The 111933-nt window shown below is 73.0% G+C and carries 110 protein-coding genes and 1 pseudogene (1 of these 111 only partly in view); 55 read left to right on the forward strand and 56 right to left on the reverse strand.

The features are described 5' to 3' along the window. Positions 1–89 precede the first annotated feature (89 nt). From STBA_RS20335 to STBA_RS20355, 5 genes are all read left to right on the forward strand, one after another. A complete protein-coding gene (locus STBA_RS20335; RefSeq protein WP_077063453.1) occupies positions 90–1259 on the forward strand; it encodes an acetoin utilization protein AcuC in 1170 nt (389 codons plus the stop codon). A 681-nt stretch (positions 1260–1940) separates the two neighbouring features. Next, positions 1941–2150 (forward strand): helix-turn-helix domain-containing protein, encoded by a 210-nt coding sequence (locus STBA_RS20340; RefSeq protein ID WP_019431885.1) that lies wholly within the window; start codon positions 1941–1943, stop codon positions 2148–2150. A 129-nt stretch (positions 2151–2279) separates the two neighbouring features. Then, entirely contained in the window at positions 2280–2378 is a 99-nt protein-coding gene (locus STBA_RS20345) for an AURKAIP1/COX24 domain-containing protein (protein WP_003948845.1), read from the forward strand. 70 nt (positions 2379–2448) lie between these two features. Then, positions 2449–3486 (forward strand): NAD-dependent epimerase/dehydratase family protein, encoded by a 1038-nt coding sequence (locus tag STBA_RS20350; RefSeq protein WP_077060623.1) that lies wholly within the window; start codon positions 2449–2451, stop codon positions 3484–3486. Next, complete coding sequence (locus STBA_RS20355) at positions 3479–4465, forward strand: lysophospholipid acyltransferase family protein (protein ID WP_077060624.1); 987 nt, start codon at positions 3479–3481, stop codon at positions 4463–4465. The genes STBA_RS20350 and STBA_RS20355 overlap by 8 nt, the downstream gene beginning before the upstream one ends. Before the next feature lie 51 nt (positions 4466–4516). On the opposite strand, the gene STBA_RS20360 is transcribed toward STBA_RS20355, so the two are convergent. From STBA_RS20360 to STBA_RS20370, 3 genes are all read right to left on the reverse strand, one after another. Continuing rightward, positions 4517–5860, reverse strand: a complete 1344-nt coding sequence (locus STBA_RS20360) for a DUF5667 domain-containing protein (protein ID WP_077060625.1) — start codon at positions 5858–5860, stop codon at positions 4517–4519. A 209-nt stretch (positions 5861–6069) separates the two neighbouring features. After that, positions 6070–6852, reverse strand: coding sequence for an ECF subfamily RNA polymerase sigma factor, BldN family (locus STBA_RS20365; RefSeq protein ID WP_077060626.1), 783 nt, complete (start codon positions 6850–6852; stop codon positions 6070–6072). A gap of 259 nt (positions 6853–7111) precedes the next feature. After that, a complete protein-coding gene (locus STBA_RS20370; protein ID WP_077060627.1) occupies positions 7112–8050 on the reverse strand; it encodes an HAD-IB family hydrolase in 939 nt (312 codons plus the stop codon). Positions 8051–8124: 74 nt separating this feature from the next. Between STBA_RS20370 and STBA_RS20375 the strand changes: the two genes are divergently transcribed. The 8 genes from STBA_RS20375 (at position 8125) to STBA_RS20410 (ending at position 16527) form a co-directional block, all read left to right on the forward strand. Then, complete coding sequence (locus tag STBA_RS20375) at positions 8125–8433, forward strand: glutaredoxin family protein (protein WP_077063454.1); 309 nt, start codon at positions 8125–8127, stop codon at positions 8431–8433. A 262-nt stretch (positions 8434–8695) separates the two neighbouring features. Then, positions 8696–9466: a redox-sensing transcriptional repressor Rex gene (locus STBA_RS20380; RefSeq protein ID WP_077060628.1), complete on the forward strand. Its 771-nt coding sequence runs from the start codon at positions 8696–8698 to the stop codon at positions 9464–9466. Further along, positions 9463–10827 (forward strand): glutamyl-tRNA reductase, encoded by a 1365-nt coding sequence (locus STBA_RS20385; RefSeq protein ID WP_077060629.1) that lies wholly within the window; start codon positions 9463–9465, stop codon positions 10825–10827. The genes STBA_RS20380 and STBA_RS20385 overlap by 4 nt, the downstream gene beginning before the upstream one ends. Then, entirely contained in the window at positions 10824–11786 is a 963-nt protein-coding gene (gene hemC / locus STBA_RS20390) for a hydroxymethylbilane synthase (RefSeq protein ID WP_077060630.1), read from the forward strand. Before STBA_RS20385 ends, hemC begins: the two co-directional genes overlap by 4 nt. Next, on the forward strand, positions 11783–13483 hold the full coding sequence (locus STBA_RS20395; RefSeq protein WP_077060631.1) for a uroporphyrinogen-III synthase: 1701 nt from the start codon (positions 11783–11785) through the stop codon (positions 13481–13483). The genes hemC and STBA_RS20395 overlap by 4 nt, the downstream gene beginning before the upstream one ends. Continuing rightward, on the forward strand, positions 13480–14472 hold the full coding sequence (gene hemB / locus STBA_RS20400) for a porphobilinogen synthase (protein ID WP_077060632.1): 993 nt from the start codon (positions 13480–13482) through the stop codon (positions 14470–14472). The genes STBA_RS20395 and hemB overlap by 4 nt, the downstream gene beginning before the upstream one ends. A gap of 142 nt (positions 14473–14614) precedes the next feature. Beyond that, on the forward strand, positions 14615–15370 hold the full coding sequence (locus STBA_RS20405; protein WP_077060633.1) for an SDR family NAD(P)-dependent oxidoreductase: 756 nt from the start codon (positions 14615–14617) through the stop codon (positions 15368–15370). Further along, positions 15367–16527 carry a serine hydrolase domain-containing protein gene (locus tag STBA_RS20410; protein WP_077060634.1) on the forward strand — a complete coding sequence of 387 codons (1161 nt, stop codon included), beginning with the start codon at positions 15367–15369 and terminating at the stop codon, positions 16525–16527. Before STBA_RS20405 ends, STBA_RS20410 begins: the two co-directional genes overlap by 4 nt. A 71-nt stretch (positions 16528–16598) precedes the next feature. Here the strand turns inward: STBA_RS20410 and STBA_RS20415 are convergent. Then, positions 16599–17801, reverse strand: a pseudogene (locus STBA_RS20415) (S8 family peptidase); the annotation flags it as partial. Between the two features lie 738 nt (positions 17802–18539). Here STBA_RS20415 and lysS point away from each other — a divergent pair. Next, complete coding sequence (gene lysS, locus STBA_RS20420) at positions 18540–20282, forward strand: lysine--tRNA ligase (RefSeq protein ID WP_077060636.1); 1743 nt, start codon at positions 18540–18542, stop codon at positions 20280–20282. On the opposite strand, the gene STBA_RS20425 is transcribed toward lysS, so the two are convergent. The 4 genes from STBA_RS20425 to STBA_RS20440 form a co-directional block, all read right to left on the reverse strand. Beyond that, positions 20279–21694, reverse strand: a complete 1416-nt coding sequence (locus STBA_RS20425; protein ID WP_253194864.1) for a DUF2637 domain-containing protein — start codon at positions 21692–21694, stop codon at positions 20279–20281. The genes lysS and STBA_RS20425 overlap by 4 nt on opposite strands. 144 nt (positions 21695–21838) lie before the next feature. Continuing rightward, the gene (locus STBA_RS20430) at positions 21839–22645 is read right to left on the reverse strand and encodes a hypothetical protein (RefSeq protein WP_077060637.1); all 807 of its coding nucleotides are present in this window, start codon (positions 22643–22645) and stop codon (positions 21839–21841) included. Positions 22646–22725: 80 nt separating this feature from the next. Next, the gene (locus STBA_RS20435; RefSeq protein ID WP_143659542.1) at positions 22726–23409 is read right to left on the reverse strand and encodes a hypothetical protein; all 684 of its coding nucleotides are present in this window, start codon (positions 23407–23409) and stop codon (positions 22726–22728) included. Positions 23410–23533: 124 nt separating this feature from the next. Beyond that, positions 23534–24106 carry a hypothetical protein gene (locus STBA_RS20440; RefSeq protein WP_077060639.1) on the reverse strand — a complete coding sequence of 191 codons (573 nt, stop codon included), beginning with the start codon at positions 24104–24106 and terminating at the stop codon, positions 23534–23536. Between the two features lie 118 nt (positions 24107–24224). Here STBA_RS20440 and hemL point away from each other — a divergent pair, with 118 nt between their 5' ends. From hemL to ccsB, 6 genes are all read left to right on the forward strand, one after another. Beyond that, positions 24225–25544, forward strand: coding sequence for a glutamate-1-semialdehyde 2,1-aminomutase (gene hemL / locus STBA_RS20445; RefSeq protein WP_077060640.1), 1320 nt, complete (start codon positions 24225–24227; stop codon positions 25542–25544). A gap of 38 nt (positions 25545–25582) precedes the next feature. After that, entirely contained in the window at positions 25583–26266 is a 684-nt protein-coding gene (locus STBA_RS20450) for a histidine phosphatase family protein (protein WP_107485086.1), read from the forward strand. A gap of 66 nt (positions 26267–26332) precedes the next feature. Beyond that, positions 26333–26923 (forward strand): TlpA disulfide reductase family protein, encoded by a 591-nt coding sequence (locus STBA_RS20455; protein WP_077060642.1) that lies wholly within the window; start codon positions 26333–26335, stop codon positions 26921–26923. Between the two features lie 7 nt (positions 26924–26930). Next, complete coding sequence (locus STBA_RS20460) at positions 26931–27674, forward strand: cytochrome c biogenesis protein CcdA (protein WP_077060643.1); 744 nt, start codon at positions 26931–26933, stop codon at positions 27672–27674. 5 nt (positions 27675–27679) lie between these two features. Next, positions 27680–29599, forward strand: coding sequence for a cytochrome c biogenesis protein ResB (locus STBA_RS20465; protein ID WP_079252053.1), 1920 nt, complete (start codon positions 27680–27682; stop codon positions 29597–29599). Further along, positions 29596–30693 carry a c-type cytochrome biogenesis protein CcsB gene (ccsB, locus tag STBA_RS20470; RefSeq protein ID WP_077060644.1) on the forward strand — a complete coding sequence of 366 codons (1098 nt, stop codon included), beginning with the start codon at positions 29596–29598 and terminating at the stop codon, positions 30691–30693. Before STBA_RS20465 ends, ccsB begins: the two co-directional genes overlap by 4 nt. A 125-nt stretch (positions 30694–30818) precedes the next feature. Here ccsB and STBA_RS20475 read toward each other — a convergent pair whose 3' ends face one another. Then, the gene (locus STBA_RS20475) at positions 30819–31226 is read right to left on the reverse strand and encodes a PLD nuclease N-terminal domain-containing protein (RefSeq protein WP_077060645.1); all 408 of its coding nucleotides are present in this window, start codon (positions 31224–31226) and stop codon (positions 30819–30821) included. Positions 31227–31313: 87 nt separating this feature from the next. Between STBA_RS20475 and STBA_RS20480 the strand changes: the two genes are divergently transcribed. Both STBA_RS20480 and mqnP read left to right on the forward strand, forming a co-directional pair. Beyond that, positions 31314–32765, forward strand: coding sequence for a menaquinone biosynthesis decarboxylase (locus STBA_RS20480; protein ID WP_077060646.1), 1452 nt, complete (start codon positions 31314–31316; stop codon positions 32763–32765). After that, positions 32762–33697 carry a menaquinone biosynthesis prenyltransferase MqnP gene (gene mqnP / locus STBA_RS20485; RefSeq protein ID WP_077060647.1) on the forward strand — a complete coding sequence of 312 codons (936 nt, stop codon included), beginning with the start codon at positions 32762–32764 and terminating at the stop codon, positions 33695–33697. The genes STBA_RS20480 and mqnP overlap by 4 nt, the downstream gene beginning before the upstream one ends. Positions 33698–33711: 14 nt before the next feature. Here the strand turns inward: mqnP and STBA_RS20490 are convergent, their stop codons facing one another. The 6 genes from STBA_RS20490 to STBA_RS20515 all read right to left on the reverse strand — a co-directional run bounded on the left by STBA_RS20490 (position 33712) and on the right by STBA_RS20515 (position 39664). Then, positions 33712–33930, reverse strand: coding sequence for a DUF397 domain-containing protein (locus STBA_RS20490; protein ID WP_077060648.1), 219 nt, complete (start codon positions 33928–33930; stop codon positions 33712–33714). Between the two features lie 60 nt (positions 33931–33990). After that, the gene (locus STBA_RS20495) at positions 33991–36222 is read right to left on the reverse strand and encodes a sulfatase-like hydrolase/transferase (protein WP_077060649.1); all 2232 of its coding nucleotides are present in this window, start codon (positions 36220–36222) and stop codon (positions 33991–33993) included. A 268-nt stretch (positions 36223–36490) separates the two neighbouring features. Next, positions 36491–37558 (reverse strand): PQQ-dependent sugar dehydrogenase, encoded by a 1068-nt coding sequence (locus tag STBA_RS20500; protein ID WP_077060650.1) that lies wholly within the window; start codon positions 37556–37558, stop codon positions 36491–36493. Between the two features lie 25 nt (positions 37559–37583). After that, positions 37584–37892 carry a hypothetical protein gene (locus STBA_RS20505; protein ID WP_077060651.1) on the reverse strand — a complete coding sequence of 103 codons (309 nt, stop codon included), beginning with the start codon at positions 37890–37892 and terminating at the stop codon, positions 37584–37586. 117 nt (positions 37893–38009) lie between these two features. Continuing rightward, a complete protein-coding gene (locus STBA_RS20510) occupies positions 38010–39254 on the reverse strand; it encodes a DUF6596 domain-containing protein (protein ID WP_077060652.1) in 1245 nt (414 codons plus the stop codon). Then, positions 39251–39664 (reverse strand): YciI family protein, encoded by a 414-nt coding sequence (locus STBA_RS20515; RefSeq protein ID WP_077060653.1) that lies wholly within the window; start codon positions 39662–39664, stop codon positions 39251–39253. Before STBA_RS20515 ends, STBA_RS20510 begins: the two co-directional genes overlap by 4 nt. Before the next feature lie 860 nt (positions 39665–40524). Between STBA_RS20515 and STBA_RS20520 the strand changes: the two genes are divergently transcribed. Together STBA_RS20520 and STBA_RS20525 are read left to right on the forward strand one after the other, a co-directional pair. Beyond that, positions 40525–41505, forward strand: coding sequence for a bifunctional lytic transglycosylase/C40 family peptidase (locus STBA_RS20520; protein ID WP_077060654.1), 981 nt, complete (start codon positions 40525–40527; stop codon positions 41503–41505). Between the two features lie 209 nt (positions 41506–41714). Further along, a complete protein-coding gene (locus STBA_RS20525; protein WP_077060655.1) occupies positions 41715–42482 on the forward strand; it encodes a phosphatase PAP2 family protein in 768 nt (255 codons plus the stop codon). Positions 42483–42495: 13 nt separating this feature from the next. Here STBA_RS20525 and STBA_RS37885 read toward each other — a convergent pair whose 3' ends face one another. Beyond that, entirely contained in the window at positions 42496–42669 is a 174-nt protein-coding gene (locus tag STBA_RS37885; protein ID WP_171987748.1) for a hypothetical protein, read from the reverse strand. A gap of 39 nt (positions 42670–42708) precedes the next feature. On the opposite strand from STBA_RS37885, the gene STBA_RS20530 reads away from it, so the two are divergent. Beyond that, positions 42709–43554: a hypothetical protein gene (locus STBA_RS20530; RefSeq protein WP_253194866.1), complete on the forward strand. Its 846-nt coding sequence runs from the start codon at positions 42709–42711 to the stop codon at positions 43552–43554. Between the two features lie 29 nt (positions 43555–43583). Here STBA_RS20530 and STBA_RS20535 read toward each other — a convergent pair whose 3' ends face one another. Continuing rightward, positions 43584–43916: a metal-sensitive transcriptional regulator gene (locus STBA_RS20535; RefSeq protein WP_077060656.1), complete on the reverse strand. Its 333-nt coding sequence runs from the start codon at positions 43914–43916 to the stop codon at positions 43584–43586. A 195-nt stretch (positions 43917–44111) separates the two neighbouring features. Here STBA_RS20535 and pstS point away from each other — a divergent pair, with 195 nt between their 5' ends. From pstS to pstB, 4 genes are read left to right on the forward strand one after another with little or no spacing between them, the layout of a single operon-like run. After that, positions 44112–45212 (forward strand): phosphate ABC transporter substrate-binding protein PstS, encoded by a 1101-nt coding sequence (pstS, locus tag STBA_RS20540; RefSeq protein ID WP_079252056.1) that lies wholly within the window; start codon positions 44112–44114, stop codon positions 45210–45212. A gap of 28 nt (positions 45213–45240) precedes the next feature. Beyond that, a complete protein-coding gene (pstC, locus tag STBA_RS20545) occupies positions 45241–46185 on the forward strand; it encodes a phosphate ABC transporter permease subunit PstC (protein WP_077060658.1) in 945 nt (314 codons plus the stop codon). Continuing rightward, positions 46182–47258 (forward strand): phosphate ABC transporter permease PstA, encoded by a 1077-nt coding sequence (gene pstA / locus STBA_RS20550; RefSeq protein WP_077060659.1) that lies wholly within the window; start codon positions 46182–46184, stop codon positions 47256–47258. The genes pstC and pstA overlap by 4 nt, the downstream gene beginning before the upstream one ends. 39 nt (positions 47259–47297) lie before the next feature. Further along, complete coding sequence (gene pstB, locus STBA_RS20555) at positions 47298–48077, forward strand: phosphate ABC transporter ATP-binding protein PstB (RefSeq protein WP_077060660.1); 780 nt, start codon at positions 47298–47300, stop codon at positions 48075–48077. Between the two features lie 63 nt (positions 48078–48140). Here the strand turns inward: pstB and STBA_RS20560 are convergent, their stop codons facing one another. The 6 genes from STBA_RS20560 to STBA_RS20585 form a co-directional block, all read right to left on the reverse strand. Continuing rightward, positions 48141–51401: a S8 family serine peptidase gene (locus STBA_RS20560; RefSeq protein ID WP_253194868.1), complete on the reverse strand. Its 3261-nt coding sequence runs from the start codon at positions 51399–51401 to the stop codon at positions 48141–48143. A gap of 197 nt (positions 51402–51598) precedes the next feature. Then, positions 51599–52597, reverse strand: a complete 999-nt coding sequence (locus STBA_RS20565) for an inorganic phosphate transporter (protein ID WP_077060661.1) — start codon at positions 52595–52597, stop codon at positions 51599–51601. A gap of 7 nt (positions 52598–52604) precedes the next feature. Beyond that, a complete protein-coding gene (locus STBA_RS20570) occupies positions 52605–53225 on the reverse strand; it encodes a DUF47 family protein (RefSeq protein WP_077060662.1) in 621 nt (206 codons plus the stop codon). 108 nt (positions 53226–53333) lie between these two features. Beyond that, positions 53334–53669, reverse strand: coding sequence for a DUF2516 family protein (locus STBA_RS20575; protein ID WP_077063459.1), 336 nt, complete (start codon positions 53667–53669; stop codon positions 53334–53336). A gap of 107 nt (positions 53670–53776) precedes the next feature. Further along, positions 53777–54259: a hypothetical protein gene (locus STBA_RS20580; RefSeq protein WP_077060663.1), complete on the reverse strand. Its 483-nt coding sequence runs from the start codon at positions 54257–54259 to the stop codon at positions 53777–53779. Position 54260: 1 nt separating this feature from the next. Next, positions 54261–54620 (reverse strand): helix-turn-helix transcriptional regulator, encoded by a 360-nt coding sequence (locus STBA_RS20585; protein WP_077060664.1) that lies wholly within the window; start codon positions 54618–54620, stop codon positions 54261–54263. 158 nt (positions 54621–54778) lie between these two features. On the opposite strand from STBA_RS20585, the gene STBA_RS20590 reads away from it, so the two are divergent. Then, on the forward strand, positions 54779–55678 hold the full coding sequence (locus STBA_RS20590) for an aminoglycoside phosphotransferase family protein (RefSeq protein ID WP_077060665.1): 900 nt from the start codon (positions 54779–54781) through the stop codon (positions 55676–55678). A gap of 103 nt (positions 55679–55781) precedes the next feature. Here the strand turns inward: STBA_RS20590 and STBA_RS20595 are convergent, their stop codons facing one another. Next, positions 55782–56756 (reverse strand): WYL domain-containing protein, encoded by a 975-nt coding sequence (locus tag STBA_RS20595; protein ID WP_077060666.1) that lies wholly within the window; start codon positions 56754–56756, stop codon positions 55782–55784. 97 nt (positions 56757–56853) lie between these two features. On the opposite strand from STBA_RS20595, the gene STBA_RS20600 reads away from it, so the two are divergent. The 3 genes from STBA_RS20600 (at position 56854) to gap (ending at position 59517) form a co-directional block, all read left to right on the forward strand. Next, entirely contained in the window at positions 56854–57255 is a 402-nt protein-coding gene (locus STBA_RS20600; RefSeq protein ID WP_077063460.1) for a RidA family protein, read from the forward strand. A 182-nt stretch (positions 57256–57437) separates the two neighbouring features. Then, entirely contained in the window at positions 57438–58394 is a 957-nt protein-coding gene (locus tag STBA_RS20605; protein WP_077060667.1) for a helix-turn-helix domain-containing protein, read from the forward strand. A gap of 124 nt (positions 58395–58518) precedes the next feature. Further along, the gene (gap, locus tag STBA_RS20610) at positions 58519–59517 is read left to right on the forward strand and encodes a type I glyceraldehyde-3-phosphate dehydrogenase (protein ID WP_077060668.1); all 999 of its coding nucleotides are present in this window, start codon (positions 58519–58521) and stop codon (positions 59515–59517) included. Positions 59518–59644: 127 nt separating this feature from the next. Here the strand turns inward: gap and STBA_RS20615 are convergent, their stop codons facing one another. Beyond that, entirely contained in the window at positions 59645–59995 is a 351-nt protein-coding gene (locus STBA_RS20615; protein WP_077063461.1) for a helix-turn-helix domain-containing protein, read from the reverse strand. Between the two features lie 51 nt (positions 59996–60046). Here STBA_RS20615 and STBA_RS20620 point away from each other — a divergent pair, with 51 nt between their 5' ends. From STBA_RS20620 to STBA_RS20645, 6 genes are all read left to right on the forward strand, one after another. Then, a complete protein-coding gene (locus STBA_RS20620) occupies positions 60047–60934 on the forward strand; it encodes an NAD(P)-binding domain-containing protein (RefSeq protein ID WP_077060669.1) in 888 nt (295 codons plus the stop codon). Between the two features lie 237 nt (positions 60935–61171). Then, complete coding sequence (locus STBA_RS20625) at positions 61172–62008, forward strand: helix-turn-helix domain-containing protein (protein ID WP_077060670.1); 837 nt, start codon at positions 61172–61174, stop codon at positions 62006–62008. Between the two features lie 83 nt (positions 62009–62091). Beyond that, the gene (locus STBA_RS20630) at positions 62092–62559 is read left to right on the forward strand and encodes a cupin domain-containing protein (RefSeq protein ID WP_077063462.1); all 468 of its coding nucleotides are present in this window, start codon (positions 62092–62094) and stop codon (positions 62557–62559) included. Next, the gene (locus STBA_RS20635) at positions 62556–63275 is read left to right on the forward strand and encodes a GDSL-type esterase/lipase family protein (RefSeq protein ID WP_077060671.1); all 720 of its coding nucleotides are present in this window, start codon (positions 62556–62558) and stop codon (positions 63273–63275) included. The genes STBA_RS20630 and STBA_RS20635 overlap by 4 nt, the downstream gene beginning before the upstream one ends. A gap of 434 nt (positions 63276–63709) precedes the next feature. Beyond that, positions 63710–64279 carry a TetR/AcrR family transcriptional regulator gene (locus STBA_RS20640; protein ID WP_077060672.1) on the forward strand — a complete coding sequence of 190 codons (570 nt, stop codon included), beginning with the start codon at positions 63710–63712 and terminating at the stop codon, positions 64277–64279. A gap of 43 nt (positions 64280–64322) precedes the next feature. Continuing rightward, positions 64323–65519, forward strand: a complete 1197-nt coding sequence (locus tag STBA_RS20645) for an SGNH/GDSL hydrolase family protein (protein WP_077060673.1) — start codon at positions 64323–64325, stop codon at positions 65517–65519. On the opposite strand, the gene STBA_RS20650 is transcribed toward STBA_RS20645, so the two are convergent. The 3 genes from STBA_RS20650 to STBA_RS20660 are packed head-to-tail and all read right to left on the reverse strand — an operon-like array spanning position 65512 to position 69358. Then, entirely contained in the window at positions 65512–68007 is a 2496-nt protein-coding gene (locus STBA_RS20650) for an ABC transporter permease (protein WP_171987890.1), read from the reverse strand. The genes STBA_RS20645 and STBA_RS20650 overlap by 8 nt on opposite strands. After that, positions 68007–68747: an ABC transporter ATP-binding protein gene (locus tag STBA_RS20655; protein ID WP_253194870.1), complete on the reverse strand. Its 741-nt coding sequence runs from the start codon at positions 68745–68747 to the stop codon at positions 68007–68009. The genes STBA_RS20650 and STBA_RS20655 overlap by 1 nt, the downstream gene beginning before the upstream one ends. Before the next feature lie 50 nt (positions 68748–68797). Further along, positions 68798–69358 (reverse strand): helix-turn-helix domain-containing protein, encoded by a 561-nt coding sequence (locus tag STBA_RS20660; RefSeq protein WP_077060676.1) that lies wholly within the window; start codon positions 69356–69358, stop codon positions 68798–68800. A 222-nt stretch (positions 69359–69580) separates the two neighbouring features. Between STBA_RS20660 and STBA_RS20665 the strand changes: the two genes are divergently transcribed. Together STBA_RS20665 and STBA_RS20670 are read left to right on the forward strand one after the other, a co-directional pair. Beyond that, positions 69581–70150: a PadR family transcriptional regulator gene (locus tag STBA_RS20665; protein WP_077060677.1), complete on the forward strand. Its 570-nt coding sequence runs from the start codon at positions 69581–69583 to the stop codon at positions 70148–70150. Then, positions 70137–70928 (forward strand): SGNH/GDSL hydrolase family protein, encoded by a 792-nt coding sequence (locus STBA_RS20670; RefSeq protein WP_077060678.1) that lies wholly within the window; start codon positions 70137–70139, stop codon positions 70926–70928. The genes STBA_RS20665 and STBA_RS20670 overlap by 14 nt, the downstream gene beginning before the upstream one ends. A gap of 3 nt (positions 70929–70931) precedes the next feature. Here the strand turns inward: STBA_RS20670 and STBA_RS20675 are convergent, their stop codons facing one another. Next, on the reverse strand, positions 70932–71567 hold the full coding sequence (locus STBA_RS20675; protein ID WP_077060679.1) for a TetR/AcrR family transcriptional regulator: 636 nt from the start codon (positions 71565–71567) through the stop codon (positions 70932–70934). A 10-nt stretch (positions 71568–71577) separates the two neighbouring features. Then, complete coding sequence (locus STBA_RS20680) at positions 71578–73371, reverse strand: FAD-dependent monooxygenase (protein ID WP_077060680.1); 1794 nt, start codon at positions 73369–73371, stop codon at positions 71578–71580. A gap of 225 nt (positions 73372–73596) precedes the next feature. Between STBA_RS20680 and STBA_RS20685 the strand changes: the two genes are divergently transcribed. From STBA_RS20685 to STBA_RS20695, 3 genes are all read left to right on the forward strand, one after another. Continuing rightward, positions 73597–74922, forward strand: coding sequence for a glutamine synthetase family protein (locus tag STBA_RS20685; RefSeq protein ID WP_077060681.1), 1326 nt, complete (start codon positions 73597–73599; stop codon positions 74920–74922). 8 nt (positions 74923–74930) lie between these two features. Further along, positions 74931–76037, forward strand: a complete 1107-nt coding sequence (locus STBA_RS20690; protein WP_077060682.1) for an amidohydrolase family protein — start codon at positions 74931–74933, stop codon at positions 76035–76037. Positions 76038–76224: 187 nt separating this feature from the next. Beyond that, entirely contained in the window at positions 76225–77115 is an 891-nt protein-coding gene (locus STBA_RS20695; protein WP_077060683.1) for an aminoglycoside phosphotransferase family protein, read from the forward strand. Between the two features lie 10 nt (positions 77116–77125). On the opposite strand, the gene STBA_RS20700 is transcribed toward STBA_RS20695, so the two are convergent. Next, positions 77126–77545 carry an ankyrin repeat domain-containing protein gene (locus STBA_RS20700; protein WP_077060684.1) on the reverse strand — a complete coding sequence of 140 codons (420 nt, stop codon included), beginning with the start codon at positions 77543–77545 and terminating at the stop codon, positions 77126–77128. Positions 77546–77600: 55 nt separating this feature from the next. Here STBA_RS20700 and STBA_RS20705 point away from each other — a divergent pair, with 55 nt between their 5' ends. Next, complete coding sequence (locus tag STBA_RS20705) at positions 77601–78836, forward strand: sensor histidine kinase (protein ID WP_077060685.1); 1236 nt, start codon at positions 77601–77603, stop codon at positions 78834–78836. A gap of 6 nt (positions 78837–78842) precedes the next feature. Here the strand turns inward: STBA_RS20705 and STBA_RS20710 are convergent, their stop codons facing one another. The 7 genes from STBA_RS20710 to STBA_RS20740 form a co-directional block, all read right to left on the reverse strand. After that, positions 78843–79718, reverse strand: coding sequence for an SAM-dependent methyltransferase (locus STBA_RS20710; RefSeq protein ID WP_077060686.1), 876 nt, complete (start codon positions 79716–79718; stop codon positions 78843–78845). Positions 79719–79754: 36 nt separating this feature from the next. After that, positions 79755–81251 carry an FGGY-family carbohydrate kinase gene (locus STBA_RS20715; protein WP_077060687.1) on the reverse strand — a complete coding sequence of 499 codons (1497 nt, stop codon included), beginning with the start codon at positions 81249–81251 and terminating at the stop codon, positions 79755–79757. Further along, complete coding sequence (locus tag STBA_RS20720) at positions 81248–82666, reverse strand: L-fucose/L-arabinose isomerase family protein (RefSeq protein WP_077060688.1); 1419 nt, start codon at positions 82664–82666, stop codon at positions 81248–81250. The genes STBA_RS20715 and STBA_RS20720 overlap by 4 nt, the downstream gene beginning before the upstream one ends. Before the next feature lie 58 nt (positions 82667–82724). After that, positions 82725–83558, reverse strand: coding sequence for a carbohydrate ABC transporter permease (locus STBA_RS20725; RefSeq protein WP_077060689.1), 834 nt, complete (start codon positions 83556–83558; stop codon positions 82725–82727). After that, entirely contained in the window at positions 83548–84513 is a 966-nt protein-coding gene (locus STBA_RS20730; RefSeq protein ID WP_079252058.1) for a sugar ABC transporter permease, read from the reverse strand. Before STBA_RS20730 ends, STBA_RS20725 begins: the two co-directional genes overlap by 11 nt. Then, positions 84510–85880 carry a sugar ABC transporter substrate-binding protein gene (locus STBA_RS20735; RefSeq protein ID WP_077060690.1) on the reverse strand — a complete coding sequence of 457 codons (1371 nt, stop codon included), beginning with the start codon at positions 85878–85880 and terminating at the stop codon, positions 84510–84512. The genes STBA_RS20730 and STBA_RS20735 overlap by 4 nt, the downstream gene beginning before the upstream one ends. 66 nt (positions 85881–85946) lie before the next feature. Further along, positions 85947–87050: a glycoside hydrolase family 172 protein gene (locus STBA_RS20740; protein ID WP_077060691.1), complete on the reverse strand. Its 1104-nt coding sequence runs from the start codon at positions 87048–87050 to the stop codon at positions 85947–85949. Positions 87051–87271: 221 nt separating this feature from the next. Between STBA_RS20740 and STBA_RS20745 the strand changes: the two genes are divergently transcribed. Next, positions 87272–88306, forward strand: a complete 1035-nt coding sequence (locus STBA_RS20745; protein WP_077060692.1) for a LacI family DNA-binding transcriptional regulator — start codon at positions 87272–87274, stop codon at positions 88304–88306. A 45-nt stretch (positions 88307–88351) separates the two neighbouring features. Beyond that, positions 88352–88546, forward strand: a complete 195-nt coding sequence (locus STBA_RS20750; RefSeq protein ID WP_077060693.1) for a hypothetical protein — start codon at positions 88352–88354, stop codon at positions 88544–88546. 237 nt (positions 88547–88783) lie between these two features. Here the strand turns inward: STBA_RS20750 and STBA_RS20755 are convergent, their stop codons facing one another. Both STBA_RS20755 and STBA_RS20760 read right to left on the reverse strand, forming a co-directional pair. Next, positions 88784–89284 carry a hypothetical protein gene (locus tag STBA_RS20755; RefSeq protein ID WP_077060694.1) on the reverse strand — a complete coding sequence of 167 codons (501 nt, stop codon included), beginning with the start codon at positions 89282–89284 and terminating at the stop codon, positions 88784–88786. A gap of 134 nt (positions 89285–89418) precedes the next feature. Continuing rightward, positions 89419–89991 (reverse strand): hypothetical protein, encoded by a 573-nt coding sequence (locus STBA_RS20760; RefSeq protein ID WP_253194872.1) that lies wholly within the window; start codon positions 89989–89991, stop codon positions 89419–89421. A gap of 221 nt (positions 89992–90212) precedes the next feature. On the opposite strand from STBA_RS20760, the gene STBA_RS20765 reads away from it, so the two are divergent. Then, positions 90213–90887: a response regulator transcription factor gene (locus STBA_RS20765; RefSeq protein WP_077060695.1), complete on the forward strand. Its 675-nt coding sequence runs from the start codon at positions 90213–90215 to the stop codon at positions 90885–90887. Here STBA_RS20765 and STBA_RS20770 read toward each other — a convergent pair. Next, positions 90865–91698: a helix-turn-helix transcriptional regulator gene (locus STBA_RS20770; protein ID WP_253194873.1), complete on the reverse strand. Its 834-nt coding sequence runs from the start codon at positions 91696–91698 to the stop codon at positions 90865–90867. The genes STBA_RS20765 and STBA_RS20770 overlap by 23 nt on opposite strands. Positions 91699–91860: 162 nt before the next feature. Between STBA_RS20770 and STBA_RS20775 the strand changes: the two genes are divergently transcribed. From STBA_RS20775 to STBA_RS20790, 4 genes are all read left to right on the forward strand, one after another. Then, complete coding sequence (locus STBA_RS20775) at positions 91861–92754, forward strand: hypothetical protein (protein ID WP_253194875.1); 894 nt, start codon at positions 91861–91863, stop codon at positions 92752–92754. A 105-nt stretch (positions 92755–92859) separates the two neighbouring features. After that, on the forward strand, positions 92860–94152 hold the full coding sequence (locus STBA_RS20780) for a cytochrome ubiquinol oxidase subunit I (RefSeq protein ID WP_077060697.1): 1293 nt from the start codon (positions 92860–92862) through the stop codon (positions 94150–94152). Beyond that, entirely contained in the window at positions 94143–94910 is a 768-nt protein-coding gene (locus tag STBA_RS20785) for a cytochrome d ubiquinol oxidase subunit II (protein WP_077060698.1), read from the forward strand. The genes STBA_RS20780 and STBA_RS20785 overlap by 10 nt, the downstream gene beginning before the upstream one ends. Before the next feature lie 111 nt (positions 94911–95021). Further along, entirely contained in the window at positions 95022–97175 is a 2154-nt protein-coding gene (locus STBA_RS20790) for an MMPL family transporter (RefSeq protein ID WP_171987749.1), read from the forward strand. On the opposite strand, the gene STBA_RS20795 is transcribed toward STBA_RS20790, so the two are convergent. The 3 genes from STBA_RS20795 to STBA_RS20805 all read right to left on the reverse strand — a co-directional run bounded on the left by STBA_RS20795 (position 97063) and on the right by STBA_RS20805 (position 99845). After that, on the reverse strand, positions 97063–98196 hold the full coding sequence (locus tag STBA_RS20795; protein WP_077060699.1) for an aminoglycoside phosphotransferase family protein: 1134 nt from the start codon (positions 98194–98196) through the stop codon (positions 97063–97065). The genes STBA_RS20790 and STBA_RS20795 overlap by 113 nt on opposite strands. A gap of 89 nt (positions 98197–98285) precedes the next feature. Continuing rightward, entirely contained in the window at positions 98286–98978 is a 693-nt protein-coding gene (locus STBA_RS20800; protein ID WP_077060700.1) for an HAD-IA family hydrolase, read from the reverse strand. Next, positions 98979–99845, reverse strand: coding sequence for a winged helix-turn-helix domain-containing protein (locus STBA_RS20805; RefSeq protein WP_253194877.1), 867 nt, complete (start codon positions 99843–99845; stop codon positions 98979–98981). It lies immediately after the preceding gene. Positions 99846–100000: 155 nt separating this feature from the next. Between STBA_RS20805 and STBA_RS20810 the strand changes: the two genes are divergently transcribed. Further along, positions 100001–100186: a hypothetical protein gene (locus tag STBA_RS20810; RefSeq protein WP_077060701.1), complete on the forward strand. Its 186-nt coding sequence runs from the start codon at positions 100001–100003 to the stop codon at positions 100184–100186. Between the two features lie 66 nt (positions 100187–100252). Here STBA_RS20810 and STBA_RS20815 read toward each other — a convergent pair whose 3' ends face one another. The 3 genes from STBA_RS20815 to STBA_RS20825 are packed head-to-tail and all read right to left on the reverse strand — an operon-like array spanning position 100253 to position 103022. After that, complete coding sequence (locus STBA_RS20815; RefSeq protein WP_077060702.1) at positions 100253–101500, reverse strand: GNAT family N-acetyltransferase; 1248 nt, start codon at positions 101498–101500, stop codon at positions 100253–100255. Positions 101501–101553: 53 nt separating this feature from the next. Further along, positions 101554–102471, reverse strand: a complete 918-nt coding sequence (locus STBA_RS20820) for an asparaginase (RefSeq protein ID WP_077060703.1) — start codon at positions 102469–102471, stop codon at positions 101554–101556. A gap of 26 nt (positions 102472–102497) precedes the next feature. Beyond that, entirely contained in the window at positions 102498–103022 is a 525-nt protein-coding gene (locus tag STBA_RS20825) for an ABC transporter substrate-binding protein (RefSeq protein ID WP_077060704.1), read from the reverse strand. Between the two features lie 154 nt (positions 103023–103176). Here STBA_RS20825 and dtd point away from each other — a divergent pair, with 154 nt between their 5' ends. Further along, positions 103177–103602, forward strand: coding sequence for a D-aminoacyl-tRNA deacylase (dtd, locus tag STBA_RS20830; RefSeq protein ID WP_077063467.1), 426 nt, complete (start codon positions 103177–103179; stop codon positions 103600–103602). Between the two features lie 22 nt (positions 103603–103624). Here the strand turns inward: dtd and STBA_RS20835 are convergent, their stop codons facing one another. The 6 genes from STBA_RS20835 to STBA_RS38895 form a co-directional block, all read right to left on the reverse strand. Further along, positions 103625–104599 (reverse strand): folate-binding protein YgfZ, encoded by a 975-nt coding sequence (locus STBA_RS20835; RefSeq protein ID WP_077060705.1) that lies wholly within the window; start codon positions 104597–104599, stop codon positions 103625–103627. A gap of 9 nt (positions 104600–104608) precedes the next feature. Further along, a complete protein-coding gene (locus STBA_RS20840) occupies positions 104609–105058 on the reverse strand; it encodes a transcriptional repressor (RefSeq protein ID WP_077060706.1) in 450 nt (149 codons plus the stop codon). Between the two features lie 99 nt (positions 105059–105157). Further along, on the reverse strand, positions 105158–106372 hold the full coding sequence (locus STBA_RS20845; RefSeq protein ID WP_077060707.1) for an ABC transporter permease: 1215 nt from the start codon (positions 106370–106372) through the stop codon (positions 105158–105160). Then, complete coding sequence (locus STBA_RS20850; protein ID WP_077060708.1) at positions 106369–107085, reverse strand: ABC transporter ATP-binding protein; 717 nt, start codon at positions 107083–107085, stop codon at positions 106369–106371. The genes STBA_RS20845 and STBA_RS20850 overlap by 4 nt, the downstream gene beginning before the upstream one ends. Then, positions 107082–108140 carry a peptidoglycan-binding domain-containing protein gene (locus tag STBA_RS20855; protein WP_253194879.1) on the reverse strand — a complete coding sequence of 353 codons (1059 nt, stop codon included), beginning with the start codon at positions 108138–108140 and terminating at the stop codon, positions 107082–107084. Before STBA_RS20855 ends, STBA_RS20850 begins: the two co-directional genes overlap by 4 nt. A 3-nt stretch (positions 108141–108143) precedes the next feature. Then, on the reverse strand, positions 108144–108689 hold the full coding sequence (locus STBA_RS38895) for a hypothetical protein (RefSeq protein ID WP_253194881.1): 546 nt from the start codon (positions 108687–108689) through the stop codon (positions 108144–108146). A gap of 120 nt (positions 108690–108809) precedes the next feature. Between STBA_RS38895 and STBA_RS20860 the strand changes: the two genes are divergently transcribed. After that, complete coding sequence (locus STBA_RS20860; protein WP_077060709.1) at positions 108810–109565, forward strand: SDR family oxidoreductase; 756 nt, start codon at positions 108810–108812, stop codon at positions 109563–109565. On the opposite strand, the gene STBA_RS20865 is transcribed toward STBA_RS20860, so the two are convergent. The 3 genes from STBA_RS20865 to STBA_RS20875 all read right to left on the reverse strand — a co-directional run. Further along, entirely contained in the window at positions 109511–110983 is a 1473-nt protein-coding gene (locus STBA_RS20865) for a HAMP domain-containing sensor histidine kinase (RefSeq protein WP_077060710.1), read from the reverse strand. The two genes, STBA_RS20860 and STBA_RS20865, sit on opposite strands and share 55 nt — an antisense overlap. Then, positions 110980–111681, reverse strand: a complete 702-nt coding sequence (locus tag STBA_RS20870; RefSeq protein WP_077060711.1) for a response regulator transcription factor — start codon at positions 111679–111681, stop codon at positions 110980–110982. Before STBA_RS20870 ends, STBA_RS20865 begins: the two co-directional genes overlap by 4 nt. A 64-nt stretch (positions 111682–111745) precedes the next feature. Further along, positions 111746–111933, reverse strand: partial view of a hypothetical protein gene (locus STBA_RS20875; RefSeq protein WP_077060712.1) — the 3' portion only. It continues 505 nt past the right edge of the window; the window shows 188 of its 693 coding nt (coding positions 506–693); its start codon lies off the right edge, out of view; its stop codon occupies positions 111746–111748.

The following is a 111933-nucleotide window of genomic DNA, read 5'->3' on the forward strand; positions in this document are numbered from 1 at the left end:
CACCGCCGGACAATTATTGGTAAATGGGCCCCGGGGAAAGGATTTTTCCTTCCCCCGGGGCCCACTTCCGTTCCGCTACCGTGTTCTTCATGAGCGTTGAGGCACGACTGATGTGGGACGAGGGCGTCACGCGGTACGACTTCGGGCCCGGGCACCCCATGGACCCGGTGCGACTGACCCTGACGATGCGGCTCGTGGAGGCGCTGGGCCTCGACAAGCACATCGATGTCGTCGCCGCGCCGGCGGCCGGGGACGGCACGCTCGGGCTCGTGCACCGCCCCGACTATCTCGCGTCCGTGCGACACGCCTCGGGCCGGCCCACCGAGGCCGACGAGCGGTTCGGTATCGGCGCCGGCGACACCCCCGCCTTCGCGGGCATGCACGAGGTGTCCGCGTTGATCGCGGGCCAGTCCGTGGCCGGCGCCGACGACGTCTGGCGCGGCGTCACCGGGCACGCCGTGAACTTTTCCGGCGGCCTCCACCACGCCATGCCGGGCCGGGCGTCCGGCTTCTGCGTCTACAACGATGCCGCCCTCGCCATCGCCCGCCTTCTCGAGCGCGGAGCCGAGCGCGTCGTCTACCTCGATACGGACGTGCACCACGGGGACGGCGTGCAGGACACGTTCTGGAACGACCCGCGTGTCCTCACCATTTCCCTCCACGAGCACCCGCGCACCCTCTTCCCCGGCACCGGGTGGCCCGAGGAGACCGGCGGCCGGGGCGCGCCCGGGGGCGCCGTCAACGTTGCGCTGCCGGCCGGTACTTCGGACGGGGCGTGGCTGCGGGCGCTGCATGCCGTCGTTCCCGAGCTGCTGGCCGCGTTCCGGCCCCAGGTGCTGGTGACGCAGCACGGCGCGGACACCCACTTCGAGGACCCCCTGGCGCACCTCACGCTCAGCCTCGACGCCCAGCGCGCCGCCGTGGAGTCCTGTCACTCCTGGGCGCACGAGCACGCGGAGGGGCGCTGGCTGGCCCTCGGTGGCGGCGGGTACGCCGTCGTGGACGTCGTGCCGCGCCTCTGGGCGCACCTCGTCGCCACCGCGGCGCACGCCCCCGTCGAACCGCAGGCGCCCGTGCCGGAGACGTGGCGGCAGACCGTGTACGCGCTGACCCGGCAGCAGGGGCCGCGGCGGATGACGGACGGGCGCGTTCCGCAGTGGCGGAGCTGGCAGGACGGTTACGATCCGGCGGATGCCGTCGACCAGGCCGTCCTCGCGACCCGGCGGGCCGTCTACCCGCTGCACGGGCTGCTGCCCTGAGCGGTCCTGGCGCGGTTCTGGAAGTCGGGCGCCGTTCGCCTGGCCGCGGAGCCACCGTCAACTGCTGGTCTCCTACGCCACATTGCGGGGTGACCGTCGGCGGCGGACCGGGCCTGCCTCCCGCAGGCTGCGGGCCGATCTATCGACATAACGACCCGATTCCGCCTACGCCTCCGACGTTCTCCTCGCGGCTCCGGAGGGCAGGTTGCCCATGATCCGGTCACTGCTTCTTCACCTCGTCCCGCCGGGTCTCCACACGGTGTCAGCAGCCCCGCAGGGGGCGGCCGTTGGCGCGGCGCCCGGTGCCCGTCCGGTGCGATCCGGGCAGGCCGCCGCCGCCGTCGGGACGCTTAGGGGTGCAGGTCAGCTGGGTAGGGAGGCCATCGGGCCGATCGGAGCGGGCGATGCCCCGCGCGCCCGCCGGGCGGGCCGTGCGGTGCGGCCGCGACGGCGGCGTCCGGTCGGGGCGCCGGGCCGGCGGGATGCCCCCGGCCGCTCACGCGCTATGTGCTCAATCGGGCTTCTCTGTCACGGTAAGAGCATGGTCGCTGAAAAAGGCCGGTTGAGGCACCTCTTCCCCACTCGCATCACCCGCCCCTAATCTGGGGAGGAGCGCACATGCGAGAGGGAGTCACCGGAGGGGAAGCCGGTGTCCGACATGTGCGGAAGGTCAGGTGTGACATGGCTGCTGGTGAAAGGCTTCTGAGCGAGGCCAAGTTCCTGACCGTGGCGGAGGTCGCCGCGGTGATGCGAGTCTCCAAGATGACTGTGTACCGCCTGGTGCACGCCGGTCATCTGCCCGCGATCCGGGTGGGAAGGTCCTTCCGGGTACCCGAGCAGGCCGTCCATGAGTACCTCCGAGAGTCGTTCGTGGGCGTCGAAAGCGCGTAACGGCTGGAAGAGCTCCCGGTTCGACCCTCGATTAACCCGTATCACCCGGTGACCGGTAGGCTGACCCGCATGTAGGTCGTGTGGGCTCGGACGCCCCGCACCGAGTAAGCGAAGTGAGCGAGGGTAGTCGTGGGCTCTGTGATCAAAAAGCGGCGCAAGCGGATGGCGAAGAAGAAGCACCGCAAGTTGCTGAAGCGCACCCGCGTCCAGCGCCGCAACAAGAAGTGAGCGAGCGCCGCTGATCGGCCCTCCCGTCGTGTACGTCGACGGGAGGGCCTGCGCGTCGCCAGGGAGGGTCGTGGGCAAAACCGTGCTTGTGACCGGTGCCGCCCGGCAGCTCAGCGGGCGGTTCGTCCGGCACCTGCGGCGCGACCCCCGCGTCGACCGGGTCATCGGCGTCGACAGCCGGCCGCCCGCACATCCGCTGGGCGGCGCCGAGTTCGTCCGGGCGGACATCCGGCAGCCGTCGATCGTCACGGTGCTCGCCGAGCATGCCGTGGACACGGTGGTCCACCTCGACGTGCACGGCACGCCGGGCCCCGCGGGCGGCGGCCGTTCCGCGGTGAAGGAAGTCAACGTGCTCGGCACGCTGCAACTGCTCGGTGCCTGCCAGAAGGTGCCGGGGCTGCGCGGCGTCGTCGTCAAGTCCAGCACCCAGATCTACGGCACCGCGGCCCGCGATCCCGCGGTCTTCCATGAGACGACTCGCGTGGGCGCGCCGACCGGCGGTGGCTTCGTGCGGGACGTCATCGAGATCGAGGGCTATGTGCGGGGCTTCGCCCGCCGCTGCCCCGACGTGCGGGTGACGGTGCTGCGCTGCGCGCATGTGCTGGGCCCGGCCGCGGATTCGCGGCTGGCCGCGTACTTCCGGCTGCCGGTGCTGCCGACGGTGCTGGGCTACGACCCGCGGTTGCAGTTCGTGCACGAGGACGACGTGCTTGAGGTGCTGGCGCGCGCCGCGCGCGAGCCGGGGACGCCGGATGCGCTGGCCCCGGACACGTACAACGTGGCGGGCGAGGGCGTGCTGCTGCTGTCGCAGGCCGCGCGGCGCATCGGGCGGCCCACGGTGCCGGTGGTGCGGGCGCTGGCGCCCTGGCTCGGCTCGGCGCTCGGCACGCTCGGGCTCGGTGGGGCCTCCGCGGAGCAGCTGCGGTCCCTGGTCCACGGCCGCGTGGCTCGCACGACGCGGCTGCGGCAGGCCATGGGCGGGCCGCTGGCGTACACGACGGGCGAGACGTTCGCGGAGTTCGCCGCGCTGCACGGACCCGGTGCGCTGCCGCCCGAGCACGTGGCGCGGGCCGTCGACCGGATCGAGGAAGTGGTGCGCCATGGCTGACGCGAAGGTCATTCCGATCGGCGAGGGCGGCCGGCGGGGCCGGAGCCGTGAGGAGCCGCCCGCGCCGCCGTCGGCCGGGTCGCCGTCGGCCGGGCGTGAGGAGGCCGGGCACGAGGACGAGGTGGCCGGGGTGGCCGGTGGCGGCCTGGACAGGGCGCTGGCGCGCGGGTTCGCGTTCCTGAGGCGACGGCTCAGCGGCGCGTACGAGATAGACGACTTCGGCTACGACCGGGACCTGACCGACGAGGTCCTGATGACTGTGCTGCGGCCGGTGTTCGAGAAGTACTTCCGCGTCGAGGTGCGCGGCATGGAAAACGTGCCGGCCGAGGGCGGGGCGCTGCTGGTGTCCAACCACTCCGGCACGCTGCCGTGGGACGGGCTCATGCTCCAGGTCGCCGTGCGCGACCACCACCCGGCCGACCGGCATCTGCGGCTGCTCGCGGCGGATCTGGTGTTTCAGCTGCCCGTCGTGAACGAGCTGGCCCGCAAGGCGGGGCACACGCTGGCGTGCGCGGAGGACGCCCAGGAGCTCCTGGAGCGCGGTGAGCTGGTCGGGGTGATGCCGGAGGGCTTCAAGGGCATCGGCAAGCCGTTTGCCGACCGGTACAAGCTTCAGCGCTTCGGGCGGGGTGGATTCGTGGCGACGGCCCTGCGGGCGGGGGTGCCGATCGTGCCCTGCTCGATCGTCGGCGCCGAGGAGATCTATCCGATGCTCGGCAACTCCCGGGTCGCCGCCCGCCTGCTGAACCTGCCGTACTTCCCGATCACCCCCACGTTCCCGTGGCTCGGGCCGCTCGGCGCGGTGCCGCTGCCGACGAAGTGGACGATCCAGCTCGGTGAGCCGATCGAGACGAAGGACCACCCGCCGGAGGCGGCGGACGACCCGATGCTGATGTTCCAGTTGACGGACCAGGTGCGGGAGACGATCCAGCACACGCTGTACAAGCTGCTGGTGGCCCGGCGGTCGGTGTTCTTCTGAATACGGGCCGTGTTGGGCCGTGTTGGGCCGCGGAAGAACACCGACCCGGCCTCAGCGCTCCTCGTCCACGTCCAGGCCGAGTCCGGGGAGCAGGTCCTCCACGAGGGGCGGGATGGTGATGTCGGGCTCGGGCAGCGGGGCTTCGGGGGAGGCGGGCGGCAGGGAGTCGCGCTCCTCGGGGGACTGGCCGGGGAGCGCCGGGTCGAGCAGTCCCCGGCCGCCGTCCAGCAGGCCGCGGCGCTCCTCGGGGGTCTCCTCGGGCGGGGAGGCGTCCTCGCCGGGCTCCTCCTGGCCGCCGTCCGTGTCGCGGTCGGAGGCGGCGGGGGCCGGGGCCCGGTCCTCGGGCCCTGGCCGCGGATGGGCGGCGGAGCTGGGCGGGGCCTCGGCGGACGAGGCGCTGCCCCGGTCCTCCGGGAGGAGCGGCTGGAGCGGCGCGATCTCCTCGTCCATCGCGTCGAAGACCCCGGTGACCTCCTCGCTGACGTCGTGCAGCTGAACGGGCAGCCGCTCGCGCACCTCCGCCCAGGTGGCGCGGTGGCTCTCGGAGAAGGCGGAGAGTGACCGCATCGGGTCGATGGAGCCGTCGGCCTGGTAGGCCAGGGAGAGCAGCCGGTGTCCCTCCGCGGCGTCGTCCCGCATGCTGGAGAGCGCCCTGCGGATCGCGTCGAGGTCCTCGTGGTCCAGGTCGCCGGAACGGCCGCGCTCCAGCAGCCGACGTGTCTCGCTCAGCCGGGTGGAGGCGTGGTCGAGGTAGACCCGGCCGCGGTCCGCGTCGCCGCTGGTGAAGTCGAGCCGCAGGTCCTCCATGCCGCGCTTCAGGCCGTACAGGGTGTCGCCGGGCAGGGCGTCGGTGCTGGCCGCCGCGACGCCGCCGAAGGCGCCGGCGGCCACGCCCATGGTCAGGCCGCCCGCGGCGAGGCCCTTGGTCAGCCGGGTCCTCGGGCGCAGCCGGCCGAGGCCGCTGCCCGGGGTGGCGCGGTGCGTGCCCCTGCTGCCGCGGGCGCGGCGCTGCTCCGGCACGCGCTCGGTGTCCCGTGAGCCCGGGCCGGAGGGTGCGCGGGTGCGGCCGGGAGCCGCCCCCTCGCTCCCTCCGCTCCCGGTCGCGCCCTGTGCGCCGGTGTCGTCCGCCGGGGCGGCGGCGCCTGCCGTGCCCGCCGCGGCCATCGCGGCGACGAGCAGCGCCCGCTGGGTCGATCTCGTCTCGGCCGACAGCTCGGGCCGTGGCACGGCCGCGAGCCGGTCCACCACCGACAGCAGGGCGGCGTGCTCGCCCCCGTCCCCGGCCGGGGCCACCGCCGTGTCCCCGTCGGCGGGCCGCGGCCGAGCGGGCCGCGACTCGTCGAGGAGATGGGCGAAGGCGTTGGCCCGGCGGCTTGCCGATGCGGAACCGATCACGGGCGGCACCTCCTCTCGTCACACGAAGGACTCCCCACTACGGATAGAAGTTTCTGGCGCTGCCCAAGTGCACCCGATCGAGTGGCGGGAGACCTGGGCGGAACCTGGCCGTGGGGAGCCTGCGAACCCGACAACGAGCGGACACGCACTCGGGTTACGGCTGGCAGATTATGTGACTGATTGGAAGAAGGCGCTCACTAAGGGTGCACTTACCTGGCGTCGTCCGGCAGCAGCCGGGCGAGGGTGCGGACCGCCCGGTACTGCAACGTCTTGATCGCCCCCTCGTTCTTTCCCATGACACGCGCCGTCTCCGCCACCGAGAGGCCCTGGAGAAATCGGAGCGTGACGCATTCCTGCTGCTGAGGGTTGAGTTTGCGAACGGCGTCGAGGAGGGCTGAGTTGGCCAGGGATTCGAGAACGGACTCCTCGGGGCTGCGCTCCACTTCGTTGGCGTCGAGCATTTCGCCCGTGGTCACTTCGAGCCTGAAGCGGCTGGACTTGAAGTGATCGGCCACCAGGTTCCTGGCGATGGTGACCAGCCATGCCCCGAAGTCGCGGCCCTGCCAGGTGAACGTGCCGATGCGGCGCAGCGCGCGCAGGAAGGTCTCGCTGGTGAGGTCTTCCGCGGTCGCCCGGCCGCCCACGCGGTAGTAGATGTACCGGTAGACGGTGTCGGAGTAGTGGTCGTAGAGGCAGCCGAACGCCTCGGCCTCTCCGGCCTGGGCGCGCTCCACGAGATCCATCATGCGGCGGCTGTCGCTGGGGGCCGTGGGGCGGGCCGCGGAGGCGCCCGCGGCGCCGGAGCGGGCGCGTCTGCCCATGGTGGCGGCGCCGGCGGCGCTGTTGGCCAGGGTGTAGGCGGGGCCTGCGGGGACAGGTGCGGCGAGGGTGGGGACGGCGTACGCGGTGGGGACGAGGGTGCGCAGCCAGTCGATGACCGACGTGCGCAGCGTAGCCAGGCCCGAGGCGTCAACCCCGACGTGTGGGTACACGGGACTCCCAGAGGCAGAGCTTCAACACGTGCAGTGGCGGTTCCGTCACATGCGTCTGAGGAGAATAACCCTTCGTGCTGGGAGTGCTACGCCCAGTTGCGAAAATCGCCGATTCGGTTTGGAGTGTTACCGGTTGTGTCCGTCGCGCCACGCAAACGCCATGGCAAGGTTGATCGCATAATGATGTGATTTGCCAACGTGCTGACCGAGTTTGATCGATCGCACTGTTTCGCGGAGGCGGACGCCCCGGCTGCCGCGGCTACCTGCGGCGGCGCTGGATCGCCAGTGCGGCCACGGCCCCACCGGCAACGGCGCCCGCGCCCGCCGCCGCCGGCACCCCGACGCGCACCGCCTTGCGGCCCGTCCGGTAGTCCCGCAGGCGCCAGCCCATTTCGCGGGCATGGGCACGCAGTGCGCGGTCGGGATTGATCGCGTATGGATATCCGACGAGCGACAGCAGCGGGATGTCGTTGGCCGAGTCGCTGTAGGCTGCGCAGCGTTCCAGGTCGAGGTCCTCCGCCGCGGCGAGGGCCTCGACGGCCGCCGCCTTGGCCGGGCCGTGCAGTGGCTCGCCCACGAGCCGGCCGGTGTACACGCCGCCGACCGACTCGGCGACCGTGCCGAGCGCCCCGGTCAGCCCGAGCCGCCGCGCGATGATGGTGGCCGTCTCCACCGGGGCGGCCGTGACGAGCCACACGCGCTGGCCCGCGTCCAGATGGGCCTGGGCGAGCGCGCGGGTGCCGGGCCAGATGCGGCCGGCCATGTACTCGTCGTAGATCTCCTCGCCGATCTCCATGAGTTCGGCGACGCGGTGCCCCGCGACGATCGACAGCGCACTGTCCCGCGCGTCCGCCATGTGCCCCGCGTTCTCCGCGCCGGCCAGCCGGAAGTACGCCTGCTGCCAGGCGAACTTCGCCAGCTCGCGCTTGCGGAAGAACTTCCGCTTGTACAGACCGCGGCCCAGGTGGAAGATCGCCGCGCCCTGCATCACGGTGTTGTCCAGGTCGAAGAACGCCGCCGCCTTCGGGTCACCAGGAGCCGGGAACTCCGGCTCCGCCACGGCCTCGCGGGCGGCCTGGGCGGACGCCTGGCCGGCCAGCTCGCTGCGTTCCGTGGGCACCTGCTTGCGGGCGGTGAACCAGGCCCGGCGGGCGCCGGCCGGTGCGGAGTCGGGCGCGGAGGGGCGTGGCCTGGCCATGCTCCGAGCATAGCCAGTGCCCGCGGTGCTTCCGGTTGCGCGGGAATGACGCGGGAGTGGCCGCGGGCGGCACAATGGGCGGCATGACACCGTTGCCCCGCATGTCCCGCAAGGCTCAGGCGCCCGGCCGCCGCCGACCGCCGGAGGAGCGTCTGGTCACGCTGATCGGCAAGCCCGGCTGCCACCTGTGCGACGACGCGCGCCGGATCGTCGCCGACGTGTGCGGGCGGACCGGGGCGGCCTGGGAGGAGAAGGACATCACGCGGGACGCGGAGCTCCACCGCAGGTACTGGGAGCAGATCCCCGTCGTCCTGGTGGACGGTGAACAGCACGACTTCTGGCGGGTCGACGCGGAGCGGTTGCGCCGGGCCTTGGGGGCTTGACCCGGTTTGGATTACGATGCGAGGTCGTTTGCCCCGGGCTTCCGCCCGGGTTTCCCCCTGACTTTCCGCCCGAGGGTGCATACGTGAGGAGCGTGGCCCGGTGTCCCTGTTGTTGTATGTGGCACCGGTCACTTTGGGCGGGCAAAACGGACACCATCTTTGTGCACGCGTTCACAAAGACATAGCCTGGGCGCGACGGAGCGGTCCCGGCGTACGCGCCGCGCACAGCCGCCTTCCGCTTGGCCCGACCGGCAGGAGCACCGTGGCAACTGGCCGAAACCACCGACCGGCGACCCGCAGCCGGGGAATTCCCGAGGCGACCGTCGCCCGGCTTCCGCTGTATCTCCGGGCGCTGACGGCGCTTTCCGAGCGCTCGGTGCCCACGGTCTCCTCCGAGGAGCTGGCCACGGCCGCCGGCGTCAACTCGGCGAAGCTCCGCAAGGACTTCTCGTACCTGGGCAGCTACGGCACCAGGGGCGTGGGCTACGACGTGGAGTACCTCGTCTACCAGATCTCCCGCGAGCTGGGTCTCACGCAGGACTGGCCCGTGGTCATCGTCGGCATCGGTAACCTCGGGGCCGCGCTGGCCAACTACGGGGGCTTCGCGTCCCGCGGCTTCCGCGTCGCGGCCCTGATCGACGCCGACTCGTCCATGACCGGCAAGCAGGTCGCCGGCATCGCCGTGCAGCACGTCGACGACCTGGAGACCATCATCGACACCAACGGCGTCTCGATCGGCGTCATCACCACCCCCGGCGGGGCCGCGCAGCAGGTGTGCGACCGGCTCGTCGCCGCGGGCGTGACCTCCATCCTCAACTTCGCGCCGACGGTGCTGACCGTTCCCGAGGGCGTCGACGTCCGCAAGGTGGACCTGTCCATCGAGCTCCAGATCCTCGCGTTCCACGAGCAGCGCAAGGCCGCCGAGGAGCTGGCGCAGGAGCCGCCGTCCGCGGCCGGGCTGCCGGCCGCGTCCGAGGGCCGCCGCGGCGACCAGGGCCCGGACGGGGACATCCCGGCGGTGATGCCCGCATGACACTGCTCGTGGTCGGACTCAGCCACCGCAGCGCGCCCGTCAGCCTCCTGGAGCGCGCCGCGCTCCAGGAGGATACCCGCGGGAAGCTGCTGCGGGACGCGGTGGGCGCGGTGAGCGCCGTCGTGGAGGGCGCGGCCGTCGCCGAGGCCGCGGTGCTCTCCACGTGCAACAGGATCGAGCTGTACGCCGAGGTGGACCGCTTCCACGCCGGGGTCTCGCAGCTGTCCGCGCTGCTCGCCCGGCACAGCGGTGTTCCCCTGGACGAGCTCCAGCCGTACCTGTACGTGCACTTCGAGGACCGGGCCGTCGCCCACCTGTTCACCGTGGCGTGCGGCCTGGACTCGATGGTGGTGGGCGAGGGCCAGATCCTCGGGCAGATCAAGTCGGCGCTGGCGCACGCGCAGGACGAGCACACCGCGGGCCGCCTGCTGAACGAGCTGTTCCAGCAGGCGCTGCGGGTCGGCAAGCGGGCGCACAGCGAGACGGGCATCGACCGGGCCGGGCAGTCGCTGGTCACGTTCGGGCTCCAGCAGCTGGCGGCGGGCCGCGACGTGCCGGAGTGGCTGCGCGGCAAGCGGGCGCTCGTCATCGGCGCGGGCTCGATGTCGTCGCTGGCCGCGGCGACGCTGGCCCGCACCGGTGTGGCCGAACTGGTGATCGCCAACCGGACGCTGGACCGTGCGGAGCGGCTGGCCGCCGCGCTCGGGCAGGAGGGCCTGAAGGCGCGGGCCGTCCCGATCAACGCGATCTCGGTGGCGGCCGAGCTGGCCCTCGCGGACCTCGTCGTCTCCTGTACCGGCGCCGCCGGTCTCGTGCTGACGGCCGACGCCGTCGCGGACGCGTCGGCACACGCGCCCTGGGCGCGGAAGGGCGAGGACCTCGCCGTGCTCGACCTGGCGATGCCGCGGGACGTGGACGCCGGAGTGCACCGGCTGCCGGGGGTCCGGCTGGTCGACATCGAGTCGCTCGCCGCCGCCTCGGCGGACGCGCCGATGGCCGCCGACGTGGACACCGTCCGGCAGCTCGTCGCGGACGAGGCCGCGGCGCTGGCCGCCGCCCGCCGCGCCGCGCACATCACCCCGACCGTTGTCGCGCTGCGGGCCATGGCCTCCGACGTGGTGTCCGCCGAGCTGGCCCGCCTGCACGGGCGGCTGCCCGACCTCGACGAGAAGGAACGCGGCGAGATCACCAGGACCGTGCGGCGTGTCGTAGACAAGCTGCTGCACGCCCCGACCGTGCGCGTGAAGGAGCTGGCCGGGGAGCCAGGCGGCGATCAGTACGCCGCCGCCCTCCGGCAGCTTTTCGACCTCGAACCCCGGACGGTGGCCGCCGTCCGCAACCCGGAACAGGAGCGGTCATGAGTGCCCTGCGGCTCGGAACGCGGCGCAGCCAGCTCGCCATGGCGCAGTCCAGGGGCGTGGCCGAGCAGGTGACGCGGCTGACCGGGCGACCGGTCGAGCTGGTCGAGATCACCACCTACGGGGACGTCTCCCGTGAAGCGCTGGCGCAGATCGGCGGCACCGGGGTCTTCGTCTCGGCGCTGCGGGACGCGCTGCTCGCCGACGAGATCGACTTCGCCGTCCACTCCCTGAAGGACCTGCCGACCGCGCAGCCCGACAGCCTGGCGCTCGCCGCCGTGCCGCGGCGCGCCGATCCCAGGGACGCGCTGGTCGCCCGCGACCGGCTGACGTTCGAAAAGCTGGCCGTGGCCCGCGGCAGGGCCCGCATCGGCACCGGCTCGCCGCGCCGCATGGCGCAGCTGAACGCCTGGGCGCGCGCGCTCGGTTGCGAGATCGAAACGGTTGCGATCCGGGGGAATGTCGACACCCGGATCGGGTACGTGCGCGACGGCGGGCTCGACGCGGTCGTGCTCGCCTCCGCCGGGCTGCACCGTCTCGGGAGGGAGGGGGAGATCACCGACCTCCTCGCGCCCGACCTCGTCCTGCCCGCCCCCGGCCAGGGGGCACTCGCGGTCGAGTGCGTCGCGTCGAACGCGGACCTCACCGCAGCGCTCAGCGCTCTCGACGACCCCCACACCCGGGTCGCCGTGACCGCGGAGCGCACCCTGCTCGCCGCCCTGGAGGCCGGTTGCAGCGCCCCGGTGGGCGCCTTCGCCGACCTCTCGGCCGACGGGCGGGACATCACCGAAATGCGCCTGCGCGGCGCCGTCGGCACCCCCGACGGCGCCACGCTGGTGCAGCTGTCCACCACCGGCCCCGTACCGGGGTCCGCCGACGAGGCGGCGGCCATCGGCCGCGAGCTCGCCGAGGAGATGCTCGCCAAGGGCGCGGCCGGTCTTATGGGGGAGCGAGCACATTGAGCCCCACCACCGCACGTACCACGCACGCCGCACGCGCGCAGCCGTCCGGCACTGTTCACGGGCACGTCACCTTCCTCGGTGCCGGACCCGGCGACCCGGGTCTGCTGACGTTGCGCGCCGTCGACGTGCTGGCGCAGGCCGACGTCCTGGTCGCCGACACCGAGGCCTACGAAGTGGTGCGCGGGCACGTCAGGCCGGGCACCCACACTCCGCTCCAGAGCGCGGACGACGCCGACGCGTCCGGCTCCCCCGCAGGCGGGAAGGGCGCGGAGCCCTGCGGAACCGGCGATGTCGCCGATCTTGTCATGCGGGCCGCGCGGGGCGGCAAGCGGGTGGTCCGTGCGGTCGCGGGCGACCCCGGCATGGACACCGACGCGACCGCCGACATGCTGGCGCTGGCCGCCGAGGGCATCACGTTCGAGGTCGTGCCCGGCATCGCGCAGGCCGTCGGGGTGGCCGCCTACGCCGGGGTGCCGCTGCGCGATCCCGAGGGCGGTGACGTGCGGTTCGTCAACGGGCTGACCGCCGACGACCGCTGCTGGACGGAGGTCGGCGCGAGCGACGCGACGGCCGTGGTCAGCACCACGCTCGAGTCCGTCGCGGCCACCGCGACCCGGCTGATCGCCGCGGGCCGCAAGCCCGACACCCCGGTGTCCGTCACCGTCGCCGGTACCACCACGAGGCAGCGGACGTGGTCCGCGACGCTCGGCACCGTCGAGCGTGCCCTGAAGTCAGCGAAGGTGCTGCCCTCGGCGGACGGGGACCGGCCGGTGATAGCCGTGGTGGGCGAACGCAGCGCGCCGGCGCAGCGGGAGCAGCTGGCGTGGTTCGAGTCCAAGCCGCTGTTCGGCTGGAAGGTGCTGGTGCCGCGTACGAAGGAGCAGGCCGCGTCGCTTTCCGACCAGCTGCGTTCCTACGGTGCGGTGCCGAGCGAGGTGCCGACGATCGCGGTGGAGCCGCCGCGTACTCCGCAGCAGATGGACCGCGCGGTCAAGGGCCTGGTCACCGGGCGGTACGAGTGGATCGCGTTCACCTCGGTCAACGCGGTGCGTGCCATCCGGGAGAAGTTCGAGGAGTACGGCCTCGACGCGCGGGCGTTCGCCGGGATAAAGGTCGCGGCCGTCGGCGAGCAGACCGCGCGCGCCCTGCTGAGGTTCGGGGTGCGTCCGGATCTGGTGCCGAGCGGCGAGCAGTCCGCGGCGGGCCTGCTGGAGGACTGGCCGCCCTACGACCCGGTCTTCGACCCGATCGACCGGGTTTTCCTGCCGCGCGCCGACATCGCCACCGAGACGCTGGTGGCGGGCCTGGTCGAGCTGGGCTGGGAGGTCGACGACGTGACCGCGTACCGAACGGTGCGCGCCTCGCCGCCGCCGGCGGCGACGCGGGAGGCGATCAAGGGCGGCGGGTTCGACGCCGTGCTGTTCACCTCGTCGAGCACCGTGCGGAATCTGGTGGGCATCGCGGGCAAGCCGCACAATGTCACGGTCATCGCGTGTATCGGCCCGGCCACCGCGCGGACCGCGGAGGAGCACGGTCTGCGGGTGGACGTGATGGCGCCCGAGCCGTCGGTGCACAAGCTGGCGGAGGCGCTCGCGGAGTTCGGCGCGGACCGGCGGACGACGGCCCTCGAGGCCGGTGAGGTACTGAAGCGGCCGAGCGAGAAGCGGCCGCAGCGCAGGAGGGCGCGGACGCCATGAGTTTTCCCGAGATGCGGCCGAGGCGGCTGCGCACGACACCGGCGATGCGGCGGATGGTGGCGGAGCACCGGCTGCATCCGGCCGATCTGATCCTGCCGGCGTTCGTGCGGGAGGGCATCGACGAGCCGGTGCCGATCGGCTCGATGCCCGGCGTCGTGCAGCACTCGGTCGCGTCGCTGCGGAAGGCCGCTGCCGAGGCGGCCGAGGCGGGCGTCAGCGGCATCATGCTGTTCGGGGTGCCGGCGGACGGCAAGAAGGACGCGGTCGGCTCGCCGGGCACGGACCCGGACGGCATTCTCCAGGCCGGGCTGCGTGCGGTGCGCGCCGAGGTCGGTGACGCGCTGGTGGTGATGTCCGACCTGTGCCTGGACGAGGTCACCGACCACGGCCACTGCGGGGTGCTGGACGAGCGGGGCCGCGTGGACAACGACGCCACGCTGGAGCGGTATGCGGAGATGGCCGTCGTGCAGGCCGAGGCCGGGGCCCAGGTGCTGGGCCCGAGCGGCATGATGGACGGCCAGGTCGGGCACGTGCGCCGGGCGCTGGACGCGGCGGGCCACCAGGACGTGGCGCTGCTCGCGTACACGGCGAAGTACGCCTCGGCGTTCTACGGCCCGTTCCGCGAGGCGGTCAACTCCTCGCTGAGGGGCGACCGCAAGACGTACCAGCAGGACGCGCCGAACGCCCGCGAGGCGCTGCGCGAGCTGGAGCTCGACCTCGCGGAGGGCGCGGACCTGGTGATGGTGAAGCCGGGCCTGCCGTATCTCGACATCCTGCGCACGGTCGCGGACGCCTCGCCTGTGCCGGTGGCCGCGTACCAGATCTCCGGCGAGTACGCGATGGTCGAGGCCGCCGCCGAGCGCGGCTGGATCGACCGGGAGCGGGCGATCGAGGAGACGCTGACCGCGTTTCTGCGGGCGGGCGCCGATCTGGTGCTCACCTACTGGGCGACCGAGTACGCGCAGCGGCTGGGCGCGGCCGGGGCGTGAGGGCCGTCCGGCCGCCGGTGCCGGGGCGTGAGGGCCGTCCGGCCGCCGGTGCCGGGGCGCTGAGCCGTCCGGCCGTGGCGGCCGTCATCATGGACGTGCCACGCGAGGGCTGACCGCAGCACACCGACGTCAGGAGGCGCACGTGTCCACCCCCACCGCCGTCATCACCGGGGCCGGCAGCGGCATCGGGGCCGCCACCGCGCGGCGGCTGGCCGCCGCCGGGAACCGGGTGGTGCTGGCCGCCCGCAGGACGGACCGGATCGAGGCGCTCGCCGCCGAGCTGCGGGCGGCCGGGCACGCGGCCGAGGCGCGGCCGCTGGACGTGACGGACCGCGCGGCCGTGGACGCGTTCGCCGCGGGCCTCGACCGCTGCGACGTGCTGGTCAACAACGCGGGCGGCGCGTTCGGCATGGACTCGGTGGCCGCGGGCGATCCGGCGGACTGGCGGGCCATGTACGAGGTGAACGTGCTGGGCGTGCTGCACATGACGCAGGCGCTGCTGCCCGCGCTGGAGTCCTCGGGCGCGGGCACCGTGCTGGTGGTGTCCTCCACGGCGGCGCTCGGCGCGTACGAGGGCGGCGGCGGGTACGTGGCCGCCAAGCACGGCGCGCACGCGCTGGCGGAGACACTGCGCCTGGAGATCGTCGGCCGGCCGGTCCGCGTCATCGAGATCGCGCCCGGCATGGTCCGCACCGACGAGTTCTCGCTCGTGCGGTACCGCGGGGACGAGGCGAAGGCGGCGAAGGTGTACGAGGGGGTCGCCGAGCCGCTGACGGCGGAGGATGTCGCGGACACGATCGCGTGGGCGGTGACGAGGCCGCCGCACGTGAACGTCGACCTGCTCGTCCTGCGCCCGCGGGCCCAGGCGTCGAACACGAAGGTGCACCGGGAGGCATGAGCGGGGCGGCGGCCGGTCTGCGGTACGGGGAGGCGGCCGAGGCGGGCCTGGACGCCGGGCGGGTCGCGCGCCTGGTGCCCGCGGCCGAGCCGTTCCTTGCGGGCCCCGAGCCGTCCGCGGCGGGTTTCGTTCTGCTCGCGGCGCGCGGCGGCGTGATCGTCGAGCATGCGGCGCGCGGCTGGGCGGTGGCCTTCGGGGAACGGGACGGGCGGGCGGTGCCGCTGCCCGCGGCGGAGCGGGTCCCGATGGCGCGGGACACGGTGTTCGACGTGGCGTCGCTGTCGAAGGTGTTCACGGGGGTGGTGGTGGTCGCGCTGGCCGAGCGCGGCCTGCTCGACCTGGACGCGCCGGTGTCGCGCTGGCTCGCGGGCTTCCCGGCCGTTCCGCTGCGGGATCTGCTGACGCACACCGGGCGGTTCGAGCCGGAGATGGACCTGGGGCCGTTCGCCGGGCGCGCCGCGCGGCTGGCGGCGATCGCCGCGCGTCCGCCGGGCCCGCCCGGCTACCGGTACTCGGACCTGGGCCTGATCGCGGCGGGGGCCGCGGCCGAGGCGGCGGCGGACCGGCCGCTTGACCGGCTGGTCGCCGAACTGGTCACCGGGCCGCTGGAGATGCACGACACCGGGTACCGGCCGCCGCGCGCGGTGTGGCCGCGCGTCGCCGCCACCGAGTACCAGCCGTGGACGGGGCGTGGCGTGGTGCGCGGCACCGTTCACGACGAGAACGCGTACCACCTGGGCGGCGTCGCCGGGCACGCCGGGGTGTTCTCCACCGCGCGTGATCTGGCGGTGCTGGGGCAGGCGATGCTGAACGGCGGCCGTTACGGCCCGGCGCGGCTGCTGGGCGCGGACCTGGTGCGGCAGATGCTGTCCGACCACAACGCGGGCCTGGGCCCCGGCACGGCGCGCGGTCTGGGCTGGCAGCTGAACCAGCCGGACTGGATGGGGGAGTTGGCCTCCCCGACGGCCTTCGGGCACGCCGGCTTCACGGGTACCAGCCTGGTCGCGGACCCGGCGAACGGGGCGCTTCTGGTGCTGCTGGCGAACCGGGTGCACCCGACGCGGGAGCGCGGCACCGGCAACGCGCTGCGACGCGCACCGGCGCGCGAGCTTGCGCGCGCGCTGCGGGGCGACCGTTCGGATGGCCGTTCCGGCTGAACGCGCCGCGGCGGGTCCACGGCGGCGGGAGCGCCGTGGACCCGCCGGTGGAGCGGGGAGGTGGAACGTCAGCCGACCTGGAGCAGGTTGCTCGTGGTGCTGCTGCCCGGGTTGCTGATGGTGCCCGCCGCGTCCGCGACCAGCGCGTTGCGGACGGCGGCCGGTGAGGCGCCGGGGTTCTCGGCGAGGTGGAGGGCGGCGGCCCCGGCGACGTGCGGGGAGGCCATGGAGGTGCCGGAAATGGTGTTCCTGGCGGTGTCGCCGGTGCTCCAGGCGGACGTGATGCTGGTGCCGGGGGCGTAGATGTCCACGACGGAGCCGATGTTGGAGAAGCTGGACCTGGCGTCGGTGCTGGTGCTCGACGCGACGGTGATGGCTTCCGCCACGCGGGCCGGGGAGTAACTGCTCGCGTTGGCGCCGTAGTTGTTGCCCGCGGCCACGGCGAAGGTCACGCCGGAGGCGATGGAGGCGCGGACCGCGGCGTCGATGGTGGTGTTGGCGCCGCCGCCGAGGCTGAGGTTGGCGACGGAGGGTCCTTCGGCGTTGGCGGTGATCCACTCGACGCCGCCGGCGACGGACGCGGTGGTGCCGGAGCCGGAGTTGTTCAGGACCCTGACGGAGACGAGGTCGGCGTCCTTGGCGACGCCGTAGGAGGCGCCGGCCGCGGTGCCGGCGACGTGGGTGCCGTGGCCGTGGCCGTCGCTGCCGTTGCCGCCGAAGGCGTCGAAGCCGAAGGAGGCCCGGCCCTCGAAGTCGACGTGCGAGTAGCGGATTCCGGTGTCGACGACGTAGACGGTCACGCCGTCGCCGCCGTGGTCCGGGTAGGTGTAGGAGTCGTCCAGGGGCAGGTTGGCCTGGTCGATACGGTCCAGGCCCCAGGACGGCGGGTCGGTCTGGGTGGCGGCGACCCGCACGGTCTCGTTCTGCACGACCTCGGCGACGGCGGGGTCGGCGGCGAGGGCCAGGGCCTCCGCCTCGGTGGCCGTCACGGCGTAGCCGTTGAGGGTCTGTTCGAAGGTGTCGGTGACCTCGGCGCCGTAACGATCCGCCAGTCTCTCGGCGCGGGCCGAGCCGGCGTCGAGTGCCGACTCTTCGAGCAGAACGATGTAGCTGTCGTCGATCGTGCCGGGCGCGTCGGCGTTGGCTATGAGCGCGCGGGCGTCGGTGGCGGTGCCCTCCGCGTCGGCCGCGGCGGGCAGGGCGAGGCCGACACCGAGGGCGAGTGCCGCGGTGGTGGCCAGGGCGGCCGAACGGGTGGTACGCATCACTGTCATCGAGGGGTCCTCCTCATCGGTGGTGCGCGGGAGTTGGAGCAGGACTGCGCTGAGTGGATCTGAACATGACAGCTCAGAGGCCGTCAGCACGAAAGATTCGCCCAGGCAGAGGAATCCGGCAAGGGCGCATCCCCGGATGACATTGGTTTGTCATGCGAATGTCACGCCGGGGAGCGTGCGGGAAACATGCCCGTCACAGGCGTTCGGGCACGGCGATGCCGGGCGGGGGCCGGCCACGGTGCCGGGTGCGCGCCGTCGGCTGTGGAGGGAACGGCCGGTCGGCGGCCGCGTCCCCGCCGTCCGCCCCGGGAACTGCTCGGGGAACGCGGCGAAGTGCGAGGCCAGCGCGCACGGATACCCGGCGAGCCGGTGCCGCCCGCCGGTCCGGGCCGCCGTATCGGCGACCGCCCCGCCGCACGCGTCCGGACGCGCCCCGGGGGCCCGTTCGGCGGGCGCGGGCGGCAGCGCCGGGCGGGGTGGGCCGGGGCCCGGTGCGCGAGGAAACGGATGTGGGCATGGGCGTACGGGAGATGGACGCCGGTGTTGCCGCCGGGGACACCATCCGGTCGACATCGCGCACGTAATCCCGCGTACGCGAGGCCGACGGATCGGCGTACGCGACGGCGCCGTCGCGGGGCCGTCGCGTGGCCGTGCCGGTGACCGTCCCGCGGTGCCGCGAGCCGCTTTCCGGGTGGGACAATGGGCGCGTCAGTCATCACCTGAAGGAAGTGCCGAACAGTGGCTCCAATCAGCCCGGAGGCCGACTGGGTCTCCCGACTCGCGGACGAGGTCATCGCCGAGGCGGAGCGCCGCGCGCCCGGCAAACCCGTCGTGTGCGCCTCGGGAATCAGCCCGTCCGGGCCGATTCACCTGGGCAACCTGCGCGAGCTCATGGTGCCCCACCTCGTCGCCGACGAGATCAAGCGGCGCGGCATTCCCTGCGAGCACCTGCTGTCCTGGGACGACTACGACCGGTTCCGCAAGGTTCCGGCGGACATCGACCCGGCGTGGCAGGAGCACATCGGCAAGCCGCTGACCTCGGTGCCCGCCCCGCCCGGCAGTACCCACCCCAACTGGGCCGAGCACTTCAAGGCGCCGCTGGTCGCCGCCCTCGCCGAACTGGGCATCGAGGTACGGGCGGTCAGCCAGACCGCGCAGTACGGCGCGGGCGCCTACCGGGACCAGATCCTGTTCGCGATGCGGGAACGGCGCCGGATCGACGCCGTGCTCGCGCGGTACCGCACCAAGCAGGCCGGACAGGACACCGACCCGGCGGACGTGGCCGACGAGGCCGAGCGGGCGGCGGTCGAGGGCTCGGGCGCCGCGGTGGAGGACGACGGCAGCGCGGGCAGCGCCGGGTACTACCCGTACAAGCCGTACTGCTCCGTGTGCGAACGCGACACCACGACGGTGACCGCGTACGACGACGGGACGACCGAGCTGAGCTACACCTGCGCCTGCGGGCACGGCGAGACGGTCAAGCTGTCGGAGCACCGGCGCGGCAAGCTGGTGTGGAAGGTCGACTGGCCGATGCGCTGGGCCTACGAGGGCGTGATCTTCGAGCCCTCGGGCGTCGACCACCACTCACCTGGCTCCTCGTGGGTCGTGGGCGGGCAGCTGGTGTCGGAGATCTTCGGCGGCACGCGGCCGATCGGCCCGATGTACGCGTTCGTCGGGATCACCGGCATGTCCAAGATGTCGAGTTCGAAGGGCCGGGTGCCGACCGCGGCGGACGCGCTGAAGATCCTGGAGGCGCCGGTACTGCGCTGGCTCTACGCGCGCCGCAAGCCGAGTCAGTCGTTCAAGATCGCGTTCGACGGCGAGATCCAGCGGACCTACGACGAGTGGGACGCGCTGGGCCGCCGGGTCGCCGGGGGCACGGCGCAGCCGGCCGACGCCGCCGCGCACCGCAGGGCCGTGGGCACGGCGGCGGGCGCGCTGCCCGCGACGCCGCGTCCGCTGCCGTACCGCATGCTCGCCTCCGTGGTGGACATCACCACCGGGGACGAGGAGCAGACGCTGCGCATCCTGAGCGACCTGGACCCCGCGCACCCGATCAGCTCGCTTGACCAGACCCGGCCGCGCCTCGACCGGGCGGCGCACTGGGTGGCGACGCAGCTGCCCGCGGAGCAGCGCACGCAGGTGCGCGGCGAGCCGGACGGCGAACTGCTCGCGTCGCTCGGCGAGCGGCAGCGGGAGTCGCTGCGGCTGCTGCGCGAGGGGCTTGACGACCACTGGTCGCTCGACGGCCTGACGACGCTGGTCTACGGCGTGCCGAAGGCACAGGCGGGGCTCGCGCAGGACGCGAAGCCGACTCCGGAGCTGAAGGCGGCGCAGCGGGAGTTCTTCGCGCTGCTGTACCGGCTGCTGGTGGGGCGGGAGACCGGCCCGCGGCTGCCGACGCTGCTGCTCGCGGTCGGGGCCGGCCGGGTGCGGACGCTGCTGGGCGGGTCCGGGTCCGGGTCCGGTGCGGGGCGCTAACCGCCGGTGCCCATCTCGGCGTTGTAGCGCTCGCGGAAGCCGCGGGTGAACTCGCGCAGGTACGCCTCGCTGAGCAGTGAGCCGTCGGCGTCGGTGGTGCCGTGGCGCTGGTGCAGGAAGCGGGAGAGCTGGCGGGCGTTGGGGTGGGCGCCCTGCTCCAGTATGTATTCGCGGTAGGCGGTGTAGAACGCGTCGCCCGGCGCGGCGCCGGAGCCGTTCGCGGCCGGCTCCTCGGGCCGGGCGCGCGGCGGGGGTTCGGGGGCCGGTTCCGGCGCGGGCTCCGCTTCGAGCCGGAGTTGCGGCTCTTCCGCGGTGCGCTGTCCCACGGGGTAGCCGGGGGTGCTGCCCAGGTTCCGCCGCCGCCCCGGGCTCACGGGCACGGTGACCTGCGCAGCGTCCGGCACGGCGGCCGGTTCCGGTTCCGGTTCCGGTGCGGGCTGGGTGGCCTGGGTGGTCGGCCAGGCGTGGGGGGCGGTGCCGTTCGCAGCGGGCTGGGCGAGGTGCGGCGCGGCGGCCGGTTCCGGTTCCGGTTCCGGTGCGGGCTGGGTGGCCTGGGTGGTCGGCCAGGCGTGGGGGGCGGTGCCGTTCGCAGCCGGCTGGGTCAGGTGCGGCGTGGTGAACCAGGCCGGGACGGCCGTGTCCTGCCGCGGCTCGGCGGGTACGCCGCCCGGCCGCGCGGGCTCCTCGGCCGGCAGCGCCTGCGGCGCCGGGCCGGGCAGGGCGGCCGGGGCGCCCGCGGCGGCGAGCCCCGCCGGGGCGGTCTCGCGCAGCGGAACGCCGTAGCGGGCGAGCTTCAGCGGCATGCGCGCCTCGACGGGCGCCCGGCGGCGCCAGGCCCGCCCGTAGGAGGCGCGCAGCTGTGCCTGGTAGACGAGGCGGTCGCGTTCCATGCTGATGACCTCCTCGTAGGAGCGCAGCTCCCACAGCTTCATCCGCCGCCAGAGCCGGAAGGTGGGGACGGGCGAGAGGAACCAGCGCCAGATCCGCACGCCCTCCATGTGTTTGTCGGCGGTGATGTCGGCGACCCGCCCGATCGCGTGCCGGGCGGCCTCGACGGTGATGACGAACAGCACCGGGATGATCCCGTGCATGCAGACCGCCAGCGGGTCGCCCCAGGCGGAGGCGGCGTTGAACGCGATGGTGGCGGCGGTCAGCAGCCAGGCGCTCTGCCGCAGCAGCGGGAACGGGATGCGCAGCCAGGTCAGCAGCAGGTCGAGGGAGAGGAGGACGACGATGCCCGCGTCGATGCCGATGGGGAAGAAGGGCGCGAACGCGCCGAAGTCCTTGCGCTCCGCGAGGTCGCGCACCGCGGCGTAGGAGCCGGCGAAGCCGATGGCGGCGATCACCACGGCTCCGGCCAGGACGACGCCGACGAGTATGCGGTGTGAGCGTGTCAGCTTGATCGCGGCCACGCGCGGTCCCTCCCGGACTCGACTGGGAATGCTTTCGCGGCCCAAGACTGGCACACCTGTGCGGACATGGCCGCGCCCCGCCCTTATCGTCCGGGAATGGGCGGGGCGTTGACGGGGCGTCGGGGCCGGCCGCCGCGGTGCCCGTCAGAGGTCGTCGTTGCTCGGTGGCTCGTCGCCCTGCCCGCCGTCGGCCTCCTCCTGCTCCTCCTGCCCCTCCTGCTGCTCCTCGCCGCCCTCGTCGTCCGCCGCGCCCTCGGTGGCGTCTACCGCGGCGACCGCCTCGCGGGCCGCGGTCTCGGCGGCCTCGCGCACGCTGTCGGCGCCGGGCATGTCGTCGCCCTCGAAGCCGGCGCCGGAGTAGTCCACGGTGACGACGACGTTGCCGGTGCGGGCGACGACCCGGTGCTGCCGGTAGTCCTGCTCGCCGTCCTCCGCCTCCTTCGTCACCGAGTAGCCCATGGTGACGGCCGCGTCGCCGGTCTCGGCGAGCTCGGCCGACTCCACGTCCCGGTTGGCGTCGTCGCCCGAGACCTCCTCGGCCATCTGCTGGAGGTACTCCCCGGCGCGCTCGTCGCCGCTGCCGATGGAGAGGTCGGAGTCGAAACGGCGCAGCGCCACGGTCAGCGAACGGAACTGGTAGTCGTCCAGGCCGCTCCACAGGCAGGCGCCCGAGGCGGAGGTGTCGCTGGAGCTGAGCGTCTCGCCGGCCGCGGGGTCGGCCTCGGGGACCGTCTGCCCGACCGTCTCCTCGCCGACCGTCGAGCAGGGCTCGGGCAGGGTGGCGAACCGGACCGGGTCGGGGGTCGGCGAGGCGGACGGGGCCGGTTCGTCGTCCGTGGTGTCGTCGCCCGAGTCGGATGAGCAGCCGGCGACGAGCAGTACGGGCAGGGCCGACCACGCGAGTGCGCGCACGGCGAATCGCGAGGTGGGCCGCGAGGCTTTACGGTCCATGTTTTCTTCGCTCCAGTTACCGGTTACGTTGCCAGGCCACGGTACGCCCGGCCGCGGGTGCGGCCGGGGCAGGCGCGCGCTCAGCCGTCGAGGCCCTCCGCGAGGTGTTGTGCCACGGTCTGCGTTCGCTGCTGTAGCTGAGTGCTGTCCAGCGGGAGATCGGTCAGGGGGGTCGACACGGTGTAGGTGACGGTGACGATCACGTTCGCATTGCGGAACGCCAGGGTGATCTCCCGGCGTTCGCCCGGGTCGGTGCCGGTCTGCCGGTCGTCGATGAACGCGGCCTGGCCGATGCCGTCGAGGGTCCTGGGGGCGCCGGTGTCCTCGGCCGGGGGCGTGGCGGCGGGGAGACCGGCGTCGGCGGCGCGTTCCTCGAAGTCGAGTGCGGCCTGGTCGTCGTCGCTGACGTCCGGGTCGTAGGAGATGACGCGCTGGAAATCCACGGCCAGCCGCTGGGTGCCGGAGTCGGCGGTGTTGTTCCACTCGCACCCGACGCGGCGACCGGTGTCGTAGGTCACCATCGGCTCGCCCGCGTACACCTCGGCCTCGGCCCCGGGCAGCAGGTCGCGCAGCGTGTCACCGTTGACCGCGCCGCACGGCTCGGGCAGGCCCGAGTACCTGCCGGGCTGGGCGGAGCCCTGCGAGCCCCCGGGGGTGCCGGAGTCCGCCGTGTCGTCGGCATCGCCGTCGGCGGTACAGGCGGCGAACCCGCATACGGCGGCCAGGGCGAGCCCGGCCCACCTCACGGCCATCGTGCGCTGCACGCGTCGCCTCCCAGGTTTCCTCGGCATCACTCGCGGCACAGGACCATGTCTACCGCAGAGATCAGCCGCCCGTCCGCCCAAGGACAGCGGTACGGGGGGCTATGCCGGGAATCTTCCCGGAGCGTCAGGGCCAGACCAGGCAGTACGGCTGGTGGCCGGCCTCGTGGAGGCGGCGGGAGAAGTCCTGCCACTCGTTGAGCAGCTTGTAGACGCCGAACGCGTCGCTCGGGCCGCTGCGGTCGGGGACCGTCGACCAGATGAACGCGGCGGCGCCGACGGTCTCGTCGCCGATGCCGCGCAGGGGGTCCACCACGGTTGTGGGCAATTTCACCACGGCGTAGTCGGGGTGCAGCACGACCAGCTCCAGCGGGGGCACGCGGTGCAGCGGTATGCCCTCGATACCGGTGAGCACCATCGCCGCCATCGTCTCCGGCTTGATGCGCGTGAACATGCCCTGCCCCAGCTCGTCCCCGCCCAGCTCCTCCGGCCGCATCGACAGCGGCACGCGGGCCGCGGTGGCCCCGTCCGGGGCGCCGAAGTACTTGTAGGTCACGGCCATTCGGCCGCCTCGGCCACGGAACTCGAAATCGCCGTTCTCCGCCTTCCGGCGGTGCCGTCCGCGTCGGGACCGTGCGCGCGGCGTGGGCTCAGGACCGACGCCCCCGGTTCCCTCGCCGACGTCGCCTCCGCGCTGCATGTCACCACCTGACTGTTCGCGACCCCCGCCGCGCAACCCGATCATCGTTTCAGACACCTCCCCCGCCAGACGGCTGCGAAACGCCCTGACACCGAGCTGTAAGGGGCTGAATGTCACCATGGACCGCGTGACTCAATCCTATGAAGCCACAGTCTCCCAGACGCTCTTCGCCCGCGCCGCCCGCGTCACCCCCGGTGGCGTGAACTCTCCGGTCCGCGCCTACGGCGCCGTGGGCGGTACGCCCCGGTTCATGGTCTCCGGTTCCGGTCCGTACCTCACCGATGCGGATGGCCGGGAATATGTGGATCTGGTGTGCTCGTGGGGGCCGATGATCCTGGGCCACGCCCATCCCGCCGTCACCGAGGCGGCGCTCGCCGCCGTCGCGCGCGGCACCTCCTTCGGCACGCCCACGCCGGGCGAGGTCGAGCTGGCCGAGGAGATCGTCGCCCGCGTGACGCCGGTGGACCGGGTGCGCCTGGTCTCCTCCGGCACCGAGGCCACCATGTCCGCGATCCGGCTGGCCCGCGGATTCACGGGCCGCGCCAAGGTGATCAAGTTCGCGGGCTGCTACCACGGGCACGTCGACGCGCTGCTCGCCGCCGCAGGCTCCGGCGTCGCCACGTTCGGCCTGCCCGACACGCCCGGCGTCACCGGCGCCCAGGCCGGCGAGACGGTCGTGCTGCCCTACAACGACCTGCCGGCCGTGCGCGCCGCCTTCGCGGCGCACCCGGGCGAGATCGCCTGCGTGATCACCGAGGCGGTGCCGGGCAACATGGGGGTCGTGCCGCCGCGCGAGGGCTTCAACCAGGGGCTTGCCGACCTGTGCCGCGAGCACGGCGCGCTGCTGATCTCCGACGAGGTGATGACGGGCTTCCGCGTCGGCCGGCAGGGCTGGTACGGCATCGAGGGCGTCGTGCCCGACCTGATCACCTTCGGCAAGGTGATGGGCGGCGGCTTCCCCGCCGCGGCCTTCGGCGGGCGCGCCGAGGTGATGGCGCAGCTGGCCCCGGCCGGGCCCGTCTACCAGGCGGGGACGCTCTCGGGGAACCCGGTGGCCGTCGCGGCCGGCCTCGCGCAGCTGCGGCTGCTCGACGACGCGGCGTACGCGCGGCTGGACGCGGTCTCCGCCGAACTGCGCGCGCTGGTCGGGCAGGCGCTGGCCGGGGCGGGCGTCGCGCACACGGTGTCGGCCGCGGGCAACATGTTCTCCGTGTTCTTCCGGGAGGGCGCCGTCACGGACTTCGCCTCCGCGAAGGCGCAGGAGACGCACCGCTTCACGGCCTTCTTCCACGCGATGCTCGCGGGCGGCGTGCACCTGCCGCCGTCCGCGTTCGAGGCGTGGTTCGTCTCCACCGCGCACGACGCGCGGGCCATGGAACGCATCGCCGCCGCGCTGCCGGCCGCGGCCAGGGCGGCGGCCGAGGCCGGCGCGTCATGAGCGGCGACGCGATAACGGACACGGGCGGGAACGGGAACATGAGCAGCAGCAGCAGCGAACGGACCGTCGTCCACGTGATGCGCCACGGCGAGGTGGCCAACCCGGAGGGGGTCCTCTACGGCCGGCTGCCCGGCTACCACCTCTCCGATCTCGGGCGGCGGATGGCCGACCGGGTCGCCGAGCACCTGGCCGGGCGTGACATCCGCCACGTGGTGGCCTCGCCGCTGGAGCGGGCCCAGGAGACGGCGGAGCCGGTCGCCAAGGCCCACGGCCTTGAGGTGGCGACCGATGCGCGGCTGATCGAGGCCGGGAACGCGTTCCAGGGCAAGGAGTTCGGCGTCGGCGACGGCGCCCTGCGCCGCCCGGCGAACTGGCCGCTGCTGCGCAACCCGTTCCGCCCGTCCTGGGGCGAGCCGTACGCCGAGCAGGCGGTGCGGATGCGCGAGGCGCTGGCCGGGGCGCGGGACGCGGCCCGCGGGCACGAGGCGGTCGCGGTCAGCCACCAGTTGCCGATCTGGACGCTGCGCGGCTCGGTGGAGCGCCGCCGCCTGTGGCACGACCCGCGCAAGCGGCAGTGCACGCTCGCCTCGCTGACCAGCTTCACCTTCGTGGCCGACGACCTCGTGGCCATCACCTACACGGAACCCGCACTCGACCTGGTGCCCGTGCACCTGCGGGCCGGTGCGCGGCCCGTGAAGGGCGCCCGCGGATACGGTGCCTGACCAGCGCGCCAATCCGGACAAGGGGGGCGGAGAAGATCGTCCGTGGGCGCATGGGAAACTTTTCACATGATCCAGTTCCGGGCTGTCAAGGTGGCCCTGGCCGGGGCGGTGACCGGGGTGCTGACGCTCACGGCCTGCACCGGTGACGGGGCCGGGCCCTCGGGCGGCGACACCAACATCGTCCAGGGCACGGGCGAGATCACGCACGTGCCCCCCGAGGAGCGGCAGAACGTTCCCGACCTGAGCGGCGAGACCGTCGACGGGGACCGGCTGGCCCTGTCCGACTACCGGGGCCAGGTCGTCGTGCTGAACGTCTGGGGCTCGTGGTGCGCGCCGTGCATCGCGGAGGCCGACGACCTGGTGCGGGTGGCCGAGGCCACGGCGGACCAGGGCGTGCAGTTCGTCGGGATCAACGCCCGCGACCCCTCCAGGGCCAACGCCGTGGCCTTCGAGGACAACCACGGAGTGCCCTACCCCAGCCTCTACGACCCGGACGGCCGGCTGCTGCTCGAGTTCCCCCGCGGCAGCCTCAACCCGCAGACCATCCCCTCCACGCTCATCATCGACACGGAGGGCCGCATCGCCGCCAGGGCCCTGACCGCGCTCAGCGAGGAGGCGCTCACCGAGGCGCTCACCCCGGTGCTGGCGGAGGGGTGACCCGGGTGTGAACGGCAACGAGACGATCCTGAGCGGAGCGCTGCTCCTCGCGCTGCCCGTGGCCCTCTTCGGCGGCCTCGTGTCGTTCTTCTCCCCGTGCGTGCTGCCGCTGGTGCCCGGATACCTCAGCTATGTCACCGGCGTGGGCGGCGCCGACCTCAAGGAGGCGCGGCGCGGCCGGATGTTCGCCGGGGCGCTGCTGTTCGTGCTCGGCTTCTCCGCCGTCTTCATCTCCATGGGCGCCCTCTTCGGGAACGTCGGCAACGAGCTGCTGGAGCACCAGAAGGGCCTCACCCAGATCGCCGGGGTGCTCACGATCGTCCTCGGCATCGTGTTCACGGGTCTGGTGCCGCGGCTGGCGCGGCGGGAGTTCCGCTTCCACGTCAAACCGGCGATCGGGCTCGCCGGGGCGCCGATGCTCGGGCTCGTCTTCGGCATCGGCTGGACGCCGTGCATCGGGCCGACGCTGGCCGCCGTGCAGACCCTGGCGTTCACGGAGGCCACCGCGGGCCGCGGCGCGCTGCTCTCGCTGGCCTACTGCCTCGGCCTCGGGCTGCCGTTCATCGTGGCCGCGCTCGCCTTCCGGCGGACCCTCGGTACGTTCGGCTGGTTCAAGCGGCACTATGTGTGGGTGATGCGCCTGGGCGGCGGGATGCTGATCGCCACCGGGCTGCTGCTCGTCACCGGAATCTGGGGGGATCTCGTCTACGAGATGCAGGTGTGGTCCGCCAACTTCCAAGTTTGGATCTGACAGCGATGAGCGACGACGACGAGAACGACGGCCGCCGGTCCTGGCCGGCCACCGCCGCCGCCACCGCCGGGCAGGCGACCGACGAGGCCGACGCGGCGGCCGGGCTGTCGACCGCGCCCGTCGAGGGCGCCGACGAGCCGGCCGCCGGCGGTGGCTCGTTCGGTGGCGCCCGTGAGCCGGGGACCCGCGGCGCGGCAGCCTGGTTCGGCCGCGAACTCACCGGCTGGGCGCGGTGGTTCTGGCGGCAGCTGACGTCGATGCGCGTCGCGCTGATCCTGCTGTTCCTGCTGGCCCTCGCCTCGATCCCCGGCTCGCTGATCCCGCAGGACGACGTCGACTCGCTGCTCGCCGACGACTTCCGCGCGAACAACCCCGGCCTCTCCGACGTCTACGAGCGGCTCCAGCTGTTCGACGTCTACTCGTCGGTGTGGTTCTCCGCCATCTACCTGCTGCTGTTCATCTCGCTGATCGGCTGCATCGTCCCGCGCACCTGGCAGTTCGTCGGGCAGTTGCGCGGCAGGCCGCCGCGCGCCCCGCGGCGGCTGACCCGCATGCCCGCCTACACGACGTGGCGCACCGACACCGCGCCGGAGGACGTCGTCGGGGCCGCGGGGAAGCTGCTGAAGCGCAAGCGGTTCCGCACCGACCGCGGGGAGGACGCCGCGGGCGCCGTCCACGTGGCCGCGGAGAAGGGCTACCTGCGCGAGGCGGGGAACCTGGCCTTCCACCTGGCGCTGATCGTCATGCTGGTCGCGTTCGCCGTCGGGCGGCTCTACTACTCGGAGGGCGGCAAGCTGGTCGTGCAGGACCAGGGCTTCTCCAACGTCCTGCCGCAGTACGACGACTACGAGTCCGGCACCCTCTTCGACGTGAACGACCTGGAGCCCTTCGGCTTCCGCCTGGACGCCTTCCACGCCGACTTCTCCCGCGAGCGCGTCGACCTGGGCACGCCCACCGAGTTCCGCGCCGACATCACCTACTGGGACGCGGAAGGCAACGAGACGCCCGCCGAGGTCGAGGTCAACGACCCGCTGCACGTCGGCGACTCCCGGGTGCGGCTGCTCGGCCACGGCTACGCCCCGGTGGTCACCGTCACCGACGCCGAGGGGAACGTGGCGTTCAGCGGCGCGGTGCCGTTCATCCCGCAGGACAACGGGCTGACCTCCACCGGCGTGATCAAGGTCAGCGACTACGTGGGCCCGGACGGCGAGCGCGACCAGCTCGGCTTCCAGGGCTTCTTCAACCCCACCTACGCCATCGACGAGGTGCGCGGCCCGCACTCCACGTTCCCCGAGCCCGACCTGCCGGTGCTCACCCTCAACGCGTTCCACGGCGACCTGGGCATCAACTCCGGGCTGCCGCAGAACGTGTATCAGCTCGACACCACCAACATGGAGCAGCTGGAGGACGGCACCGGCGACCTGTTCCGCTTCGACCTGCTGCCCGGAGAGTCCATCGACCTGCCCGAGGGGCGGGGCACGCTCACTTTCGAGCGCTTCGACCAGTGGGCCAGCTTCCAGATCACCACCAAGGCCGGCAACGAGTGGGCGCTCGGCGGCGCGCTGGCCGCCGTCGCGGGGCTCGCCGCGTCGCTGCTGCTCCAGCGCCGCCGGCTGTGGGTGCGCGCCAGGACGGACGCGGACGGCCGCACGGTCGTCGAGATGGCCTCGCTCGGGCGCACCGAATCCGCCAAGATCCCCGCCGAGCTGGCCGCCCTGGCCGCGGCGCTGACGCACGGCGCCCCCGTCCTGCCGGACGGCGGCCCCGACAGCGATCCCGGGACAGGACCCGGCGGCGGCCCGGACGCCGCGGGGGACGGGGACGGGAGCGGGGACGACAGACGCGCGGGCAGCCCACCGGACGACTCCGCCGACCGCCCCGATGAACCCGCCGAGTCCGCAGCCGCGGAAGGAGCACGCTCATGATTCTCGCCGCCGCAGACGAGGGCCTCGCCGATTTCAGCAATCTGCTGGTCTACTCGTCGATGGCCGTCTACGTCTTGGCGTTCCTCGCCTTCATCACCGAGTGGATCTTCGGCAGTCGCAGCAAGGTGGCCCGCACGGCCGCCGCGCTGACCGCGGAGCGGGACACCGCGGAGGCCGCGGTCCCGGCCCAGCGGCCGGTGGTCACCGTCCGCAAGGCGGGCGCCACCGGCGTGCTCGACCCGCCGAAGGTCGTCACCCGTTCCGCCACGCCGGCCCGGGACGCGGTGCCGGACGGCCCGGGGGCCGCCGGCGGCGACGAGCAGGGCGACATGTACGGCCGGATCGCCATCTCCCTGACGGTCCTCGCGTTCCTGATGCACCTCACCGCGGTGGTCGTCCGCGCCATCTCGGTGGAACGCGGGCCCTGGGGCAACATGTACGAGTTCTCCACCGCGTTCTCGATGGTGGTCGTCGGCGTGTTCCTCGCGCTGCTCGCCGCGCGGCGCAACGTCCGCTGGCTCGGCCTGCCGCTGGTCACCACCGTCCTGCTCGACCTCGGGCTCGCGACCACCGTGCTGTACACGGAGAGCGCGCAGCTGGTGCCCGCGCTGGACTCCGTGTGGATGTGGATTCACGTTCCGCTCGCGATCCTGTGCGGCGGCCTCTTCTACGTGGGCGCGGTCGGCAGCGTGCTGTTCCTGGTGCGCGACCGGTACGAGGCGAAGATCGCCGCGGGCGGCACCCCCCGGCCGCTGACCACCTCGGTGATGGAACGGCTGCCCTCGTCCGTTTCGCTGGACAAGTTCGCCTACCGCATCAACGCGGCGGTCTTCCCGGTGTGGACGTTCACGATCATCGCGGGCGCGATCTGGGCGGAGAGCGCGTGGGGCCGCTACTGGGGCTGGGACCCCAAGGAAGTCTGGTCGTTCATCACCTGGGTCGCGTACGCCGCCTACCTGCACGCCAGGGCCACCGCGGGCTGGAAGGGCCGCAAGGCCGCCTACCTGGCGATCGCCGGCTTCGTCGCGTTCCTGATCAACTACTACGGCGTGAACATCTTCTTCGACAGCCTGCATTCCTACGGCGGTGTCTGAGCGCCCCGCACGGCAGCACGGTCAGGAAGCTCAGGAACACGGGAAGCTCAGGAAGCGGAAGGCCCCCGCCGGTGGCGGGGGCCTTCTCGCGGTCGGGAGGGGGTGGTCAGCCCGGTCAGCCCTTGTCAGCCCTTGCCGCCGGGCGGATTGTCCTCGTCGCCCTCGCCCTTCCGCAGATCCTCCTCGCGGCGGCGGAGGTCCTCTTCCCAGCTCTCCAGCAGCTCCCTCTCCTGCGCGGTCTCGGGACGCGGCGGCGCGGGCTCGTCGTTCAGCGAACGCAGGAACTCGGGGTTGTCGTCGGGGGCGACCCATCCGCCGCCGCCGCGGCGGCCCACGCCGCCCCGGCCGGGCACACCGCGCTTGCGCCCCACGAAGATCCAGGCGAGCGGCCCGATGACCCAGGCCAGCACGATGAGCAGGATCCACACCAGCTTCGGCAGATGCTTGACGTCCTCATCCTTGGAGCTGATGCAGTCCACCAGGGCGTAGATGGCCAGCGCTAGCGGTACCAGAAACAGCAGCACCCTCAGCATGGTAGTCCCCCTGGACGAAGTGAGCCGGGCCGGAAGGTGAGGCCCCCTGACTAAAGCCAGGGTAATGCGTCCGCAATACTGAGCGGCATGGCATACGACGACCTCCGTGCCCTGCTGAAGGCCCTGGAGCGGGACGGCGACCTCAAACGGGTCAAGGCCGAGGTCGATCCGCACCTGGAAGTGGGGGAAATCACCGACCGCGTCAACAAGGCGGGCGGTCCCGCGCTTCTCTTCGAGAACGTCAGGGGCTCGGACCTGCCGCTGGCCATGAACGTCTACGGCACCGACCGCCGCCTGCTGAAGGCACTGGGTCTGACCTCCTACGACGACATCGCGGAAAAGATCGGCGGCCTGCTGAAACCGGAGCTGCCGCAGGGCTTCGTGGGTTTCCGCGAAGCCTTCGGAAAACTCGGCTCGGTGTCGCACGTGCCGCCGAAGAAGGTGAAGAACGCGCCGGTGCAGGAGATCGTCGTCAAGGGCGAGGACGTGGACCTCGACCGGCTGCCCGCCCTGTTCACGTGGCCACAGGACGGCGGCTCGTTCTTCAACCTCGGGCTGACGCACACCAAGGACCCGGAGTCCGGGGTGCGCAACCTGGGCCTGTACCGGCTCCAGCGGCACGACCGGCGCACCATCGGCATGCACTGGCAGATCCACAAGGACAGCCGCAACCACTACCAGGTCGCCGCGCGGCGCGGCGAGAAGCTGCCGGTCGCCATCGCCTTCGGCTGCCCGCCCGCCGTGACCTACGCCTCGTCCGCGCCGCTGCCGGGCGATATCGACGAGTACCTGTTCGCGGGCTTCGTGCAGGGCAAGCGCGTCGAGCTGGTGGACTGCGTGACCGTGCCGCTCCAGGTCCCGGCGCACGCCGAGGTCGTGCTGGAGGGCTGGCTGGAGCCGGGCCGGATGCTGCCGGAGGGCCCGTTCGGCGATCACACCGGCTTCTACACGCCGCAGGAGCCGTTCCCCGCGCTGACGATCGACTGCGTCACGATGCGCAAGCGGCCGGTCTTCCAGTCGATCGTCGTCGGCCGTCCGCCTACCGAGGACGGGCCGCTCGGCCGCGCCACGGAACGGTTTTTCCTGCCGCTCCTCAAGATCATCATTCCGGACGTGGTGGACTACCACCTGCCGGAGGCCGGCGGTTTCCACAACTGCGCGATCCTGTCGATCGACAAGAAGTACCCCAAGCACGCGCAGAAGGTGATGTCGGCGGTCTGGGGCGCCCACATGATGTCGCTGACGAAGCTGGTCATCATCGTGGACTCCGACTGCGACGTCCACGACCTCCAGGAGGTCGCCTGGCGGGCCCTGGGGAACGTGGACTACGCCCGTGACGTCGCGCTGACCGAGGGCCCGGTCGACCACCTCGACCACGCCTCGTACCAGCAGTTCTGGGGCGGCAAGGCGGGGATCGACGCGACCGCCAAATGGCCAGAGGAGGGCTACACGCGCGACGGCGGCTGGCCGCAGGAGATCGTCTCCGATCCGGACATCGCCGAACGCGTCACCCGCCGCTGGAAGGAATACGGGCTGTGACGGCCGAGGCGTCGCCCGTCACCGGCAGCCCCGGCCCGGAAACGGGGCGCGTGCGGGCGTTCCTGCGCCTGGTGATGATCGAGCACTCCGTCTTCGCGCTGCCGTTCGCCTACATCGCCTCGCTCACCGCGATGTGGCTCGACGACGGGGACGGCGGGGACGACGGGACCGTGCGGTGGCTCACGCTGCTCCTGGTGACCATCGCCATGGTGGGCCTGCGCACGTTCGCGATGGCGGCCAACCGGATCATCGACCGCGAGATCGACGCGCGCAACCCGCGCACCGCGGGCCGTGAGCTGGTCACCGGCGCCGTGTCCGTGCGGACGGCGTGGACGGGCGCGCTGATCGCGCTCGCCGTGTTCCTCGGCGCGGCCGCGCTGCTCAACCCGCTGTGCCTGGCCCTGGCGCCGCTCGCGGTCGTGCCGATGGTGGTCTACCCGTACGGCAAGCGCTTCACGGACTTCCCGCACGCGATCCTCGGCCTCGCCCAGGGCATGGGCCCCATCGGCGGCTGGCTCGCGGTGACCGGCGCCTGGTCCTGGGAGGCCGCGCTGCTCGGCCTCGCGGTGGGCCTGTGGATCGGCGGCTTCGACCTCATCTACGCCTGCCAGGACGTGGCAGCCGACCGCGCGCACGGGGTCCGTTCCGTCCCGGCGCGCTTCGGCATCGCGGGCGCGCTGTACGGCGCGCGCGCCTGCCACGTCGTCACGCTCGGCCTGCTGGTCTGGTACGCGCTGGCGACGGACGGCGGGCCGCTGCTGTGGGCGGGGCTCGCGGTGGTCGCCGCGGCGTTCGCCTACGAGCACGCAATTGTCAGGCCGGGCGATCTCAGCCGCGTGAACCGGGCGTTTTTCACCGTCAACGGCTTCGTCTCGATCAGCCTGTTCGCGTTCGCGCTGCTGGACCTGGCCGTGCGCGGCCTGTCGCTCTGACCCCCTGTCGCCCGTCAGGGTTCGGCGAAGTGGTCGAACTCGTCGTCCCGCACGCCGAGTACGAATGCGTCCCACTTCGCCCGCGTCGTGGTGACGATCCGGTCGGGCTCGTCCGTCTGCCTGATGTGGATGAGGTCCCCGTCGCCCGCGGCCACCTCTAAGCAGTGCTCGTCGCTGCCGTCCTCGACCTCGGCCCTGATCCACTCCAGCCGGTCGGCGTTGATCTGCGACATGCCCGCCGTCCTCCCGTCCCCTGGGTCCGCGACCCGCCAGCCAGTTCGAACGGCACTACGCTACTCGGCCGCGTGTGCGACCCGGAGGCGGGCGGCGGCCCACGACGTATGGTCATAGGAGTTATTGCCGTTCGCGTCGCGTACCACGAGCCGCAGCAGGGAAACCCCCGTCACGTCCACCTCGACGGCGCGCGGCCCGCCGGCCGCCGTCAGCGTGCCGCTCGCCCAGCGCAGCGTCCCGTCCCCCCACACCTCGGCAACCGTGGCGCCCGCCGGGCTCTGGCGCGCGGAAAAGTCGTCGATGCCGACCACGGCCGTCAGGCGGGCGGCCCGGCCGCCGAGGTAGTAGACCAGCTCCGACGGCGCGTGCACGCCCAGGCCCTTGGCGTGCACGATGCCACCGAAGCTGATCGGGGTGCCGTCCCCCGCCTCCTTGCGGCCGTTGCTCGTGTCGATCTCCACCGGACCCCAGCCGTTCGCCGCCGACACCCAGTCCAGATCGGACAGATACGCGTCCGCGACCGGCGCGGGCGGCGGCGTACGAACGGTGCGGGCGCCGGTGTAGCGCACCGGCGTGCGGCCGTGCCGCGCCGCGCCCTCGGCGCGCACCTGCCACGAACCCGCGGCCGGCCGCGCGCCGGGGAAGACCCGCCAGACCGCGGTCAGCGCCGCCCCGGGCGCAAGACGGCGCGCGGCCACCGGCGACAGCGGCCGCAGCCGCCAGCCCTCGGGGCCGGTCAGCCGCAGCCGGGCGTCGGTCCAGGCCGCGGCCGTCGCGTTGGTGAGGGTGACCGTCACGTCGAACGCCTCGCCAGGCAGGGCCAGACCGGGCGCGCCGACCCGGATGCCGAAGCCCTCCCGCCGGTAGTCCGCCACCCACAACTCGCGCAGCAGCGCCGTCAGTTCGGCGACCCGCGCCGGGTGCGCCGCGGCGAGGTCGGTCGTTTCGCCCGGATCGGCCGCCAGATCGTACAACTCCAGCTGCCACTCCTCGTCCGGCGCCGTGCGGTCGCGGGCGGGCGCAAACCTGACGGCCTTCCAGTCCTCCCGCCGCACCGCCTCGGCAAGTCTGAGAATCCGGCCGCCGTCCTCCGCGTTGGCCCGGCGCGTCGAGCCGGGGTCGTTGCGGTACCAGTACAGGTGCCCGTGCCGCGCGGGCCGCCCGCCGCGGCCCAGCAGCCCGGCGACGGACAGGCCGTCGATGTCGCGCGGCGCCGGGGCGCCGCCCAGGTCGGCCAGCGTCGGCAGCAGATCCGTCAGCTGCGTGGGCCGTTCGCTGACCGCGCCCGCCTCGACCGTGCCCGGCTGCCACGCCAGCAGCGGAACGCGGACCCCGCCCTCGTACAGGTTGCGCTTGTAGCCGCGCAGCGGGCCGTTCAGATCGAACAGGTCCGGGTCGGTACCGCCTTCCTCGTGCGGCCCGTTGTCGCTGGTGACGAGCGTGAGGGTGCGCCGGTCGAGACCGAGGAGCCGCAGCCGGTCCAGCACCGCGCCCACCAGCGTGTCGAGGCGGGTGATCTGCGCGGCGTGGCCCTTGTCGGCCTCGCTCCAGGGCCGGTCGGCGTACTCGCCCAGCTCCGGGATCTCGCTGGGCGCGTGCGGCACGTTGGGCGCCAGGAACAGCAGGAACGGCGCGTCGGCGTGCGCGTCGAGGAACGCCAGCGCGCGTTCCTCGATCAGGTCGACGGCGTACGCGCCCTCGGGCACCTCGATGCGCTCCCCGTTGTGCCACAGGTGGGTGGGAAAGTACTCGTGCGCGTGCCCGTGCGTGAGGTAGCCGAAAAACTCCTCGAAGCCACGGGCGTTGGGGTGGCTCGGCTGCCAGGCCTCCTCCGGGCCGAAACCCCACTTCCCGATGCACGCGGTGCGGTAGCCGCGGGCCCGCAGCACCTCGGCGAACGTGGTGTCGTCGTCACCGAGCGAGCCCTGCGGCCCGTTGAACGGATTCTCGCGGACCGCGGCATGCCCGCTGTGCAGGCCCGTCAGCAGCGAGCAGCGGGACGGCGCGCAGACGGCGGCGGTCGAGTACGCCTGCGTGAAGCGCAGCCCCTCGGCGGCCAGCCGGTCCAGGCGCGGGGTGCTGACCAGGTGCTGCCCGTACGCGCCTGGGCCGCCCCAGCCGAGGTCGTCGGCGAGGACGACCACGAAGTTGGGCGGGCGGCCGTGGCGTTCGGCACCGCGCTCCGCGTGCTCCGCGCTGTCCGCACGGGCACCGGGCAGCGCGGCGGTCACGCCGCCCGCGGCGGCGGTCACGGCCGAACCGGCCAGGAACTGACGACGAGTGGCGGACACGGGACCCCCTGGGCGGCAGGCGCGGCGATGGCGACCACCCGATCATGGGGCAGTTGTGTTGACAGGGTGTGGACACCGTGTGGCACGCCGGCCGGACGGCCCCGCCCGAACGCCGGGCAGCTGCACGCCCGTTCCCCGTCGCCGCCGGAAAACCCCTCGTCAGCCGTCCGCCGGCCCGCCCCCCGGCCCCGGACGGCCGCCGGCGCTGCGACGTGCATTCGGAAGAGGCGCGGAACTGCCCCGGAACGACACAGCCGCCCCGGGCCCCCTACGTGACGTCGAGCCGCACCAGGTCGTCGCCCGACAGCAGCCGCAGCTCATCGCTCCCCGCGACGGGGTAGATGCCGTGCGGCTCGGGAACGTCGAGCACCGCCTGCGGATCGGACACCAGACCGGTGCCGCCGTCCAACGGGATACGCCACAGCTGCCCGCCCTCGGAGCCCGGCAGCCACAGCGACCCGCGGGAGGCGGCCAGCCCGGCCGGTGCCTCGCCCGCGGTCTCCCAGACCGCCACCGGCTCGCCCCCCGGCACCACGGACAACAGCCGCGTCCCGCCGTCCCCGCCCGCGTCGACGGCCCACATCCGGTCGCCGTCCCAGGCCAGGCCGCGCACGTCGGTGTAGGGGCCGGGGGAGTGGATGACGGGCGGCTGCGTCCCGTTCGGATCGATCTGGAGGATCTTCCCGGCCAGGGACGTCTCGTCGGCCGCCAGCTCCGGGTCCCCGGCGTCGCCCGTGCCCGCGTACAGCATGCCGTCCGGCCCGAACGCCAGCACCCCCCCGCCGCGCCCCCCACCGTCGGCCAGCGGGATCGGCTCGTCGAGCAGCGGCACCGGCGTGTCGCCCCAGCTCTGCCAGTCCCGGTCGGGGTAGTAGCGGAAGCTCGTGATCTCGCCGCCCGCGGGCCCGGCGTAGAAAGCGACGACGTTCACATAGCGGCCGGTGGCCTGCGACGGCACCGCGAGCGCCAGCAGCTCGCCCGGCACCGTGCCGATCTCGGCCAACTCGCCGTCGCCATCCGCCCGGTGCAGCAGAACGGTGTCGCCGGAGCCGACCAGCAGATCCTCGCCGCCCGGCAGGCCCGCCACGCAGCACGCCCCGGTGAGGCCCGTGGCCTCGGTGCTCGTCGGGGTCGCGGTGCCCGTCGCGGGCGCGGGGCTCGGCCCCGGCCTGGCGTCCTCGGTCGCGTCGCCGCCCGGCTCCGGTACGGACGGATCTCCGGTCGGCGTGGGCAGGGCCGGCGGGCCCTCCCGCTCCGCCCGGTCGGCGGCGGGGCCGATGCTGCACCCCGCGGCCAGCGCCCCGGTCACCGCGACGACCGCCACGCGGCGCGCCATGCGCCATCCCCGCATGCGCAACTGCCTAAATGGACATGCCGTAGATGATGGTGAACAACGTGCCGAGCGACCCGATGATGAACACCCCGGTCAGACCGGCCACGATCAGCCCCTTGCCCTGCTCGGCGCTGAACGAGTCGCGCATGGCCGTCGACCCGATGCGCTGCTTGGCCGCGCCCCAGATCGCGATGCCCAGGCAGATGAGAATGGCCAGCGCCATGATCACCTGAATCATCGTCCGGGCCGAGTCGCCCACCGCACCGAACGGGCCCCAATCAGGGGCAATGCCGCCAATGATGTTGTTGATGTCATCTGGCTGTTCTTCGTCTTCCACCGAACTCACCACCCAACTGGCTGCCAACGGTGCTCACTCCGGATTGTGCCACGCCGCGCAGACAGACGAGGACCGCGAGTGAGTGCCTTTCGGGCCGTCGCCCGGCCCCGGGCCGCATCAGGTCGCGCAGCGCGCCGCCCGCAGCTGCAAGTAGCGCCGCTCCGGCACGCTCAGCGTGCGCCCGGCCGCCAGGCGGTACGCCTCCGCGGCCGCGGCCGGGCGGCCGGCCCGCTCCAGCAGGTGGCCGCGGACCGCCGCCAGCCGGTGGCCGGCGGCCAGCCGCTGATCCGCCGCCAGCCGCTCCAGCAGGTCGAGGCCCGTTTCCGGGCCGTGCACCATCGCCACCGCGACCGCCCGGTTGAGACTCACCACCGGTCCTGGCGAAAGCTTCTCCAGCAGCTCGTAAAGCCCCAGGATCTGCGGCCAGTCGGTGTCCTCGGCACGTTCCGCCTCGCTGTGGACGGCGGCGATGGCGGCCTGCACCTGATACGGGCCCGGCCTGCGGCGCGAAAGGGCCGCGGTGACGAGACTCACGCCCTCCTCGATCGCCCGCCGGTCCCAGCGCGTCCTGTCCTGCTCGTCCAGCGGCACCAGTGCGCCGCCCGGGCCCGTCCGCGCCGCGCGGCGGGCGTCCGTCAGGAGCATCAGCGCGAGCAGGCCCTCCACTTCGCCGTTCCCCGGCAGCAGACCGTACACCGCGCGGACCAGACGGATCGCCTCGGCGGCGAGGTCCGCCCGGCGCAGCGTGGGACCCGACGTCGCCGTGTGGCCCTCGTTGAAGACCAGGTACAGCACCTGGAGCACGCCGACGAGGCGGTGCCCCGCCTCCTCGCCCGCCAGGCGGCCGAAGCGCACGCCCGAGTCGGCGAGCGTCCGCTTGGCGCGGCTGATGCGCTGCGCCATCGTCGGCTCGGGTACGAGGAACGCGCGGGCGATCTCCGCGGTGGTGAGGCCGCCGACCGCGCGCAGTGTCAGCGCGACGCGGGAGCCCTGGCTCAACTGCGGGTGGCAGCACAGGAACAGCAGGGTGAGGGTGTCGTCGGCCGAGGGGTACCTGGCCTCGCCCGGCGGCGGCGCGCTGAACTCGTGCCGCGGGGTGAGCGCCGCGGCCCGTTCCTCCCGGCGGCGCCGCGCCTCCTCGGCGCGCAACTGGTCGGTCAGCCGGCGGGCCGCGACGCGGATCAGCCAGCCGCGCGGGTTGTCGGGCGTGCCGTCCCGCGGCCACTGCTGCGCGGCGGCGAGCAGCGCGTCCTGAACGGCCTCCTCGGCCGCGTCGAAGTGGCCGTGCCTGCGGACGAGCGCGCCGAGGACCTGCGGCGCCAGGCGGCGCAGCAGGTCCTCGGCGGGGTGCGGGCCGCTCATGCCTCGGGCGGGGTGTCCATGATCTGGCGGATGACCACGTCGGTCACCTTTGACCCGGCAGGGGCGGGACATGCGTGGACGCGCTTGGCGATCTCGGTGACGCGGTCCAGGCTCTCGCACTCCAGGACCCAGTACCCGGCGAGGAGTTCCTTGGTCTCGCCGAACGGGCCGTCCGAGACGACCTGCGTGCCGTCCCTGCCTGCGCTGACGACGCGCGCCTGGCTGGGGGCGGACAGGCCCGCTCCGTCGAGGACTTCGCCGGACTCGGCCAGGTCGTTGTTGATGGCCTCCATGTGGGCGAACATCGCCTGGAGGTCCTGCTCGCTCCACGCCGGGTTGCCCTCGGACGGCTTGCCGCTCATCGCGTTGTAGGCGGCTTCGCTGCCGTAGATCATGACCAGGTACTTCATTGCGCTCACTCCCGGGTGGGTCCGTCCGGCGCCCCTCTCGGGCACCTCTCACAGGGAACGTCGGAGCGGTGGCCGCGTCCTCGACACGGGTGCCGGACTTTTTCTGGAATTTTTTTGGCGAGCCCCGCGGGCGGGCGTCCGAGCGTAGCGGCCGTTGAGGCGACCACGGCCCCCGCAACGGCCGCGGACGCCCTGGGCGGCCGCGGCCGACGCGTTCCGTCGAGAGCGCGAGGTCGTCGAACAGCACGTCGTAGTGGTCGGGGGTGGGCCCGGCCTGGCAGAGCTGCCAGCCGATGCGGACGGTGTCGAACTCGGGGAAGAGGAAGTCGACCTGGTTCCCGCCGTGCCGGGTGGTCGTCACGGTGAGGTCGGGCTCGGGCTCCTCGTCGATCCACACGGCGACGCGGTTGTCGGCGGCGTCCCGCTGCCACTCCAGGCAGGTCCACGCCCCGTCCTCGGCCGGGGCCGACGTGCGCCAGTCCGTCCAGTCGCCCGTGGGTCCGCCGTCGGAGCCGACGCCCCAGAGCGGCACGCGGTTCCCGACCTCGGGCACGCAACGGCCGCCGATCGGCCGCACCAGGGTGCCGTCGCCGCTGCCGCCGGCGGGCGGTCGCGGTGGCGGCGGTGCCGAGCGCGAGAGCGGCGAGGAGGGCGGGCAGCCGGCCGGTGGTCTTCGCGGTGCCGAGGCTCATGTCCGCTCCCCGGGTGGATGGGAGCGCTCCCACCGAGCGCCGCTCGCACCCTAGGCCAGGCCGCCCCCGGCCGAACCCCCCGCGGTCCCGGTGCGCACCGTCGTGCGCGGCCCCCATGCCATGTCATAGTGCTGACGGACGACCGTAGTTGCCGGGGAGGGCGGGCCGATGCGGCGGGTTGTGTGGGTGGCGGGCGGCGGTTTCGGCGTCCTCGGCCTCTTCGTCGCCTTCCTCGTCATCGGCGTCTACACCGCGGGGACGGCCCCGGTGACCGGCTCGGGACGCGGCGGCGGTCAGCTGGCCAGGGACACCGTGCCGCCGGAGTACGAGGAGCTGGTCCAGCACTGGGGCAACCTGTGCGACACCCTGTCACCGGCCATACTCGCGGCGCAGCTCGGCCAGGAGAGCGGCTGGCAGACGCATGTGGAGAGCCATGCCAACGCGCAGGGCATCGCCCAGTTCATCCCGAGCACCTGGGCCACGCACGGCATCGACGCGAACGGCGACGGCGAGGCCAACGTATGGGACCCGGCCGACGCGATCCCGTCCGCGGCCTCCTACGACTGCTCGCTCGCCGGCTACGTCGAGGACGTGCCGGGCGATCCGGTCGACAACATGCTGGCCGCCTACAACGCCGGTCCGTACGCGGTGATCCAGTACAACGGCGTGCCGCCCTACGAGGAGACGCAGAATTACGTGCGCATCATCCGCGGCGCGGAGGCGAGTTTCGCCGCCCCGCCCGAGGACACGGTGCTGCCGCCGCTCGAACAGGCGGCCACGGCCGTGCACTTCGCACAGGAGCACCTGGGCACCCCGTACGAGTGGGGAGGTGACGGCACGCCGGAGGACGGCGGAAGGTTCGACTGCTCGGGGCTGACCAAGGCCGCCTACGCGGAGGCAGGCATCGAGCTGCCGCGCGTCGCCAACGACCAGTGGAACGCGGGCCCGCACCCGGAGCGGGACGAGCTGCTGCCCGGTGACCTGGTCTTCTTCGCGTATGATCTGGAAGATCCACGGAGCATCCACCACGTCGGCATCTATGTCGGCGGGGGGTACATGATCGACGCGCCGTACACCGGGGCGACGATCCGTTTCGACCCGATCGACTCCCCGGATTACTTCGGGGCCACGCGCCCCGTGGCAGGGTGACGTCTGCGTCACACCAGGTGAAACCGTGCCCAATGCTTCCCCGCTGAACTGCGGTGATGCGTTGCTGTTCGATAACGCTGCGGCTGTCATTCGATGGACGTCGGCACACCAGGGGATGTTTGTGGCGTTACCTGTACCGGCACAGGGGCTCCTCCGCCTTGCCCGCCTCGGCAAGGTCCCCCCACAGCATGAAGGGGCCGCAACGGCACATGGCTGGACTCGACAACATCGACAACCCCGAAGTCGACCGGGACCTCCTCTACGACATCAACGGTCTCGCCGACGGCCTCCCCGGCTGGGGCGAACGCCTCGTCACTTTCCTCGGTGAGTACGGCATTCCGGTAACGCTGGTGCTGCTCGTCGTCGCCGCGTGGGCCCTGGTGCGCCGCCGTCCCGACGCTCCGCAGGCGGTTGCTGGGGCCGCCTGGGCGGGGATCGCCGGTGCCGCCGCCTACGCGGCGAACGCGCCGATCCGCGAGTTCGTCGCCAGGCCGCGGCCCTTCGAGGACCACGAGGGCATCAACGTGCTGGTGGAGGGCAAGGGCGGCTATTCGTTCGTCAGCGACCACGCGGGCGTGGCCATGGCCATCGCGGTGGCCCTCTTCCTCGTCCACCGGCTGCTCGGGGTCGTGGCCTTCTGCCTCGCGCTGACCCAGGGCTTCGCCCGGGTGCTGGTCGGCGTGCACTACCCGACCGACATCGTCGGCGGGTTCGCGCTGGGCACCGCGGTGGCCCTGCTCCTGGCGCCGCCGGCGATGGCGGCGCTCACGCCGCTGTTCCGCGCGTGCGCGGGAACCAGGCGGCTCGGCTGGGTGGCGAACCCCCGGCCGGCGGCCGCGGAGCCGCCCCCCGCGGCGGACGGAGCGCCCGGCGGCAGTGGCGAGCGCGAGCCGGAGCGGGAGCCGGAGCGCGAGCCGGAGCGCGAGCCGGAGCCGGAGCAGTCCCAGGCGGCACCGCGGGGCCGGCTGGCGACCTGACGGCCGGACGGGGTCAGCCGGGGTGGGCGATGTGGGCCGCGGCTTCGTCTCTGGCCAGGGGGCGGGAGCGGCGGGCGGGGCCCGACCAGCCGCAGCTGCACCGCGGGGCGATGAACGGTCCGCGCTCCGCGAGGACGACGTGGTGCTCCGGCGCGGCAGGCCCCTGCTGTTCACCCTGGTCGTACACCCCCCTACCGTAACGGCCGCCGTCAGGTCTCGTTAGGCGGTGCGAGGACGGACGACGGTGCTGGGGGTGTCGCAGACCATGACGGTGCGGCGGCGCGAGCGGAGAATCGGGGCGGCCCCGGGCGGGGCCGGCTGTGCCGGGCTGCTCGTGGCCCTGGCGGCGGTGGCCGGCTGCTCGGGGACGGGCGCCGCGGCGGAGGGCGATCCGCGGGCGGCCGTCCGGCAGGCGGCCGACGTGCTGGCCGAGGCGGGCACCTCGCGGGCGCGCACCGCGATGGAGATGGCTTCGGGTGGGACGCGTATCACGCTGAGTGGCCGCGGGGGGTTCGACTACGCGGCGGGCACGGGTGAGCTGCGGGTCAGCCTGCCGGAGGGCAGGCGGGTCACCGAGGTGTTCGTGCCGGGGCGGCTGTTCATGAAGAACCGGGGCGCGGGCGTGCCCGCGGACAAGTGGGTGCGGGTGGACGTCACCGCGCTCCCCGACGGGAATCTGGTGACCGGCGGCGCCACCGATCCGATCGCGGCGGCCGAGCTGCTGCGCGGGGCGCGGTCCGTCACGGACCTGGGCGACATCCGGATGAACGGGGAGACGCTGCGGCACTACCGCGGGGTGACCGATATCGCGGCGGCGGCCTCGGCGGCGGCCGGGGAGTCGAGGAAGCAGCTGGCGGCGGCGGTGGGCGGTTTCGCGCGGACGGAGGTGCCGTTCGACGTCTATCTCGACGATCAGGGGCGGCTGCGGAAGGTGCGCCACGACTTCACGTTCGCCGATGGCGCGGGGCGGGGCGTGGACGTCACGTCGACCGTGGTGCTGTACGACTTCGGGGTGCCGGTGGAGGTCGTGCTGCCCGGGGCCGGTGACGTGTTCGCGGGTGCCGTCGGCTGACCGCGGGGCAGGGGCCGGTGGTGGCCCGGTCAGGTGCGCAGCAGGCGGGCGATGGCGGCGGTGGCCTCCTCGACCTTGGCGTCGATCTCGGGCCCGCCCTCCTCGGCTGCGTGGGCCACGCAGTGCCGCAAGTGCTCTTCGAGGAGCTGGAGCGCGAAGGACTGGAGCGCCTTGGTGGAGGCGGAGACCTGCGTCAGTATGTCGATGCAGTAGATGTCCTCCTCGACCATGCGCTGGAGGCCGCGGACCTGGCCCTCGATGCGGCGCAGGCGCTTCAGGTGCGCGTCCTTGTCCTTGCTGTAGCCGTGCGGACCGCTGGGCGCACTGCCCGATTCGGGCGTTACCGTCTCAATTGTTGCCATTGCTGCCCTCCTGGGACTCTTATACCCCTGATGGGTATAGCGTAACGAATGGACAATGGGGCACGCAGTATCGTGCAGCCTCCAGGCCACCTGTCTGCCTGGTTGGGTTCATTTTCTATTCACTTATGACCGTCACTCGCTTCACCTGATCAACCTACTTTCGGGTGCGAACGGCGACGGGAAGGACTGACGACAGTGAAGCTAAGGCTCGGCGCGGTGCTGGTCTCCGGCGCTCTGGTCCTCCTCACTGCCTGCGGAACAGACGACAACTCGGGCCTTCCCGGCGCGGTCGACTTCTCCGTGGAGAACCTTCGCTGTGCACCCAGCGGCACGCTGCTCGCCTCGGGCTCCAGCGCACAGGCGAACGCGATGGAGGTCTGGGTGAACACTTACCAGGCCAACTGTGAAGACAGTCAGATCAACTACAAGGCGACCGGTTCCGGGGCCGGGGTGCAGGAGTTCCTCCAGGGCACCACGGCCTTCGCGGGCTCGGACTCGCAGCTGACCGAGTCCGAGGTCGAGGAGTCCCGGCGGGTGTGCCGGGACGGCGGCCGGGCCGTTCACCTGCCGATGGTGGCCGGGCCCATCGCCGTCGCCTACCAGCTGCCGGGCGTGGACGACCTGGTCCTCGACGCGGAGACGCTGGCGCGGATCTTCGACTCCGACATCCGCCGCTGGAACGATCCGGCCATCGCCGAGCTGAATCCGGACGCCCGGCTGCCGGACATCCCGATCACGCCCTTCCACCGCTCCGACGGGTCGGGCACCACCGACAACTTCACCTCCTACCTGAACGCCTCCGCCCCCGAGGCGTGGCCCTACGAGCCGGACAAGAGCTGGCGGGGCCGCGGCGGGCAGTCCGCGGACGGCTCCTCGGGCCTGGTCGGCATGGTGCAGCAGAATCCGGGGGCCATCTCCTACTTCGAGCTGTCCTACGCCCACCAGAACGATCTGGACACCGTGCGGCTCGACACCGGGGCGGACGAGCCGGTCGAGGCCACCGTGGAGAACTCCTCGAACGCCGTCGCCCAGGCCGACGTGACCGGCGAGGACGGCGACCTCGCCCTCGAACTCGACTACGCGACGCGCGAGACGGGCGTGTACCCGATCGTGCTGGTCACGTATGAGATCGTCTGCGACCGCGGGAACAACCCGGCGACCCTCGACCTGGTCAAGGCGTTCCTCACCTACACGGCCGGGGAGGACGGCCAGCGGGCGCTCGGCGAGATCGACTACGCGCCGATCTCCGACGACATCATCCAGCAGGTGCGCCAGCGCATCGACGCGATGGACTGAGGATCGAGGACGAGGACCGGGACCACTCATGCCGTCTCACACCAAGAGCACCGCCCGCCTCGGCGACCGGGTGTTCAGCAACCTGTCCAAGGGCTCCGGGATCGCCCTGCTGGCGATCATGGCCGCCATCGCGGTCTTCCTCGCGATCCGCGCGGTGGTCGCGATCCGGGCCAACGAGGGCAACTTCCTCACCACCTTCGCCTGGGACGCCAACGCCGACCCGCCGTACTTCGGCATCGCCGTGCTGCTGTTCGGCACGGTCGTCAGCTCCGTCATCGCGATGGTGCTCGCCGTGCCGGTCGCGGTGGGCATCGCGCTGTTCATCTCGCACTACGCGCCGCGCCGGCTGGCCGCCGGAATCGGGTACGTCGTCGATCTGCTGGCCGCCGTGCCGAGCATCATCTACGGCCTGTGGGGCGCCCTCTACCTGGTGCCGCAACTGACCGGTCTGTACGAGTGGCTGGACCAGTTCTTCGGCTGGACCGGGGTCTTCGCCTACGACGGCACCCCGGCCCGTTCGCTCATGACCGTCGGCATCCTGCTGGCCATCATGATCCTGCCGATCATCACGAGCGTCACCCGCGAGGTGTTCCTCCAGACCCCGAAGGCCAACCAGGAGGCGGCCCTCGCGCTCGGCGCCACCCGCTGGGAGGTCGTCCGGATGACGGTGCTGCCGTTCGGCCGCTCCGGCGTGATCAGCGCCTCCATGCTCGGCCTCGGCCGGGCGCTCGGCGAGACGATGGCGGTCGCGACCGTGCTGTCGCCGAGCTTCCTGATCAACGCGAGCCTGCTGGAGTCCGGCGGCGGCACGTTCGCGCAGAACATCGCCAGCCAGTTCAAAGAGGCGGGTTCCATGGGCCGGGACGCGCTGATCGCCTCCGGGCTCGTGCTGTTCCTGCTCACCCTGCTGGTAAACGGCGCGGCCCGGCTGATCATCGCCCGCCGCAAGGAGTACTCGGGAGCCAACGCATGAGCCGGCCCGAAGCACACACCGCCACCGGAGCCCCCGCCGTCGAGCGCGTCACGCTCCGGCCGCCGCGGCTGCCCAGCTGGTCCGTGGCCGCCCTGGCCGTCGGCTCGCTCGCGCTCGGCATCGCGATCGGCCTGATCGGCGGCTTCGAGAGCCGCGTGCAGTGGGGCCTCATCGCGGCCGTGGTGTTCGTGGCCACGACGTTCTGGCTGTCCGCCGCGATCGAGGGCCGCCGCTTCGCGACGGACCGGATGGCGGCCATCCTCGTGTGGGCCTGCTTCATCGTGGCCGTGCTGCCGCTGGCGTCCCTCCTGTGGGAGACGGTCGCCCGCGGCCTGCCGGGCGTCGACTGGTACTTCCTGACCCATTCGATGAACGGCGTGCTGAGCTGGCAGGACGGCGGCGGGATCTACCACGCCATCCTGGGCACGGTGCAACAGGTGCTGCTCGCCTCCCTCATCGCGCTGCCGCTCGGCCTGCTCACGGCCGTCTACCTGGTGGAGTACGGGCGCGGCCGGCTGGCCAAGGCCATCACCTTCTTCGTGGACGTGATGACCGGCATTCCGTCCATCGTCGCCGGCCTGTTCATCCTCAGCCTGTGGATCATGATGCTCGACTTCGGGTACTCGGGCTTCGCCGGCGCCATGGCGCTGGCCATCCTGATGATGCCGATTGTCGTCCGTTCCACGGAGGAGATGCTCAAGCTGGTGCCCAACGAGCTGCGGGAAGCCTCGCTCGCCATGGGCGTGCCGAAGTGGCGCACGATCCTGAAGGTGGTGCTGCCGACCGCGATCGGCGGCATCACCACCGGCGTGATGCTGGCCCTGGCCCGCATCGCCGGCGAGACCGCCCCGATCATCCTGCTGGTCTTCGGGAACAACATGATCAACGGGAACGCGTTCGAAGGCGCCCAGTCCTCCCTGCCGCTGTACATCTACGAGCAGTGGGGGTACGGAACGGAAGCGGCGTACGACCGGGCCTGGGCGGCGGCGCTGGTGCTGATCGCGTTCGTGATGATCCTCAACCTGGCGGCCCGCGGCATCGCCCGCTGGAAGGCCCCGAAGACCGGCCGCTGACGAGCGCCGACGAGAGCGGAAGAAAGAGAAGCCCCCACCATGGCCAAGCGCATCGACGTCCAGGGACTCACCGCGTACTACGGCTCCCACAAGGCGATCGAGGGCATCACCCTTCAGGTGGAGCCCCGGTCCGTGACCGCGTTCATCGGCCCGTCCGGCTGCGGCAAGTCCACCTTCCTCCGCACGCTCAACCGCATGCACGAGGTCACGCCGGGCGGGCGCGTCGAGGGCAGGGTGCTGCTCGACGAGGAGGACCTGTACGGCCCCGGCGTCGACCCGGTGTCCGTGCGCCGCACGGTCGGCATGGTCTTCCAGCGGCCCAACCCGTTCCCCACCATGTCGATCTACGACAATGTGGCGGCCGGGCTGAAGCTGAACGGGATCAAGTACCGCAAGTCCGAGCTCGACGACATCGTCGAGAAGAACCTGCGCGGTGCCAATCTGTGGAACGAGGTCAAGGACCGGCTGAACAAGCCGGGTTCCGGCCTGTCCGGCGGCCAGCAGCAGCGGCTGTGCATCGCCCGCGCCACGGCCGTCGAGCCCGAGGTACTGCTGATGGACGAGCCGTGCTCCGCGCTGGACCCGATCTCCACCCTCGCGATCGAGGACCTGATCGACAAGATGAAGGCGCAGTTCACCATCGTCATCGTCACCCACAACATGCAGCAGGCCGCCCGCGTGTCCGACCGCACCGCGTTCTTCAACCTGTCGGCGATCGGCGAGCCCGGCCGGCTGATCGAGGTCGACGGCACCGAGAAAATCTTCTCCAACCCCTCGGTGCAGGCCACCGAGGACTACATCTCGGGCCGCTTCGGCTGAGCCGGCCGGAGCGTGCGGATGCCCGCCCCCCTGAGTGAGCGGGGGCGGGCATCCGCCGGTGGATCAGGCCGTGCGGTAGGCGTCGATGATCTCCTGCGTCACCGTGTTGCCCGCCGCGTCCTCGGCCGCCGCGCGCAGCGAAACCGAGCCGTCGGCCTCGGGGTTGGCGATCTGCACCGCGTCGCCCTCGACGGGCGCCTCGGTCCACGTCTCGCCGCCGTCGGCCGACCAGGAGACGGTCAGCGAGGCCAGTTCGCCGTCCGCGCCCGCGCCCTGCACGGTTACCGGAACGGTCACCGTTTCACCCGCGGGCGAGGTGCTGTCCAGCGCCAGCTCCGGGGTGAAGCGGACCACGGTCGCCGGGACCGGCACCGGCCCGTCCTCGGGGCCCGCCGCGGAGGTGAACGTGTGCGAGACGGTGATCTCCGTGCTCACCGACGCGACCGGCAGGGGGCCGGCCGGGTCCCTGGAGACCGTCGTCACCAGCTCGTACTCGGCCTCCTCCGCGGGCAGTTCGAACTCCACGACGTCCAGCAGGTCGTCCGCGGTCGCGAACTCCTCGCCGTTGCGGTACAGCGTGGTGCTCGCGCTGTCGTACGCGCTGTAGCCCAGGTGCCCCGCGCCGTCGGAGAACGGGCGGATCGCGCCGTAGAGGGTGTTGCCCAGCCGGTACAGGCCGTCGTCCGCGCCGAGCGCCGGGCCGAAGACGCCCACGTTGAACGTCGCCTCGTAGGTGCCGCCCGCCTCGTACGCCGTGAAGTCGGACGTGCCGCCCGCGACGCTGAACGCCTCCGGGTCGGTCTGCATGAAGTCCTGGAGCCACTCGCCGCCCGCGGTGTCCACGAACACCTCGGTGGTGCGCGGCAGCGCGTGCTCGGTGGCCGAGGCCCACCCGATCTGCGAGGAGGCGGTGAACAGCACCCCGGTCCGCTCCGGCAGCGAGGCGCCCTCGTGCGTGGTGATCGACGCCAGGTCCGCCGCCTCGGTGTGATCCGTCAGACCGGTGTAGAACGAGCCCTCCTGCACGTCGGCGGCGTGGTACTCGACGCCCTCGCGCTCCCAGGTGGCGCCCGCGTAGCCGGAGACCGACCAGCCGGCGCCCGGCTCGCCGAGCTGCGCGGTGCGGAAGCCTTCCGGCAGGCCGGTGGCGTTCCAGGCCGAGTCGAACGAGGTTTCGCCGTCCTGCCCCAGCTGGTAGCCGACGGTCAGGTCGCTCTGCACGGCCTCCTCGTCCGGGACGGTCATCACGATTTCCTCGGCCGTCGAGGCGTCCACGGCGATGGCCGTGTCCTCGGTCAGCGTCAGGCCGGGCTGCACCAGCCAGTCGACGCCGGCGATGTCGCCCGCCTCGTCGCTGACGAAGACGCTGGCGTCCACCTGGTAGTCCCCGGCGGGCAGCCGCACCGTGCCGGTGCCGTCCGTGCCGGACACGTCGTGGAACTCCTGCGTCTCCATGTCGATCACCGTGGCCCACCAGTCGGTGGCGGGCGCCCCCGAGCGGTCGGTGGCCTCGATGGACAGCTCGAACTTCTGCTCCTCGCGGTCCACCGCCCCCGCCGTGCGGACGGTCTGCCCGGCGTCGCCTGTCGCGGTGATGTACGTGCTGTACGCGCCGTACAGCTCACCGCCCGGCGTGGTGTCGGCGGTGGCCTGCACCGTGGCGGTGCCGTGGGCGGGCACGGTGACCTCGGTGGCGCTCAGCTCGAACATGCCCTCGGGCGCCGCGTTCCCCTCGGGGTCGGTGCCGGTGGCGGACAGCTGGAGGGTGACGTCCGTGTCGCCGTGGTTGGTGTACGTCAGGTCCCGCGCCACGGGCTCGGCGTCCTCGTGCGGCCACGGAACGGTGCCGAAGCTGAGGGACACCGGGTCGGCGGTGACCGTCTGGCCGAGCGCGGCAGGCACGTCGATGCGGCCCGAGCCCTGCTGGAACGCGCTGTAGCCGTCGCCCGGCTGCGCCGACGAGGTCAGCGCGGCCTTGATCTGCTCGCCGGTCCAGTCCGGGTGCGCCTGCGCGAGGAGCGCGGCGGCGCCCGAGGCGTGCGGGGTGGCCATGGAGGTGCCGGAGATCGCGACGTAGCCGTCGGCGACGGGCTCCCCGTACTCCCAGATGGCGGCGCCCTCGGCCCCGGCCGCGCCGATGTCGACGCCGGGGGCGGTGACGTCCGGCTTGACGGCGCCGTCGCGGGTGCGCGGGCCCACGGAGGAGAAGTCGGCCAGCACGTCGGACTTGTCGACCGCGCCCAGGGTCAGGGCGGCGTCCGCGGTGCCCGGCGAGCCGATCGTCCCGGCGCCGGGTCCTGAGTTGCCCGCGGCGATCACGAAGAGGGCGTCGGACTCGGCGGAGAGGTTGTTGACGGCCTCTTCCATCGGGTCGATCTCCGCGGTGGCGAAGCCGCCGAGGCTCATGCTGACGACGTCGGCGCCCTGCTCGACGGCCCACTCCATGCCCTCGATGATGTCCGACTCGAAGCCCGAGCCGCTGTCGTCGAGGACCTTGCCGTTCAGCAGCGCGGCGCCGGGTGCGACGCCGCGGTAGGCGCCGTCCGAGTGGGCGCCGGTGCCGGCGGCGGTGGAGGCGACGTGCGTGCCGTGGCCGTCGCGGTCGCCCGCGTCCGCGGACTCGGAGAAGTTCTGTTCGGCGACGACCTGACCGGCCAGGTCGGCGTGTTCGCTGCTGACGCCGGTGTCGAGGACGGCGATGGTGGTGCCCTCGCCGTCGTACCCGGCCTCCCACGCCTCGGGCGCGCCGATCTGCGGAACGCTTTCGGTCAGCGTCTTCGTCGCGATGCCGTCCAGGGCGATGGCGGCGATGCCGGGGGCGGCGGCCAGCGGCTGGTCGCCCTCGGCGGGCTGCGTGAGCGTCTCCCACATGGCCGCGGCCCGCTCGTCGGCGACGGCGAACGCCTCGCCGTTGATGGCGTCGAGCGCGGTGCCGCCGGTGTCGTTCAGCGCCCGGGGGCGCTCCTCGTCGTAGGTGACGATGAGCGGGAGCCCGTCGGCGGAACGGTACTCCTCGCGGCTCAGCTCGGTGACGTTGAACAGGCGGCGGTCCAGCGTCCCGTTCTCCAGCAGCGGCAGCACGTCCGCCGGCAGGACGTGGGTGAACTCGCCGCTGTTCAGCACGCGGACCGGTACCGACTCGCGGCCCGGGGCGCGGACAAGTCCGGTGACCTCGCCGTTCGCGTCCAGCACGACCCGGTCGCCGGTGATCAGCGTGACGGACACGGCACCGGCTCCGGTGCGGTCGGCCGCTTCCGCGGTGGCCGCGGAACCGGGGTCCGCGGCTGCCGGGCCGGTGGCCCCCGCCGCGAGCGCCGCCGCCACGACGGCCCCGGCTGCGGCTGTCGTGGCACGCGATATGCGCGTTCTTCTCGGTTTCTTCGTCAACTTTCCCCCTGGAAAGTGGTGTGGGGAGGGGGGAGTCGTCCACCCCCTCCCGAATCCTGTCCGGGTCACCGGCCGCGGACCCGCGGGGTGGGCGGGGGGATGGGTGAGGGGTTTGTGAACCAGTGGGGTGCGGCTCAGGCGAAAACGAAGTGGACCAGCACGTAGCTGACGGCGGCCACTCCGGCCGCGGCGGGCATGGTGATGAACCAGCCGAGCACGATGTTCTTGGCCACCTGCCAGCGCACCGCGCTGAGCCGCCGGGTCGCGCCCGAGCCCATGATTGCGGCGGTGATGACGTGCGTCGTGGAGACCGGCGCGTGGAAGATGTACGAGGCCGCGTACAGCACGGAGGCGGCCGTGGTCTCCGCGGCGAAGCCGCGCGGCGGGTCGAGCTCGATGATGCGGCGGCCCAGCGTCCGCATGATGCGCCAGCCGCCCACGTAGGTACCGAGCGACAGCATCCCGGCACAGGTGATTTTCACCCAGACGGGAATGCCGCCGCCCTCCTCCTCGACGTCCGCGATGACCAGGGCCATCACCACCACGCCCATCGTCTTCTGCGCGTCCTGGAGCCCGTGCCCGAGGGCCATGCCCGCGGCCGAGACGGTCTGCGCCATGCGGAAGCCGCGCTGCGCGCGGTGCGGATTGGCCCGCCGGAACGCCCACAGGATGGCGACCATCACCAGGTAGCCGAGGATCAGGCCGATGACGGGGGACAGGAACATCGGCAGGATGACCTTCGCCAGCACCCCGTCCCAGTACACCGTGGAGGTCCCGGCGAGCGCGGCGCCCACGAGGCCGCCGAAGAGGGCGTGCGAGGAGGAGGACGGCAGGCCCAAGTACCAGGAGACCAGGTTCCACACAATGGCCCCGACCAGCGCGGCGAAGAGGATGATCATGCCCTCGTCGCCGGTGGGCGCGTCGATCAGCCCTTCGCTGACGGTCTCGGCGACCTCCTGGCCGAGGAACGCGCCGGCCAGATTCAGACAGGCGGCCATCCCCACCGCGACCCGGGGGGTCAGGGCGCGGGTGGAGATCGACGTCGCAATGGCGTTGGCGGAGTCGTGGAAGCCGTTCGTGTAGGTGAAGAACAGCGCCGCGCCGATCACGACGACCAGGGAAAGAGTCTCCACGGCGTGCTCAGGACTCCTTGACCACGATCGTCTCCACCGTGTTGGCCACGGACTCGAAGGCGTCGGCCGCCTCCTCAAGCACATCGACGATCTGCTTCAGCTTCATGACCTCTATGGCCTCGTAGCTGCCGTTGAACAGATGTGCCAGGAGTCTCCGGTGGATCTGGTCCGCCTGGTTCTCCAGGCGGTTCACCTCGATCCAGTACTCGTTCAGATTGCGCATGGTGCGCAGGTGCGGCATGGCTTCCGCGGTCAGCTCCGCGGCGCGGCCCAGGACCTCGATCTGCTGCTCGACACCCTTGGGCAGCTCGTCGATCTCGTACAGGACGACGAGGTCGACGGCCTCCTCCATGAAGTCCATGATGTCGTCGAGCCGCGAGGCGAGGCGGTAGATGTCCTCCCGGTCGAACGGGGTGATGAACGACGAGTTCAGCTGGTGGAAGATGGCGTGCGTCGCGTCGTCCCCCGCGTGCTCCGCCGCCCGCATCCGGTCCGCGATGTCCACGCGCGTAGCGGGATCGGCCCCGAGCAGCTCCATCAGCAGTTTCGAGCCACTGAGAACATTGTCGGCTGCGGTGGCGAACAGTTCGTAGAAGCTTGTCTCCCGGGGCGTCAGGCGAAAGCGCACGGCAGTTCCTCTGGCGTTCATCAGCGGGTGTCCCCGTCGATGCTAGGGCAGAATCAAGCCACGGCTAACCCCTGCCGTGCGGCCAGGACACGCTCGGTGTCCGGTGCGCTACCGCCCGCCGTTGTACGGCCCGTACGGGCCGTCGCTGCTGCTGCTCCGGCCGCCACGCCCGCCGCCGGACACCGACTGGAGGGCCGGGCGGACGTCCACGAGGTAGACGATGGTCGCGATGGCGCCCGCGAGCACCAGCAGCAGCCACGGGATCAGCAGCTGCACCGCAACCGTGACGCCCAGGATGACCAGCCAGAACGGCTTGGTCTGCTTGTCGGCCGCGCGATAGGCGTCCTCGCGCTGGAGAGCCGCGTTCACCAGGGCGTAGACGCTGAGGATCAGCAGCCCCAGGAAGATGAAGCTCACGATCGAGCTGAATCCTTGCAACAGCATCCTGTCCACCACCATGTCGGTACGCTGACGTCCCTACCCACGCTACCGGCCGGGATGCCGGGCGCGTAATGCCTGCTGCCTCCCGGCCGGCCGCGCCGCCCGCGCGGTCACGCCCGCGGGGGCATCTTCTTCGGCGGAGTCTTGCGGGGCGCGGTCTTCCGGGCCCGCGGCTTCGGCGACTCGTCGGCCGCCTCCGCCGCGCCTGGCTCGGTGACGGGCTCGGTCACCGGCTCCGTGACGGGCTCGGTCACCGGCTCGGTCACCGGCTCGGCGCGCTCGACGGTGACCTGCGTCTCCGGCTCGGCGGTCTCGCGCCGGCGCTCGACGACGCTCTTGCCGCGCTCCGCGAGCCCGTCGTACGCCTCGCGCGCCTTCACCGCGTACTCGAGCGCTATCCCGACGCCCTGGAGCGCCGCGCTCTGCGCCTGCTCGCGCAGCTTCGGCAGCCGCTCGGGCGCCTCGGCGCGCAGCCGGTCGAAGGTGGCGGGCAGCTCGCGCAGCTTCTGCGCGGCGAGATCGGCCGTGCCGGCGGCGAAGTAGACGGGCGTGGTGCTGGTCAGGGTTTTGCGAAGGTCGTCCGTGATGGCCATGTCAGGGGTTCTCCTTGCGGAACGAGTCGTAGATCTGGAGCAGCGCCTGCTGCTGCTGCTCGGTGAGCCCCGGGTCGGCGAGCACCGCCTCGCGCACCCCGGGCGGCTGCCCGGCGCCGTCCTCCTGCCCCCGCTCGTCGAGGATGCCGGCCTGCACGTACAGCGTCTCGGCGGAGATCCGGAGCCCCTTGGCGATCTGCTGGAGGATCTCCGCGCTCGGCTTGCGCAGCCCGCGCTCGATCTGGCTGAGATAGGGATTCGACACGCCGGCGGCCTCCGCGAGCTGCCGCAGCGACAGCTGCGCCTGACGGCGCTGCTCCCGCAGGAACGCGCCGAGATCACCGACACCGAGCGAAGCCATGCCTCCAGCGTGCGGCATTGCGCTAACTATTGCAAGCGACCGCTTACCAGCGCGAGCACGGCCCCGAGGTGACCGGCGGCTGCGTGCCGGGCCGTGACGGTTGGCATCGGGCCACGCTGGCCGGCGTCGCCCTCGCTCGTCTGTGCCAGGATTCGAGGATGGAGACGACCGACATCACGCGCGCGATCGCGGCTGCTACTTCGGCCGCCGCATCGTTCGGCCTACCGGTCAGCGGCGCAACCGTGCTCCACAACTCGAACAAGCTGGCACTGCAGCTGACGCCATGCGACGTCTTCGCCCGGGTCGCCTTTGTGGGACAAGAGGTCGCACGGTTCGAAGTCGAGCTGGCCCAGCGGCTCGCCGAGGCCGGATGCCCGGTGTGCCCCTTGGAGCCTCGGGCGGACCCGCGTGTGTACACGCGCGATGGCTTCGCGGTGACGCTGTGGACCTACTACGAGCCCGTGACACCGCGTGTCTCACCAGTCGACTGCGCCAAGGCGCTGGAACTGCTGCACGCCGGCATGCGCAAGGTCGATGTGCCGAGCCCACGGTTCACGGACCGGATCACGGAGGCGGAAGAAGTCGTCGCCGACCCGGATCGTTCGCCGGAGCTCGCCGACGCGGAACGCGTCTTCCTCGGCGGCAGACTGGCAAGCCTGCGACGAGCGATCGAGGAGCGCGGCGCCGTGGAGCAGCTGCTCCACGGCGAGCCGCATCCGGGCAATGTGCTCAGCACGGAAAACGGCCCGTTGTTCATCGACCTTGAGACGTGCTGCCGTGGACCCGTCGAGTTCGACCTCGCCCATGTTCCCGAGGCGGTCTGCGAGCACTACCCGGACATCGACCACGGGCTGCTGGACGAGTGCCGACAGCTCGTCCTCGCGATGGTCGCAGCGTGGCGCTGGGAGCTTGGGGACGAGTTTCCGAATGGGAGGCTGTTCGGGGAAGAACTCCTGCGTGTGCTGCACGACGGCCCTCCTTGGCCGACACTCGACACGGTCACCAGGCGACTGGATGGTCCATGGGAATCGCCGAACGAGACCGTCGCCGCGCTCTGAGCTCGGGCTCGGGCTGAGCGTTCGGGCGTCGACGCGATCGCCTGCCCCCGCACCGGTACGGGCGTCTGCTCGTGCCCTGCGCCGGGCTTCCGGCCGGCCGCTTTCAGGATGACACTCCGTAGCGGGTGGCGATCGTGGCGGCGCGCTCGCGCAGGGAGTCGCGCAGCCATTGCGGGGCCAGGGCTTCCGCATGCGTGGCGAGGTGCCACAGTGCCCATTCGGCGTGTCTCCGGTCTTGGAAGGTCACCTCCAGCCGTAGCCAGCCGTCCGCGTCGGCTTCTTCGGCGAGGACGGCCAGCGCGGTGCCCGCCAGGTCCTCCCGCCGCGACGGGTCCACCCGTACCAGCACGGTGACCTGGTCGCCGCCGGTCCGGAACTGCGTGCTGCGTTCCTGCCAGGCCCGGTCCAGATCGACCCGGTCCGGTCGCTGTGCCGGTTCGGCGAGTTCCTCGGCGGCCAGGATCCGGGACAGCCGGTAGGTGCGGTCCGCGCCGGACCTCGTGGCCAGCAGATAACCCTGGCCGCGTACGGTCACCAGGCCGATCGGGTCCACCGTGCGCCACCTCGGGGGCTGGTCCACAGCCGCGTAGTGGATGCGCAGCTTGTGTCCGGCGAACACCGCGCGCCGGACCTCGGTCGCTATGGTGTCGGGCACCTCCTCGGCGACCAGCCGGCGCGCGAGCAGGTCGGTCTCCGGGTCGATGAGCAATCGCCGAGCCGCGCCGGCCGCCGTGGCCCGAAAGCTTTCTGGCAGCGCGTCAACCACCTTGCGCATGGCCGAAGCGAGCGCCGAGCCGAGGCCGAATACCTGCGCGCCGCGCCGTGATCCGGCGACCAGCAGGGCAAGTGCCTCGTCGTGGTTCAGTCCGGTGAGCTCGGTCCGGAAACCGGGCAGCAACGTGAAACCGCCATGCCGACCGCGCTCGGCATGGACCGGGACACCGGCCGCGGACAGTGCCTCGATGTCGCGCAGCACGGTGCGCGTGGATACCTCCAACTCGCGGGCCAGCGCCGCCGCCGACAGCCGACCGTGCTGCCGCAGCAGCAGCACCAGCGATACCAACCGGTCGGCGCGCATACGAAAACGCTACAGGAATACACGACAGTTGATGTCGTGATTCGTTGGGAGGCTTGGCTGTGTGACGAAGACCCATCGCACGCGAGAGGTGATCCACATAGCGCACGCCATCGTCAATCCGGACGGTCTGCACGACCCGGTCCCGTTCGGCTACAGCCACACCGCCACCGTTCCCGCAGGTACCGAACTGGTGCTCATCGCGGGGCAGTACGGATCGGGCCCGGACGGCGCGGTTGTCTCGACCGACTTCACCGAGCAGGTGAAGCAGACGTTCCGCAACATCGGCGTGGCTCTCGCCGCCCATGGGCTCGACCTCGGCCACGTCGTCCAGCTCAGGACGTATGTGGTGAACCACGACGTCAGCAAGCTCGGGCCGATCGCCGGGGCCGTGCGGGAGGGCTGGGGTACGAAACCGCCCACGCAAACCCTCATCGGTGTCGCGAGCCTGGCTGCGCCTGACGTGCTGTTCGAGGTCGAGGCCCTTGCCGCCCGGCCCTGACCCGTCGCTCCAGTCGCTCCGGTGCGGGGCCGCCTCGCAGGCGAGCGCACGCGGCTCGCCTGCGAGGCGGTTACCACCGCGAGAACGGCTCTTGGCATCCGGCGCGACCACGCGCAGCGGGGCGTCGTCCACGACCGGTGGCTGCGGTGTGCGGGGCGGTCAGGACCCGTACCCTCTCCACCGTGCCAGCCTCCCGCCTGCATCGTGTCGCCGTTCTCGTCCTTGAGGGCGCGAAGCCGCTCGATGTGGGGATTCCCGCGCAGGTTTTCACGACCCGCGCGAGCATGCCGTACGAGGTGCGGGTGTGTGGTGCGGCGCCCGGTCTCGTGACCGGCGGCGACGGGCTGTCGTACGACGTCGCCCACGGTCTCGACGCGCTTGCGTGGGCCGACATTGTCTTTGTTCCCGGCTACCGGTTCCCGGACCGGGACGACCCGCCGCGGGCCGTCGTCGACGCCCTGATCGCCGCGCACGGTCGCGGCGCGCGGCTCGCCGCCATCTCGACGGGTGCCTTCGCGCTCGCCGCCACGGGCCTGCTCGACGGCAAGCGCGCCACGACGCACTGGCACTACACGCGGGCGCTCGCGGCCCGGCATCCGCTCGTGCGCGTGGACGAGAACGTGCTGTTCGTCGACGAGGGGAACGTGCTGACGTCGGCCGGCGCGGCCTCGGGCATCGACCTGTGCCTGCACATTCTGCGCGGCGACATCGGGGTGGCCGCGTCGAACCACGCCGCCCGGCGCCTCGTCGCGGCCCCCTACCGCAGCGGGGGCCAGGCGCAGTACGTGCCGCGCAGTGTGCCCGAGCCACTCGGCGAACGGTTCGCCGCCACCCGCGAGTGGGCGCTGCACCGGCTCGGCGGGCCCCTCACCCTGGAAATGCTGGCGCGGCACGCGGCGGTGTCGCCGCGCACGTTTTCGCGGCGCTTCGTGGAGGACACCGGGTACACGCCGATGCAGTGGGTCATGCGCGCCCGCATCGACCTGGCCCGCGAGCTGCTGGAGCGTTCGGAGCGCAGCGTCGAGCAGATCGCCGCGGATGTCGGTCTCGGCACCGGTGCCAATCTGCGGTGGCACTTCCAGCGTGTCCTCGGCACGACGCCGAGCGAGTACCGGCGCACCTTCACCCGGAACGAGTAGCCCGCCGTACCCGTGGCGAGATCCTTGGGGACCGTGGCGATCACGCCGCTGTCGTGGCCGGACGCGGCGCGCGACATTGGTGGCGAACTGGCGAACTGGAAGGGATACCGAAGGGACACCGCCCATGACTCGCATCGCCATCAACGGATTCGGCCGCATCGGACGCAACGTGCTGCGCGCGCTGCTCGAGCGTGAAAGCGACCTTGAGGTCGTCGCCGTCAACGATCTGACGGAGCCCGCCGCCCTTGCGCGGCTGCTCGCCTACGACACCACGGCCGGCCGGCTCGGCCGCCCGGTGACCGTTGAAGGGAACGTCCTCCTCGTCGACGGCCGCCGCATCTCGGTGCTCGCCGAGCGCGAACCGGCGCGGCTGCCGTGGGCCGGTCTCGGCGTCGACATCGCGCTGGAGGCGACCGGCCGCTTCACCTCGGCCCCGGCCGCCCGCGCCCACCTGCGGGCGGGCGCGAAGAAGGTGCTCGTCAGCGCGCCGTCGGACGGCGCCGACGTCACGCTCGCGTTCGGCGTCAACACCGGCGCCTACGACCCGGCCGCGCACTCGGTCGTCTCGAACGCCTCGTGCACGACCAACGCGCTCGCGCCGCTGGCCGCCGTACTGGACGAACTTGCCGGCATCGAACACGGCTTCATGACGACGGTGCACGCCTATACGCAGGAGCAGAACCTCCAGGACAGCCCGCACCGCGACGCCCGCCGGGCCCGCGCCGCCGCGGTCAATATCGTGCCGACCACGACGGGCGCCGCCAAGGCGATCGGCCTCGTGCTGCCCGGCCTCGACGGCAAGCTGTCGGGCGACTCGATCCGCGTGCCCGTTCCGGTGGGCTCGATCGTGGAACTCAACACGACCGTGGCCCGCGAGGTGACGCGCGGCGACGTGCTGGCCGCGTACCGCGCCGCGGCGGAGGGGCCCCTGGCCGGCGTGCTCGAGTACTCGGAGGACCCGCTCGTGTCGTCCGACATCACGGGCAATCCGGCTTCGTCGGTCTTCGACTCGGCTCTCACCCGCGTCGACGGCCGCCACGTCAAGGTCGTCGCCTGGTACGACAACGAGTGGGGCTTCTCGCACCGCGTGATCGACACGCTCGAACTCCTTGCCACCGGCTGACCGGCCCCCGGCCGGACGTGGCCACTTTTTTGTGGGTACTTGTGGGCGGGCAGGGGCCGGGCGAGGCTGAACGCGGGTGGCCGGACGGCCGCCCGCACCGGACGGGGACGGGGAGGTCCGCCATGCGTCAGGAGGCCGGCTGGGCCTCGGTCAGCCTTTCCAGCCGGCGGTGGCCCCAGTCGGACAGGGGGGCCAGTGCCTCGGACAGTTCCCGGCCGAAATCGGTCAGGGAGTACTCGGTCTTCAACGGCAGCACGGCGTGCACCTCACGGTGCACCAGACCGTCGGCCTCCATCTCGCGGAGCGCCTGAGTCAGCACCTTCTCGGTGAGGCCCGGCAGTTGCCGACGCAGCGCGCCGGGCCGGTGCGGGCCGGATTCGAGCCGCCACAGGAGGGCGGTCTTCCACTTGCCGTCGATCACGGCGATCGCGGCGGTCACTCCGCAGACGTTCGTGTCCATGGCGCGGCTGCGCGTCATCTCCGTCCGTCCCTTCATCACAAAGGTCCACTTGCAGCAGGGAGTTTTCTCATGTCCTCGTACACCCACCAGTCTGCCGTCACCGTGCTCGGTCTCGGCCCGATGGGCCGGGCCCTGGCCGGGGCGTTCCTCGGCGCGGGGCTGCGCACCACCGTCTGGAACCGGACGCCGGGGCGCGACGCGGAGCTGGTCGGGCGGGGCGCGTCCGGCGCCGCCTCGGCCGAGGCGGCGGTGGCCGCGAGCCCGTTGACGGTGGTCTGCCTCGTGAACTACGACGCCGCCGACGCCGTGCTGCGGAGCCCCGCGGTCGCCGGGGCGCTCGCCGGCCGGACGGTCGTCAACCTGACCGCCGACACCCCCGACCGGGCCAGGGACCTGGGGGCCTGGGCGGCCGGGCAGGGCATCCGTTACCTGGACGGCGCGATCATGACGCCGACCACGACCATAGGAACGCCGGACGCGGTGTTCATCCACAGCGGCCCGCAGGAGCTGTACCAGGAGCACCGGCCGGTGCTGGACGCGCTGGGCGGCACCCACACCCACCTCGGCGAGGACATCGGCCGGGCCGCGGCCTACGATCTCGCGCTGCTCGACATCTTCTGGACCGCGATGGCGGGGTACGCGCACGCGGTGGCGCTGGCGAAGGCGGAGGGGGTCACGGCGCGCGAACTCGCGCCGTTCGCCCGGGGTATCGGCGCGCTCCTGCCGCCGTTCTTCGAGGAGGGCGCGCAGGACGTGGACAGCGGAACGTTCTCGGGCGAGGGCAATCCGATGACCTCGACGGTGTCGTCCATGGCCCACATCGTGCACGCCTCGGAGGCGCACGGCATCGACGCGGGCGTCATGCGCGCGGCCGAGGGGCTGACCCGCCGCGCCATCGGCCTCGGCCACGGAGCCGACGGGTTCCTGCGGGTCAGCGAGGTGATGGCCCGCCGCTGAGCGGTCGGGCTTCGCGGTCCCGATGACGAGCGCGCGGTACCTCGGGATGTCCTGCCGAACGGAGCCCGGAGACGTGTCATGCCGCTCATTCTCCCGTGGCTGTCCCTGAGCCGACGCACTCCTCCGTTGATCACGAGCGGTAAGGGACACGGGAGCCGAAAGGCCGTCAGGCTCAGGAACACCGACTACTCGATCAACGGCTCCTGCCAATCGACCGCCGGTTCGTACACTGCGAGGGTGGAAGACCATACGGCCACCAGGACCTGTGCACGTCCGGCGCCCGCCTTGCGGCGGTACGTCGGCTCGTATGTCGGTTTCGATCTTCGTGGGTTCCCGGCGGGGGTGCACTGCGGTCCGCCGGGCCGCGTGCTCACCGCGGTGATCAGTCTGTCCGGCCCTTTGGAGGTGGCGGCGGGCGTCGACGACGGGTCACCGGTCGCCCGATTCGGCAGCGTGGCCGGCGGTCTGATGCGCCGGTCCGTCGCGATCCACCACGACGGACGCCAGGAAGGCGTGCAGGTGTCGCTGACACCGCTCGGGGCCCGGGCCGTCTACGGCATGCCCGCCGCTGATCTCGCCCACCGGCTGGTCCCACTCGACGAGCTTCTCGGAGCGCTCGGCGTCGAGCTGGCCGACCGGCTCCGCGCGGCGACGACATGGGCCGCGCGGTTCGCCGCGCTGGACGAGTTGCTCCTGCGAGCCGTCGGCCGCGGCGTCGGCGGCGACCCCGTGTCCCGGGTGCGCCCCGAGGTGGCCGAGGCCTGGCGCCGCCTCCTGGCCGCGCGGGGCCGCGTCCAGGTTGGCAGGGTCGCCGCGGAACTGGGCTGGAGCCGTCGGTACCTCACCGAGCGGTTTCGCGGTGAGGTGGGTCTGTCGCCGAAGACCTTCGCCCGGGTTCTGCGCTTCGAGCACGCGCACGAACTGGCCACCATGCACGACCCGCTTCCGTGGGCCGATGTGGCGACCGTCTCCGGCTACGCCGACCAGGCCCATCTCGCCCGGGACTGGAGCGAGTTCACGGGCCGATCGCCGACAGCATGGCGTCGCGGCGAAGTCCTGCTGGGGACTGGGTAGTCGCCGACCGGCCGCCCATCGCGTCGGCTTCCGTTCCCTTTCCTTCAAGACCACCCTATTGCTGTCCTGTGACGATCGTCGGCATGCGACTTGTCAATCACGAACCCAACGCCATCGACCTGCGGACCACCCCTGTGCACCTCGGGCTGGGGTCAAGAGCGAAACCTGTCGAGGGCTTCGCCTGGGACCCGGAGGTGCTCCATGCCTACAGCGCCGCGGTCGCGGCGGACGGCGCCGAGGGCCGGATGGTGACGATCTTCGACGGTGACGGCCCCGGCGACCACTGGGAGCGCCACCCCGCCGGCGACGAACTGGTCGTCTGCCTCAGCGGGTCGGTGACGGTCACCCGCGATGTGGACGGAGTACCCGACCGGGTTGTGCTCGGGCCGGGCGAGGCCACCGTCAACCCGGCCGGGACATGGCACGCGGTCGACATGGCGGGACCGGCGTCCATCCTGACCATCACCGCCGGCCTCGGCACCGACCACCGTCCCAGGACCGAAGCCCGCCCGACCGAGCACGCCGGCACGTCCGGCCCGCGAACACCGTGACGACCCGTATCGCGTGCCTCGGCGACAGCCTCACCCGCGCGCAACTCAGCGTCGACTACCTGGACCTTCTCCAACGACGCCGACCTCCCGGCGACGTACGGCTCGCCCGCTTCGGCGTCAACGGCGACTTCGCCCACAACCTCTCACGGCGCCTCGATGCCGTCGTCGCGGACCCACCCGACGTGATCACCGTGCTGATCGGGACCAACGACGCCCGGGCGAGCCTCGCCGGCTACCCCGTCGAGCGCGCCATGAAGCGCAAACAACTCCCCGAACGCCCGTCGGCCGGCTGGTTCCAGCAGTGCCTGGGAGCCGTCGTCGAACGGCTGCGAGCGCAGACCGACGCGACGATCGCCCTGCTGTCCCTCCCGGTCCTCGGCCAACAACTCGACGGAGCCGCGGCGCGCGCATCACAGACGTACAGCCGCATGATCGCCGAGGTCGCCACCACCAACAACGCGACCTACCTCCCGCTCCACGAAAGCCAGACCGAGGAACTACGCCAGGCGGACCCGCCGCCGATCCCCTACCGGGACCCGACGCCCGCAGCGAGCGTCAGCGTCCTCGTCCGGCACGCCTTGCCGCGCCGCAGCCTCGATACGATCTCGCGGCGCCGGGGTCTCGTGCTCACGACCGACCACATTCATCAGAACAGCCGCGGCGCCGCCCTTGTCGCCGAGGTCATCGACACCTGGCTCCCGGCCCGGAGCGCGTAGCCGTTTCCGGCGGCGGCCCCTTTCCTGCGTATGCGGTTCCCGCCCCTACCGGGCAGGCAACGACGAACGGACCCTCTCGAACGCTCTCGGCCACCACGACGCAGCCACCACCCGCCGGCTCAACGAGACCGGCGGGACCTGGAGCCGATACGCCGCTGGGGATCACACACGGTCACCGGCAGGTCGGGTTGGCGGTCGACGCGGTGCCGTTCCAGCCGAGCAACTGGTGATGCCGGACGGCGGCGAGCCGGTCCCGCACGTCCGTCTCGTCCGCGGGCCGCAGCAGTTCCACTGCAACGGCTGGACGCGGCCGCACTTCGACGGGCTGGGCCCTGCCGTCGCCGTGCGCTCCGCTCCGGGCCGACGATGCCTCGGCATTTGCCTAAGGGGTATAGGCAAATGCATAATCGGTTTCGTCGAACGGGAGGAACGTTATGGTGCGCGCGGGGCTGACCAGGGAGCGTCTGATCCGGGCGGGGGCCGAGCTGGCCGACGAGGTCGGGTTCGCGGAGGTGACCGTCTCGGCGCTCGCCAGGCGGTTCGAGGTCAAGGTCGCGAGTCTCTACTCGCACGTGAAGAGTTCCCACGACCTCAAGACCGGGATAGCCCTGTTCGCCCTGGCGGAGCTGGCCGACCGGGGCTCCGCCGCGCTGGCCGGGCGGGCGGGCAAGGACGCCCTCGCCGCCCTGGCGAACGTCTACCGCGACTACGCCACGGAGCACCCCGGCCGCTACGCCGCGGCGCAGCTGCGGCTCGACCCGGCGACGGCCGCGGCCAGCGCGGGCGGCAGGCACGCCCAGATGACGCGGGCCATCCTGCGCGGCTACGACCTGACGGAGCCGGACCAGACGCATGCGGTCCGGCTGCTGGGCAGCGTCTTCCACGGTTACGTGAGCCTGGAGCTGGGCGGCGGGTTCAGCCACAGCGCCCCCGACACGGGGGAAACCTGGTCGCGCATCGTGGACGCGCTCGACGCCCTCCTGCGGAACTGGCCCGCGCCCTGACCGGGCCGCACCGGCCGACCACGTCGATCAACAGGTTGAGGACATGCACACCGAGTACCGCTGGATCACCACGCCCGTCACCGCGGAGCTCCTGCGCGGCGCCCTGGAGGTGGAGCGCACCGAACGCGGCGTGCTGCCGCACCGGCTGCCCGCCCGCGCCCGCGCCCAGTGCGCCGACCCGCAACTGGCCATGGCCGAGGCCCAGCCCTCGGGCGTCCGGCTGGCCTTCCGCACCCGGGCCACCGCCGTCGAACTGGAGGCGCTGCCCACCAAGCGGGTCTACGTCGGGGTCCCGCCCCGCCCGGACGGCGTCTACGAGCTGCTCGTCGACGGCCGCCCGGCCGGCCGGGCGGCCGTCACGGGCGGCAACACGCTGACCATCGACATGGCCGCCGGGACCTTCGAGACCGAGCCGGGCCCGGCCGGCACCCTCCGCTTCACCGGCCTGCCCGGCGGCACGGCGGACAAGGACGTGGAGATCTGGCTGCCGCACAACGAGGCGACCGAGCTGGTGGCCCTGCGCACCGACGCCCCCGTCGAGCCCGCGGCGGACCGGGGCCGCAGGGTGTGGCTGCACCACGGCAGCTCGATCAGCCACGGCTCCGACGCCGCTGTCCCCACCGGCACCTGGCCCGCGCGGGCCGCCGCACTCGGCGGGGTGGACCTGGTCAACCTGGGCCTGGGCGGCGGCGCGCTGCTCGACCCGTTCATCGCCCGGACGCTGCGGGATACGCCGGCCGATCTGATCAGTCTCAAGATCGGCATCAACGTGGTCAACGCCGATCTGATGCGCCTGCGCGCCTTCACCCCCGCCGTGCACGGTTTCCTCGACACCATCCGCGAAGGCCACCCGGCCACCCCGCTGCTGCTCGTCTCGCCCATCCTGTGCCCCATCCACGAGGACACGCCGGGCCCGAGCGTCCCGGACTTCAGCGATGTCGGTGCGGGCCGGCTCCGGTTCACGGCCGCGGGCGATCCGGCGGAACGCGCGAGCGGGAAGCTGACCCTGGGCGTGATCCGGGCGGAGCTGGCCCGCATCGTGGCGCAGCGGGCGGGCGACGACCCGCAGCTGCACCACCTCGACGGCCGCGCCCTCTACGGCGAGGCCGACGCCGCCGAACTGCCGCTGCCCGACGAGCTGCACCCGGACGCCGCCACCCACCACCGCATGGGCGAACGTTTCGCCGCGCTGGCCTTCGCCGCGGGCGGCGCCTTCGCCGACCGCGTGGGCACTAGTTAGCCGGAGCGGCGCGCAGCGCGAGGCGGCCGGGGACGGCGGTGGCCGCCATGGCGAGTGCGGCGGCCGCGGCCAGGATGGCGAGGTGGGCGCCGGGCACCAGCGAAGGCGCCGCTTCGCCCGTCATGCCGCTGCTGAACGCCGTGAGCGTGGCCAGGCAGATGGCGGTGCCGAGCACGGCCGCGGTGGCCGCGACGGTCAGCGATTCGAGCCGCAGCATGCGCAGCACCTGCCGCCTGGTGGTGCCGATGCGGCGCAGCAGGGCGAACTCGGCCGCCCGGTCGGCGGTCGACATGGCCAGGGTGTTGACGGACGCGATGGCGGTGAACGCGAGGACCAGGCCCATGCCGAGGAACGCCACCTCGGCGTTCGCCGCCTGCCGCGTGGCGCGCACCTCGGCGGTGTGCCCGCCGTCCCGCACGGCGAGGCCAGGCAGGTCCGCGAGTGCGTCGGTCAGGCGGTCCGCCTCCGCGCCGGCCACCAGGACGGAGTCCGCCAGCGGGTTGTCGAGGTGGGCGGCGAGCCGTTCGTGGGCGAGGGTCAGGTCGCCGAAGCCCAGGCCGCGTTCGTACACGGCGACGACCGTGAGTGTGGCCGGAGTGCCGTCGCCGAACACGAGTGCCAGCTCGTCGCCCGGGGCCAGACCCCGGCTGTCGGCGACCTGTTCGCTGACGGCGACGCCGTCCGCGGTGAGGCGGCTCAGCGAGCCCGCGGTGACGCCCGGATCGAGGGTGGCGCCGATGCCGTCCGGCGTGACGCCCTGCACCGTGTACTTGTCTAGCCCCGGGGTGCGGACCGTGCCGTGCACGACCTCGGTGACCGCTGCCACGCCCGGCACCTCCCGCAGCCGCTGCGCCGCCCCCGGCGGCACGCCCGGCCCCTCCGACGTGACGGTCCAGTCCGCGAGCACCCCGTCAGCCGCCTGCCGTTCCGCCGCGTCGCCCAGCGTGGTCTGGCTGAAGACGACGGTGCCGGTCAGGGCGACCAGCAGCGTCAGCGGGGTGATGACGGCGGCCAGCCGGCGGGAGTGCGCGCGGGCGTTGTGGGCGGCCAGGTGGCCCGGCACGCGCGACAGGCGCAGCGGCGCGCCGAGGACGGCGAACGCGGCGCGGGCGAGCAGCGGGCCGAGCAGCGCGACCGCGACGCAGAGCAGCAGCACCGTCAGATAGGTGACGGGGGTGGCGGCGGGCTCGGTGCGCAGGCCGGAGAGCACGGCGAGCAGCACGGCACCGCCCGCCACGGCCGCGAGCCCCGCGATCAGGCGCCCGAGGGGAACGCCGCGGCGTATCCCGGCGGCCTCGGTGAGCGCGACGGCGGGCCGGATGCGGGCGGCGCGGCGGGCGGAGACGCGGGCCGCGACCCATGCGGTGAGCAGAGTGGCCGGCAGCGCGGCGGCCGGGGGGAACGGGCTGCGCACGGGGGCCAGCGTCTCCGGAACGGCGCCGAGCGCGGTGAACCTGTCGTGCAGCAGGCCCGCGAGCGGCAGTCCGGCGAGTGCGCCGAGCAGCCCGGCCGCGAGGCCGACGAGCAGCGCCTCGCGGCCGATCAGCCGCCGCACCTGGCGCGGGGTGGCGGCGACGGCGCGCAGCAGCGCGAGTTCGCGCCTGCGCTGCTGCGCGGTGAGCGCGAAGGTGCCGGCGACGACGAGCACGGCGACGAGCAGCCCGGTGCCGCCGATCGCGCCGCCCATGCTGATGAGCCGCACGCGCGCCTGTTCCGCGGCGGGGAACTCGACGGGGCCGCGCCCGTCGCCCGTGTGCACGCGGGCGGGGGTGCCCGCCAGGGCCTCGGCGACGCGGTCGGCGAGCTGTCCGGCGCCGACGCCGTCCGCGGGGAACACCCCGAGGACGGTGTCCTGCCCCGGGTGCCCGGCGAGGCGGCGGGCCTCGGCGTCGGTGAAGAAGACGGCGGACTGCTCGGCGGGCGCGCCGCGCGGGGTGGTGGCGATGCCGGTGACGGTGTAGACGGCGGGGTCGCCGGTGGACTGCACGGTCACCCGGTCGCCAGGGGCGAGGCCGGCGCGCCCGGCCAGCCCGCGGTCGATGACGATGTCGCCGTCGGCGCGCGGCGCGCCGCCCTCCTCGACGCGGAACGGGGTGAGCGCGGCGGATGACCAGGCGTGGCCGAGTGAGTTCTCCGGGTCCTGGCCCACGAGGGCGGCAGGGAAGGTGAGTTCGGGAACGACGGCCCCGACGCCCGGCACGTCCGCGACCAGTTGGGCGGTGCCCTCGGGCAGCCAGACCCGTTCGGCGAGCGGCTTGGCCTTGTGCTTGGTCTTGTCGCCCTTGCGCTCCTCGTGGTGCACGTTTTGATCGCCTGCGACCACAACGGGGGTCGCGGCGTAGCGTTCGGTGCGGATTTCGCCGCGCAGCCCGGTCTCCAGGAGTGCGCCGCAGGCGGTCACCAGGGCGGCGGCGCACAGCAGCGCGAGGAAGGCGCCGGCGAACGCGGCCTTGCGGGCGCGGAGAGTCTGAAGCGCGTAGCCGAGCATCAGGCCCACGCCCCCAGGTGCGTCATGCGGTCCGCGACGCGGTCGGCGGTGGGCGCCTCCATGCGGTCGGTGAGGCGGCCGTCGGCCAGGAACAGCACCGTGTCGGCGTGCGCGGCGGCGACCGGGTCGTGGGTGACCATGACGACGGTCTGGCCGCCGGTGTCGACGCAGTCGCGCAGCAGGGCCAGGATCTCGCGGGCGGTCACGGTGTCCAGGGCTCCGGTCGGCTCGTCGCCGAACACGACGTCGGGGCGCGTGATCAGGGCGCGGGCGATGGCGACGCGCTGCTGCTGGCCGCCGGACAGCTCCGCGGGCCGCGCGGACGCCTTGCCGGCGAGCCCGACGCGTTCCAGGATGCCGTCCAGCCGGCGCCGGTCGGTGCGCCGGCCGGCGAGGCGCAGCGGGAGGGCGATGTTGTGCCGGACGGTGAGGGCGGGCACCAGGTTGAAGGACTGGAAGACGAACCCGACGCGGCGGCGGCGCAGCCGCGTCAGCTGTGTTTCGTTCAGGCCGCTCAGCTCGGTGTCGCCGATCCAGGAGGTGCCGGAGGTGACGTGGTCGAGGCCGGCGGCGCAGTGCAGGAACGTGGTCTTGCCCGAGCCGGACGGGCCCATGACGGCGGTGAACGAGCCGTGCGGGAGGGCGGCGGTCACGGCGTCGAGGGCCACGACGCCCCCTCGGCCGCGGCGGCCGTAGATCTTGGTCACGGCGTCGAGCCGGACGGCGGTGCGGACGGTCACGGTCGTCTCTTTCCTGGTCAGGAGGCTGTCAGGAGGCTGTCAGGAGGCGGTCAGGACGCGGGGAAGGCGAGGAAGCGGGTGAGGACCGTGCGCGAATCGGGCGGGGCGTCCTCGTGGGCGCGCTTGTAGCGGTTGACCAGCGCGATGTACTCCTCGAAGAAGTCGCGGAGTTCGGCCGGGGTGACGCGGATGGTGCCGCGGGAGTAGGGGAACGCGGCGTCCTGCCAGTCGGCGTCCTCGGCGTCGCCGACGGCGTCGGTGCGCTGCCGTTCCTCGAAAAGCCGCAGGTCGGAGGCGTAGGCGAGCCGGTTCATCTCGTCCACCACGGCCCGGGTCTCCGCGTCCTGGCGGCTGCGCGGCGGCAGGCGCAGGTCCTGGGAGACGGCGCGCCACCAGCGTTCCCTGCCGTGTCCTGTGCCCGCCGTCTCCTCGACGAAGCCGTGCCCGGCGAGGGCGCGGAGGTGGTAGCTGGTGGCGCCGGTGTTGAGACCGAGCGCGCGGGCGAGCCTCGCGGAGGTCGCCGGGCCGTGGTGGGCCAGCTGCTCCATGATCTGCAGGCGCCTGGGGTGCGCGAGGGCTTTCAGCCCGCTGAGGGAAGGCGTGAACGGCATGTGCACAGGCTCCTGTGCACATGGGCCTGTGCACGATCCGGCACACACCAGAACCGGCGGTGGGGACAACCCCACCCCCACGGGCCGCCGTTCACGGCCGGGTCGCCCGCGACGGGCCGGGACGAACGCCGCGGGGGACACCTCGCCGGGAGTGAGGCGCGCCCAGGCATATACTCATGAAGATGAATGGTCAGAATCATGAATAGGTGAGGGGGTGGTCCCATGGCCCTGCGGCACGCCGTGCTCGCGGCGCTGCTCGACGAGGAGCTGAGTGGGTATCAGCTGGCCAAGGTTTTCGACCTGGGCGTGGCGAACTTCTGGCACGCCAGGCCCCAGCAGCTGTACGCGGAGCTGACCCGCCTGGAGCGGGACGGCCTGATCACGGGCCGCGACGTGCCCCAGGACGCCCGGCCCACCAAACGCCTCTTCCGGGTCACCGGCTCCGGCCTGGGGGAGCTGGAAGACTTCACGGCCCGCGCCGCCAAGCCCTCGTTCATCAGGGACGACCTGCTCATCGCGGTCCAGGCCGCCGACCATGTCGACACCGGGGCGCTGGCGGCGCGGCTGACCGAGCGCGCCGCGTTCGCCACGACCAGGATCAACCTGTTCGACGCGATGCTGCGCACCATGCGGGGCGATCGCACGGAGGACGAGTTCCTGCGCCACGGCGCACGCGTCGGCCCCTACCTGACGTGCCTGCGCGGCCTCGCTTTCGAGCGGGGCAACCGCGACTGGTGCACGCGCGCGGTCGCCGTCCTACAGGAGAGGCGGGGCACCGGTGCCCGGCGGTGACGCGCACGTGCTGCGCTACGTCGCGCTCGGGGACAGCCAGACCGAGGGCGTCGGCGACGGCGATGACTTCGCAGGGCTGCGGGGGTGGGCCGACCGGCTCGCCGGACTGCTGGCGCCGCACCACCCGGGGATGCTGTACGCCAACCTGGCCCTGCGCGGGCGCCTGGCCGGCCAGGTCCGCGCCGAACAGCTGGCCCCCGCACTGCTCCTGCGCCCGGACCTTGCCACCGTGGTTGCCGGGGTCAACGACCTGCTCCGCCCGCGGTTCGACGCGGACGAGGTCGCCGGACACCTGGAGGCGACGTTCGCCGCGCTGACCGCCCACGGCGCCCGCGTCGCCACCCTCACCTTCCCCGATCTCGCGCGCATCACCCCGCTCGCCCGGCCGTTCGGGCCGCGCGTCGCCGCCCTCAACGAGCGCATCCGCCGCGCGGCCCGCCGCCACGGCGTCGTCGTCGCCGAGACCGGCCGGCCCGCCGTGGTCACCGACCCGCGGCTGTGGACCACGGATCGGCTGCACGCGAGCCCGCTCGGTCACCAGCGGATCGCCGAGGCCGTCGCGCACGCGCTCGGCGTGCCGGGCAGCGACGAGACGTGGACGCAGCCCCTGCCGCCCCACGGCGCCGCCCCACCGGTCGGGTGGCGCGCCGTTCCCGGGGAACTGCGCTGGGCCGCCTCGTTCCTCGGGCCGTGGCTGGTGCGGCGCCTGCGCCGTCGTTCGTCCGGGGACGGGCGCACGGCCAAACGCCCGCAGCTGCTCCCTTTCACGGCCCTCTGAGGCTCAGGGGGCCGGTGGCAGTGGGCGGGTGGCGATTTCGTGGGCTTCGGTGACCGGTAGGCCGAGCATCCGCAGCAGCAGCTCCGCCATGCGCTCGCCGTCGTCCCGGCCCGTGTTGCCCGGTCGGCGCAGCCGCAGGTCGACCAGGCCGAGGACCGCGCCGCAGGCCGCGGCCAGCGCGACGGCCGGGTCCGCCACGGCGAACCGGCCGCGTGCCGCGCCCCGTTCGATGTCGCGCAGGACGCGCGGTGCGAGGCCGCGGTCCGCGCCGATCTGGCCCAGGCCGCTGGTGCGCAGCACCCGCATCAGCTGCGGGTGCGACTCGACCATCGCGACGGTCAGCCGGACCCCGGCGCCGAACTTCTCGGCCGGGTCGGCGATCCCGTCCGCCGCCGCGTCGAGCCGCCGCCCGTAGTCCTCGAGGGCCTCGGCGACCGCCGCGTCGAACAGCTCGGCCTTGGAGGAGAAGTGGTTGTAGAACGAGCCGAAGCCGACGTCCGCACGGTCCGCGATCCGCTGGATGCTGACGTCGCCCGCGCCCCGTTCGGCGAGGATGCGCTGTGCGGCGTCGATCAGGGCCCGCCGGGTCGCGGCCCGCCGCCGGGCGAACCGGTTGGGTGCGGACCGCTGTTCGGGCATGGCCTCATCATCACATCCGCCGCCGCGCCAGCAACACGTCCAGCGCCGCCGTCAACCGCGCCTCCGGGTCCGGGTCCGCGCCGGCGGCGCGCCAGCCGATGAACCGGTCCGGGCGCACCAGGACGGCCCCGGCCGGTCCGTGTCCGCGCCAGCGCGTCCACGTCGAACGCGGGTCGAGGTAGTCGCCGTCGAGGTAGTCGCCGTCGAGGTGGCCGACGCGCACCGCGTCCAGCGGCAGCCCGGTCCGCGCCGCGGCCTTCTCCGCCGCCCGGCACCAGTCGTGGCCCTCCTCGCCCGCGATGAGCAGGAAACGGCCGGGCGTCACCAGCCGGGCCACCGGCAGCGGTTCGCCGTCCGGGTCGGCCAGCCAGGCGTGCGGCAGCGGGTGTCCTGGGCGCGCGGCGGGCAGATGTATGCGCACCGGGTCCGGGTTCTGCGGCACGGGCGTGCCGTCCGGCACGAGCGCGCCCTGCGGGTAGGTGTAGCCGAACTCCACGCCCAGCTCGCCGAATTCCATGGACTGCGCCGCGACGGTGCGCAGGAACGCCCGGCGCGCCGCGCGGTCGGCCGGGTCGCCGCTCCACAGGCGGCGGGCCAGCCGCCAGTTCTCCGCGGGTCCCGCCTGCGGCCCGCCGCCGAAGTGGGCGGTGATCGCCAGGTGGTTGCGGGTGCTCTCCAGCGCGCGCCGCACCCCGGCGGCGGCGACCGGGCGGCGCTCGACCGCGTACGTGTCGAGCAGCGCCTCGTCCGCGTGGCCGCCGAGCACGGCGGCCAGCTTCCAGGTGAGGTTCTGCGCGTCGTCGATCGCCGAGGTCATCCCGAGGCCGCCGGTGGGCGGGTGGCGGTGCGCGGCGTCGCCGAGGAGGAAGACCCGGCCCGCGCGGAACCGGTCGGCGACGACGCCCTGGAGCGTCCAGCGCGAGACACCGTGCACCGTCACGCCCTCGGCCGCGGGACCGAGCGCGGTGCGCAGGTCGGCCAGTACCGCCGCCTCGTCCAGCGCGCGCGGCTCGGCCGCGGGGTAGTGGAGGTGGCAGGCCCACTCCTCGGAGTCGGGGCCCCACCGTTCGGGGCCGAGCGGCACCAGCACGCCGCCGGTGCCGAGCTCGGGCAGCCACAGCCAGCGGATCAGGACCTCGGGGTCGCGGGCCCAGCGCGACAGGTCGCCGGAGAAGTGGAACGTGACCATGCGCGCCATGTCGCGCACGCCCTCGTGGGCGATGCCGAGCGCGGGGCCGACCGTGTGCCCGCCGTCGCAGCCCAGCAGGTAGCGGGCGCGGACGCGCAGGGCGGAGCCGCTGCCGTGGTCGGTGACCTCGGCCGTCACGCCGTCGGCGTCCTGGGTGAACGCGGTCAGCTCGTGGTGGAAGCGGACCATGCCGGGCGCCAGCTCCTCGGCGCGGGCCCGCAGCCGGGGTTCGAGGCGGTGCTGCGGCAGGTTGGCCTGCCGCTCCGCGCTTGCCGCCTGCCACTCGGGCGAACTGCCGCCCGCGCCCCAGGACTCGATGCGCGCGACGCGGCGGCCGTGGTCGGGGTCGTCGCCGGACAGGCCGACGTACCAGCCCGAGTAGGCCATCTGCCCGGCCGGGGTCCCGGCCGCGTACACGGCGTCGGCCAGACCGACGTCGCGCATGATCTCCATGGTGCGCTGGTTCAGCACGTGTGCCTTCGGCAGCGCCGATGTCGTCGGGAGGGCGGTGACCAGCAGGGAGGTGACGCCCAGCCGGCTGAGGAGGAGGGACGCGGTGAGGCCGGCGGCGCCACCGCCGGCGATGAGAACGGGCACATCGAGGTCGTTCGTCACTGGACGCTCCGCGGGTAACGACGGTCACAACGATCGGCGAGCGATGTGATGGAATCATCAGACTTGATGGTCCCTGCGTCAAGAAGGCTTCGGGCCGGGGGGCGGCGGGGCCGCCCGGCGCACCGCTTCCGTGGGGGTGATGGCGCGACCGGCGTTGACGGGGCGTCAATTATTCGTTGACTAGGTGTATTTGCCCGGACCGGGGGTGCCGGGCAGGCTGCGGGCATGGACTCGACTCAGCAGGCCGTGGCGCGGCTCACCGCGGCCGGCGTTCACGGCGTCGCCCTCACCTGGGTGGACAACGCGGGCATCACCCGCGTCAAGACCGTGCCCCTCGCCCGCCTGGCCCGCGCGGCCGAGGACGGCGTCGGCATGTCCCCCGTCTTCGACGTGTACCTGGTCGACGACTCCATGACGACGAGCCCGCACATCGGCGGCCCCGACGGTGACCTGCGGCTGGTGCCCGACCTCGGCCGGCTGACGGCGCTGGCCGCCCAGCCCGGCTGGGCCTGGGCGCCCGCCGACCGGTTCGAGCAGAGCCGCGCGCCCTACCCGGCCTGCCAGCGGCAGTTCGCCCGCCGCCAGGCGGAACGTGCGCTCGCCGAGCACGGCATCGAGGTCCGGATGGGCTTCGAAACCGAGTGGGTCGTCACACGGGCGGGTGAACCCGCGGGCACCGGGCCCGCCTACGGCATGGCCCGCCTCGTCGAGGTCTCCGCCTATCTCGACGGGATCGTGCACGCCCTCGCCGAGCAGGGCGTGCAACTCCTTCAACTGCACCCGGAGTACGCGCCGGGGCAGTACGAGGTGTCCGTCGCGCCCGCTGCCCCCGTCGCCGCCGCCGACCTCGCCGTCCTCGTCCGCGAGACGGTGCGCGCGGTCTCCGCGCGGCACGGCCTCGACGCCTCCTTCGCGCCCGTGGTCGACCCCGAAGGACTCGGCAACGGCCGCCACCTGCACCTCAGCCTGTGGCGGAACGGCAAGAACGCCTGCCGGGACGGCGACGGCCCGTTCGGCATGTCCCGCGCGTGCGAGGCGTTCCTCGCCGGGGTCCTGCACGAGCTGCCCGCGCTGCTCGCCATCGGCGCCCCCTCGCCCGCCGGCTACCTGCGGCTGCGGCCCTCCCGCTGGGCGGGCGCCCACCAGTGCTGGGGCCTGGAGAACCGCGAGGCCGCGCTGCGCTTCGTCACCGGGGCGCCCGACGACATCAGCGGCGCCAACGCCGAGGTCAAGTGCTTCGACGGGGCCGCCAACCCGTACCTGGTGACCGGCGCGGTCATCGCCGCGGGCCTGGCCGGTCTCGCCGCGGGCCGCACCCTGCCGCCGCCCGTCGCCGGCGACCCCGCGCTCGCGCCCGAGGAGGAACGGCCCTCCCGGCTGCCGGACTCGCTGCCCGTGGCGCTCGACCACTTCGAGCGCTCCGCCGTGCTGCGCGAAGCGCTGGGCGAGGAGCTGCACGGCTCGATCCTCGCCGTCCGGCAGGCGGAGGTCACGCTGTTCGCGGCGGCCACCCCGGACGAGATCGCCGCCGCGACCCGCGACCGGTACTGAGCGCCGCCGTGGAACCGCTGCCGCTGGTGGACCAGCACTGCCACGGGGTCCTGCGCGAAGGGCCGGACGATGCCGCCGCGTTCGAGGCCCTGCTCACCGAGTCCGACGCGCCCCCCGCGCCCGGCACCCGCCACTTCGACACCCAGCTCGGCTTCGCCGTGCGCCGGTGGTGCGCCCCCGTCCTCGGCCTCGAACCGCACTGCCCACCCGACGACTACCTCGGCCGCAGACGGCAGTTGGGCGCGCGCGAGGCCGCCCGCCGCCTGCTGCGCGCCGCGCGCATCGGCACGTTCCTCGTGGACACGGGGCTGCCGGGCGATCTGACGGACCCGGGCGAGCTGGCCGCCGCCGGGGGCGGAACGGCCCGCGAGATCGTCCGCGTCGAGCGGCTCGCCGAACGGGCCGCGGCCGCCGCGCCCGGCGCGGCGGCGTTCCTGGCACACCTGGCCGAGGCCATCGCCGCCGCCGCCGGAACGGCCTCCGGGTTCAAGACCGTTGCCGCCTACCGGTACGGCCTCGACCTGGACCCGGCGCCGCCGTCCGCCGCCGAGCTGCGGGACGCGGCGGCCCGGTGGCTCGACTCGCGCCGCACCGACCGGCTGACCGACCCGGTGCTCCTGCGCCACCTCATGTGGTCGGCCGCACGGACCGGCCTGCCGCTCCAGGTGCACACCGGCTTCGGCGACCCGGACCTGCGCCTGCACCGCGCCGACCCGCTGCTGCTCACCGACTTCATCCGCGCCGTGCGGCCGACCGGATGCCGCGTGGTGCTGCTGCACTGCTACCCGTTCCACCGCAACGCGGGCTACCTCGCCGCCGCCTATCCGCACGTGTACGCCGACGTCGGCCTGTCCCTCGGGCACACCGGGGCCCGCGCCGAGGCGGTGCTCGCCGAGATGCTGGAGCTGACGCCGTTCGGCAAGCTGCTGTTCTCCACCGACGCCTACGGGCTGCCCGAGCTGTACCTGGTGGGCGCCCAGAACTTCCGGCTGGCCGTGGCCCGCCTGTGCGCCCGTTTCAGCGGGGAGGGCTCCTGGTCGCGGTCCGACGCCGACCGCGTCGCCGCCCTGGTCGCCGCGGGCAACGCCCGCCGCCTCTACGGACTCGGCGGCTGAGGGCCGGCCGCGCCGGTCACGCGCGGCACACCGGTGCCCAGCTCCCCCGCGGCCCGCCGCCGCGCCGTCCGGTCCACGCCGCCGTGACCGAAGCGGGCCGCGGCCCGGCCTGAACCGGCCGCCATCCGGCCGGGACGAGGCCGTACCGTGTCATTCCGCGTCGAGTCGTGGGGGAGGAGAGATCCGCGTGCCGGATGAGCTGACGGAGCTGACGAAGCAGGCGGTGGGCGCGTTCCGCGTGGTCGGCGAACGGTCCGCCCCGGCCGGGTCCCGGTCGGGCGCCGGCGTGCACGCCGTGCGTACGGCCGACGGCCGCGCCGCGTACCTCAAGGTCACCCCCGCCGCGCTGGGCCCGCGGGCGCTGTCCGCGGCCCGCCGCGAGCTGCGTTTCTACCGGGAGCTCGCGCCATCGGTCCCGCTGCGCACGCCGCGCCTCCTCGACGCCCTCGACACTGCCGCCGGGGTGGCCGTGCTGCTCGTGGCGGCGGGCGAGCCGAAGGACGCCGCGTCCTGGACCGACGGCATGTGGGCGGACCTGGGCAGGGACCTGGCTGCCCTGCACGGCACCCCGCTGCCCGCCGGGGACTGGACCGGGCCCGATCCGCTGCTCGACGCGCTCGACGCCCCGGACCTGGCGGGAATCACCGCCTTCTGGGGGGACGCGCTCCCCGGCCTGCCCGGACTGCTCGACGGCCGCGTCGAACTGCGGGAGCGGATCACCGCGCTCCCGCCGGGCCTGATCCACGGCGACTGCCACGCGGACAACATCGTGCACGCGGCGGGCCGGCGGACGTATCTCGACTGGCAGGCCGCCGGCGTCGGCCGGCCGGTCGCCGACCTCGCGTTCCTCAGCGTTCGGGCGACCCCGTCCGGAACGGCCGTCCCGCGCGCGCTGGCCGACGGCTACCTGGCCGTCCGTCCCTGCGACCGCCGCTCCTTCATGCGCGCCCTGGTCGCCGAGGAACTCGGCGTCCTGCTGTTCCTGTGGCCGCCCTTCGCCGCGTTCCACACTCCCGAGCACATCGCCCGCGTACACCGCCGGGCGCGCGTGCTCGGTGAGGTTTACGGCGAGGGGTAGGCGCCGGTGGCTAGGACGACTCGCCGAACAGGTCCAGCAGCTCGGTCCTGCCGAACATCCGGGCCGTGTCGACCGCGGACGGCTGGCCCGCCGCCGGGTCGGCGCCCGCGCCGAGCAGGGTGCGGACCACGTCCGTCTCGCCCTTGAACACCGCGCCGGCGATCGGGGTCTGGCCCTTGTCGTTCCCCCGGCCCGGGTCCGCGCCGCGCTCCAGCAGCACCCGGACGGTGTCCGCGTGCCCGTGGTACGCCGCGAGCATCAGGAGCGTGTCGCCCTTGTCGTTGCTCAGGTTCGGCGGGACGCCCGCGTCGACGTAGGCGGCGACCGTGGCGGTGTCCCCCTGGCGGGCCAGATCGAAGATCTTCGCCGCGAGCTGAAGCACCTCGGGGTCGTGTGCGGGCTCGTTGCTCTCCGGTGCCGGGCCGGTCATGGGGTCGTCCTCCTGAGTAGCGCTGTATCGCACCAGCCTACGTACTCTGGTAGCCATGTTTGCCTCATTCGCGCAGGTGTTCCGGTCGGATCGGGCGGTGCAGCTGGCCGCGCTGGTCCTGCTCGGCGACATCGGCATGCTGTTCTTCTTCGCGGAGAGCGGGTGGGGCGTGGCGGTCGGCGGCCGGGTGCTGATCTTCCTCGGCTGGCTCGCGCTGGTCCTCCGCCACCGCTGGCCGGTGCCGGTGGCCGCGGTGATCCTGCTGATCAACATAGCCTTCTTCCCCCTCTCCCACGTAGACGGCAGCGCGCCGATGGTCTGCTTCGTCATCGCGCTGTACTCGGCCGCGCGGGCCGGGTACATGACGGCCGTGGCGGCCCTCGTGGTCGTCGCCATGCTGTTCATCGGCTACGGCGAGTTCGTCATGGCGCACGAGGACGGCCGCCGCGAGGTCGACAACATGGCCATCGCACTGATCAGCGGCTGGTTCCTGAGCGTGATCGCGTTCGGGCACGCCATGCGGGTCAGGGCGGCGTACCTGCACGAGACGGAGCAGCGGGTGCTCGCGGCCGAGCGCGAACGGGACGTCCGCGCGCGGCAGTCGGCCACCGAGGAGCGGCTGCGGATCGCCCGCGAGCTGCACGACGTGCTGGGGCACAGCATTTCCCTGATCAACGTCCAGGCCGCCGCCGCGGTGCACCGCAGCGCCAAGCGGCCAGGACAGACGGAGGAGCTGCTCGGCGCGCTGGAGTTCGTCCGCGAGACCAGCAAGGAGGCGCTGCGCGAGCTGCGCGCCACGCTCGGCGTGCTGCGCGCGGTCGACGAGGGCGTCCCGACCGTTCCCGCGCCCGCCGGGCTCGAACGTATCGGGGAGCTGGCCGACCGCGCCGCCGCCACCGGCCTCGACGTCGCGTTCGAGAGCACCGGCGAGCCGCCGGTCGTGCCGCCGCAGATCTCGCTCGCGGCCTACCGGATCATCCAGGAGTCCCTGACCAACATCACCCGCCACGCGCAGGCCACCAGCGCCGCCATCCGGGTGGCCTTCGCGCCGGGCGAGCTGCGGGTGGAGGTCACGGACGACGGCAGGGGCGCGGACCCGGGCCCGGACACGCAGGGCAGCGGCATCGCCGGTATGCGCGAACGGGCCAGGGCGCTGGGCGGCGAGCTGACCGCGGCCAATGCCGGTCCCGGCTTCCGCGTCGCCGCCCGCCTCCCGCTGCCCGCCGCCCCGGGCGCCACCCCCACCCTGTCCGGCGCGGCGGCCTCGGCGCGGGAGGTGCCGCGGTCCTGACGGGCGTTACGCGGCCGGGGACGTCTTCAGCCCGACCGCGGCCCACATGCCGACCGCCGCGTCCGTCACCTCCGTCGCTTCCGGCACGCCCTGCGTGCCGACGCGGGTCAGCTCCGGTCCTGGCTCGGACAGCCGCCACCGGTGCGGCACCTCGATGCCGGGGGAAAGCAGCTCCAGGCCGTCGAAGAACCGGGCCACCTCGGCGCGGCTCCTGGACTGCGCCGCGTTGCCGCCGCGCCGGTAGACCTGCGCCACCCGTTCCATGGTCGCCGCGTCGAAGTCGCCGGTGCCGTGCGACAGCACCAGCGCGGAACCCGCGGGCAGCGCGTCGAGCAGGTGCCGCACGATCCCGTACGCGCCCTGCTCGTCCGGCACGAAGTGCAGCAGTGCGAGCAGCGAAAGCGCCACCGGCCGCGAGAAGTCCAGCACGTCGGTCAGCTCCGGCGCGTTCAGGATGCGGTCGGGGCCGTCCGTGACGTCCGCGTGCACGCAGGCGGTGCGGCCCTCGGGCGCGCTGCGCATCAGCGCCTTCGCGTGGGTGAGGACCAGAGGGTCCTTGTCGACATACACCACGCGGCACTCCGGCGCGCAAGCCTGCGCGATCTGGTGGAGATTCGGCTCGGTCGGGATGCCGGTGCCGATGTCGAGGAACTGCCGTATCCCCTCCTCGGCCGCGAGGTGGCGGACGGCGCGGTGCATGAAGTCCCGGTTCACCCGCGCCGCGGTCCGCGCCCCGGGCCAGGCGGCCAGCACCGCGTCGCCCGCCTCCCGGTCGGCCAGGTAGTTGTCCTTGCCGCCCAGGTAGTAGTCGTACACCCGCGCGGTGTGCGGGCGGCTGAAGTCCGGCTCGACGGCGGTACCTTCACCGCTTGGTACACCCATTCGGCCATGCTAACGGGGCCCGTCAGCCAGCGTCGTTCATCCGCCAGCGTCGTTCAACTGCCGTGCCGCCAGGGCGTGCGCGGCCTCCCGGGTCGCGGGGTACAGGCCGCGGTAGATCCCGTACAGCTCGTCGTAGACCTCCGCGGTGGCCGGGTCGGGGCGAACGGTCTGCTCCACCGGGTTCCAGGCGGCGATGTCGCCGGGCGCCGCCCGCCCGGTGCCGACCGCGGCGAGGAACGCGTCCCCGTACGCCGCGCCCACCGTGTGCCGCGGCACGTCCTGGGGCTGTCCGGTGACGTCCGAGACGATCTGCGTCCACAGTTCCCTGGCCCCGCCGCCCACCGCGACCTGGCGGCGGACGTCGCCGCCCGCCGCGGCCATCGCTTCCAGGTGGTGCCGCACGCCGAACGCCGTGCCCTCCAGCGCCGCCCGGTACAGGTGTCCGCGCCCGTGCCGCAGCGTGAGGCCGAGGACGAGGCCGCGCGCGTCCGGGTCGAACAGGGGTGTCCGTTCGCCCGCGAAGTACGGCAGCATCACGAGCCCTTCCGCGCCGGGCCCCGTGGCCGCCGCCTCGGTCACCAGCGTCCCGAAGTCCGCGCCCGTCAGCTCGCGCAGCCAGCCGGTGACGGCGCCCGAGGTGGCCATGCCGCCCGCGAGGCAGAACGTGCCGGGGAACGTGCCGCGCGTCGACCACAGGTGCGGCCCCGGCACGGGCGAGGTGACGACGTCGACCAGGAACATGGTGGTGCCGTACATCAGCATCAGGTCGCCCGGCGCGGTGACGCCCGCTGCCGTGGCCTCCGCCCACGCGTCGACCGTGCCCGCGACCACCGGCGTGCCCGCGGGCAGGCCGGTGGCCGCCGCGGCCTCCCGCGTCACCTCGCCGACGACGTCGGCGGGCCAGGCCAGGCGCGGGAACTCGACGCCGGGGGCGATCTCCTCGCACCACTCCTCGATCCAGCCGCCGCCCCGCAGGTCGTACAGCGGGGTGCTCTGGCTGGCGGAGTGGTGGTCGAGCACGTAGGCGCCGGTGAGCCGGTGCACGAGGTACGAACTGGCCATGTGCCAGCGGCGGGTGCGCGCCCACACCGCGGGCTCCGCCTCGCGCACCCACGCCAGCTTGGGCCCGATGGCCTGGCTGGTCAGCGGCGATCCGCAGCGCCGCAGCACCTCCCGTTCGCCGTAACGGTCCCGCTGGTCCGCGATCTGCCGGCCGGCCCTGGTGTCCACGCCGTAGAGGATCGCGGGCCGCAGCGGCGCGCCGTCCGCGCCGACGGGCAGCAGGCAGGGGCCGATGCCGCTGACGCCGACGGCGGCGACCCGTTCACCCGCGGGCGCCGCGGCCAGCAACTCCGCGGTCAGGGCGGCGAAGTCGGCCCACCACACCGCCTGCGCGTCGTGCTCGAACCGGCCGGGCGCCGGGGTCGCGGTCGGGTGCTCGCGCGCCGCCTGCGCGACCAGCGCGCCGTCGTCGCGCACCAGTACGCCCTTGGAACCGGAGGTGCCGATGTCGATACCGAGCAGCAGCGTCATGCCGCGGCGCCGAAGCCGTCGTAACGGATGCCGAGCAGACGGCACACCGCGCGCAGTTCGCCGGTGTAGTCGCCGGGAACGGCGTGGATGTGGTTGGAGCCGAAGCGGCCGAGGAAGTCCTCGGCCGGGGCGTCCAGGCGGGCGAACGCGTGCGGCCACTCGTAGGTCGAGGCCCGCATCAGCCGTTCGTTCGTCTCCTCGTCATACGTCTCGAACGCGCCGCGCATCACGTGCATACGGTACGCCCCGTCCTCCCGGGTGAGCCGGGCGAACGTGAGGTCGCCGGGCGCGGCGAGGTGCTGGACGGAGGCGCCGCCGGCCGGGAAGTAGAAGACCTCGGGGTGGAAGTTGACGCGGGAGAGGTTCTCGGCCGGGTCGGCCGAGCGGGCGGCGTACCAGGTGGCGTGCTGGCCGGAGTTGCACAGGTCCCACACGTCCCGGTCGGCGTGGTAGTGCCGCACGTCGGCGAACAGCACGGGGTCGCCGCTCAGCAGCTTCAGCAACTGCATGGTGAGCGCGCCGTCCATGTCGGCCTCGGTGGCGGTGACGTGGGTCTCCTTGGGCCCCTCCCAGTCGTAGGGGTCGTTCAGGAACGCCTCGGCGACGTCCATGGTGCAGAAGTGGGTGGTCAGTTCGGGCTGGCCCTTGATGCCGGAGAAGTCCAGGCCCCACTCGTCGATCAGCTCGCGCATCGCGTAGTAGCTGCGGATCTGCCGTTCCAGCAGCTCGGGTGTGAGGCGGTCGCCGTCGTAGTGCACGCCGGCGGCGTGCCGTTCGAGCCAGGTGCGGGCGGCGGTGACGCGGGCCGGGTCGGCGTTCTCACTGCGGCGGACGATCTCCCACTGGTCGATCTCCTCGACGTCCACGCCGAACTGGCGCATCCACTGGTCGGCGTTGGCCACCGCGGTGTACATGCCCATGGGCCGGCCGCCGATGCGGCCGAAGGTGGCGCCGCGCAGCGCGGACACGGCCGCCCCGGCACGCACGTGGCCGAGGATGCGGGCGCGCACGCCGGGGTCGGCGAGGTCGCCCCAGGCGCGGGCGTGGACGCGGCCGATCTGGTCGAGGCCGCCGCCGCCGGCCAGCATGCCGACCATGCCGGGGAACTGCGGGTCTATGTTGGCGACCAGCAGCAGCGGCCCCGGCGTCGCGTCCGCGGCCAGCATGGTGAAGTGCGGGAACGTCCACACCGAATGGTGGAAGACGGTCACGTCGACGTGCTGGTCGGCGAGCAGGCGGGCCTGGCTGGTGGCGAGTTCGCTGCTGCTGACCTGTTCCGGGGCGGTGATCACCTCGTGCCCCGCCGCGCGGAGCACGGCCGCCAGATCGGCTCCGGCGCGGGCGATGTGGTCGGTGACGTCGCGGTGGACGAAGTCACGGCCGTCGGAGATGGAGAGCAGGCCGATGCGTGCCATGGAACGTTTTCTCCCTTTCCTGGGCTGATTCCGGGGTGGTTCCGGGTTGGTTCCGGGGTTACTTGATCCCGGAGGTCCTGATGGATTCGACGATCTGGCGCTGGAACGCGAAGAAGAGCGCGAGCATGGGCAGCGCGGCGATGGTGGCCGCGGCCAGGATGTAGTTCCAGTTGGAGTTGTACTCCGTCATGAACGAGGAGATGCCGAGCTGGACGAGGGTGAGGTCGGGGTCGTTGACGGCGACCAGCGGCCAGATGAACGCGTTCCAGTTGGCGAGGAAGAAGAAGACCGCCAGGGCGGAGAGCACCGGCTTGGACATGGGCAGGACGATGTTCCAGTAGACCCGCCAGTGTCCGCAGCCGTCGACGATCGCCGCTTCCTCGATCTCGCGCGGGAAGCCCAGATAGAACTGGCGCAGCAGGAAGATGCCGAAGGCGTTGAAGATGGCCGGGATGATCAGTCCCGCGTAGCTGTTGAGCAGGTTGAGCTCGCGGGCGACGAGGAAGAGCGGGATCAGCACCACGGGTGCGGTGATCAGCAGCGTGGAGAAGATCAGCGTGAAGACCACCTCGCGTCCCGGGAAGCGCAGCCGGGCGAGCGCGTAGGCGGCCATCGAGTGGAACAGCAGCGCGACGACCGTGATGACGGCGGCGACGAAGAAGCTGTTCCACAGGTACCGGACGAACGGCACCTCGGTGAAGACGTAGACGAAGTTCTGGACCGTGAAGTCGGTGGGCAGCGGATTGCCGTCGTTGACCGTGGCCCGGGTCTTGAAGGCGGACGTCACCATCCAGAAGACGGGGAAAACGGATACCAGTGAGAGGAGGACGGCGAGCGCGGTGAACGCGGTCCGGCTGCTGACGGGCTTCCTGGCCGTGGCCTTAGCGGTCATCGTCGAACCTCCCGCCCCTGGTCACGGCGAAGATCACGGCGGAGAAGACGAGCATGATCAGCACCAGCACCGAGCCCATCGCCGCGGCGTATCCGTACTCGCCGAAGACGAAAGCCTGTTGGTAGATGTAGAAGATGGCGAGCGAAGTGCCGTTCGCCGGCCCGCCGTTCGTGAGCACGAAGATCAGGTCGAGGCCGCCGGTGATGGCGGCGACGGTGGACATGAGCAGGACGAAGAAGCTGGTGGGCCGCAGCAGCGGCCAGGTGATGGTGCGGAAGGCGGTCCAGCCGCCCGCGCCGTCGATCCGCGCCGCCTCGTAGTACTCGCGGGGGATGTCCTGGAGCCCCGCGAGAAAAATGATCATGTAGTAGCCCATGGACACCCACACCATGACGGCGATGAGCGCGGCCAGGGCGAGCGACGGTTCGCCGAGCCAGGACCTGCCCTCGAAGCCGAGGCCACGGATGGCGCGGTTCACCACGCCCACCTGCTCGTCGAGCATGAACTTCCACAGCAGGCCGACGACCACCAGGCTGACGACGTACGGCAGGAAGAGGGCCGTGCGGTACACGGACATGCCGGGCAGCTTCTGCTTCACCAGCAGGCCGAGGCCCAGGCTCACGCAGAACAGCACGGGGACGAGGACCACGACGTAGATGCCGGTGATCTTGAGCGAGTCCCAGAACAGCGGATCGTTCATCATCCGCTCGTAGTTGCCAAGACCCACCCACGTGTAGGAGCCGAAGCCGCTGACCTGGTAGAAGGCCAGGACGATGGACAGCACCATCGGCAGGCCCACGAAGATCAGCAGGCCGATGGCGTCGGGCGCGAGGAAGAGTCCGGCGGCGAGCCATTCGCGGTGCTTGCGGCCCAGCCGCCGCCGGCCGGGCGGCGGTGCGGACGGGGGAGCGGCGGCGGATTCCGGCGTGCGGGCCGGGGCGGTGGTCCTGCTCATATCATGCTCGCCCCCTCGTAACTGCGCGTGTACGCGTCGATGGCGCGCGCGGCGCGTTCGGCCTCGTCGGCGGGGTCGCGGCCGGCGAGCATCGTGCCCTGGATGGCGTCCGAGACCGCCTTGTAGACGACCGGCGGGTAACGCGGCTCGGCCCGGCCGCCGGGCGCGATGTCGTCCCGGAACGCCTTCATCGCCCAGAAGTCGTAGCCGCCGCGGGCCGCGCCCAGCTCCAGCGCGGACGCGCGCGGCGCGATGTCGGTCTTGACGTCGGTGCACCACGTGACCATGCGTTCGATGGAGTCCTCCTTCGTCGAGCCCAGCGCCCACACGCAGAACTCGGCGGCCGCCTCGGCGTTGCGGCCCTGGGCGTTCGCGCAGAACGACCAGCCGCCGAGCGCGGTGGTGTACTCGCCGCCGGGCGGCACCGGCAGCTTGAAGATGCCGTAGCGGAAGTCCGGCGCGTAGGCCCCGAAGCTGGCCACCTGCCAGATGCCCTGCTGCCACATCGCCACGTTCCCCGCGGCGAACGCGCTGACCGCGTCGCCCGCGGCGGGCAGCGTGCGCGGCGCGATGCCGGACTCGACGGCCTGCTGCCAGAGCCGGAGCGCCTGGCGGGTCGCGGCGGAGTCGAAGGCCACGCTCCCGTCCGCGGCGAGTACTTCGCCGCCGCCCTGCCACATCCACGGGTACCAGGTGAAGTTCTGGTAGTAGCCGGGCGGCGTGTCGAAGACGAGCCCGGCCCTGGTGCCGGTGCGCAGCTTGTCGCCGGCGTCCAGCATCTCGTCCCAGGTGGTGGGGATGTCGCCCTCCGAAAGGCCCGCGGACTCCCAGGCGGCGACGTCGTAGAACATCGCCAGCGGCTCGATCTCCATCGGCAGGGCGTACACCTTGCCGTCGACGGTGCGGCTCTCCAGCGCGGAGCCGTAGTCCGCGATGGCCTCGGCCGCCATGTGCGGGGTGAGGTCGGCGAGCACGCCGCCGTTGTAGTACCGCAGGAAGTCGCCCGGGCTCAGCAGGAAGATGTCGGGCCCGTCACCCGCGGCGAACGCGGACGGCAGCTTGGCCCCGCCGCGGTAGGTGCCCTGCGGCACGAATACCAGCTCGATCTGCACGGAGTGGGTGGCGTTCCACGTGTCGATCAGCTCGACGAACCACTGCGACTGGCGATTGGCCGCGGGGTCGGGCGAGTTGGAGGGCGCGTAGAAGTTCCAGAATTGCAGGGTGTCGCCGCTCGCGCCGGCCGAGCCGCAGCCCGTGAGCAGGGCGGGGGCAGCGGCGAGCCCGGCGGCGGCGCCCGCCGCGCCGGTGAGGAAGCGGCGGCGGGAGGGCGTGGGCGAGGGCGCGACGTCGTTGTCGTCCTGGAGCATGTCCCGTGCTCCTGTCCTTCGTCGGGGTGTCGTCAGGTTTCGTCGGGTCTCGTCGGGTCTCTTCGGTCAGTCCACTTCGAGGGCGAGCAGGTCCGGCGCGGGCGGGCGGGAGGCGGGCTCCTCCGGCGCGTCCAGGTAGAACAGGGCGGTGGACGCGATGTCGTCGCTCGTCGGCCGGTACCGGTGCGGCAGGCCGTTGCCGTGTCCCGGGCCGATGCCCAGGCTCTGCACGGTGACGCGCAGGTCCGCCGCGAAGCGGACGGGGTCGGGGATGTGCCAGCGGTACATCCCGAACCGCTGCTGGCTGGCGTAGAGGCCGTCGGGCCGCAGGATCTGGTTGAGGCCCAGGTAGGGCGTGGTGTAGGCGGTGTAGCCCTGGCCCGGCACGTCGAAGTTCCAGGCGCCGCCGAAGTAATCCTCGGTGCCGGTGCCGCAGATCGTGGGAAACTCGTCGTCGCCGTCGAGGAAGAACTTCAGCTCGCCCTCGCCCCACCAGCCGGGGCTGTTGACGCCCCACGCGAGGTACGTGCCGACGTAGTGACCCGCGCCGTGGACGCGGTCCAGGATGGTGTGCGTCTGCCCCTCGGGCACCGGATGACTGCGGCGCCACTGGGCGTGGAACCAGGTCGGTTCCGGCAGGTCGCCGCCGTCTTCCGGCAGTTCGTAATCGATCTGGTAGTAGAGAGTGACCGTTTCGGCCGAAAGGTTCTCCAGGGTGATGCGTGCGGCGCGGCGGAACGGCATCGGCCAGTACGCGTTGAACCCGCCGTTGGGGTTCGCGGCCACCGGTACGGACGACACCTGGCTGAAGGCGTTCCACCCGTTGCAGAAGAAGTCGCCGAGCGGCACCTCGACCGCGGGCTCCGCCGCGTCCTCCCAGTACATCCGCAGCAGCGTGCCCCGCCACGCCCGGTGCGGGGCGGTGGTGCACCACAGGTGCCGGATGGTTCCCGGGCCGCTGATGTCGGCGAGGGTCGCCGTCTCGCCGGCCGGGATCTCGATGCTGGGGGACACCTTCCAGCCCCGGCCGAGCAGGCTCGCCGCCCGCGCGCCGGTCCCCTCGGTGGCCATCCCGCCCGCGCCCTTGGCGCCGGTCGGGTTCTCGGCGCTGATGGACCGGGTCACCGCACGGCTGCGGTGCGCCAGGCCGTCGAGTCCGGTGAACGTCATCGGACCGTCACCTCGCCAGTTCTGGAATCGATTTCACGCATGGCTCTGCACTGCCTTCACCAGGTGAGTAGTCAGGGGGGGTGCAAGTCGGCCATCCCGCCCAGGGTGGCGCATAACTCGCTTGAAATCCTTTTCACGTGAACTTAGGCTCGGCCCCGGAGCGTGTCAAGGGTCACGCAGCGGGCTTCCCCGGATGAGATGCGGAAGGTTTCGGACAGTTCATGGCGACCATCACCGACGTGGCCCGGGCGGCGGGCGTTTCGCCCGCCACCGTCTCGCGTGTCTTCAACGGCGGCCGGGTGACCCCGGAGCGCGCGGAGCGCGTGCGGCGCGCAGCGGCCGATCTCGGCTTCTCGCCCAACCGCGTCGCCCAGTCGCTGCGCAAGCAGCGCGGCAGCGTCATCGGGCTGCTGATCCCGGACATCGAGAACCCGTTCTTCACCGCCCTCGCCCGCGGCGTCGAGGACGCGGCGCAGCAGACCAACCTGTCGGTGGTGCTGTGCAACACGGACGAGGACATCGAGAAGGAACGCCGCTACCTCGGCATCGCGTTGGCCGAGCAGATGGCGGGCGTCATCGTCGCCGCCGCGTCCCGCGACCGCACCGACCTGTCCGCGCTCGCCGCCCGCGGCATGCCGGTCGTCGCGGTGGACCGCCGCCCCCGGAACGCGTCGGTCGACGCCGTCCTGGTGGACAACCAGCACGGCGGCGAGGCCGCCACCGAACACCTGCTGGCCGGCGGCTACCGCCGCATCGCCTGCATCACCGGCCCCGCCGCCACCTCCACCTCGGAGGAACGCCTCGCCGGCTACCGCGACGTGCTGCGCACCGCCCTGCACGACGGCCGCGTGCCCGCGCCGCCCACCGGCGACCCGCTGACCGCCTGGGTGCGGCACGCCGACTTCAAGGTGGAGGGCGGCCGGGCGGCCATGGCCGACCTGCTCGCGATGGACACCCCCCCGGACGCGGTGTTCGTCGCCAACAACCTGATGACCGTGGGCGCCCTGACCGCGCTGCGCGAAGCGGGCCAGGCGCCGCCCGGGTTCGGCGTGCTGTCGTTCGGCGACGTGCCGTGGGCCGCGCTGGTGCACCCGAGCCTGACGACCGTTCAGCAGCCGTCCTACGACCTCGGCTTCACCGCCGCCACCCTCCTCCAGGAACGCATCGGCGGTACCCACACCCCCTTGCGCACGGTGGTCCTGCGCACCTCCCTGAAAATCCGCGCCAGCACGGCGGGCCCGGCCGACGGAACGTGAGGCCCGAGGGGAACTGACCGGCCCGCGGCCGCGGGATGCACGGTCATGGGATTCGGGACGAGGCTGTTCGCGCCGCCGCCGGGCCGCCGGTTCGAGTGCGAAGGGGACAGGGAGTCGGCACCCTACGTCGTGGACCTGCCCCTCATGGTGCTCGGCGTTCCCCTGCCGGCCTCGGCGGCCTCGCTCTGCATGGCGGTGCAGGAGGGCGGGCCGCCGGGCTGCATGGCGGAAGGCAGCTGAGCCGGGCCGCGCCGTTCCTCAGCGGGGCAGGGCCGGCAACTGGCGGGTCCGTTCGTCGGTTTCGGCGCCGGCGGCCACCGATGCCTCCGTCCGCTCGCGCATGCCGGCGGCCAGGGCGCGCAGGCACGTTCGGGATGGTGCCGACGCCGTTGGGCAGCGGCCCGGCGGGCGAGGAACAGTGTGTGGGTGCGCACCCGTTCTGCGGGAGTGCGGTTGCGGGTCGGGGGAGGTGACCGTTCACTCGACGTCGTGGATGAGCCACAGGCGGTCCGTGCTCCACCACGGGTCGACGAGCGTGACCCAGCTGTCCATGTGGTCGGGGTGCGTCAGGCCGATTACCAGATGGGAGTCGCGCAGCCCGAGCTGGTAGTGGTGTCCGGCCGGGCGGATCTGCCAGACGTTGCGGGCGCCGGGCAAGGGGCCGGTCTCCAGGAGGATTGGGCCCTGGAACCTGATGTTCTCGTAGACGATGGCCGCTTCGGCCTTGCGCAGCGGTTCCACGAAACGGCCGGTGACCGAGTGCTGGATGGTGAAGCCCCCGTCACCCGCGGGCGAGAAGCGGTAGGTGTGGTGGCCGCTCAGCCGGGTGTGGTCCTCGCGCAGTGCTTTCAGATGTTGCCGCTTGTCGGTGAAGGAATCCGGTACCAGCACACCTCCGGTGTGCGCGCTGACGATCAACTTCTCGCCCTCGGCCAGGTTTTCCGGAGTCGTGGGCGCGTTCGGGATAAGCGTGGTCACCGTTCACCTCGGTGTTCGGAGCTGTGGGGTGTGGCGCTGCTGCCGGCAGGTCCGCTGGGGAATTCTGCGCCGCCAGGCCCCGGCCGATCCGGCCCGGCAGGCGAGTTCACCCGAACGGGACGGAGGCTCGGGTGTCAGGCGTGTGCGGCAGCGTTCCCCGACCAGCCGGGGTGGAGGAAGTTGACCCGCACGTGGGTCTCGAAGCCGTCCAGGCCGAAGAAGCGCTGGTCCATCACGATGGCGTCCCGCATCGACGCCTCGTCGAGCCGTGCGAAGGTGTAGTAGCCCGCCTCCGGTGGTGCGGCCTCGGAGCGGATGATGCCCCGGCTGATCAGCCGGGCGCGCTGTGTCCGGATGTGCCGCACGAGCAGGTCGTTCGACTCGTCGGAGTCCAGTACGTCCGTGATCCGCAGGACGAAGTGCTCCTTCGCCGTGCCCGTGGCGCCCGCGGTGTTGGCGCACGCGTAGCGGACCGGCTCCCGGAACGCGGGCGGCAGCAGCAGACAGGCGAAACGCTTGCCGTGCACGGCGAGGCTCTTCGTCGGGCACACGATGCGGAATGTCGTCAGGTCCTGCTCCGGCCGGGACGTCGGCTCCTCGCGCGAGGAGCGGTCCCAGCGGACGTACTGGAACGTGCCGTCGACGAGCACGAACGAGCCCGTGCGGCGCTGCCACCGGGCGATCCGTTCGAGCTGCCGCTCGTGCACGGTGGTGCTGTCAGGCCCTCGTACCAGGTGGCGATCAGCTCCGGCCCGAACTCCTCGGAAAGTGAGAACCGTTCGAACCCGTCCGCCGTCAGCGACGGCTCCCCTTGCCCGCCATGCCGGTATCCCTTCGGATGCGCACCCCGAAGGGGACATGCCAGGGGGCGCTGATCGTGAATCCCCGCGCGGCCGGGCGGGGCGGGGCAGGGCCTAGGCTGTGGCCCATGAGCGCGCGCATCAGGGTTCTGCTTGCCGACGATCAGAAGCTCGTCCGTGCCGGGTTCAGGTCCATCCTGGAGGACGAGGACGACATCGAGGTCGTCGGCGAGGCGTCGACCGGGGTCGAGGCGGTGCGGCTGGCGAGGGGGCTGCGGCCCGACATCGTGCTCATGGACATCCGGATGCCGGAGCAGGACGGGCTCGCCGCCACCGGGGAGATCGTCGCCGATTCCGGTCTTGAGGACGTGCGGGTGGTCATCCTCACCACCTTCGACGTGGACGACTACGTGTACGGGGCGCTGCGCGCCGGGGCGTCGGGGTTTCTCGTCAAGGACACGGAGCCGATGGAGCTGCTGCACGGCATCCGGGTGTGCGCCCGCGGTGACGCGCTGATCGCGCCGACGGCGACGCGGCGGCTGATCGCCGAGTTCGCCGGGCGGGCCCGGCAGCCCGATCCGAGTCCCCGGCTGAACGCGCTGACCGATCGCGAGCGTGAGGTGATGGGCCTGGTCGGCGCCGGTCTGACGAACGACGAGATCGCGCGGCGCCTCGTGCTCAGCCCGGCCACGGCGAAGACGCACGTCAGCCGCATCATGACGAAGCTGGACGTGCGGGACCGGGCGCAACTGGTCATTTTGGCCTACGAGTCGGGCATGATCACGCCGGGCTGGATGAGCTGACGCCGGCCAGCTCGCGCAGCGCCCGCTCCTCGGGCGAGCCGGGGGCCGCGGTGAACACCGTCAGATTCAGGTCCTCGTCCTGCGGGAAGTGCGTGACCTCGTAGGAGAGGGTGAGGGCGCCGGCCACCGGGTGGTTGATGCGCTTGATGCCGTGCGCCTTGACGTGCACGGTGTGCTCCGCCCAGTGCCTGCGGAAGTCGGCGTGCCGGGCGGAGACTTCCTCGACCAGCTGCCACAGCTCCGCATCATGCGGGAACCGGCCGGCAGCCAGGCGCAGTTGGCCGACCGCGTAGCGGACGACGGCCTCCCGGTCCGGGTAGCGGGCGGCGAACTCGGGGTGGAGGAAGTGCAGCCGGACGATGTTCCGTTCGCGCACGGGCAGCCGGGCGAAGTCGGTGAAGAGGCCGCAGGCCGGGCTGTTCCACGCGAGGACGTCCAGACGGCGCCCGACGGCGAGGGCCGGGGCGCCGATCGCGTTCAGCAGCTGCTGCACGCCCGGCCTGACCCGCCCGGCGCCCCCGGGCGCCGCGGGCGCCGGGCGCGCGAGCCGGTGCAGGTGGTCGCGTTCCGCGGGGTCGAGGCGCAGCGCGACGGCGACCGCGTCCAGCACCGCGTCGGACACGCCGCGGTTGCGGCCCTGCTCCAGCCGCACGTAGTAGTCGACGCTGACCCCGGCGAGGTGGGCCAGCTCCTCGCGGCGCAGCCCCGGCACCCGGCGCCGCCCCGCGCCCGACGCGAAGCCCGCGTCCTCCGGGCGGATACGGGCCCGCCGCGAACGGAGGAACGCGCCCAGCTCGTTGCGTGTGTCCACGGGCCCATCCTGCCGTGTCGCGGACCGTGGGTCTGGCAGACCCATGGCTGGACGGGGCAACGGCACGCGGGCCGGACGCCCGGCACGGTGGGGGCAGCCGGCCCCCGGCCGGCGGATCGCCGAGACCCACCGAAAGACCCACCGAAAGAACAAGGAGCCCTCATGAGCGACAAAGAACAGCCGGACCGGCACGGCCGGCGCCGTCCGCGGCGCCCTGGACCCGGTGCCGCCGAGTCCCGCAGGCCCCGGGCGCGCTACGCACGCTGCGTCCTCGTGGGCGCGGTGGCCGCCGCCCTGTTCGCGGCGGCCCAGGCCCCGGCCGCGGCCGGGACCGGGCCGGGCTCCGCCGCGCCGCCCGACCCGGCGCCGTTCGGCCCGCAGCGCCCCTACGAGCCGGACGTCGAGGGGCCGCGGGCGCACGACGAGCTGGCGGTGTCGGTCACGCCGGACGGCGGCACGCCGCGCGGCGTGCGCGTCGCGTTCGACCGCACCAGCGTCACCGAGCCGGCCGGGCCGCCGCCCGCGGCGCGGCGTTTCGTGTTCCTCTTCGACGACGCGCTGCGCTTCCGGCCGCAGGACTTCCCCACCTGTGACCGGCGCGTCGTCGAGGAGCGGGGGGTCGCCGCGTGCCCGGCGGGCTCCGTGATCGGCGGCGGCACCGGGCACCTGCACGAGGCGGACCCGGTGGAGGTCGTCGTCCTCAACGCGCACCACGACCACGGCCTGCGCGGCGCCCTGGTCGTGATCCCGGAGATCGGCTCGCTGCTGGAACTGACCTGGGAGCCGGTGACCCGCCACTACCGGGAGCTGGGCTACGGCTGGGCGCTGGACGAGATCCTGCCGCCGAGCGACGTCCCGCCGCAGGAGCGGATCGGCACGGTGCGGTTCGAGATCGACTTCGGGGCCACCCGCCGGGTGGCGGGCCGCACCGTCAGCTTCGCGGAGGCCACGGGGCGGCCGTCCGCGCCGCTGCGCTTCGGGCAGTGGAGCGAGTTCGTCACCGGCCAGATCGGCCTGACCGGGGCGACCGCCGGGCGCGGGGCCGCGGCGGGCTGACAACCCGGGGGGTACGCCGCCGGGGGCGGGCGCAACTTCCGAGGTATGCGGGGTGCACCCCGGCGGGGGACGTGGCGGGGCGAGCCGTGGGCCGACCGTGGAGGCGTGCAAGCGGACACCCTCGACCTCGCGCGCTGGCAGTTCGCCCTGACCGCCGGCGGGCACTTCCTGTTCGTGTCGCTGACCATCGGTCTCGCCACGATCCTCGCCGTGCTCCAGACGCGTGCGACGCTGCGCGGCGCGCGGCCCGTTCATCTGCGGATGGTCAGGTTCTGGGGGCAGCTGTACGTCATCAACTACGCCATCGGCATCGTCACCGGGCTGGTCATGGAGTTCCAGTTCGGGATGGCCTGGGCCGGGCTCGGTGAGTTCGGCGGCGACGTGTTCGGCGCCTCGCTGGCGCTTGAGACGGTGCTGGCGTTCTTCGTGGAGTCGACGTTCCTCGCGCTGTGGCTGCTCGGCTGGGACCGCTTCAACAAGTGGGTGCATCTGGGCGTGCTGTGGGTGGTCACGCTGACCGCCTACCTGTCCGCGTACTGGATTCTGGTCACCAACGGCTTCCTCAACCACCCGGCCGGTCACGCCACGACATCCGACGGCACGCTCGAACTCGCCGACCCCGGCGCGCTGATGACCAATCCGAGCACGCTGCTCGCGTTCGGGCACGTGGTGGCGGGCGCGCTGCTCACGGCGGCGCTGTTCATGGCGGGGGTCAGCGCCTATCACCTCTTCCGCCGCGCGGGTCCCGACGAGGACGGCTTCCACCGGCGGTCCCTGCGGCTCGGGGTGTACACCGCGCTGCCCGCCCTCTTCGTCACGGTCTCCTTCGGCGGCGTGCAGCAGGGGCGCCTCGGGGAGTGGCAGCCGATGAAGCTCGCCGTACTGGAGAACGACACCGCGGAGATCGCGCGTCTCCAGGCCGAGTTGGCGGAACGGTTCGGGCCCGGCGACTACGTGCCGCCGGAGGCGCTGACGCGGGGCGCCGGGATGCTGATGATGACGGTGTTCGCACTGATCATGTTCCCCCTGCTGGTGAGCGTGGTGCTGGCGGCGTTCCGCCGGGCCGTCCATGGCTTCCGGGCCTGGCACGTGCTGCTGATGGCGCTGGTGCCGCTGCCGTACGTGGCGATGATCGCGGGCTGGGTCTTCCGCGAAGCCGGCCGCCAGCCGTGGGTGATCTACGGGCTGCTGCGCACCGAGGACGCGGTGTCGGACGTGCCGACGGCGCAGATGTGGGTGTCCTTCGGGGTGTTCGTGCCGCTGTTCGCGCTGCTCGTCGTCGTCAACTGGTGGCTGCTGCTGCGCTGGGCGCGCCGCGGTCCGCAAGCGCAGGCGCCGGGCGCCGAGGACCGTATCGCGCTCGCCGGGCCGGAGCGGAGGGAGCCGTCGTGGAGTTGACCGCCGCGCTGCTGCTCGGCCTGTTCTTCGCGGGGTACTTCCTGCTCGGCGGGGCGGACATCGGCCTGGGCATGCTGCTGCCCTACCTGGGCCGCGACCGGGCCGAACGGGATCTGGTCGCCGCCGGTTTCTGGCCGATGTTCCTGGCCAACGAGGTGTGGCTGGTCGCCGCCGCCGGGGTGTTCATCGGCTGTTTCCCGCATCTGGAGGGCGAGTTGTTCAGCGGGCTGCTGCTGGTGCTCGTGCCGGTGATCGCGGGCTGGATGATCCGTGACGCCGGCATCTGGTGGCGCAGGCAGGTGCCGTCGGCCGGTGACGCGCTGATCTTCGTGGGCAGTTGGCTGCTCGCGCTCGGCTGGGGCTGGGCCGTGGCCTCGCTGCTCTCGGAGCACCACGACGCGCCGGCGCCGTTCGCGGTGGGCGCGCCGACCGCGGCGGCGGTGGCCCTTTTGTTCATGACCCACGGGATGGGGTACGCGGCCCTGCGGCTGACCGGGCGGCCGTTCCAGCGGGCCCGGATGATGGCCGGGCACCGGGCGGGCGGCAACTCGTTCGCCCTCACCTCGGTCGTGATGGCCGCGATGCCGGTGCTCGCGGGGGCCGGGCTGCCGCTGACCGAGCACGCGGCGGGCGAGGAGTCGCTGCGGCTGCTCGTGCCGGTGCTGATCGCGGTCCTGCCGTTGCTGATCGCCGCGCAGGCGTGGCTGTGGCGCACGTTCGGGGGGAGGGCCGAGCCGACGGACCGTGCCTACTTCTGAACGCGCCCGCCGCGCGGGGGCGTCCGCGTCCACCCAGTCCTTCGAGCGTTCCGAGCGTTCCGAACGTTCCGAGCTTGTCGAGTTTCGCGTTTCCGACGGGAGAGAAAGATCATGACCGCCACTCAATCACCGGGCAAGGCCAGCGTGTTCGCACGCGTGGCCGGTTTCGCGCACCGGCGCCGATGGCTCGCACTCGGCCTCTGGCTGGCCGTTCTCATCGGGGTCTGGGGCGTCGCCTCGGCCACCGGGAGCGACTACCGGGAGGACTACTCGCTGCCGGGCACCGAGTCCCAGGAGGCCGGTGACCTGCTGGCGGAGCACGGGTCGGGACAGGCGGGCGACACGCTGGACATCGTGCTCCAGCACGACGCGGGGCTCGCCGACCCGGTGATCGAGCAGCGCGTCGGGGAGATGCTGGCCGGGGTGGCGGAGCTGCCGCGCGTCACCCAGGTGCGCAGCCCGTACGACGATGCCTCCGCCATCTCGCCCGAGGGCACCATCGGTTACGCGACGGTGGTGCTCGACACCCCGTCCGAGCAGATGCCGGTGCCCGATACGGAACGGATCTTCGAGGCCGCGCAGGAGGCCGAGGGCGACGGGCTGCGGGTCGAACTGGGCGGCGACGCGGCCAGGGCCCTGGCCGAGGGCGAGGGCGGCGCGGCCGAGGGCGCGGGCATCATGGCCGCGCTGGTCATCCTGGTCTTCATGTTCGGCACGGTCATCGCGGCCGGACTGCCGGTCATCACCGCGCTGTTCGCGGTGGGCTCGACGATGGGCCTGATCGTCGTGGTCTCGCACGCGTTCACCATCGCCGACTACACGCCGTACGTGATGATGCTCGTCGGCCTCGGCGTGGGCATCGACTACGCGCTGCTGAGCTTCGCCCGCTACCGCCAGGAACTCGTGGACGGGGCACGGCCGGAGGAGGCCACGACGCGGGCGATGGACGCGGCCGGGCGGACGGTGTTCTTCGCCGGCTGCACCGTCATCCTCGCGCTGCTCGGCCTGGTCGTGCTCGGCCTCGGTTCGCTCCAGGGCCTGGCGCTCTCCGTGGCGCTGACGGTGCTGGTGACGATGCTCGCCTCGCTGACGCTGCTGCCCGCGCTGCTCGGGGTGTTCGGCGAGCGGTTCGCGCGCCAGTTCACCGCGCGGGCCGAGAAGCGGGCGGCGAAGGGCAAGGCGCCGGCGGGCACGTCCTGGCGGCGGCTGGCCGGGGGCGTGCAGCGGCATCCGGTGATCGCGCTCGTGCTTGCGGTGGGCGCGATCGTCGCGCTGGCCCTGCCCGCGATGAACCTGCGCCTCGGTTTCAACGACGCGGGCAACGACGCGCCGGACTCGACCAGCAGGCAGGCGTACGACCTGCTGTCGACGGGTTTCGGACCCGGGTTCAACGGTCCGCTGATCATCGTGGCCGAGGGTGGCGACGGGGGCGCGGCGGCCGCGGCGCAGGCGGCGGCCGACGAACTGGGCGGCACGGCGGGCATCCAGGCGGTGACCCCGCCCGTGCCGACCGAGGACGGCGCGATCGCCACCCTGTTCGTGTTCCCCGAGTCCGCTCCGCAGGACGAGGCGACGTCAGAGCTGGTGTCCGAGCTGCGGGACACGGTGCTGCCCGCGGTGTCCCAGGGCTCGGGCGCCGACTACATGGTCACCGGGGCGACCGCGGCCACCGAGGACTACTCGCTCAAGGTCGCCGAGCGGATGCCGCTGTTCATCGCGATCGTGGTGGGCCTCTCCCTGATCCTGCTGATGGTCGTGTTCCGTTCCGTACTGATCCCGCTCAAGGCCGCGGTGCTGAACCTGCTGAGCATCGGCGCGGCCCTCGGCGCGATGACGCTGGTCTTCCAGGAGGGCATGTTCGGCGTCGAGGGCGGCCCGATCGAGGCGTATCTGCCGGTCATGGTGTTCGCGGTCGTCTTCGGTCTCTCGATGGACTACGAGATCTTCCTGGTCTCCCGCATCCACGAGGAGTGGGAACGCACCAAGGACCCGGAGCACGCCGTCCGCGAAGGGCTGGCGCACACCGGGTCCGTGATCACCGCCGCCGGGGCCATCATGATCGTCGTGTTCGGGGCGTTCATGCTGAGCCCGGAACGGATGCTTCAGCAGATGGGCTTCGGCATGGCGGTGGCGATCTTCGTCGACGCCGTGATCATCCGGTGCCTGATCGTCCCCGCCGCCATGCAACTCCTCGGCCGGCGCGCCTGGTGGCTGCCGGCACCGCTGGCGCGGATTTTGCCGAAGGTGGAGCTGGAGCGGCACTGAACGCGGCGTAGACCGTTTCCACCGCCCTGGGGCTCGGCACCCGGCCGAGCCCCAGGGTGCGCGCGGCTTTCCTCAGCGCCGTGCTGACCATCTCGCCCGCGGTGGCGAGCGCCATGTCCCGCTGCTCCGGGGGCGCGGCGGCCACCCGTTGGGCCTGCCTGATCACGTCAGTGAAGACCGACTGGACGCGCTTGTACGCCAGATAGCGCGGCAGGTCGCGGGTCAGGCCGGCCGCCGCCCCCGGCAGCCGTTCGTCCACGGCCCGCGCCCACTGGGTCAGCAGTGCGTGCTCCTGCGAGGGGGGGTAGCGCATGAGGTGCAGGTGCGTGGCGACGTCGTAGAGCGGATCGCCTATGAGTGCGAGCTCCCAGTCGATCGTCCACAGCATGCCGTCGGCCTCGGCGACGATGAGGTTGTCGCGGTGCAGGTCGCCGTGCAGCAGGCAGAACGGCCGGTCGGTCAGCAGTGCGGCGTCCCGCGCCAGCGGCCCGGTGGGCGAGAGCACCACCGGGTCGACGCGCAGCGCCGCGAACAGCCCGTGCAGGGCGGTCCTGTGTACGGCGAAGACGCGCCGCCGGGTGAACCGCACCAGGCCGCGCATGAAGTCCCGGCTGGTGCGCGGGCGGAGCGCGGCCGGGCAGCTGTGCACCCGGGCCAGAGCGGCGGGGGAGACGCGGGCCAGGCGGCCGAACAGGCCGCTCAGCTGGGCCAGTTCCCCGGGTACCAGGGCGGCGCCCGGGGGGCGGATGGCGGACAGGGGCTCACCCTCGATGAAGCCGTGCACGCGCCGTTCATCCGGGCCGAGCCGGTAGACCGGGGCGATGCGCCGTACGCCGAGTGCGGCCAGTTCGGTGAGAACGTCCTCCTCGTGGGTGAAACAGCGAGGGTCGAAGCGGGGCACCCCGGGCCGCGGCAGTCCGGCTTTCAGCCGTCCGAGGGGCGCCAGTTCGCCCTCCGCGTGCAGGACCTGCCAGGTGCGGTGGTGACCGCGCAGGGTGGTCAGGGGCAGCGGCTGGCTCATGATGGTGGCCTTCCGGCAGCGAGTTGGTTACGAGTAGCAGAACCGTACGCCGCCGACCGCCTGTTTCCGATGGCTCAAAAGGGTGCATCTCACCCGGAGGCGGGCGCGATGAGCGCGGTGAGGACGTGCTCAAGAGAGCGCACGACGTCGCGTGCGCCCGCCGCGAGCAGTCGTTCCACGCCACTGTCGTCGAACGCGTAGCCGAGGAAGGGGACTTCGGCTGCCCGAGCCGCGGCGTAGTCCGCGACGCTGTCGCCGATCATGAGTGCGTGCCGTGGCTCCGTTCTGGTCGAGGCCAGGGCGCGGTGCAGCGAGTCGGGGTGCGGCTTGAGCCGCGTCATGTCCTGGGTGCGGCCGTGCACCCGGCCGGCGACGTAGCCGGCCAGCTCGTGCCGGTTGAGGTAGTGCTCCGCGGCCAGTGGGGAGTTGTTCGTGGCGATGGCGACCTGGCGGCCGCGCGTGGACAGGGCCGCGATGAGCGCGGCGGCGTAGGGAGTCGGGGGAGCCGTTGCGGCGGCTGAGATCTCCTCGCGCGTCAGCGCGGCTTCGAGCCGGGACACGACGCCCGGGGCCGGCCGGCGGCGCGCGATGCCGCGCAGCACCTGGTGCGGGTCGGTCGAGGCCCGTAACTCGGCCGAGAGCAGCGCCGACACCGACAGGTCCGTGGCCAGGTCGCGCAGCCGGTGCGCGATGGACTCGGCGGTGTGCACGGCGAAGAGTCGGCACACCGGCCCGTCGAAGTCGAAGAGAACACAGCGGGCATTACTGATGAGTTCCCTCATTTAACCGAGTGTGAGTGGTTGGGCCAGCGTTGACCAGAGGGACTCGAACCACTGGTGTGACTCCTCTACAAATGCGGTGTCCGAGGAGGAGCGGAAGACTTTTGAGTTGAGCCCGAGGACGTCGTAGATCTCCAACTGCTCCTGTTCGTACTCCACGACCCGCGGTACCACCTGGTAGTACGCGGTCAGCACCTCGGAGCCGTTGAGGAGGTAGACCTTCTGCACCGGTGTGATGGGCACGGCGCGGATCTCGACGCTGACCTTGGGCACCAGGCCCATTTCGGCGAGCGAGGTGAGCTGGTGGCGGACCGAGGTGGAGAAGGTGCGGGTGAGGCGCCGCAGGCGCAGCAGCGGGCGCCGGTCCGCCGGGTCGGAGATCAGCCGCGGATAGGCCAGCGGGGCGTCCGGATTGGGCAGCATCACCCGAATGGAGATGGACTCGGGAGCCAGTTCGCCCGTCGAGATGGCGATGAGCGGGGCGGCGAGGGCGGCGTTCAGCGTCTCGGTGGTGAGGCAGAACGCGTCGATGGTGATGGTGTCGGCCTGGAAGGCCAGCGCGATGCGGTCGGCGACTTCGACGCCGGCCGGGCGGGGGGCGTCCTCGGCGGGAGAGCTGACGACGGCGGGGGCGCCGCGCCCACGGGCGCTCAGGTAGCCCTCGCGCTCAAGGACGGCCAGCGCCTGCCGGACCGTGGTCCTGTTGACGCCGAACTCCTCGACGAGAGCGCGTTGGGTGGGCAGCCGGGCGTGCCGTGGCAGCTCTCCCGAACGTATGCGGTCGCGCAGCACATCGGCGACGTGGTCCGGGGAGACCAGGTCATCAGCCGGCTCCGACGTTTCGCTGTCCGGGGCGGTCTCCTGACTCACGGCTCAACACCATACAACTTTCGGCCACTTGTGGAAGGTTGATACCAGGACGTTTCCAAGGTGCCGCCAACTGGGCAAAACAAGCGTATAGTTGGTTGACAACTTAGCCAACTAGTCGGAACTTCGACGAAGTTGACGTGATGTGAGGAGGAGTCATGCTTGTTTCCACTATCGCTGTGGCTGCCTTCGGCATCGCGGTGGAGCGGGCGGTCGAGATCCAGTTCGGTCTGCCGGGCCTAATCGGCCTGCTGATCCTGCGGACGGGGGTGCGCAGGCGCAACTTCACCTGCGCCTGTGTGGGTACGGCAGTGTTGGCCACACTGCTGGTCGGCAGCCTCTGAGCGGAAAACCGGTCAGAGGATGCCGACTCGGAAGGCGTCAGATTAGATCTGAAAATCGGAAGACTTTCAGAAGATGTCGGGGCACCAGGGGCGGCGTCCCGTGCGGAACAGCAGGTCCGCACGGGACGCCGCCCTCGTCGTCTCCGCGTCCGCGAGACCCGCGGCCACCAGCCGCTCCGCGGACTCGTCCCCCAGGTAGAGCCGCGCCAGCGCCCCCGTGCTCAAGCTCAGGTCCGGCCGGCGCGTGGTCGGCACCGCCCGGCCGCCCTCCGGGGCGGCGGTCAGCAGGTAACGGCCCTCCGCCAGACCCATCGGGTCCCGCACGTCCAGGACGAGTTCGCCCTCGGCGGCGTACGTCCGCGCGCCGAGCAGCGCGGGCACGTCGAGCGGGCGCAGCCACAGGAAGTCCCCCTGCTCGGTCACTTCGGCCGCCCGCGGATTGGGCAGGATCAGCGGCAGCACGGAATCCGGCGCGGCGCGACCGGAAACGACCGAGCTCACCCGGTCCATGGACAGCAGGAAGCGCCACAGCCCCGCCTCGGCCGCCGGGCCGGTGGCCAGCAGCGACCGGACCGTTGCGGTGCCGACCGGCATCCCCGCCTCCCACCGGTCCTCGATGGTGAAGGTTGCCAGCCCCTGCGGCACCCCCGCCGCGTCCCGGTACAGCACGTGGAACGGCTCCACCCACGCCGGGGGCCAGATGTGCAGATCACCGGTGTACACCCGCCAGAACTGCGCCCTGCGGTCGATCGCGCCCGGCTGGCCGAGCCGGAACCGCTCATGCAGTTCGGGACCGGTCTTGCGCACCTCGGCGCCGTCCGCGAACGAAAGAGTCCCCTCGCTCTCCGGCAGCGACCACCGCGGATCGAGGCCCGTCCGGTGCCCGTTCACCCGCCACGAGGTGAACGTGGTCGCGGGCCCGAAACCGAAGCGGCCGTAGATCAGGTACTCGGCGGCTATGAGCGTCGCGGCCACGTCCCCCCGCTCCTTCGCCTCGGCCAGGTCATCCGCCATCAGCCGGCTCAGCAGCCCCCGCCTGCGGTGCGTCGCCGTGACCGTCACCCCGGTGATCGCGTCGGCGAGGACGGTACGGCCGCCGGGCACCGTGAGCTGCTGGTCGAAACTGCGGAACGTGGCCACGCAGCGGTCACCGTCGAAGGTGCCGCGGGTACGGCCGGGACCGAGATGAGCGCGGCGCCGTTCGATACTGGCCGGGTCGGCGTCGGGGGGAGTCAGGAAACCGGTGGACACGGCGCGGACCCAGGCGGTGCCGTCCGCGGGATCATCCGTGACGAGTCGGGTGTGCAGAGCCATGCGGCGAGGCTATGCGCCGGATGTCCGCCCCGGCCAGGCATTTCCCGCGGGGCTCAGACGGTCGCCCGCACCTCGCCCACCGGCCGGCCGCCGCCCGTCACCGGTTCGGGCGGCACCGCGGAGGCGTCGACGCCGAGCGTCGTGAGCAGCGCGGCCAGCACCGGCCCGAGCGCCCTGGCCGCACCGTCCTCGATCTTGAACGCCAGCGCCCGGCCGTCCGGCAGCGCCACCGCCTGCACCCCCTCGGCGCCCCCCTTCGCCAGCAGCCCCGGCACCGCCGCCATCAGCAGCGTGTCCGGCCGTCCCGTCCCCGCCACGTACCACGGGTGCGCGCGCATCGCGTCCGCCACCCGCCGTTCCGGGCTGTCCGGTGCGGCCAGCACGCAGCCGCGGAACGCCCGCGCCAGGCCGGTCAGCGAGAAGGCGAACAGCGGCGCGCCGCAGCCGTCCACCCCGACGTGCGCCACCGTCTCGCCCGTCGCCGCCTCGATCGTCTCCCGCGCCAGCAGCTGCAAGGGGTGGTCCGGGTCCGTGTACGTCTCCACCGGCCAGCCGTTCGCGGCACTCGCGGCCAGCATCGCGGCGTGCTTGCCCGAGCAGTTCATGGCGGACCGCGAGGGCTCCCCGCCGCCCAGGGGCCGGTCCGGCGGGCAGCGCAGCGCCTCCTCGCCGAGCCCCGCCTCCGCGAGCAGCCGCGCCGCGAGCCGACGGTGGGCGTCCTCGCCCGCGTGGCTCGCCGCCGCGAGCGCCAGCCGCTCCCCGGCGAGGCCGAGCCCGGACCGCAGCACGGCCGCGGCCTGCAGCGGTTTGTTGCTCGAACGGGGGAAGACGGGCCCGGTCACGTCGCCGAGCGCCCGTTCCACCGAGCCGTCCGCCGCGAGCACCACCAGAGCGCCGCGGTGCCTGCCCTCGACGAAGCCCGACCTGACGACCTCCGCGAGCACCGGAGCCACCGGCGGTATCGAGGACATGCGCACCCCTCTTGCTGTGAAAACTCCTAGGCCAGCAGGTCGTCCACCTGCGCCTCCCCCTCACGGTACCGGCGCGCGATCTCGGCGCCGCACCCGTCGGCCGTCCGGTGCAGGTCCTGGCGCCGCCGCGAGACCTGGGCCTCCCAGCGGGCCAGGCGGCCCAGCGCGTCGCGCAGCACCTCGTCGTCGAGCGAGGTCAGGTCGGACAGGGCGACCTCGCCCAGCATCTCCTCGGCGAGCAGCCGGTACTCCTCGCTCGCCGGCGTGCCCAGCGTCACGTGCCGGGCGGAGGAACGCTGCCGCGACGGCCCGTCGGCCAGGATGCGCGGCAGCTGGTCGAGCAGCGCCGGCTCCTGCGCCACGCGCCGGCGCCGCTCCGCCTCCAGAATGTCGATCCGCCCCTGCAACAGCCGCCGCACAAAGCTCAGATCGGCCTCTTCGAGCTGCGCGGTGCGGCGCAGCTCCCGCAGCTCCCGCAGGCTCAGCCGACGCAGCTCGGGCTGCGTGGCGTCCCGCAGGGCACTGCGCGTGCCGGGACCCGGTGTGATCATGCGGTATTAGTCCCCTCGTCCCTGTTTCGGCGTGGTAGCGCGGTACGTACCCCGTGGCACGCATCGTGTCACTGTGTACCCAGCGGGCGCAGCGATGTGGCACCCATCCGGTTGGCGTTCGGTCCGAGAGGAACGTTCCGGCATGATGGCGGTCATGCGAGCAGTGGTGCAGCGCGTGGACGGCGCGGCCGTCGTGGTGGACGGCGAGACTGTCGGTGAGATCGTGGGCCAGGGCCTGTGTGTGCTGGTGGGCGCCACGCACACGGACACCGAGGAAACGGCGGCCAGGCTGGCGCGCAAGCTGTGGACCCTGCGGGTCCTCGACGGCGAGAAGTCCTGCTCCGACGTCGGCGCCCCGCTGCTCGTCGTCTCCCAGTTCACTCTCTACGGTGACGCCGCCAAGGGGCGGCGCCCCACCTGGAGCGCCGCGGCCCCCGGCGCGCAGGCCGAGCCACTGGTCGCATCGGTGTGCGCGCACCTGCGCGCGCTGGGGGCGCGCGTGGAAACGGGCAGCTTCGGCGCGAAGATGCGGGTCTCGCTGACGAACGACGGTCCGTTCACCGTGCTGCTCGACGTATGACGGCCGCCACACGCCCGGCGGCCTAGGCGTCGACGACCGTCTCCTGTGCGGCCGGGGTGTCCCCGGCGAGCAGCTCCGCGTCGGCCGGCACGTTCCGCTTGATCACGGCGAGCGCGATCGGGCCCAGCTCGTGGTGCCGCGCCGAGGTGGTGACGACGCCGAGCGCCCGGCCCTCGGCGCCGTCCGCGGCCAGCCGCACCGGGGCGCCGTGCTCCGGCAGCCGCACCTCGCTGCCGTCCAGGTGCAGGAACACCAGGCGGCGCGGCGGCCGGCCCAGATTCTGCACGCGGGCGACCGTCTCCTGGCCCCGGTAGCAGCCCTTGTGCAGGTGCACTGCCGTCTCCAGCCAGCCCAGCTCGTGCGGGATGGTGCGGTGGTCGGTCTCGCGGCCGAGCCGTGGCCGGTGCCCCTCCACCCGCAGCGCCTCGAACGCGAGCACGCCCGCGGCGGGCCCGTGCGCGGCGGCGAACGCGGGCAGCTCGGCGCGCGGCAGGAACACGTCCCGCCCGTACGCGGTCTGCCGCACCACCGCACCGGCCGGATCGGCCGCGATCGACCCCGCGGGCAGGTGCACCACCGCGAACTCCCCGGTCCGTTCCGCGACCTCCACCCGGTAGAAGAACTTCATGCTCTCCAGGTACGCGATCAGCGGCCCGGCCGTGCCCGGCTCGGTGTGCAGCCACGTCGTGCCGCCGTCGTCCACGAGGTACAGCGCGTGCTCGATGTGCCCCTTCGCGGACAGGATCAGCGCCTCCGTCGCGTGCCCGGGGGCCAGCTCGGCGACGGCCTGCGTCAGCAGCAGATGGAGCCAGCTCAGCCGGTCGGCGCCGGAGACGGTGACCACGTCCCGGTGCGACAGGTCGACGAATCCCTCGCCCGCGGCCAGCGCACGCTGCTCCCGGAAGAGATCCCCGTAGTGTGCGGCGACCCCCGCGTCCGGCTCGTCGGCGGCGACCGCACCGGGCAGGGACAGCAGGGGACTGGAGTAGGACGGCATGTCTCCAGCCTACGGCGTGGCCGGCCCGGGCCCCGCGGCCCTGCGCGCCGAACAGTCGCCGCAGCGGCCGAAGATCGCGAAGTGCCGCAGGTCGGTCTCGAAGCCGAAGCTCTGCCGCAGCCGCTCCGCGAACGGCTCGGCCACCTCCAGATCCGTCTCCAGCACCTGCTCGCAGTCCCGGCACATCAGGTGCAGGTGGTCGTGCCGCTCGGCCAGGTGGTATGTCGGCGCCCCGTGCCCCAGGTGGGCGTGCGAGACCAGACCCAGCTCCTCGAGCAGCTCGAGCGTGCGGTACACGGTCGAGATGTTGACCCCGCCCGCGGTGCGGCGCACCTCGGTGAGGATGTCCTCCGGTGTGGAGTGCTCCAGCTTCTCGACAGCCTCCAGGACCAGCTGCCGCTGCGGGGTCAGCCGGTAGCCGCGGTTGCGCAGATCGGTCTGCCAGTCGGTGCTCACCACGTTGCCCAGTGTAGAAGGAGAAAAAGCACACGGACCCCGCCCGAGGGGACGGGACGGGGTCCGTGCGAGGAGGCGTGTCCCATCCTGCGGGACCCGGCGTCAAACCGCCGTAAGTGCCTCGGTCGGCGAGAGCCGCGCCGCGCGCAGCGCCGGATAGAAGCCCGCCACCGCTCCGATCGCCAGCGTGGCCGCGAGTCCGCCGCCGGTCGCCCAGGCGGGAACGAGCGCGGGCCAGCCGCGCAGCGCCGCGTAGCCGCCGGTGACGGCGATGCCCGCCACCACGCCGCCGGCGCCGCCCAGCGCGGACAGCAGCAGCGACTCGACGAGGAACTGGCCGCGGATCTGCCCGCGCGTCGCGCCGAGGGAACGCCGCAGCCCGATCTCGGAACGCCGTTCCAGCACCGAGATCACCATGGTGTTCGCCACCCCGACCCCGCCGGCGAGCAGCGCGACCGACCCCAGGCCGAGCAGCAGCCCGCCGAGCGCGTCGTCGGCCGCCTCCTGCGCGGCGAGCGCGTCCGAGGGGCGGGACACCTCCACCTCGTTCGGCGCGGCCGGGTTGGCCGTCGCCGCGAGCACCGCCTGCACGTCCGGAACGGCACCCTCCGCGGCGCGGGCGTACACGGTGGTCGCGTGCCCGTCGAAGCCCAGCTCCCGCTCGGCGAACTCCCAGCCGACCAGCGCCGCCGCGTCCAGCTCGGGCGTGAGCGGCGCCGGGTGCAGGATGCCGGTCACCGTGCACCACCGGCCGCCGAGCCACACCTGCACCGCGGGCCCCACCCGGTGCACCCCCAGGCGCCGCGCGGCGTCCGCGCCGAGCACCACCGCCGGGTGCGCGCCGGTCGCCTCGTTCAGCCAGTCGCCCTCGGCGACCTCGGCGCCGACCGTGTCCGGCAGCCCGGGACCCGCCGCCCACACCCCGAGCCCGCCGGTCTCCCCGGCCGGAACGCGGTCGTTGCGGTAGACGTCGGCCTCGACGCGGCCCGTCGCACCGGCGGCCTCGACCGGCGGGATGCGGGCGATCATCGCGAGCGCCTCGTCCGGCAGGTGTGCCTGGCCGCCGCCGAACGCCTGGCCGGGCGCGGCCGTCAGCAGATTGGTGCCGAGGGCGTCGAGCCGCCGGTCGAGATCGGCCCGCCCGGAGGAGGAGATGCCCACCACGGAGATCATCGCCGCGATGCCGAGCGCGATGCCGAGCGCCGAGAGGACCACCCGCATCGGCCGGGCCCGCAGCCCCGCCCCGCCCGTGCGCAGCACGTCGGCGGGCCGCAGCCGCGCCGCCACCGGCGCGTCCGTCCGGCCGCGGCGGCTCACCGCACGCCCCCGGAGGCCGCGGGCCGCGCCGTGGTGTCGTCGACGATCCGGCCGTCCCGCAACGCGATCCGCCGCGGCAGCGCGCCGGCGAGTTCGCGGTCGTGCGTGATGACCACGACCGCGGTGCCGGCCGCGTTCAGCTCGCGCAGCAGCGAAAGCACCGCCGCGCCCGACGCCGAGTCCAGCGCGCCGGTCGGCTCGTCCGCCAGCAGCAGCGGCGGGTCGCCGAGCACCGCGCGCGCGATGGCGCACCGCTGCTTCTCGCCGCCGGACAGCTCGTGCGGCCGGTGCCGCAGCCGGTGGCCGAGGCCGACGCGGCGCAGCGCCTCCTCCGCGAGCGCGCGGCGCCGCCCGCGGGGCGCTCCGCCGTACAGCAGCCCGTCCGCGACGCTGTCGAGCACGGGCACCCCGGGGGCGAGGTGGAACTGCTGGAACACGAACCCGATCGCCCGGGCGCGCAGCGCCGACAGCTGCCGGTCGGACAGCGCGTCGATGCGGTGCCCGTCGACGCGCACCGTGCCGGACGTCGGCCGGTCCAGCGTGCCCATCACGTTCAGCAGCGTCGACTTGCCCGAGCCCGACGGGCCGACGACGGCGAGGAGTTCGCCGCGTTCGACCGTCAGCGTGGCGCCGTGCAACGCCGTCACCGCGCCGTAGCCGCGGGCCGCTCCGCGCAGCTCGACCACGGGCGGCAGGGAGCCCTCCGCGGTCATCCGGGCACCCCCACGACCGTTCCCTCGGCGATGCCTTCGCCCTCGACCTCCACCAGACCCCGCGCGAACAGGCCGGTCGTGACGCGCACATAGCTGCTGGTGCCGCCGGACACCACCTCCAGGCCGTAGCCGCCCTCGCGCAGCGCGACCAGGGCGCCCACCGGCACCGCGAGCACGTCCGCGCGCCGCTCGGCGGTCAGCAGGACGGTGACGGGCGCGGCCTGGTAGGTGCCGAGCGCCTCCTGGTCGGCCACGGTGAGGACCAGCGGGATCGTGACGGCCGGTTCGCCCTCGGGCTCGGCGGCCTCCGCGGTGGCCGCACCGATCTCCGCGACCACGGCCTCGACCGCGGTGCCGTCGGGCAGTTCGACGCCGGCCGCGGCGCCCTCGCTCACCAGGTCTTCGAGACCGGCGTCGAGGTCGACGCCGATGCGCCGCTCGGTGCCGGTCACGTCCAGGACGGGCCCGCCCGCGGGCGCGCCCGGCGCGGCGTGCAGCTGCTGCACCCGGGCGGTGCCCGCGGCCACCGCCACGTCGGCGGGCCCCACGGTGCCCGTCTCCTCGGCGCCGAGGTCGCGCTGCCACCGCGTCACCGCCTCGGCCGTCGCGTCCGAGTACTCGGTGTCGACGGTGAATCCGGTGTAGCCGAGCTTCGCGAGGTTGTGCTCGACGAGCTGCACGTCCTCGCCCGCGGCCCCCGGTTCCAGCGTGCGGTGGAGCGGCGCCGCGCCGTGGAACAGCGGCACGGGAACGGCGTTGACGGCGTACAGCGGCTCGCCGCGGCCCACCGTGTCGCCCGGCTCGGGCAGCCAGGTCACGATGCCCGAGCCGTTCTGCGCCTGAACGGTGAGCGGGTCGCCGTGGCCGAGGAACCCGGTGACCTCCTCGGTCCTGGTCAGCGTCTCGGTCGTCACTTCCGCGGTGGCGGGCGGCCCGTCCGGCCCGGCGTCCGCCGCGCCGGCGCCGTCCGCGCCTCCGAAGCCCGCGGCGGCCACCCCCGCGGCTCCGGCCGCGGCCACCGCGCCCAGCGTGATCAGGGCGGTGCGGAGTTTCATCGCTCAGCCCCTCCCCATGCCGTCCAGGTGCTCCTGGCAGGCTTCGAGCGCCGCGTCGTAGCCGGGGGCGGCCGGGTCGACGGCGCCGGGCTCCAGGCCCGCGGCCGGGTCGGGATCGGGCACGTCGATGCCGTTCTCCCGCATGCACGCGGCGAACTCCCGCATGGCGTCGAGCTGTTCGGCGCCGGGCTCGGGCTGCTCCGCGTACTGTTCCGGCGCCAGGTCGCGGCAGGCTTCGAACGCGGTCATCAGCGCGTCGCGGCCCTCGCCCTCCCCGGCGGCGTCCGTCAGGTCCAGCTCCCCGGTCGCGGGGTCGGGGTCGGGCACCTCGAGGCCGTTCTCCCGCAGGCACTCGGCGAACTTCCGGCCCTGCTCGGCCGGGTCCGCGTCGCCCGCGGCGGCGTCCGGCGACGCGCCGCCGTCCACGGCGGCGACCTGGCCGCCGTCGCCGCCGTCGCCCCCGCCGCAGGCGGTGAGCAGGGCGGCGCCGAGTGCCGCGGCGGTCAGGGCGCGCCGGGCGCGGGTCAGGGGTTTCCTGTTCGGTTTCATGGCGAGGATGCTGTACGCCGCGGGTGGGCGGCCCCTGCGCGCCGGCTGGGAGAACGCTGGGAACGCGGAGCGGGGCCGGAACGCCCGCGGACGAGGCACAGGCGAGGGAAGGAAAAGGCGATGGATCTGGGACTGGCCGACCGCGTGTACGTGGTGACCGGCGGCAGCAAAGGCCTGGGGTACGCGACGGCCGCCGCGCTGGTGGCGGACGGCGCCCGGGTGGTGGTGTCCTCCCGCGACCCGGCGCACGTCACGGCCGCCGTCGAACGCCTCGGCGGCGCGGGGCGCGCCGTCGGCCTGGCCGCCGACCTGGCCGACCCGGCGGCCCCCGGGCGGCTGGTGGAGGCGGCGGTGAACGGGTTCGGGCGGCTCGACGGCGCGCTGATCTCGGTGGGCGGTCCGCCGCCCGGCACCGCGGGCGCGGCCACCGACGAGCAGTGGCGGGCGGCGTTCGAGTCGGTGTTCCTCGGCGCGGTGCGGGCCGCGCGCACGGTCGTCGGCCACCTCGGCGAGGGCGGCGCGGTCGGCCTGGTCCTGTCGACCTCGGCGCGGTCGCCGATCCCCGGCCTCGGCATCTCCAACGGCCTGCGCCCCGGCCTCGCCATGGCCGCCAAGGACCTGGCGGACGAGCACGGGCCGCGCGGCGTGCGGGTGTTCGGGCTGCTGCCGGGCCGGATCTCGACCGACAGGATGCGGGATCTCGACGCGGCGGCCGACGAGGACGCCCGCGCCCGCACCCGTTCGTCGATCCCGCTGAACCGTTACGGCGAGCCCGAGGAGTTCGGCCGCGTCGCCGCGTTCCTGCTGTCCCCGGCCGCGGGCTACGTCACCGGGGCGGTGGTCCCCGTCGACGGCGGCGCGCTGCGGACGGTGTGAGGCGCGCCCGCCCCGTCCTGGCCGGCCAGGGGCAGGGTCAGGCGGAACGTCGTGCCCTCCCCGACGGCGGTCTCGACGTCGACCCGCCCGCCGTGGGCCTGCGCGAGCGCCGCGGCGATGGGCAGTCCGAGGCCCGCGCCGCCGTCCGCGCCGGCGCCCGCGCGCACCCGGTACAGGCGGTCGAAGATCCGCGGCACGTGCTCCGGCGGAATGCCGGGCCCCGTGTCGGCGACCTCCACCACCGCCGCGTCCCCGGCCCGGCCGACCCGCAGGGTGACCGCGGCGCCGGGCGGGGTGTGCCGCAGCGCGTTCGTCAGCAGATTGCCGACGATCTGCCGCAGGCGCAGCGCATCGCCGCACACCGTGACCGGCTCCGGCCGGTCCCCGCCCAAGCCGTGACCGGTCAGTGAGATCGCCCGTTCCGGAGCCTGGACGCGCGCCGCGCCGGCCAGGTCCGCGGCGAGGGCGAGCAGGTCGACGGGGGCGCGACCGAGCCGCGGCTGCTCGTCCAGCCTGGCCAGCAGCAGCAGATCCGCCACCAGCACGCCCATCCGCGTCGCCTCCGCCTCGATCCTGGCCAGCGCCTGGCCCGCGTCCCCGCCCCTGCGGGCCAGTTCGGCGAAGCCGCGGATCGACGTCAGGGGGGTGCGCAGTTCGTGCGAGGCGTCGGAGAGGAAGCGGCGCAGCCGCTGCTCCGACGCCCGGCGGGCGGTGATCTCGGACTCGACGCGGTCGAGCATCGCGTTCATGGCCAGTCCTAGCCGTCCGGGCTCGGTCCCCGGGTGCGCCCCGCGGACCCGCCGGGCCAGGTCGCCGCCGGTGATCCGGCCGGCCGTCGCCTCGATCCTGGTCAGCGGGCGCAGTCCGAGCCTGATCACCCAGGCCGCGGCGGCGGCGAGCAGCAGCAGCACCACGCCGAGGACGGCCGCGTCGATGAGCAGCAGCCGGTCGACGGTCGCGTCGACCTGCGCCAGCGAGAACGCGGTGACCACCAGCGCGCCGTCCTCCGCGGTCCTGGCGTCGACCCGCCAGGAGGCGCCGCCCCCGTGGCCCGGCACGGTGAACGGCCCGCCCGCCCGCGCCCGCAGCTCCCCGGCGGGCGGCAGCCGCGGCCCCCCGGGCGCCTCCGCGGCCGGCACGGCGGCCAGCAGGGCGCCGTCCCCGCCGAACACGTAGATCCGGCTGCCGCCGCCGAACCGGTCGCCCAGCAGTTCGCGGCTCTCCCGGTCGGCGTTCGCCAGGGACGCGAGCCGGCCGGCGGTCACGCCGTCCGCCGGGTCCCCGGCCGCCGCGAACTGCTCGTCCACCCGGTCCGTCAGGTAGGTCCGCAGCAGCACGATGCCCGCCGCGTTCGCGGCCAGCAGCGCCAGCGCGCTGAGCGCCGCGGTGATCAGCACGAGGCGGGTGCGCAGCGTCACGGCGTGCCGCGCAGCACGTAGCCGACGCCGCGCACGGTGTGGATCAGCGGCGGGCGGTCGGCGTCGATCTTCTTCCGCAGGTAGTACACGTAGCTCTCCACGATCCTGGCGTCGCCGCCGAAGCCGTAGGACCACACCCGGTCCAGGATCTGCTCCTTGCTGAGCACCCGGCCCGCGTTCCTGAGCAGGTAGCCCAGCAGCCGGAACTCGGTCGGCGACAGGTCGACGCGCCGGCCGCCGCGGTGCACGCGGTGGGCCTCCTCGTCCAGCTCCAGGTCGGCGTAGCGCAGCACGGTGTCCGCCGCCCGCGCGGGGGCGGGTGCGCCCCGGCGCAGGATGGCGCGGACGCGCAGGACCACCTCCTCCAGGCTGAACGGCTTGGTGACGTAGTCGTCCGCGCCCGCGCTGAGCCCGGCCACGCGGTCGGTGACGTCGTCCCGCGCGGTGAGGAACAGCACCGGCACCTGGCAGGCGTCGCGGCGCAGCGTGCGGGCGACGTCGAAACCGTCCAGGTCGGGCAGCACCACGTCCAGCACGATCAGGTCCGGCTCCCGCGCGCGCACGGCGTTCAGCGCCGCCACGCCGCTGTCCGCGCAGCGCACGGTGAAACCGGTGAGGCGGAACGTCTGGGCCAGCAGGTCACGGATGTTGGGCTCGTCGTCGACGACGAGCAGGCCGGCGGCCGGTGAGGTGGTCACCGGAGGATGTCTACGCCACCAAGCTCAAAATTCCCTGAGTGGCCGCGGCCGGGCCGCCGCGGCCTCAGAAGCGGGGCGTGCGGCCGCCCTCGCGCGCGGCCTTCCGGTGCCCGAGCACGGTGGGGAAGCGGTCCAGCGCCTGGACCTCCTTCGCGGCCACCGGGTCGATGTGGCCGAGCACGCGGTAGATGGCCGTGTGGTCGCCGACCAGGTCGCGCCGGTGTATCGACTCGTGGTGCATGATCCGGTTGC

Origin of the sequence: Streptomyces sp. MP131-18 (genome assembly GCF_001984575.1) — a bacterium.
GTDB lineage: Bacteria > Actinomycetota > Actinomycetes > Streptomycetales > Streptomycetaceae > Streptomyces > Streptomyces johnsoniae.

Coding starts and splice junctions, on each gene's coding strand:
- STBA_RS20335 (WP_077063453.1), top strand. CDS start 90: ATGAGCGTTGAGGCACGACTGATGTGGGACGAGGGCGTCACGCGGTAC.
- STBA_RS20340 (WP_019431885.1), top strand. CDS start 1,941: ATGGCTGCTGGTGAAAGGCTTCTGAGCGAGGCCAAGTTCCTGACCGTG.
- STBA_RS20355 (WP_077060624.1), top strand. CDS start 3,479: ATGGCTGACGCGAAGGTCATTCCGATCGGCGAGGGCGGCCGGCGGGGC.
- STBA_RS20370 (WP_077060627.1), bottom strand. CDS start 8,050: ATGGCCAGGCCACGCCCCTCCGCGCCCGACTCCGCACCGGCCGGCGCC.
- STBA_RS20375 (WP_077063454.1), top strand. CDS start 8,125: ATGGGCGGCATGACACCGTTGCCCCGCATGTCCCGCAAGGCTCAGGCG.
- STBA_RS20385 (WP_077060629.1), top strand. CDS start 9,463: ATGACACTGCTCGTGGTCGGACTCAGCCACCGCAGCGCGCCCGTCAGC.
- hemC (WP_077060630.1), top strand. CDS start 10,824: ATGAGTGCCCTGCGGCTCGGAACGCGGCGCAGCCAGCTCGCCATGGCG.
- hemB (WP_077060632.1), top strand. CDS start 13,480: ATGAGTTTTCCCGAGATGCGGCCGAGGCGGCTGCGCACGACACCGGCG.
- STBA_RS20410 (WP_077060634.1), top strand. CDS start 15,367: ATGAGCGGGGCGGCGGCCGGTCTGCGGTACGGGGAGGCGGCCGAGGCG.
- STBA_RS20430 (WP_077060637.1), bottom strand. CDS start 22,645: ATGGACCGTAAAGCCTCGCGGCCCACCTCGCGATTCGCCGTGCGCGCA.
- STBA_RS20440 (WP_077060639.1), bottom strand. CDS start 24,106: ATGCAGCGCGGAGGCGACGTCGGCGAGGGAACCGGGGGCGTCGGTCCT.
- hemL (WP_077060640.1), top strand. CDS start 24,225: ATGGACCGCGTGACTCAATCCTATGAAGCCACAGTCTCCCAGACGCTC.
- STBA_RS20450 (WP_107485086.1), top strand. CDS start 25,583: ATGAGCAGCAGCAGCAGCGAACGGACCGTCGTCCACGTGATGCGCCAC.
- STBA_RS20455 (WP_077060642.1), top strand. CDS start 26,333: ATGATCCAGTTCCGGGCTGTCAAGGTGGCCCTGGCCGGGGCGGTGACC.
- STBA_RS20465 (WP_079252053.1), top strand. CDS start 27,680: ATGAGCGACGACGACGAGAACGACGGCCGCCGGTCCTGGCCGGCCACC.
- ccsB (WP_077060644.1), top strand. CDS start 29,596: ATGATTCTCGCCGCCGCAGACGAGGGCCTCGCCGATTTCAGCAATCTG.
- STBA_RS20475 (WP_077060645.1), bottom strand. CDS start 31,226: ATGCTGAGGGTGCTGCTGTTTCTGGTACCGCTAGCGCTGGCCATCTAC.
- STBA_RS20480 (WP_077060646.1), top strand. CDS start 31,314: ATGGCATACGACGACCTCCGTGCCCTGCTGAAGGCCCTGGAGCGGGAC.
- STBA_RS20490 (WP_077060648.1), bottom strand. CDS start 33,930: ATGTCGCAGATCAACGCCGACCGGCTGGAGTGGATCAGGGCCGAGGTC.
- STBA_RS20500 (WP_077060650.1), bottom strand. CDS start 37,558: ATGGCGCGCCGCGTGGCGGTCGTCGCGGTGACCGGGGCGCTGGCCGCG.
- STBA_RS20510 (WP_077060652.1), bottom strand. CDS start 39,254: ATGAGCGGCCCGCACCCCGCCGAGGACCTGCTGCGCCGCCTGGCGCCG.
- STBA_RS20515 (WP_077060653.1), bottom strand. CDS start 39,664: ATGAAGTACCTGGTCATGATCTACGGCAGCGAAGCCGCCTACAACGCG.
- STBA_RS20520 (WP_077060654.1), top strand. CDS start 40,525: ATGCGGCGGGTTGTGTGGGTGGCGGGCGGCGGTTTCGGCGTCCTCGGC.
- STBA_RS20525 (WP_077060655.1), top strand. CDS start 41,715: ATGGCTGGACTCGACAACATCGACAACCCCGAAGTCGACCGGGACCTC.
- STBA_RS20535 (WP_077060656.1), bottom strand. CDS start 43,916: ATGGCAACAATTGAGACGGTAACGCCCGAATCGGGCAGTGCGCCCAGC.
- pstC (WP_077060658.1), top strand. CDS start 45,241: ATGCCGTCTCACACCAAGAGCACCGCCCGCCTCGGCGACCGGGTGTTC.
- pstA (WP_077060659.1), top strand. CDS start 46,182: ATGAGCCGGCCCGAAGCACACACCGCCACCGGAGCCCCCGCCGTCGAG.
- pstB (WP_077060660.1), top strand. CDS start 47,298: ATGGCCAAGCGCATCGACGTCCAGGGACTCACCGCGTACTACGGCTCC.
- STBA_RS20575 (WP_077063459.1), bottom strand. CDS start 53,669: ATGCTGTTGCAAGGATTCAGCTCGATCGTGAGCTTCATCTTCCTGGGG.
- STBA_RS20580 (WP_077060663.1), bottom strand. CDS start 54,259: ATGGCCATCACGGACGACCTTCGCAAAACCCTGACCAGCACCACGCCC.
- STBA_RS20585 (WP_077060664.1), bottom strand. CDS start 54,620: ATGGCTTCGCTCGGTGTCGGTGATCTCGGCGCGTTCCTGCGGGAGCAG.
- STBA_RS20590 (WP_077060665.1), top strand. CDS start 54,779: ATGGAGACGACCGACATCACGCGCGCGATCGCGGCTGCTACTTCGGCC.
- STBA_RS20595 (WP_077060666.1), bottom strand. CDS start 56,756: ATGCGCGCCGACCGGTTGGTATCGCTGGTGCTGCTGCTGCGGCAGCAC.
- gap (WP_077060668.1), top strand. CDS start 58,519: ATGACTCGCATCGCCATCAACGGATTCGGCCGCATCGGACGCAACGTG.
- STBA_RS20615 (WP_077063461.1), bottom strand. CDS start 59,995: ATGACGCGCAGCCGCGCCATGGACACGAACGTCTGCGGAGTGACCGCC.
- STBA_RS20620 (WP_077060669.1), top strand. CDS start 60,047: ATGTCCTCGTACACCCACCAGTCTGCCGTCACCGTGCTCGGTCTCGGC.
- STBA_RS20630 (WP_077063462.1), top strand. CDS start 62,092: ATGCGACTTGTCAATCACGAACCCAACGCCATCGACCTGCGGACCACC.
- STBA_RS20640 (WP_077060672.1), top strand. CDS start 63,710: ATGGTGCGCGCGGGGCTGACCAGGGAGCGTCTGATCCGGGCGGGGGCC.
- STBA_RS20645 (WP_077060673.1), top strand. CDS start 64,323: ATGCACACCGAGTACCGCTGGATCACCACGCCCGTCACCGCGGAGCTC.
- STBA_RS20650 (WP_171987890.1), bottom strand. CDS start 68,007: ATGCTCGGCTACGCGCTTCAGACTCTCCGCGCCCGCAAGGCCGCGTTC.
- STBA_RS20660 (WP_077060676.1), bottom strand. CDS start 69,358: ATGCCGTTCACGCCTTCCCTCAGCGGGCTGAAAGCCCTCGCGCACCCC.
- STBA_RS20665 (WP_077060677.1), top strand. CDS start 69,581: ATGGCCCTGCGGCACGCCGTGCTCGCGGCGCTGCTCGACGAGGAGCTG.
- STBA_RS20675 (WP_077060679.1), bottom strand. CDS start 71,567: ATGCCCGAACAGCGGTCCGCACCCAACCGGTTCGCCCGGCGGCGGGCC.
- STBA_RS20685 (WP_077060681.1), top strand. CDS start 73,597: ATGGACTCGACTCAGCAGGCCGTGGCGCGGCTCACCGCGGCCGGCGTT.
- STBA_RS20700 (WP_077060684.1), bottom strand. CDS start 77,545: ATGACCGGCCCGGCACCGGAGAGCAACGAGCCCGCACACGACCCCGAG.
- STBA_RS20705 (WP_077060685.1), top strand. CDS start 77,601: ATGTTTGCCTCATTCGCGCAGGTGTTCCGGTCGGATCGGGCGGTGCAG.
- STBA_RS20710 (WP_077060686.1), bottom strand. CDS start 79,718: ATGGGTGTACCAAGCGGTGAAGGTACCGCCGTCGAGCCGGACTTCAGC.
- STBA_RS20715 (WP_077060687.1), bottom strand. CDS start 81,251: ATGACGCTGCTGCTCGGTATCGACATCGGCACCTCCGGTTCCAAGGGC.
- STBA_RS20720 (WP_077060688.1), bottom strand. CDS start 82,666: ATGGCACGCATCGGCCTGCTCTCCATCTCCGACGGCCGTGACTTCGTC.
- STBA_RS20725 (WP_077060689.1), bottom strand. CDS start 83,558: ATGACCGCTAAGGCCACGGCCAGGAAGCCCGTCAGCAGCCGGACCGCG.
- STBA_RS20730 (WP_079252058.1), bottom strand. CDS start 84,513: ATGAGCAGGACCACCGCCCCGGCCCGCACGCCGGAATCCGCCGCCGCT.
- STBA_RS20735 (WP_077060690.1), bottom strand. CDS start 85,880: ATGCTCCAGGACGACAACGACGTCGCGCCCTCGCCCACGCCCTCCCGC.
- STBA_RS20740 (WP_077060691.1), bottom strand. CDS start 87,050: ATGACGTTCACCGGACTCGACGGCCTGGCGCACCGCAGCCGTGCGGTG.
- STBA_RS20745 (WP_077060692.1), top strand. CDS start 87,272: ATGGCGACCATCACCGACGTGGCCCGGGCGGCGGGCGTTTCGCCCGCC.
- STBA_RS20750 (WP_077060693.1), top strand. CDS start 88,352: ATGGGATTCGGGACGAGGCTGTTCGCGCCGCCGCCGGGCCGCCGGTTC.
- STBA_RS20765 (WP_077060695.1), top strand. CDS start 90,213: ATGAGCGCGCGCATCAGGGTTCTGCTTGCCGACGATCAGAAGCTCGTC.
- STBA_RS20775 (WP_253194875.1), top strand. CDS start 91,861: ATGAGCGACAAAGAACAGCCGGACCGGCACGGCCGGCGCCGTCCGCGG.
- STBA_RS20790 (WP_171987749.1), top strand. CDS start 95,022: ATGACCGCCACTCAATCACCGGGCAAGGCCAGCGTGTTCGCACGCGTG.
- STBA_RS20795 (WP_077060699.1), bottom strand. CDS start 98,196: ATGAGCCAGCCGCTGCCCCTGACCACCCTGCGCGGTCACCACCGCACC.
- STBA_RS20800 (WP_077060700.1), bottom strand. CDS start 98,978: ATGAGGGAACTCATCAGTAATGCCCGCTGTGTTCTCTTCGACTTCGAC.
- STBA_RS20810 (WP_077060701.1), top strand. CDS start 100,001: ATGCTTGTTTCCACTATCGCTGTGGCTGCCTTCGGCATCGCGGTGGAG.
- STBA_RS20815 (WP_077060702.1), bottom strand. CDS start 101,500: ATGGCTCTGCACACCCGACTCGTCACGGATGATCCCGCGGACGGCACC.
- STBA_RS20820 (WP_077060703.1), bottom strand. CDS start 102,471: ATGTCCTCGATACCGCCGGTGGCTCCGGTGCTCGCGGAGGTCGTCAGG.
- STBA_RS20825 (WP_077060704.1), bottom strand. CDS start 103,022: ATGATCACACCGGGTCCCGGCACGCGCAGTGCCCTGCGGGACGCCACG.
- dtd (WP_077063467.1), top strand. CDS start 103,177: ATGCGAGCAGTGGTGCAGCGCGTGGACGGCGCGGCCGTCGTGGTGGAC.
- STBA_RS20835 (WP_077060705.1), bottom strand. CDS start 104,599: ATGCCGTCCTACTCCAGTCCCCTGCTGTCCCTGCCCGGTGCGGTCGCC.
- STBA_RS20850 (WP_077060708.1), bottom strand. CDS start 107,085: ATGACCGCGGAGGGCTCCCTGCCGCCCGTGGTCGAGCTGCGCGGAGCG.
- STBA_RS20855 (WP_253194879.1), bottom strand. CDS start 108,140: ATGAAACTCCGCACCGCCCTGATCACGCTGGGCGCGGTGGCCGCGGCC.
- STBA_RS38895 (WP_253194881.1), bottom strand. CDS start 108,689: ATGAAACCGAACAGGAAACCCCTGACCCGCGCCCGGCGCGCCCTGACC.
- STBA_RS20860 (WP_077060709.1), top strand. CDS start 108,810: ATGGATCTGGGACTGGCCGACCGCGTGTACGTGGTGACCGGCGGCAGC.